General features: G+C 70.8%; 113 protein-coding genes and 3 pseudogenes (1 of these 116 cut by a window edge). 58 read left to right on the top strand and 58 right to left on the bottom strand.

The genetic code is table 11. The annotated features are described in order from the left end of the window. Positions 1 to 64 precede the first annotated feature (64 nt). The 6 genes from A7B18_RS00240 (at position 65) to A7B18_RS00265 (ending at position 3902) form a co-directional block, all read left to right on the top strand. Complete coding sequence (locus A7B18_RS00240) at positions 65 to 874, top strand: ParA family protein (RefSeq protein WP_102124667.1); 810 nt, start codon at positions 65 to 67, stop codon at positions 872 to 874. Further along, positions 867 to 1757 (top strand): ParB/RepB/Spo0J family partition protein, encoded by an 891-nt coding sequence (locus tag A7B18_RS00245; RefSeq protein ID WP_102124668.1) that lies wholly within the window; start codon positions 867 to 869, stop codon positions 1755 to 1757. Before A7B18_RS00240 ends, A7B18_RS00245 begins: the two co-directional genes overlap by 8 nt. 255 nt (positions 1758 to 2012) lie before the next feature. Then, positions 2013 to 2240: a hypothetical protein gene (locus A7B18_RS00250; RefSeq protein ID WP_102124669.1), complete on the top strand. Its 228-nt coding sequence runs from the start codon at positions 2013 to 2015 to the stop codon at positions 2238 to 2240. Between the two features lie 391 nt (positions 2241 to 2631). Next, positions 2632 to 2883, top strand: coding sequence for a hypothetical protein (locus A7B18_RS00255; RefSeq protein ID WP_102124670.1), 252 nt, complete (start codon positions 2632 to 2634; stop codon positions 2881 to 2883). 56 nt (positions 2884 to 2939) lie between these two features. Then, a complete protein-coding gene (locus tag A7B18_RS00260) occupies positions 2940 to 3296 on the top strand; it encodes a hypothetical protein (protein WP_102124671.1) in 357 nt (118 codons plus the stop codon). An 84-nt stretch (positions 3297 to 3380) separates the two neighbouring features. Continuing rightward, positions 3381 to 3902: a transposase gene (locus tag A7B18_RS00265; protein ID WP_102124672.1), complete on the top strand. Its 522-nt coding sequence runs from the start codon at positions 3381 to 3383 to the stop codon at positions 3900 to 3902. 67 nt (positions 3903 to 3969) lie between these two features. Here A7B18_RS00265 and A7B18_RS00270 read toward each other — a convergent pair whose 3' ends face one another. The 14 genes from A7B18_RS00270 to A7B18_RS00340 all read right to left on the bottom strand — a co-directional run bounded on the left by A7B18_RS00270 (position 3970) and on the right by A7B18_RS00340 (position 17982). Continuing rightward, positions 3970 to 4158 (bottom strand): hypothetical protein, encoded by a 189-nt coding sequence (locus tag A7B18_RS00270; protein WP_102124673.1) that lies wholly within the window; start codon positions 4156 to 4158, stop codon positions 3970 to 3972. A gap of 235 nt (positions 4159 to 4393) precedes the next feature. Beyond that, positions 4394 to 5128: an endo alpha-1,4 polygalactosaminidase gene (locus A7B18_RS00275; RefSeq protein ID WP_146009394.1), complete on the bottom strand. Its 735-nt coding sequence runs from the start codon at positions 5126 to 5128 to the stop codon at positions 4394 to 4396. Positions 5129 to 5212: 84 nt separating this feature from the next. Further along, positions 5213 to 7354 carry an Agd3-related carbohydrate-binding protein gene (locus tag A7B18_RS00280; protein WP_102124674.1) on the bottom strand — a complete coding sequence of 714 codons (2142 nt, stop codon included), beginning with the start codon at positions 7352 to 7354 and terminating at the stop codon, positions 5213 to 5215. 18 nt (positions 7355 to 7372) lie between these two features. Further along, on the bottom strand, positions 7373 to 8272 hold the full coding sequence (locus A7B18_RS00285; protein WP_102124675.1) for an NAD-dependent epimerase/dehydratase family protein: 900 nt from the start codon (positions 8270 to 8272) through the stop codon (positions 7373 to 7375). Between the two features lie 8 nt (positions 8273 to 8280). After that, a complete protein-coding gene (locus tag A7B18_RS00290; RefSeq protein WP_102124676.1) occupies positions 8281 to 9033 on the bottom strand; it encodes a nucleotidyltransferase family protein in 753 nt (250 codons plus the stop codon). A gap of 29 nt (positions 9034 to 9062) precedes the next feature. Beyond that, a complete protein-coding gene (locus A7B18_RS00295; protein ID WP_102124677.1) occupies positions 9063 to 10055 on the bottom strand; it encodes a GDP-mannose 4,6-dehydratase in 993 nt (330 codons plus the stop codon). A 143-nt stretch (positions 10056 to 10198) separates the two neighbouring features. Then, a complete protein-coding gene (locus tag A7B18_RS00300) occupies positions 10199 to 11842 on the bottom strand; it encodes a hypothetical protein (protein ID WP_102124678.1) in 1644 nt (547 codons plus the stop codon). Beyond that, positions 11772 to 13310: a GT4 family glycosyltransferase PelF gene (pelF, locus tag A7B18_RS00305; protein WP_102124679.1), complete on the bottom strand. Its 1539-nt coding sequence runs from the start codon at positions 13308 to 13310 to the stop codon at positions 11772 to 11774. Before pelF ends, A7B18_RS00300 begins: the two co-directional genes overlap by 71 nt. Positions 13311 to 13338: 28 nt before the next feature. Continuing rightward, entirely contained in the window at positions 13339 to 13554 is a 216-nt protein-coding gene (locus A7B18_RS00310; protein ID WP_102124680.1) for a hypothetical protein, read from the bottom strand. Between the two features lie 23 nt (positions 13555 to 13577). Then, positions 13578 to 14270: a winged helix-turn-helix domain-containing protein gene (locus tag A7B18_RS00315; RefSeq protein WP_102124681.1), complete on the bottom strand. Its 693-nt coding sequence runs from the start codon at positions 14268 to 14270 to the stop codon at positions 13578 to 13580. A gap of 418 nt (positions 14271 to 14688) precedes the next feature. Further along, positions 14689 to 15621: an MJ1477/TM1410 family putative glycoside hydrolase gene (locus A7B18_RS00320; RefSeq protein WP_102124682.1), complete on the bottom strand. Its 933-nt coding sequence runs from the start codon at positions 15619 to 15621 to the stop codon at positions 14689 to 14691. Positions 15622 to 15646: 25 nt separating this feature from the next. Beyond that, positions 15647 to 16942 carry an AfsR/SARP family transcriptional regulator gene (locus tag A7B18_RS00325; RefSeq protein ID WP_102124683.1) on the bottom strand — a complete coding sequence of 432 codons (1296 nt, stop codon included), beginning with the start codon at positions 16940 to 16942 and terminating at the stop codon, positions 15647 to 15649. 525 nt (positions 16943 to 17467) lie between these two features. Beyond that, a complete protein-coding gene (locus A7B18_RS23025; protein WP_102124802.1) occupies positions 17468 to 17623 on the bottom strand; it encodes a universal stress protein in 156 nt (51 codons plus the stop codon). Beyond that, positions 17623 to 17982, bottom strand: a complete 360-nt coding sequence (locus A7B18_RS00340; protein WP_180969939.1) for a universal stress protein — start codon at positions 17980 to 17982, stop codon at positions 17623 to 17625. The genes A7B18_RS23025 and A7B18_RS00340 overlap by 1 nt, the downstream gene beginning before the upstream one ends. A 205-nt stretch (positions 17983 to 18187) precedes the next feature. Between A7B18_RS00340 and A7B18_RS00345 the strand changes: the two genes are divergently transcribed. From A7B18_RS00345 to A7B18_RS00355, 3 genes are all read left to right on the top strand, one after another. Beyond that, a complete protein-coding gene (locus A7B18_RS00345) occupies positions 18188 to 20038 on the top strand; it encodes a heavy metal translocating P-type ATPase (RefSeq protein WP_245872667.1) in 1851 nt (616 codons plus the stop codon). Positions 20039 to 20054: 16 nt separating this feature from the next. Further along, the gene (gene pfkB, locus A7B18_RS00350; RefSeq protein WP_102124687.1) at positions 20055 to 21002 is read left to right on the top strand and encodes a 1-phosphofructokinase; all 948 of its coding nucleotides are present in this window, start codon (positions 20055 to 20057) and stop codon (positions 21000 to 21002) included. A 105-nt stretch (positions 21003 to 21107) separates the two neighbouring features. After that, a complete protein-coding gene (locus A7B18_RS00355) occupies positions 21108 to 21785 on the top strand; it encodes a BON domain-containing protein (RefSeq protein WP_102124688.1) in 678 nt (225 codons plus the stop codon). 67 nt (positions 21786 to 21852) lie between these two features. Here A7B18_RS00355 and A7B18_RS22210 read toward each other — a convergent pair whose 3' ends face one another. The 6 genes from A7B18_RS22210 to A7B18_RS22220 all read right to left on the bottom strand — a co-directional run bounded on the left by A7B18_RS22210 (position 21853) and on the right by A7B18_RS22220 (position 24563). After that, the gene (locus A7B18_RS22210; RefSeq protein ID WP_219722061.1) at positions 21853 to 21999 is read right to left on the bottom strand and encodes an SDR family oxidoreductase; all 147 of its coding nucleotides are present in this window, start codon (positions 21997 to 21999) and stop codon (positions 21853 to 21855) included. Next, complete coding sequence (locus A7B18_RS00360; RefSeq protein ID WP_219722062.1) at positions 21933 to 22634, bottom strand: SDR family NAD(P)-dependent oxidoreductase; 702 nt, start codon at positions 22632 to 22634, stop codon at positions 21933 to 21935. The genes A7B18_RS22210 and A7B18_RS00360 overlap by 67 nt, the downstream gene beginning before the upstream one ends. Then, a complete protein-coding gene (locus tag A7B18_RS00365; RefSeq protein WP_102124803.1) occupies positions 22631 to 23203 on the bottom strand; it encodes a GyrI-like domain-containing protein in 573 nt (190 codons plus the stop codon). The genes A7B18_RS00360 and A7B18_RS00365 overlap by 4 nt, the downstream gene beginning before the upstream one ends. Before the next feature lie 290 nt (positions 23204 to 23493). Next, positions 23494 to 23754: a putative PEP-binding protein gene (locus A7B18_RS00370; RefSeq protein ID WP_219722064.1), complete on the bottom strand. Its 261-nt coding sequence runs from the start codon at positions 23752 to 23754 to the stop codon at positions 23494 to 23496. Between the two features lie 10 nt (positions 23755 to 23764). Next, positions 23765 to 24004: an MDR/zinc-dependent alcohol dehydrogenase-like family protein gene (locus A7B18_RS22215; RefSeq protein WP_219722065.1), complete on the bottom strand. Its 240-nt coding sequence runs from the start codon at positions 24002 to 24004 to the stop codon at positions 23765 to 23767. A gap of 109 nt (positions 24005 to 24113) precedes the next feature. Continuing rightward, the gene (locus A7B18_RS22220) at positions 24114 to 24563 is read right to left on the bottom strand and encodes an alcohol dehydrogenase catalytic domain-containing protein (protein ID WP_219722066.1); all 450 of its coding nucleotides are present in this window, start codon (positions 24561 to 24563) and stop codon (positions 24114 to 24116) included. Between the two features lie 243 nt (positions 24564 to 24806). Between A7B18_RS22220 and A7B18_RS00380 the strand changes: the two genes are divergently transcribed. Continuing rightward, complete coding sequence (locus tag A7B18_RS00380) at positions 24807 to 27551, top strand: PAS domain S-box protein (RefSeq protein WP_180969940.1); 2745 nt, start codon at positions 24807 to 24809, stop codon at positions 27549 to 27551. Between the two features lie 257 nt (positions 27552 to 27808). Beyond that, complete coding sequence (locus A7B18_RS00385; protein ID WP_102124691.1) at positions 27809 to 28696, top strand: AfsR/SARP family transcriptional regulator; 888 nt, start codon at positions 27809 to 27811, stop codon at positions 28694 to 28696. On the opposite strand, the gene A7B18_RS00390 is transcribed toward A7B18_RS00385, so the two are convergent. Genes A7B18_RS00390 through A7B18_RS00405 form a run of 4 tightly spaced genes read right to left on the bottom strand, consistent with a single transcriptional unit; the run spans position 28669 to position 31464 of the window. After that, a complete protein-coding gene (locus tag A7B18_RS00390) occupies positions 28669 to 29565 on the bottom strand; it encodes a CPBP family intramembrane glutamic endopeptidase (RefSeq protein ID WP_102124692.1) in 897 nt (298 codons plus the stop codon). The two genes, A7B18_RS00385 and A7B18_RS00390, sit on opposite strands and share 28 nt — an antisense overlap. A gap of 12 nt (positions 29566 to 29577) precedes the next feature. Continuing rightward, positions 29578 to 30138, bottom strand: coding sequence for a hypothetical protein (locus A7B18_RS00395; protein ID WP_146009396.1), 561 nt, complete (start codon positions 30136 to 30138; stop codon positions 29578 to 29580). A 49-nt stretch (positions 30139 to 30187) separates the two neighbouring features. Beyond that, positions 30188 to 30664, bottom strand: coding sequence for a hypothetical protein (locus A7B18_RS00400; protein WP_146009397.1), 477 nt, complete (start codon positions 30662 to 30664; stop codon positions 30188 to 30190). 5 nt (positions 30665 to 30669) lie between these two features. Next, on the bottom strand, positions 30670 to 31464 hold the full coding sequence (locus A7B18_RS00405; protein ID WP_180969941.1) for a hypothetical protein: 795 nt from the start codon (positions 31462 to 31464) through the stop codon (positions 30670 to 30672). A 180-nt stretch (positions 31465 to 31644) separates the two neighbouring features. Here A7B18_RS00405 and A7B18_RS00410 point away from each other — a divergent pair, with 180 nt between their 5' ends. The 12 genes and pseudogenes from A7B18_RS00410 (at position 31645) to A7B18_RS00465 (ending at position 46268) form a co-directional block, all read left to right on the top strand. Continuing rightward, complete coding sequence (locus A7B18_RS00410; protein ID WP_102124695.1) at positions 31645 to 31845, top strand: YgaP family membrane protein; 201 nt, start codon at positions 31645 to 31647, stop codon at positions 31843 to 31845. 313 nt (positions 31846 to 32158) lie between these two features. Continuing rightward, positions 32159 to 32563, top strand: a pseudogene (locus tag A7B18_RS23030) (multicopper oxidase domain-containing protein); the annotation flags it as partial. A gap of 58 nt (positions 32564 to 32621) precedes the next feature. Continuing rightward, a complete protein-coding gene (locus A7B18_RS22335) occupies positions 32622 to 33647 on the top strand; it encodes a multicopper oxidase family protein (RefSeq protein ID WP_102124696.1) in 1026 nt (341 codons plus the stop codon). A 22-nt stretch (positions 33648 to 33669) separates the two neighbouring features. Further along, positions 33670 to 34452, top strand: a complete 783-nt coding sequence (locus A7B18_RS00425) for a DUF4010 domain-containing protein (RefSeq protein WP_102124697.1) — start codon at positions 33670 to 33672, stop codon at positions 34450 to 34452. Positions 34453 to 34953: 501 nt separating this feature from the next. Beyond that, complete coding sequence (locus A7B18_RS00430; protein WP_102124698.1) at positions 34954 to 35991, top strand: LacI family DNA-binding transcriptional regulator; 1038 nt, start codon at positions 34954 to 34956, stop codon at positions 35989 to 35991. 91 nt (positions 35992 to 36082) lie between these two features. Further along, a complete protein-coding gene (locus tag A7B18_RS00435) occupies positions 36083 to 37546 on the top strand; it encodes an ABC transporter substrate-binding protein (RefSeq protein ID WP_102124699.1) in 1464 nt (487 codons plus the stop codon). A gap of 12 nt (positions 37547 to 37558) precedes the next feature. Then, a complete protein-coding gene (locus A7B18_RS00440; protein ID WP_219722067.1) occupies positions 37559 to 38515 on the top strand; it encodes a carbohydrate ABC transporter permease in 957 nt (318 codons plus the stop codon). Further along, positions 38512 to 39384 (top strand): carbohydrate ABC transporter permease, encoded by an 873-nt coding sequence (locus tag A7B18_RS00445; protein WP_102124701.1) that lies wholly within the window; start codon positions 38512 to 38514, stop codon positions 39382 to 39384. The genes A7B18_RS00440 and A7B18_RS00445 overlap by 4 nt, the downstream gene beginning before the upstream one ends. 61 nt (positions 39385 to 39445) lie before the next feature. Beyond that, complete coding sequence (locus A7B18_RS00450) at positions 39446 to 41884, top strand: FAD-dependent oxidoreductase (RefSeq protein ID WP_102124702.1); 2439 nt, start codon at positions 39446 to 39448, stop codon at positions 41882 to 41884. A 58-nt stretch (positions 41885 to 41942) separates the two neighbouring features. Next, a complete protein-coding gene (locus A7B18_RS00455) occupies positions 41943 to 43046 on the top strand; it encodes a glycosyl hydrolase (protein WP_146009398.1) in 1104 nt (367 codons plus the stop codon). 58 nt (positions 43047 to 43104) lie between these two features. Further along, positions 43105 to 44430 (top strand): glycoside hydrolase family 125 protein, encoded by a 1326-nt coding sequence (locus A7B18_RS00460; protein WP_102124704.1) that lies wholly within the window; start codon positions 43105 to 43107, stop codon positions 44428 to 44430. Further along, positions 44427 to 46268 (top strand): hypothetical protein, encoded by a 1842-nt coding sequence (locus A7B18_RS00465; protein WP_102124705.1) that lies wholly within the window; start codon positions 44427 to 44429, stop codon positions 46266 to 46268. The genes A7B18_RS00460 and A7B18_RS00465 overlap by 4 nt, the downstream gene beginning before the upstream one ends. 48 nt (positions 46269 to 46316) lie before the next feature. Here the strand turns inward: A7B18_RS00465 and A7B18_RS22340 are convergent, their stop codons facing one another. Next, positions 46317 to 46817 (bottom strand): Tn3 family transposase, encoded by a 501-nt coding sequence (locus A7B18_RS22340; RefSeq protein ID WP_342747119.1) that lies wholly within the window; start codon positions 46815 to 46817, stop codon positions 46317 to 46319. Further along, positions 46727 to 47671, bottom strand: coding sequence for a Tn3 family transposase (locus A7B18_RS22345; RefSeq protein WP_245872669.1), 945 nt, complete (start codon positions 47669 to 47671; stop codon positions 46727 to 46729). The genes A7B18_RS22340 and A7B18_RS22345 overlap by 91 nt, the downstream gene beginning before the upstream one ends. 74 nt (positions 47672 to 47745) lie before the next feature. Here A7B18_RS22345 and A7B18_RS21715 point away from each other — a divergent pair, with 74 nt between their 5' ends. The 3 genes from A7B18_RS21715 to A7B18_RS00480 all read left to right on the top strand — a co-directional run bounded on the left by A7B18_RS21715 (position 47746) and on the right by A7B18_RS00480 (position 49080). Beyond that, positions 47746 to 48051, top strand: a complete 306-nt coding sequence (locus A7B18_RS21715) for an IS1/IS1595 family N-terminal zinc-binding domain-containing protein (protein WP_180969942.1) — start codon at positions 47746 to 47748, stop codon at positions 48049 to 48051. 23 nt (positions 48052 to 48074) lie between these two features. Next, on the top strand, positions 48075 to 48464 hold the full coding sequence (locus A7B18_RS21720) for an IS1 family transposase (RefSeq protein WP_245872670.1): 390 nt from the start codon (positions 48075 to 48077) through the stop codon (positions 48462 to 48464). Between the two features lie 67 nt (positions 48465 to 48531). Beyond that, positions 48532 to 49080 carry a tyrosine-type recombinase/integrase gene (locus tag A7B18_RS00480; protein ID WP_219722068.1) on the top strand — a complete coding sequence of 183 codons (549 nt, stop codon included), beginning with the start codon at positions 48532 to 48534 and terminating at the stop codon, positions 49078 to 49080. A 221-nt stretch (positions 49081 to 49301) separates the two neighbouring features. On the opposite strand, the gene A7B18_RS00485 is transcribed toward A7B18_RS00480, so the two are convergent. The 9 genes from A7B18_RS00485 to A7B18_RS21730 form a co-directional block, all read right to left on the bottom strand. Further along, positions 49302 to 50405: an alpha/beta fold hydrolase gene (locus A7B18_RS00485; protein WP_180969944.1), complete on the bottom strand. Its 1104-nt coding sequence runs from the start codon at positions 50403 to 50405 to the stop codon at positions 49302 to 49304. A 120-nt stretch (positions 50406 to 50525) separates the two neighbouring features. After that, entirely contained in the window at positions 50526 to 50783 is a 258-nt protein-coding gene (locus A7B18_RS00490; RefSeq protein WP_102124710.1) for a PLD nuclease N-terminal domain-containing protein, read from the bottom strand. Between the two features lie 497 nt (positions 50784 to 51280). Then, the gene (locus A7B18_RS00495; RefSeq protein WP_102124711.1) at positions 51281 to 51970 is read right to left on the bottom strand and encodes a CPBP family intramembrane glutamic endopeptidase; all 690 of its coding nucleotides are present in this window, start codon (positions 51968 to 51970) and stop codon (positions 51281 to 51283) included. Positions 51971 to 52084: 114 nt separating this feature from the next. Then, positions 52085 to 52468 (bottom strand): hypothetical protein, encoded by a 384-nt coding sequence (locus A7B18_RS00500; RefSeq protein ID WP_146009399.1) that lies wholly within the window; start codon positions 52466 to 52468, stop codon positions 52085 to 52087. Between the two features lie 17 nt (positions 52469 to 52485). Further along, on the bottom strand, positions 52486 to 52662 hold the full coding sequence (locus A7B18_RS21725; RefSeq protein WP_180969945.1) for a hypothetical protein: 177 nt from the start codon (positions 52660 to 52662) through the stop codon (positions 52486 to 52488). 15 nt (positions 52663 to 52677) lie between these two features. Then, entirely contained in the window at positions 52678 to 53574 is an 897-nt protein-coding gene (locus A7B18_RS00505) for a DUF6544 family protein (RefSeq protein WP_219722069.1), read from the bottom strand. After that, on the bottom strand, positions 53571 to 54410 hold the full coding sequence (locus tag A7B18_RS00510; RefSeq protein ID WP_102124713.1) for a 2-oxo acid dehydrogenase subunit E2: 840 nt from the start codon (positions 54408 to 54410) through the stop codon (positions 53571 to 53573). Before A7B18_RS00510 ends, A7B18_RS00505 begins: the two co-directional genes overlap by 4 nt. A gap of 121 nt (positions 54411 to 54531) precedes the next feature. Beyond that, a complete protein-coding gene (locus A7B18_RS00515) occupies positions 54532 to 55857 on the bottom strand; it encodes a bactofilin family protein (protein WP_146009400.1) in 1326 nt (441 codons plus the stop codon). A gap of 151 nt (positions 55858 to 56008) precedes the next feature. After that, positions 56009 to 56299, bottom strand: a complete 291-nt coding sequence (locus A7B18_RS21730) for a hypothetical protein (RefSeq protein ID WP_180969946.1) — start codon at positions 56297 to 56299, stop codon at positions 56009 to 56011. Between the two features lie 833 nt (positions 56300 to 57132). On the opposite strand from A7B18_RS21730, the gene A7B18_RS21735 reads away from it, so the two are divergent. From A7B18_RS21735 to A7B18_RS00540, 5 genes are all read left to right on the top strand, one after another. After that, positions 57133 to 57309, top strand: coding sequence for a hypothetical protein (locus tag A7B18_RS21735; protein WP_180969947.1), 177 nt, complete (start codon positions 57133 to 57135; stop codon positions 57307 to 57309). Between the two features lie 320 nt (positions 57310 to 57629). After that, a complete protein-coding gene (locus tag A7B18_RS00525) occupies positions 57630 to 57950 on the top strand; it encodes a DUF4342 domain-containing protein (protein ID WP_102124715.1) in 321 nt (106 codons plus the stop codon). A gap of 53 nt (positions 57951 to 58003) precedes the next feature. Next, positions 58004 to 58519 (top strand): hypothetical protein, encoded by a 516-nt coding sequence (locus A7B18_RS00530; protein WP_146009401.1) that lies wholly within the window; start codon positions 58004 to 58006, stop codon positions 58517 to 58519. Between the two features lie 12 nt (positions 58520 to 58531). Continuing rightward, on the top strand, positions 58532 to 59464 hold the full coding sequence (locus A7B18_RS21740) for a LiaI-LiaF-like domain-containing protein (RefSeq protein ID WP_180969948.1): 933 nt from the start codon (positions 58532 to 58534) through the stop codon (positions 59462 to 59464). Positions 59465 to 59580: 116 nt separating this feature from the next. Further along, positions 59581 to 60399: a class I SAM-dependent methyltransferase gene (locus A7B18_RS00540; protein WP_102124717.1), complete on the top strand. Its 819-nt coding sequence runs from the start codon at positions 59581 to 59583 to the stop codon at positions 60397 to 60399. A 57-nt stretch (positions 60400 to 60456) separates the two neighbouring features. Here A7B18_RS00540 and A7B18_RS00545 read toward each other — a convergent pair whose 3' ends face one another. The 4 genes and pseudogenes from A7B18_RS00545 to A7B18_RS22365 form a co-directional block, all read right to left on the bottom strand. Next, a complete protein-coding gene (locus A7B18_RS00545; RefSeq protein ID WP_102124718.1) occupies positions 60457 to 62853 on the bottom strand; it encodes a phosphoketolase family protein in 2397 nt (798 codons plus the stop codon). 94 nt (positions 62854 to 62947) lie between these two features. Continuing rightward, entirely contained in the window at positions 62948 to 63223 is a 276-nt protein-coding gene (locus A7B18_RS22780) for a cation transporting ATPase C-terminal domain-containing protein (RefSeq protein ID WP_146009402.1), read from the bottom strand. Continuing rightward, entirely contained in the window at positions 63223 to 63798 is a 576-nt protein-coding gene (locus A7B18_RS22785) for an HAD-IC family P-type ATPase (RefSeq protein ID WP_146009415.1), read from the bottom strand. The genes A7B18_RS22780 and A7B18_RS22785 overlap by 1 nt, the downstream gene beginning before the upstream one ends. Positions 63799 to 63835: 37 nt before the next feature. Next, positions 63836 to 65371 (bottom strand): annotated as a pseudogene (locus A7B18_RS22365) (cation-translocating P-type ATPase); the annotation flags it as partial. Positions 65372 to 66014: 643 nt separating this feature from the next. On the opposite strand from A7B18_RS22365, the gene A7B18_RS00555 reads away from it, so the two are divergent. Both A7B18_RS00555 and A7B18_RS00560 read left to right on the top strand, forming a co-directional pair. Beyond that, on the top strand, positions 66015 to 66464 hold the full coding sequence (locus tag A7B18_RS00555; protein ID WP_180969949.1) for a universal stress protein: 450 nt from the start codon (positions 66015 to 66017) through the stop codon (positions 66462 to 66464). Between the two features lie 156 nt (positions 66465 to 66620). After that, positions 66621 to 67103: a universal stress protein gene (locus A7B18_RS00560; protein WP_102124720.1), complete on the top strand. Its 483-nt coding sequence runs from the start codon at positions 66621 to 66623 to the stop codon at positions 67101 to 67103. A gap of 203 nt (positions 67104 to 67306) precedes the next feature. Here A7B18_RS00560 and A7B18_RS00565 read toward each other — a convergent pair whose 3' ends face one another. Continuing rightward, complete coding sequence (locus A7B18_RS00565) at positions 67307 to 67729, bottom strand: universal stress protein (RefSeq protein WP_102124721.1); 423 nt, start codon at positions 67727 to 67729, stop codon at positions 67307 to 67309. Further along, positions 67726 to 69126, bottom strand: coding sequence for an MBL fold metallo-hydrolase (locus A7B18_RS00570; protein WP_102124722.1), 1401 nt, complete (start codon positions 69124 to 69126; stop codon positions 67726 to 67728). The genes A7B18_RS00565 and A7B18_RS00570 overlap by 4 nt, the downstream gene beginning before the upstream one ends. Positions 69127 to 69435: 309 nt before the next feature. Between A7B18_RS00570 and A7B18_RS21745 the strand changes: the two genes are divergently transcribed. Continuing rightward, positions 69436 to 69729, top strand: coding sequence for a DUF4383 domain-containing protein (locus A7B18_RS21745; protein WP_180969950.1), 294 nt, complete (start codon positions 69436 to 69438; stop codon positions 69727 to 69729). A 124-nt stretch (positions 69730 to 69853) separates the two neighbouring features. Then, entirely contained in the window at positions 69854 to 70258 is a 405-nt protein-coding gene (locus A7B18_RS00580; RefSeq protein WP_219722070.1) for a carboxymuconolactone decarboxylase family protein, read from the top strand. A 149-nt stretch (positions 70259 to 70407) separates the two neighbouring features. Here A7B18_RS00580 and A7B18_RS00585 read toward each other — a convergent pair whose 3' ends face one another. Then, positions 70408 to 70674, bottom strand: coding sequence for a hypothetical protein (locus A7B18_RS00585; protein ID WP_102124724.1), 267 nt, complete (start codon positions 70672 to 70674; stop codon positions 70408 to 70410). A 240-nt stretch (positions 70675 to 70914) separates the two neighbouring features. On the opposite strand from A7B18_RS00585, the gene A7B18_RS00590 reads away from it, so the two are divergent. Continuing rightward, on the top strand, positions 70915 to 73977 hold the full coding sequence (locus tag A7B18_RS00590) for an ATP-binding protein (RefSeq protein WP_102124725.1): 3063 nt from the start codon (positions 70915 to 70917) through the stop codon (positions 73975 to 73977). Here A7B18_RS00590 and A7B18_RS00595 read toward each other — a convergent pair. From A7B18_RS00595 to A7B18_RS00625, 7 genes are all read right to left on the bottom strand, one after another. Continuing rightward, positions 73974 to 74939 (bottom strand): class I SAM-dependent methyltransferase, encoded by a 966-nt coding sequence (locus tag A7B18_RS00595; RefSeq protein WP_102124726.1) that lies wholly within the window; start codon positions 74937 to 74939, stop codon positions 73974 to 73976. The genes A7B18_RS00590 and A7B18_RS00595 overlap by 4 nt on opposite strands. A 227-nt stretch (positions 74940 to 75166) precedes the next feature. Continuing rightward, on the bottom strand, positions 75167 to 75391 hold the full coding sequence (locus A7B18_RS00600) for a hypothetical protein (RefSeq protein ID WP_102124727.1): 225 nt from the start codon (positions 75389 to 75391) through the stop codon (positions 75167 to 75169). After that, positions 75388 to 75759, bottom strand: coding sequence for a hypothetical protein (locus A7B18_RS00605; RefSeq protein WP_102124728.1), 372 nt, complete (start codon positions 75757 to 75759; stop codon positions 75388 to 75390). Before A7B18_RS00605 ends, A7B18_RS00600 begins: the two co-directional genes overlap by 4 nt. 96 nt (positions 75760 to 75855) lie before the next feature. Beyond that, on the bottom strand, positions 75856 to 76236 hold the full coding sequence (locus A7B18_RS00610) for a hypothetical protein (protein ID WP_146009404.1): 381 nt from the start codon (positions 76234 to 76236) through the stop codon (positions 75856 to 75858). 881 nt (positions 76237 to 77117) lie between these two features. Further along, positions 77118 to 78071 carry an alpha/beta hydrolase gene (locus A7B18_RS00615; RefSeq protein WP_102124730.1) on the bottom strand — a complete coding sequence of 318 codons (954 nt, stop codon included), beginning with the start codon at positions 78069 to 78071 and terminating at the stop codon, positions 77118 to 77120. A 48-nt stretch (positions 78072 to 78119) separates the two neighbouring features. Further along, on the bottom strand, positions 78120 to 79325 hold the full coding sequence (locus tag A7B18_RS00620) for a TolB-like translocation protein (protein WP_102124731.1): 1206 nt from the start codon (positions 79323 to 79325) through the stop codon (positions 78120 to 78122). 36 nt (positions 79326 to 79361) lie between these two features. Further along, the gene (locus A7B18_RS00625) at positions 79362 to 81026 is read right to left on the bottom strand and encodes a M12 family metallopeptidase (protein WP_180969951.1); all 1665 of its coding nucleotides are present in this window, start codon (positions 81024 to 81026) and stop codon (positions 79362 to 79364) included. A 356-nt stretch (positions 81027 to 81382) separates the two neighbouring features. On the opposite strand from A7B18_RS00625, the gene yczR reads away from it, so the two are divergent. Both yczR and yczE read left to right on the top strand, forming a co-directional pair. Continuing rightward, entirely contained in the window at positions 81383 to 82846 is a 1464-nt protein-coding gene (gene yczR / locus A7B18_RS00630; protein ID WP_102124733.1) for a MocR-like transcription factor YczR, read from the top strand. Positions 82847 to 82993: 147 nt separating this feature from the next. Further along, on the top strand, positions 82994 to 83623 hold the full coding sequence (gene yczE / locus A7B18_RS21750; RefSeq protein ID WP_219722071.1) for a membrane protein YczE: 630 nt from the start codon (positions 82994 to 82996) through the stop codon (positions 83621 to 83623). Positions 83624 to 83711: 88 nt separating this feature from the next. Here yczE and A7B18_RS00645 read toward each other — a convergent pair whose 3' ends face one another. Beyond that, the gene (locus A7B18_RS00645) at positions 83712 to 83942 is read right to left on the bottom strand and encodes a hypothetical protein (protein WP_102124736.1); all 231 of its coding nucleotides are present in this window, start codon (positions 83940 to 83942) and stop codon (positions 83712 to 83714) included. A 289-nt stretch (positions 83943 to 84231) separates the two neighbouring features. On the opposite strand from A7B18_RS00645, the gene A7B18_RS00650 reads away from it, so the two are divergent. Further along, positions 84232 to 84633: a MerR family transcriptional regulator gene (locus tag A7B18_RS00650; RefSeq protein WP_102124737.1), complete on the top strand. Its 402-nt coding sequence runs from the start codon at positions 84232 to 84234 to the stop codon at positions 84631 to 84633. Between the two features lie 26 nt (positions 84634 to 84659). Here the strand turns inward: A7B18_RS00650 and A7B18_RS00655 are convergent, their stop codons facing one another. Both A7B18_RS00655 and A7B18_RS21755 read right to left on the bottom strand, forming a co-directional pair. Further along, positions 84660 to 87740, bottom strand: coding sequence for an AAA family ATPase (locus A7B18_RS00655; protein ID WP_146009405.1), 3081 nt, complete (start codon positions 87738 to 87740; stop codon positions 84660 to 84662). Between the two features lie 240 nt (positions 87741 to 87980). Beyond that, a complete protein-coding gene (locus A7B18_RS21755) occupies positions 87981 to 88127 on the bottom strand; it encodes a hypothetical protein (protein WP_180969952.1) in 147 nt (48 codons plus the stop codon). Between the two features lie 36 nt (positions 88128 to 88163). Here A7B18_RS21755 and A7B18_RS00665 point away from each other — a divergent pair, with 36 nt between their 5' ends. Then, positions 88164 to 88883 carry a TetR/AcrR family transcriptional regulator C-terminal domain-containing protein gene (locus tag A7B18_RS00665; RefSeq protein WP_219722072.1) on the top strand — a complete coding sequence of 240 codons (720 nt, stop codon included), beginning with the start codon at positions 88164 to 88166 and terminating at the stop codon, positions 88881 to 88883. Positions 88884 to 89252: 369 nt separating this feature from the next. Here A7B18_RS00665 and A7B18_RS00670 read toward each other — a convergent pair whose 3' ends face one another. Next, positions 89253 to 90473 (bottom strand): sensor histidine kinase, encoded by a 1221-nt coding sequence (locus A7B18_RS00670; protein WP_102124741.1) that lies wholly within the window; start codon positions 90471 to 90473, stop codon positions 89253 to 89255. Beyond that, on the bottom strand, positions 90470 to 91150 hold the full coding sequence (locus A7B18_RS00675) for a response regulator transcription factor (protein WP_245872672.1): 681 nt from the start codon (positions 91148 to 91150) through the stop codon (positions 90470 to 90472). Before A7B18_RS00675 ends, A7B18_RS00670 begins: the two co-directional genes overlap by 4 nt. A gap of 158 nt (positions 91151 to 91308) precedes the next feature. Here A7B18_RS00675 and A7B18_RS00680 point away from each other — a divergent pair, with 158 nt between their 5' ends. After that, positions 91309 to 91776 carry a DUF6326 family protein gene (locus A7B18_RS00680; RefSeq protein ID WP_102124743.1) on the top strand — a complete coding sequence of 156 codons (468 nt, stop codon included), beginning with the start codon at positions 91309 to 91311 and terminating at the stop codon, positions 91774 to 91776. A 105-nt stretch (positions 91777 to 91881) separates the two neighbouring features. Then, entirely contained in the window at positions 91882 to 92508 is a 627-nt protein-coding gene (locus tag A7B18_RS00685) for a DUF2306 domain-containing protein (RefSeq protein WP_102124744.1), read from the top strand. A 322-nt stretch (positions 92509 to 92830) separates the two neighbouring features. Here A7B18_RS00685 and A7B18_RS00695 read toward each other — a convergent pair whose 3' ends face one another. Continuing rightward, a complete protein-coding gene (locus A7B18_RS00695) occupies positions 92831 to 96235 on the bottom strand; it encodes an ATP-binding protein (protein WP_102124746.1) in 3405 nt (1134 codons plus the stop codon). A 175-nt stretch (positions 96236 to 96410) separates the two neighbouring features. Here A7B18_RS00695 and A7B18_RS00700 point away from each other — a divergent pair, with 175 nt between their 5' ends. The 9 genes and pseudogenes from A7B18_RS00700 to A7B18_RS23035 form a co-directional block, all read left to right on the top strand. Beyond that, the gene (locus A7B18_RS00700) at positions 96411 to 97697 is read left to right on the top strand and encodes a glycosyltransferase (RefSeq protein ID WP_102124747.1); all 1287 of its coding nucleotides are present in this window, start codon (positions 96411 to 96413) and stop codon (positions 97695 to 97697) included. Between the two features lie 199 nt (positions 97698 to 97896). After that, a complete protein-coding gene (locus tag A7B18_RS00705) occupies positions 97897 to 98205 on the top strand; it encodes a hypothetical protein (protein ID WP_102124748.1) in 309 nt (102 codons plus the stop codon). A 126-nt stretch (positions 98206 to 98331) separates the two neighbouring features. After that, on the top strand, positions 98332 to 99927 hold the full coding sequence (locus A7B18_RS00710; protein ID WP_102124749.1) for a trypsin-like serine peptidase: 1596 nt from the start codon (positions 98332 to 98334) through the stop codon (positions 99925 to 99927). Positions 99928 to 100057: 130 nt separating this feature from the next. Beyond that, positions 100058 to 100312 (top strand): hypothetical protein, encoded by a 255-nt coding sequence (locus A7B18_RS00715; RefSeq protein WP_102124750.1) that lies wholly within the window; start codon positions 100058 to 100060, stop codon positions 100310 to 100312. A gap of 88 nt (positions 100313 to 100400) precedes the next feature. After that, positions 100401 to 100895, top strand: coding sequence for a VOC family protein (locus A7B18_RS00720; protein WP_102124751.1), 495 nt, complete (start codon positions 100401 to 100403; stop codon positions 100893 to 100895). Between the two features lie 134 nt (positions 100896 to 101029). Continuing rightward, positions 101030 to 101218, top strand: a complete 189-nt coding sequence (locus A7B18_RS21155; protein ID WP_146009406.1) for a hypothetical protein — start codon at positions 101030 to 101032, stop codon at positions 101216 to 101218. A 101-nt stretch (positions 101219 to 101319) separates the two neighbouring features. Then, a complete protein-coding gene (locus A7B18_RS00725) occupies positions 101320 to 102414 on the top strand; it encodes a cytochrome P450 (protein WP_102124752.1) in 1095 nt (364 codons plus the stop codon). Next, the gene (locus tag A7B18_RS00730; RefSeq protein ID WP_245872673.1) at positions 102411 to 103058 is read left to right on the top strand and encodes an alpha/beta fold hydrolase; all 648 of its coding nucleotides are present in this window, start codon (positions 102411 to 102413) and stop codon (positions 103056 to 103058) included. Before A7B18_RS00725 ends, A7B18_RS00730 begins: the two co-directional genes overlap by 4 nt. A 204-nt stretch (positions 103059 to 103262) precedes the next feature. After that, positions 103263 to 103694 (top strand): annotated as a pseudogene (locus A7B18_RS23035) (helix-turn-helix domain-containing protein); the annotation flags it as partial. 172 nt (positions 103695 to 103866) lie between these two features. On the opposite strand, the gene A7B18_RS22370 reads toward A7B18_RS23035, so the two are convergent. After that, positions 103867 to 104094, bottom strand: coding sequence for a hypothetical protein (locus A7B18_RS22370; RefSeq protein ID WP_245872674.1), 228 nt, complete (start codon positions 104092 to 104094; stop codon positions 103867 to 103869). Positions 104095 to 104145: 51 nt separating this feature from the next. Continuing rightward, a complete protein-coding gene (locus A7B18_RS00745; protein ID WP_102124755.1) occupies positions 104146 to 105060 on the bottom strand; it encodes a proline iminopeptidase-family hydrolase in 915 nt (304 codons plus the stop codon). A gap of 149 nt (positions 105061 to 105209) precedes the next feature. On the opposite strand from A7B18_RS00745, the gene A7B18_RS00750 reads away from it, so the two are divergent. The 3 genes from A7B18_RS00750 to A7B18_RS00760 all read left to right on the top strand — a co-directional run bounded on the left by A7B18_RS00750 (position 105210) and on the right by A7B18_RS00760 (position 107089). Further along, on the top strand, positions 105210 to 105701 hold the full coding sequence (locus A7B18_RS00750; protein ID WP_245872675.1) for an Lrp/AsnC family transcriptional regulator: 492 nt from the start codon (positions 105210 to 105212) through the stop codon (positions 105699 to 105701). After that, entirely contained in the window at positions 105698 to 105976 is a 279-nt protein-coding gene (locus tag A7B18_RS22225; RefSeq protein WP_219722074.1) for a hypothetical protein, read from the top strand. The genes A7B18_RS00750 and A7B18_RS22225 overlap by 4 nt, the downstream gene beginning before the upstream one ends. 357 nt (positions 105977 to 106333) lie before the next feature. Next, on the top strand, positions 106334 to 107089 hold the full coding sequence (locus tag A7B18_RS00760) for an SDR family NAD(P)-dependent oxidoreductase (protein WP_102124756.1): 756 nt from the start codon (positions 106334 to 106336) through the stop codon (positions 107087 to 107089). 362 nt (positions 107090 to 107451) lie between these two features. Here the strand turns inward: A7B18_RS00760 and A7B18_RS21760 are convergent, their stop codons facing one another. Then, on the bottom strand, positions 107452 to 107598 hold the full coding sequence (locus A7B18_RS21760; RefSeq protein ID WP_180969953.1) for a hypothetical protein: 147 nt from the start codon (positions 107596 to 107598) through the stop codon (positions 107452 to 107454). Positions 107599 to 108191: 593 nt separating this feature from the next. On the opposite strand from A7B18_RS21760, the gene A7B18_RS00770 reads away from it, so the two are divergent. The 4 genes in view from A7B18_RS00770 to A7B18_RS00785 are tightly spaced (at most 3 nt apart) and all read left to right on the top strand, a layout consistent with a single transcriptional unit that may run on beyond the window. Beyond that, positions 108192 to 109700, top strand: coding sequence for an ABC transporter substrate-binding protein (locus tag A7B18_RS00770; RefSeq protein ID WP_102124758.1), 1509 nt, complete (start codon positions 108192 to 108194; stop codon positions 109698 to 109700). A 3-nt stretch (positions 109701 to 109703) separates the two neighbouring features. After that, complete coding sequence (locus tag A7B18_RS00775) at positions 109704 to 110627, top strand: ABC transporter permease (RefSeq protein ID WP_102124759.1); 924 nt, start codon at positions 109704 to 109706, stop codon at positions 110625 to 110627. 1 nt (position 110628) lies between these two features. Further along, positions 110629 to 111492 carry an ABC transporter permease gene (locus A7B18_RS00780; protein WP_102124760.1) on the top strand — a complete coding sequence of 288 codons (864 nt, stop codon included), beginning with the start codon at positions 110629 to 110631 and terminating at the stop codon, positions 111490 to 111492. Further along, a protein-coding gene (locus A7B18_RS00785; protein WP_146009408.1) for a M14 family zinc carboxypeptidase crosses the window boundary here: on the top strand, positions 111489 to 111623 show its start. Its footprint extends 1794 nt past the window's final position; only the first 135 of its 1929 coding nucleotides appear in the window; it begins with the start codon at positions 111489 to 111491; the stop codon falls past the right edge of the window. Before A7B18_RS00780 ends, A7B18_RS00785 begins: the two co-directional genes overlap by 4 nt.

Genomic DNA, 111623 nt, shown 5'->3' on the forward strand with positions numbered 1-111623 from the left:
TTACGAATGGGGGAAGGCAGAGTTCTGCTGGACCGTCTCCCGGCGGGGTAGCATGGCCCCAGCTATGAAGGTCATCACGTTTTTCAACCATGCGGGCGGCGTGGGCAAGACCAGCAGCGTGCGAGACATCGGGTTCACGCTGGCTCAGCTCGGCCACCGCGTGCTCCTGATCGACGCGGACCCGCAGGCCAATCTCACCGACTGGCTGGGTGTGCGCAGGATCGACCGGGATGGCGTCTCCCGTGACGTCGAACTTGGCGACACGCTGTACCCGGCAGTACTCGGGGACGACGACGCGGAATACGCGTTGCCTGAACCTGTGCGTGCGCACGGTCTCGACCTGATCCCCGGCCACCTGGACGTCGCTACCATCGAGCCGGTCCTGCCGGGACAATTGATGGGAGTGCTGCGCCTGAAGGAGGCCCTGCGACCCCTGACGGGGCGGTACGACTTTGTCCTGATCGATCCACCCCCGAGCCTGGGTCAGCTTAGCGCGCTCGCGGTGATCGCCGCCCGCTATGTGGTGGTGCCGGTGCCCGCGAGCGGCAAGGGGCTCAAGGGCCTACAGACGGTGGTCCAGATGCTGGCGCGCTTCCGCAAGGCCAACCCGGAGTTGACCCTTGCCATGATCCTGGTGACGCAGTACAACGACACGACCAACCACAGCCGGGAGAGCCTGGCTCAACTGCGGGCGGGCTTCGGCCACCTCGCGCCCATTAGCGCGCCCCTGGCGTATCGTCCCGCCCTGTACCCGGACTCCCAACTGCACGGCGAGCCGCTGCCCGCCTACTCCCACCGCAGCCCGGCTGTGGGGGAAATTATGTTGGCGACTGAACAACTCCTCGCGGCCCTGGGGGTGAGCGCCCATGCCTAAGACCGCCAGGAGGAGCCGGGCCGACGCCTTCGGCTCCCTGCTCGGCGCGGTGGAGGACCGGTCTCCCGCCGTGCAGCCGGTCGCCCTGGACCGGATCACCCTGCGCTCCGGCCAACCGCGACGCTTCTTTGGTGAGGCGTCGCTGGCCTCCCTGGCGCAGAGCGTGCGCGAACAGGGGGTCCTCCAACCGGTGCTGCTGCGTGAGGTGGAAGGGGAGTACGAGTTGATTGCGGGGGAACGGCGGGTCCGCGCCGCCCGGCTGGCGGGGTTGACCGAGATCCCTGCGACCGTGCGGCAGGTCTCGGACGAGGAAGCCGACCTGATGGCGGCGTTGGAGAACCTGCAGCGGGAAGACCTCAATCCGCTGGACGAGGTCGAAGCAACCCTCACCATCGTTTCACGGCAGCTCGGGATCGCGGTGGGTGAAGTCTTGCCCCTGCTGCACGCCCAGCGCCGGGCACCCCAGCCTGAGGTGGTGGAGCAGCTGGACCAGGTTTTCGCGCGGCTCGGTCGGAGTTCCTGGCGCTCGTTCGCCTCCAACAAGGCGGGCGTGCTCCGTTTCCCTGCGGAGTTGCTCAACCTGATGCGGCAGGGAAAACTGGAGTACACCCGGGCGGCGGCGCTTGCCCGTATCAAGGATCGGCAGCTTCGTGAAACCCTCATACAGCGGACCCTGGAGGAGAACCTCGGCGTCCGTGAAATTGCCGCTGCCGCGCGGCCAGCTCCTGCACACAAGGACCAGCTTGACCGCGTGCGGAGCCTGCTTGATCAGCGTACGATGGCTCGCCTTGGTGAGGAGCAACGCAAACAGGTGCAGCACCTGCTCTCCGAACTGGAGAAGGTATTCACTGGACCGCAGGGGAAGAAGGCAAGGCGCTCTTAACGTTAAGAGCAGCGAGCTGGGCTGTCCATGCGAAGGTTCAGTGGCCTACTTTCCTACGAACAGCCGAAGTGCGGTGACTCAATTGTGGGTACCTCTGGCGGAGTCCGAATCGACGCCTCTTCGTTCACGACTACGCAGCTCCCATCCGCTTGCCCGTCAACAAATTTCTAAAGCTCCATCAGTCGGGTACGGGCGGCTGTCAGCCCCCTTACCCCTAAAAAGCTCGCTGACCCCTCACCGCCTACAGGTGCGACCGTGGCCACCATGAAGGGCCTGCTGTTGGGCAGCCCGCTACGTCCCGTCATCACCGGCCTGAGCGTGGAGGCCGCCTCGCGGCACAGCCAGGTGCGCCTGCACGTCACGTTGCAGAGCACCCTCCCCGTGGCCGCCCTACTCGGTGACGAGATGTTCCGGAGCCTGCTGATACCGTTTACCCCTGTGGATGTGGAGCGGGGCAGGTGCACTTCGAGCACGGCGACCTAGCTTCCCTGAAGTCCACCGCCCACGTAGCCGGCGTCGATGTGGGCACCGCGGCCCTGCCGGAAGCCGTCGTCCAGGAGTACGTGTAGGCGCTGCGGTACCGAGGAGAGGGGCGGGCCGGTCTGCACCCTAAAGTGCAGCACACGGGAGCGGAGATCGCCGCCAGCAGCCTCAACTCTTAGTGGCGTGAGCCGGTGATCACCGCCCAGGGCGCGGTGTACCCATCCCGTCCGGAGATTGAGCGCGCGCCGGACCCCCTGAGCGGCAGTGAGCTGCCGCTCTTCTGATGGCGCCGAAGGGCGGGAGGGGGCGCACCGGTTCTTCAGCAGCATCTCCGTTGGACAAAACCACGTCCTCCGTGCACTCACCGCATGGTGACGGCAAGGAAGGGGACATGTTGAGGGGGCACGACGAGAAGAACGTCGCCTCCCTGATTGTCGTTCCGACCCAGGAATGGCTCCCGGAGGACATGCTGCGCCTCGAGCGCGTCGTGTTCCGCCCGAGCGGACGACCCGCCCGGATCGTGTGCGTGGGCGTTCCGGGCATCGATCTCGCCCGGGGGAGCGACAACGATTTGCTGGTCGTCGCGCGCACCCGGCAAGTGAGCGCCCCATACTCCCCGGGCGGCGCTGCGCGAGTCGGGTGAAACCCCAGCGCGCCTCGGGGCGGGGTTCTTACCTTTGAGTTGGTAGGGAGATCGCCATGCGCCTGTCACCTTTGCCGGTCCCCGCCCGACCTCTTCCCCCGGACCTCGCTCTGTGGCTGGTCGCACTCGCGGCCGGCCTCGCGCCGGTGTCGCCTCTCGCGGTGCAGGTCACCTTTCATCTGCTGCCCTCCGCCCTGTGGCCCGTAGTGGGGGAGAGGTCGGCGCGGCCCCTCCTGTTGGCCCGGGCAGGCTCCCTCAGCTTCTCTCCTGCCCCGGACTTGGCCGGTGAGGGTTCGCCGCTCCTGGCCCACCGCCCGAACGGTTTGGAACTCCGGCGCATCGACGGCGAACAGGCCCTGACCCTTCACCACTTCTTCGACACCACCCGGCGGTGCAGCGGGCTCGCGCCTTGACGTCGGCGAAGTGTTGGGGCGGGCGCAGAGGGTTCGGCAAGATTGGGAGCGGCGATTCCTGGGGCAGCGGGCGCGGAGGCGACGATGCAGCCCAAAGCGTGGACACCACCCGGTGCTGAACTTGAAGTATTGAAACTCTTTGTTCAGGAACGGGAGGCCATCGTCAAGGAGCTGGTACGGGCCAAGAGCCGGCGGCACTCGCTGAAACAGCGTCTGGAAGCCGACATGCTGGTGGTGCAGCTCACGGAGGCACGGATCGCGTTCCTAACCGGGCAGATTGAGGCGCTGGACCGCGAACCGTGGGCATGGGTGAATACCGTGCTCCACCTTGGGCGCCGGGTCGAGCTGCTGCAAGCTCTGCCGGGCTTCGGTTTTCTGGTGTCCCCAACGGTGTCGGTGGGGACGAACGGGCTAAGCACGATGGAGACGAGCCGACAGTTCGCGGCGTATGCGGGCGTATCGGGGTCCCGACACGATCCAGCAATTTTTGTGGCGTGGAAAGAGGGCTTCTCTCCTCCGGTCGAAGCACAGGTTCGCTCGGTTCGGGCCAAAGCCTGGGCTCCACTTCGGTCACGTGTCGTCTTGGCCTTACTCACCCAGCCCTAAGCGGTGTCGGTTGCTTGTGACGGATAGAAACCCACGGTCACCAACCTCTTGTGTAGAAACAATGGATTCAAGACAGACCATTCGTCTCGATATAGATTATGTTGGTCGCATTAATCAGGTAGGTGCGCTGGTCCTGCACGAACTCAAAGCTGCCACGTCCCTCAGTGATAATTTTTCTCAATTGAGCCTGTTGCTCGGAACTTGCCTTTTCAATGTAGAGGGTCTTGTTATCTACCAAGACGATGGTCAAGTTCATGTCTCAGCCTAACCTGAGTCACAGGGCCGGGTCTAAAGCCACCCTTAACTTGTGCCCAATGCGGTTCAGGGTCTGGAGGAAGTGCCGCTCTTTCGAGGCGGCAGGGCGTGGCCTCCGTGTATGGACGCTGGAGAGACCAGCCCAGGGCTTCTGGGGGTTTTCGTCGGTGGGGGCAATCCCGCCGTTTGGGGTCGGGGAAAGGTGGAGGCTTCGTGTCGTCCGACTCCAGTGGGGGTCAGAGGGAGCAAAGCTCACGGCTGCTGATGAAAGTGGGGATGCGGAACTCCTCGGCCCGGCGCCGCGCCGCCCGCCGCTGTTGGGCGGTCCGGGCGTAGTCCAGCGCGTAGACGTCCAGGCCGCTTCCCTGGAGGCGCGTGAGCAGGCTGGAGGTGTAGTCGAGTTCGTGGGGGTGGAGGGAGCGGTAGCCGTCCTCCCAGGTCGTGCTGAACGACTCGATCAAGACCCCGTTGACCAGGGAGGTCAGCTCGGGCAGCAGGTCGAAGCCCCGGTTGGCGAGCAGGTAGGCCCCGGGAAAGGTCTCCCGCAGGAGGCGGACGGCGTCCAGCAGGCCAGGGCGGTCCTCGGGGAACAGGAAGCTGCCGTCGAGGGTGTCCAGCAGCAGACCGTCGTGATGGCGGAGGTACTCCCCGGCCTGGTTGAGGAGGTGGGCCCGCCACGCCGGGTGCGCGACCTCCACGTACCAGGTGTTCCAGGTGGCGTTCGCGCGGCGGCGCGGCCAGGGCGTGGGCGCGGGCGTCGGGTCCTCCCCGACACTCAGGTACGCGAGCGTCCGGACCCCGCGCGCCCGCAACCGACGGACCTGGGCCGGGGAGTAGTGACCGGCTTGCAGGACCACCGTCTGGAAGGTCCCCAATTTCCGGACACGGCCCTGCCCGTAGTACACGGCGAAATCACGGGGAGGGGGCTGGGGATGGGCGGGGCATGGGCTCCCGGTGCGGGTCTTGGTCATGGGTCTCCAGACGTGGGGTGGGCGTGAGGCCCGGGGCCGGGACAGGGAAACGGCCTCTCCTGAACGGGGGGCCGCGCCCTCTTTTCAAGGCAGATTGAACGTGCGCGTCTGGTTGGGGCTGAAGTTCCAGGAGCTGATCGGCCGCCCGCCGTATTGCTCGACACTCTGGCCGGCGGTGAGTCCGGTGACGTAGACGGCGCCCCCCGCCGGGGAGGTGATGGACACCCGCCGGGCGGCCCGGTTCACGACGGCCCGGACGTTGGCCTTCATGAAGACGGTCCGGCGCTTCATGTAGACGCCCAGGTCGTCCCAACGCAGCGTCTTGAGCGGCAGGGTGCTGTAGCGGGTGTACTTGTCGAGCAGCGCCCGTTCCCAGTCGCTCGCGACGCTGCGGCCTGGCGTGTACTCGCGCAGGTTGGACTGGTGCATGTAGTGCGGGTACGCGCCGCCCGCCAGCACGTGCGAGAGCGCCAGGTCGCTTTCCTTGTCGAGGACCTCCGCGTAGCTCAGGTTGTGGTCCCAGTAGGGCCGCGTGCCCCCCGGGCCATAGACCGCGTTGTACGACGCGGCGATTTCGGCGGGGTCGGTGGCGTAATAGAAGATGTTGGTGGGCCAGCGGGGCACCAGGAAGATGGTGGGGTTCAGGGGGTGGTCCATCCCGCAGTTGTGGCACGAGGGGTCCCACTGGCTGCTCACGGAGTGGTTGGACGCGAGGAACTGCACCCCGGCGTCCTGAGACGCCAGCAGGAAGTTCATGTTGGAGGCCTGGAGCCCAAAGTCGGTCTTGACCCCTTCGCCGTCCGGGTTGTAGTAGCCCAAGCCCGACATGTCGCCCGTGACGAGGCTGCGGGTGCTGCGCACCAGCCCGAGTTTCACGCCGATGCTCTTGTTGCTGTTCACCTGCACGTAGGACTCGTCGCGGGAGAGAAAATCCATGTACAGGTGATCCCGGGTGTGGTTGAACCAGTCGAAGCTGCCCGCGAGGCACCGGCTCATGCTGCTCAGCGGGTCGGGGCTGGGCGCCGCGGGGTCGCAGCTCAGGGGCGCCGCCGTGTTGGCACCGCCGCCGTTGTAGGCGATGGCGAAGCGGAAGGTCGTGGCAACGTCGTACCCGGTTTGCAGCGCCGTCTGCTGATTGCGCAGGGACAGGGCGTCCTGGGCCGAGATACGGAAGCTGTCCGGGGCAATCTGCCCGGTCGCCGGGTCGTAGCGGTCGTTGGGCAGAAACCAGTCGTCGATGTCGAGCTGGTTGTAGCGGCGGTACTCCCCGACGTACAGCCCCCGGGTCACCCAGTCGAGAAGCGCGAGGTTCAGGAGCTGGCTGTGCAGCAGGAACGGGTTGTGGGCGAAGGTCAGCGCCAGCCGCTCGCGTCCGTCGGTGGTGGCCGAGGTGGCGGCCAGCACGCGGCCCCCGGCGTCGGTCAGGAGGGGCTGGGTGCCCGCGACCCCCTCGGCGGCGGTCACGGTCGCGGGGTAGTTCCAGGCGTGGCGGACCGGCACCGTCGCCCCGGGGCGCAGGTCCCGGAACACGGCCCCCCCGGCGGCGGTGGTCCGCAGGTCCGCCGTGTCGGAGGCGCTGCCGTCCACGGGGCGCAGGCCGTAGTCCTCGGGCCAGGTTCCGGGGTAGGTGTAGAGGGCCAGTTGCCGCGCGCCGTACAGCCGCTCGTACTCCCACAGGAGCTGCCACTCCGGCACGTCCAGGGCGCTTTGCCACTGGCCGTTCGCCTCGTACAGCAGGGCGTTGTTCGTCAGGATGACGCCTTGGTAGCGGCCCGAGCCGTCGGCGTTCATGAGGGCCCCTTCCGTCAGGACCGCCGCGGTGGCGTCGAGAACGTCGAAGGGCACCCCCGCCTGGCCGAGCAGCGTCCTGGCCGTCTCGAGGTTGGGATCGCCCGCTCCGGCGGTGACGACCAGCATCCGCAGGGCGAACACGTTCGGGTTGGCGGTGCCCGTGAGGGCCTGGGACCGGAACGTGCCCGGCGAGGACGGGGGCGGCTTGGGGATGGGCGGGCCCCGGAAGTCCGGCAGCTTTTGCAGGTTGCGGCCCCTGGGCTGGGCGGGCGTGGTGGACTGGAAGTGCTTGTGGCCCTTGCCCTTGGCCTTGCCCTGGGTGTGCAGTTCCGGGGAGTCCACGGCGCCGGTGGGCGCGCCGGTGGTGGGGGCGTTGCAGGCGGTGAGCAGCGCCGCGGTGACGGTGAGCAGGCTGCAAAAGCGGCTGGGGTTCATGGGGACGTCCTTTCCTGCTCAGGTCACCGGCAGGCGGTGGGTGTTCGCGCGGACGGTGCCCTGCCAGAGCGCCGCGAGGGCGTCCTGGAGGCTGTAGGCGGGGGCCCAGCCCAGGCGGCGCAGGCGGCGGGTGTCCCCGTGCTGGGAGGGCACCGCTCCCGAGCGGCTCGACCCGGCGGCGTTCTCGTGGATGCGCCCCCGGAATCCGGCGAGGTGAGCCAGCTCCTCGATCAGGGGCCGGGCGGGCACCGCCTCGCCGCGCCCGACGTTGAGCACCGGGTCGGCGGGTGGGCGGCGCACCACGGTCTCCACCGCGCGGGCGAGGTCGCGGGCGTCGATGAAGTCACGGCGGGCGCTCAGGTCGCCGAAGGTCACGTCCGGCAACCCGAGCTGCACGGCCCGCTGGAACTCCAGGGCGGCGCGGCCCGGCAGCGACCCCTCGCTCTGGCCCCGCCCGATGGGGTTGCCCACCCGCAAGACGGTGACGGGAAACGCCCCCCGCGCGGCGAGCAGCGCGTGCGTGCCCGCGAGTTTGGTGACCCCGTACGGGCTGCCGGGCCGGGGGGGCGCGTCCTCGTCCACGGCCCCGGGGTGCGGGCCGTACTCGGCGGCCGAGCCCAGGTGCACGACGTGGATGGGGCGCCCGCAGGCGGCCACCGCCTCGATCAGGTGCTCGACGAGCGTGACGTTCGCGCGGGTGAGTTCGGCGAGGTCGCCCGACGTGCGCCCCGCGCAGTTGACGACCGCGTCGGGCCGGGCCTGGTCGAGCAGGTCGAGCCAGGTGCCGCTGGCGACGCTGGAGAGGTCGAGGGCCCGGGAGCGGGGCCCCGCCCGGACGCTGAGGCCGGGCTGCCGGGCGAGGTGGGCGTGGACGTGTCGGCCCAGGAAACCGTGGGCGCCGAGAATGAGCAGCCGCACGCAGGGCCCTAGATCGCCACGTGGGCGGCGGGCTTCAGGACGTGCAGCGCCACCTGGGGAAGCAGCCGGGGCTGAAGCTCGTCGAACTGCTGGTTGGCGAGGTCGTAGTCGTCGGGGCGCCCGATGTCCAGCCAGTAGCCCCGGAAGGCGAAGCTGCCCGGCCATCTCCCCTGGCGCAGCAGGTCGCAGATCAACCGGTCCATGCCCAGCGGCTCGCCCGCCGGGTATCCGGCCAGGGCGGCGCGGGTAAAGGCGTACACCCCCATGCTGACCTCGAAGTCGAACACGGGCTTCTCGCGGAAGCCGACGATCTGGTCGTGGTGGATGTCGAGCACGCCGAACTCGCTGTGGAGTTGCCGCGGGTAGGTGGCGACCGTGATGGGGGTCCCCGCCCGCCCGTGCGCCTCCAGCAGCGCCGCGAAGTTGAGGTCGGTCAGCACGTCCCCGTTCATCACCAGGAAGTTCTCGGGAAGGTCCTGCGCGATGGGCAGCAGCGGCCCCACCGTGCCCAGCGGGTGCGTCTCCTCGACGTACCGGACCGCCAGGTCGAAGCGGCTGCCGTCGCCCACGAACGCGCGGATCAGGGGGGCCATGTGGCCGACCGCCAGGGTGATGCTGTGGCACCCCTGGTGGCGCAGTTGCATCAGCAGGATTTCCAGGATCGCGTAACGGTTCCCGATGGGCATCAGCGGCTTGGGAACACAGGTGGTGTAGGGGCGCAGGCGAGAGCCTTTTCCTCCGGCGAGAATCACGGCGTGCATGGGGCACCTCCAGGAAGGGTGGGCGGGGATCACACGTTGTAGAGGTTGGTCTTGTAGCGGGCGAGGTTGCGCGGGTCGGTGAACCACTCGACCGTCTCCTCCAGGCCCCGGCGCAGGGTCGTTCGCGGCCCCCAGCCGGTCAGGCGCCGCAGCTCGCCGCTGTCACACACCAGGCGCCGCACCTCGGACTGCGCGGGCCGCACACGCCGCTCTTCTTGCTCCACCCGCGCGGGGACGCCCATGATGTCCGCGATCAGCCCCAGCAGGTCGCCCACGCTGATCTCCTGGCCGTTGCCCGCGTTGAGCGCCTTGCCCAGCACCTGCGGCCCGGCCTCGCCGACCGCCATGAACGCGGCGGCGGTGTCGCGCACGAAGGTGAAGTCGCGCGTGGGCGTCAGGTCCCCCAGCCGCACGCTGGATTCTCCCGCCGCGAGCTGCGCGATGATGTTGGAGATCACCGCCCGCGCCGACTGCCGGGGCCCGAAGGTGTTGAAGGGCCGCAGGGTCACCACCGGGAGGTCGAAGCTCGCCACGTAGCTCCCCACGAGCTGGTCCGCCGCCGCCTTCGACGCCGCGTAGGGCGACTGGGCGTGAATGGGGTGGCTCTCGTGGATGGGCACCGTGCGGGCCGTGCCGTACACCTCGCTGGTGGAGGTGTGGACCAATCGGGGCGTGCCCAGGTGCCGGGCCGTCTCCAGCAGGTTCAGCGTCCCGATCACGTTCGTCTCGATGTACGAGCGCGGCGCCTGGTACGAGTAGGGGATGGCGATCAGGGCCGCGAGGTGGTACACGGTGTGCGCGCCCTCCATCAGGCCGCGCACCGAGCCGGGGTCGCGCACGTCGCCGGGGCAGACCTCAACCCCCTCCAGCACGTCGCCCGGCAGCGTCTCCAGCCAGCCCCACGAGTTGAAGGAGTTGTACTGCACCATCGCGCGCACCCGCGCGCCGCTCCGGACGAGTCCTTCCACGAGGTGGGAACCGATAAAGCCTTCTGCGCCGGTCACGGCGACGAGCTGGGTCATGGGGGGTGCTCCTGGGGGCCCACCCGGGAGGGGCGGGCTTCGAGAGGGGCGGGGGGGCGCGGGGCCGGACGCTCGGGGGGGGGCGACGTGGGCGAGCGGGACCGGGGCCGGGGGAGCGGGGGGCGCCTGTTCATGGCCGGGCCTCAGCGGTAGGTGGTGGGGCGGCCCAGCGCACCCAGCATCCCGGCGAGCAGCACGGCCAGCGCGACGAGGACGCCGACGACGGGTACGAACGGCAGGTCGGCGAGGTCGGCGGCGAGCAGGGTCAGCCCCGCGAGGGCCCAGGCGGCGAGCGTCACCCGGACCTGCCCGAGGTTGCTCAGCACCGCCCCGAGAAAGAGCGCCGTGCCGTACGCGATCAGGGGCAGGGTGAGCGCCGCGCCCGCCCGCACGAGGTCGGCCCCGCCGGGCCGGGTGAACAGGACGTGGCCGCTCACCAGCACGATCACCACCGCCGCGTTCAGCAGGGGCGCGCCCAGCAGCGTGAGCACGCCGAGGAGGGCGCCCCGGCGGCGCGCGAGGGCGTAGAGGCGGACCTGGGAGGCCAGCGCCACGAGGACCAGCCCCGCGAGGCACGCGGCCACCAGCGGGCCCAGGTGGCCCGGCACCGCGCCGAGGAGCAGCGCCGGGACGTGCGCGAGGAAGGGGAGGGCGGAAACCGCGCCCGCGCGCAGCACGTCCAGGCCGACGGGCTGGGTGACCAGGACGTACACGCCGATCAAAACGACCAGGGCCGCCGCGTAGAGCAGGGCCGCCCCCAGCAGGGTGAGCAGCCCGAGCAGGGCGGCGCGGCGCAGGTGGCCGTGCGCGCGCCCGAGGGCCTGCAAGCGGGCCTGGTAGCTCAGGCTGAGCACCTCCATCGCCCCGACGCTCACCACGACGGGCAGCAGGGCGCCCACGCCGAGCCGCTCCCAGATCGCCGCGCCGAAGGCCACGTTCACGAACACCGCGCAGGACCAGCCCGCCGCCGCGTGGAGCAGGGCCTGGGTCCAGGCCGGGGGCGGGGTGGGCGGCCCGGAAACCCGTCCTGCCCGGACGGCCACCGCCCCCAGGGGCAGCAGGGCCGCCGACGCCAGCACGGTCCAGGCCGCGACCACGGGAAGGGGGAACTGCGGCCACAGCGCCCCCCACAGCCCGTAGATCAGGCTGGGCAGGTAGGCCAGGAAGGCCAGCAGGGACCGGTTGAGCACCAGCAGGGCGCCGAAGGCGGTCAGGGACAGCCCCGCGAGGGCCCCGACCACCCCGGCGGGGAGGGAGGGCTGGTTCAGGAGAGGCGCGGTGACCGCCGCCGTCACCCCGCAGGCGGGCGCGGCCCACAGCACGGCCCGCTGGAGAAAGCGCCGCTGCCGGGCCCCGGTGAGGGCGTAGCCCAGGCTCGCCATGCCCTGGCTCCAGCCCCAGGCGAACACCACCGAGGTGAATAGCGCCGCCTGCGCGCCGGGCACCCCGCCCAGCTCGGCGACCGCGACGGCGAGCGCGGCCCCCGGCATCGCGTAGAGCACGCCGCGCGGCGCGAGCGTCCAGGGGACGGGCACCCGGGGCGCGGCCAGCGGGGCGGGGTCCCGGTAGGGCAGGGCCCCGAACAGGACCTGGGCGCAGGCGAACACGCTGGGCTGGCCGTAACGGTCCCGGGCCACGTCGTCGTTGAGGCCGCTGGCCTCCAGCGCGGCGGCGATCTCCTCGGCCTGGGTGGCGTGGGCGCAGGCGGGGCCCAGCTCACGTCCCAGCGCCAGAAGGGGAGGGGGGAGCGGCGACCCGGCGGCCCGGGGCAGCGTGTTCGCGGACATGCGTCACCTCCTTGGCCGGGGGTCGGGGGGCGGTGTGGGCGAGTTCGGTGTACATCTGCCGGTACGCCTGGACGCAGTGCTGGACGGTGAACATCGTGAGCACGCGCTCGCGGGCCTCCTCGCCCAGCCGCGCGCGCCGGGGCGCGTCGCTCAGGAGCTGCACGACGGCCCCCGCGAAGGCCTCCGGGTGGCGCGGCGGCACGACCAGCCCGGTCGGCCCGATGGCCTCCCGCACCCCGCCCACGTCGGTGGCGATCATGGGCCGCCCGGTCGCCATCGCCTCGATCACCGAGTACGGAAAGCCCTCCGAGATGCTGGAGAGGGCGACCACGTGCCCCGCCGCGTACGCCTGCGCGACGGTGGGCACGCGGCCCTCGAAGGTGACGTGCTCGCCGAGCCCGAGTTCCCCGATGAGGTCGCGGCACCGAGCGGCGTACGCCTCGTTCCCGGCGGGCACCGGGCCGAAGAGCCGCAGCCGCGCCTGCGGCACCTGGGCCCGCACCAGGGCGTGCGCGCGAATCAGGGTTTCGAGGTCCTTGATGGGGTCGATCCGCCCGACCCAGGCGACGGTGGGGGTCTCGGGACCCGCCGTGGGAAACGCGAAGAGGTCGGGTTCGATCCCGTTGTACACCGGGCGGATTCGGGCGGGGTCGGCCCCCAGGTGGCGCTGCCAGCGGATGTTGAAGTTCGAGGCGGGCGAGATGATGTCGGCGGCCGCGTAGGCGGCCCGGGTGAGGTGCAGGTAAAAGCGCAGCAAGAAGGCGCGGGTGCCGGGAGACAGGTACCTGGAGGCGGGGGCGAGGTAGCGCTCGCGCAGGTAGACCCCGTGCTCGGTCAGGATGAAGGGCGTGCCGTAGGCGTGCTTGCTCGCCAGGGCGGGCAGCGCGGCCAGCCCGTTGGACACGGCGTGGGTGAGTCTGCCCTCGGGGGGAGGCGGCGCGAGCGGGCGCAGCAGGTGGGCCAGCCAGAGGGCCGCGTCGAGTGCGTCGCGCAGGGTGGGGGCGGGAATGGCGGTCGGGGGCCGGGCGCCGCCCGGCGCGAGGGTGGCCCCGCGCGCCCACAGGAAAAACAGCAGGTCGGCGTTGCGCGGGTCGCCGAGCGCGGCGTTCAGGTCGTGCCGCCCGGCGAAGGTCACGAGGTCTCCCAGCGCCCGGGTGAAGAGCCGGGTCGCGTCCTGGTCCGGGCTGAGCAGCGCCCCGACGAGGCGGGCGAAGGGTTCCTCGAAGGCCGCGCGCCGGAAGCGGGCGCCCCGGGAGCGCGCGCCGCCCTCCCCCCACAGGGGCAGCACCGTGACCTGCCGGACGTTGGGGGACAGGGCGCAGCGCACGGCGTCGGGCGCCCCGCTCAGGGCGAGCACGTGGAAGTCGAAGTCGTGCAGGCCCGAGACCAGTTGCTCGCACCAGACGCTGACCCCCCCGAGATAAAGCGGGTAGGTCCCCTCGGTGACCATCACGGCTGGCCCGGTCATCCTCGTCGGCTCGTCTCGCGCCCCGGCCCTACAGGTCGATGCCCAGGTCGCGGCGGGGGGACAGGGCGCCGCGCAGGCGGTCGAGGTCCTCTAACCGGGCGAGCCGCCGCTCGAGTTCGGCGTTGACGCGCAGCACGCCCTCCAGCCGGGACCGCAGCACCTTCAGCTCCCGGTCCAGGTCCAGCTTGCCGGGACGGGGGGACGCCGGGGAGGGGTTCGGCACACGGTGACGGATGGTCTTCATAGGGCGCCCCCTTTGGGGAAAGATCAGGCCAGGAATTGCAGGTGGCTGCGAAAGGAGGTGAACGTGGTCGCGCTCTGGCGGGTGGCCGAGCGGGCGTCGATGCAGTACCCGGCGCCCTGCCGCGACCGCAGCAGCGGGGTCGGGCACAGGGGCAGCAGCTTGTGCCGCAGGTGGTGCAGGTGGGTGGGGGCCTGGCCGCACTCCGCCAGCGCCTCCAGCTCGGCGCGGCTGAGGTACTCGCCGGGGCGCTCCATCAGAACGCGCAGCAGCCTGAACTCCGTCGGCGTGAGGGCAACGGGCTGCCCATGCAGGTGCGCCGCGCCGCTCGCGACGTTCAGCCGCAGCGGGCCCACGGTCAGGGTCTCACCCCGGGCGTGGGGCAACTGCGCCGCCAGCACGGCGCGCTTCTGGTGGGGTGGCGTCCCGAAGGGGAGGTAGGCCCGCGCCCCCAGCCTGTGCAGCAACCGGACGTGCCGCTCGGGCAGCAGCGGCCCCACGACCACGCTGGGCAGCGGGTGCAGGGCCTGCAAGATCGCCGCGAGTTCCGGAACCGCCACCTCCCCGACGACCAGAACGGCGAGCGCGGCCTCGGCCCGCTCCCCCCGGACCCCCTCGGGACCCGCGACGTGCCGGGGGCGACACCCGAGGTCCCTGAGGATGTGCCCCACCGAGACCAGGGGCGGGGAGGCCGTGCCGATCAGCAAAACGTCTTGCACTGTCTTCGCTCCTCCTGTCGAGCCATGAGAGGTCTCGTGGCCGCGCCTGAGCGCGCCACAACGCCGCCAGCAGGCCCGTGGGCCCGTTTACATGAAGAAACTTTTATCTCGGTCAGTTACAAAGAGGTGACTGAGCCTGTGCAAACCCCGGCTCGACATTTCACGATTGACACGTTGTTTCACGGAGATACCCCTCCAAACTGGAGTAGTATTCCCCCCTACAAATTTAAGGTAGGCTTAAATCTTCAGTTACTCGTGCTCATCTAATTTTGGTATCGATGGCGGACGCAGCCCAAGAAGAGAGCTACCCCGCGCTAAGCCAGGCATAACCTTGTAGGTTCGGAGCCTTGCGCCCGGGTGTCGAGAGGGGTAGGCCGGGCTACGTTCCGCGCCGCCGCTCTCCCGTCGGCCAGCCGCGTTACGGCCAGGGGGGTGACTGGGGGTCGCCGGGGTTGAGCCGCAGCCGGTCGAGTTCGAGGTCGGCGACGTAGGGGATCAGGCCGTGGGCGCGGGCGGTGGCGTAGGCGTCGCGGACGTTCTGCGAGTCGTCGGCGTAGTCGACGGTCAGCACCGGGAGGCCCCGGCGGCGGTACTCGGCGTAGTCGCCGAGCTGGTGGCTCCGGTACGTCTCGGAAGTCCGGCGGTCGGTGGCGGCGTAAAAGGTTTCCTCCTGGGCGGTGGCGTCGATGCAGCGGGCGAGCCGTCCGCCCTCCTCCCAGATCAGCTCGGAGGCGTTCTGGGTGATGATCCGGAAGTCGGCCCGGCGGGAACGGGCCTGGGCCGTGAGACGGCAGACCCAGTCGATCATCTCGCGCCGGGCGCCCGCCCGCTCCGGGAAGTACTGGTAGGCGTCCACGAGGTCGAGATAAGCCCCGTCGAAGCCCTGGGTGATGACCGTCTCCAGGTACGCCAGGATGAGGGCCTGCCACTCGGGCTGCCAGTACTCGACGACGTAGTTCCCGGGCCAGCCTGGATCGGGGGCGCTGATCCACCCGGGGCGGCCCGGCCCCCAGCCCGGTCGCCAGTAGGAGCGGTAGTCCTCCGCCTCCCCGATGCTGAGGTAGGCGAACAGAAGCTTGTCCCGCCGGGCGAGGGCCACCTCCCGGGGGGTCCAGCGGTCCGTGTCCGCCCCTGTGGCCGAGAAGTCCACGACCACCAGTTGAAAGCGGGAGGCCGCGACCTCCTCCAGGCGGCGGGGGTAGTTCTGCAACTGGTAGGCCCAGCTTTGCACGTCGCGCAGGTGCAGCTCCGGCCCCGAGGCCCGGACGGACGCGCTCCCCGTGTCACACCCCGCGCAGAGCGTCAGGGCGGCCAGGGCCGCGAGGGAGACGAGAACGCCCGTGCGGGTCATCGGAAACCTCCTGGGAAAGGGCGCGTCACCGGGAAAGGGAGTGCCAGCGCGGCTGCGCCAGCACGTGACCCAGGGCCGAGGCCACCCGGCCCACCGTCTCCCGGTCGGTGACGCCGAAGTCGCCACTTCCCGCGGGGCGGGCGGCGTACACGGCGGCGATGGGCGCGCCCGTCCCGTCCACCACCGTCTCCAGGGCCAGGGGGGGTCCGGGCTCGGGAGCGGGCCCCGTCTCGCCCGCCGGTTGCCCGAGGGCCCGCGTCAGCGCCGCGTGGGCAGCCGCCTGCACGTCCGGGGGCAGGGCGGGGTGGGCGGCGGACGTCGGCCACGTCTCCGGGAGGGGGTACGGCAGCACCCCGGCGTAGCCCGCCCCGACCTCCTCGACCAGGAAGCCCCGCCCCCCCCCCGCCAGCCCCTTCCAGCTTCGGCTGGAACTCAGGCGCCTCACCAGGCCGAGCAGACGGTGGCTCCGGGCGAGGTCCGCGGCGAGCGCCGGGAGGTCGAGGTTGGGCGGCCGGACCTTGCGCATGAGGATGGCTCCGGCCAGGGCGCGCCGGGGGCAGGGCAACGAGGAGCCGATGTGCCGGGCCGGGTAGGGCTGCCCCTGCTTGATGCGCTCGACGAGGTCCACCGTTCCGGGCATGGGGCTGTCCCCGATCTCGTGCTGGATGAACCTCAGGTAGCGCCGGTAGTGGGTGACCGCGCTGTGCTCGTCCTGGGTCAGGCACAGGCACGTGATCAGGTCCTGCTGGTAATTCTCGCCCAGCAGGGGGTCCAGGTTCAGGGCGCCCGCGAGGTGGCGGACCGCCGCATGGCACTCCAGGCCGTCGCAGTGCAAAAAGGCCACCTCGAGGAGCGTGCGGACGTGGGCCGTGTACAGCGACGTCCGGACCTCCTCGGCCCACTCCGCCGGGTTCTCGGGCAGAAAGTCGCCCGCGTAGAGGCTCAGCGCGTAGGCGTAGTGGCGCAGGCGTTCCTCGCGTGTCTCGGCCCGCTTGCCCGCGCGCAGGGCCTCCCGGTATAGGTGCAGGTCCGAGCGCTCGTGATACCGCTCGGCCAGGCGGTAGCGGTGGTCTTGCTCCACGACCGCCGCCGGGTCACCCAGCGCCCGCCGCAGACGGTAGAGCGTCACCTTGAAGTGGTTGCGTCCCCCGTCGGCGTCGGCGTGCAGAGACAGCCGCTGAATGATCTCCGACCGGCTGTAGCCCTGGGGGTGGCTGAGCAGCAGAAAAAACAGGTGCCGGGAGGCGGTCGAGGGCCAGTTCACCTCCAGGCCGGAACGTTTGACCGTCCCCGTTCCCAGGCTGGTGATGCGAAGCGACATGGCGGACCTCCATAACCCTTCGGGAGAATGGAGAGCGCGGTTCTGGCAGTCGTCCTCCGCGCAAGGCCGTCTCTATTTAACTCCTTTTCGTCATCACCCATCGGGGATCAGGCCTCTCGGTCGGGCACCTCTCTCACCCCGCCCCAGAAGAACGCCAGACACCTCGACCCATGCTCGAAGGTGGACGACGGAGCAGCGCGCAAAATCGCCGAGTCCGTGTTCGCGGCCCGGGTGGCGGTGGGCCTGCATCGGGCGGTCAGAACGCCCGCAACCCTGCGGCTCAACGTGGCGCTCATCGTCCTTGCCGACAACCTCGAGGGCCGCAACCTCAGCCCCCGACCAACCCGCCCCCTCCGGGCAACCGTTCAGCCGCGTCCACCACGGCTCGAGGTGGGGGTTGCTCCTCCTACGTTTCCAACGCACGGGCGGGTCGTGGGCGCTTCCCCACCGTTCCTCGCGGGGCGGTTCGCAGCGGGGCTGATCCAGGACCAGGTGGTGTTCACGCCCAGGCCGCCGGGCTGACCGTCAGGACCGGGCTTCCTGACGCCGAGGCTGCCTGTTCCCCGTGGCCCGGGCCGGGGCGCGGACGAGGAGCACCGGGACCTTGACCCGGTGCAGCACCGCCTCCGCGACGCTTCCCAGGCAGAGGTGAGCGAGCCCCGTGCGTCCGTGGGTGCTCATCACCACCAGGTCCGCGCCCCCCCCCGCTCCACCTCGTCCGCGATCACCTGCGCGACGGGCCGGCCCTCCGTCTCGAGGCACATCACGCGGGCCTCGGGGGAGGCGATCTCCCTGCGGGCCCGGTCAAGGAGACCCAGGCCGTCTTCCAGCAGACGCTCGCGCGCTTCTCCGTAGTCGTGCTTGGGGCCTAACCCGAAGGACTCCCCCTCCAGGTACGTCTCGGGCGGGAGCGTGTAGGGCGGCACGACGGAGAGCAGGGTCAGGGTGGCCCCGTAGCGGCGGGCGAGGTCAGCGGCGAAGGGCAGGGCGAGATTTCCCAGGGCGCTGCCGTCGGTCGTGGCAAGGATGCGGTGGAACATGGGTCCTCCTTCGCGCTCAGGGTGTGGCCTGGCCGTTACCCCGCTGTTGCCAGGCCGCTGTAGATCGGAGCAGTCGACCTCGGGGCGGGGGCGGTAACCTCCCGGTAACGCCACTCCCCGAGGGTGAGGCATGACGCTTTTCAGGGCAGCCCAACCCCAGCGCGGGTCCCCCGTCCCGTTGTGGGGCGATAGCGTCACGCGGCGAATGGCCGCGACTGTCCTCACGCTCGCGGGGCTGCTGCTGGGCCTGCTCGCCGCCCGGCTGGACCTTCCCGGCCCGACGTGGGCAGGATATGCCCTGGCCTATCTCGCGGGCGGGGTGCCCAGCGCCGTCACAGCGGTGCGGACCCTGGTCACCCGGCGGCGGCTCGACGTGGACCTGTTGATGGTGGTCGCGGCCCTGGGGGCGGCGAGCGTGGGGCAGGCGGCGGACGGGGCGATTCTTCTCTTCCTCTTCAGCCTCTCGAACACCCTGCAAGCCTGGGCGATGGGGCGTACCCGGCGCGCCATCGAGGCCCTGATGGCCCTGCGGCCCGCCGAGGCCACCGTCTTGCGGGGCGGGGAGGAGGCGCGCGTCCCCATCGGGGAGCTGCGGCCCGGGGACCTCCTGCTGGTGCGGCCCGGCGAGCGCTTCGCGGCGGACGCCCGGGTCGAAGACGGCACGACCAGCGTGGACGAGAGCGCCGTGACCGGCGAGTCGGTCCCGGTTGAGAGGGGGAGGGGAGACCGCGTGCTGAGCGGCACCCTCAACGGGGAGGGCGTGGTGCGGGCGCGGGTGGAAAGGAGTGCGGGTGAGAGCACCCTGGCGCGGCTGGTGCGGCTGGTGGAGGAGGCCCGCGCCGAGAAGAGCCCCACCGAGCTCTTCGCCGACCGCCTGGAGGGGCCCTACACCCTGGCGGTGCTGGGATCGGTTCTGCCGGTGTTCCTGGTCACCCGCTACGGGCTGGGGCTGGACGCCGGGGCGGCGTGGTACCGGGCGATGACCTTTCTGGTGGTGGCGAGCCCCTGCGCGGTCGTCATCAGCACCCCGGCGGCGACCCTCTCCGCGATGGCGGCGGGAGCGCGGGCCGGGGTGCTGTTCAAGAGCGGGGCGGCCCTGGAAGCGCTCGCCCGGGTGCGGACCCTCGCCCTCGACAAGACGGGCACCCTCACCGAGGGCCGGATGCGCCTGGTGGCCGTCTTGCCCCTGCGCGGAACGGAGGACGAGGCCCGCGCCCTGGCTGCCGGGCTGGAGCGGCACAGCGAGCACCCCATCGCGCGGGCCATCGTCGCGGGGTTTCCCGGTGACCCACCTGGGGTGGACGGCGTGCAGGCGCAGCGCGGGCGCGGGGTGACGGGCCGCCTGAACGGGCAGGCGGTGTGGATCGGCACCCGCGCGCTGGTGGCTGACCAGCAGGCCCGCCTGGACCCGGAGGCTGAAGCCCAGTTGGAGGCCCTGGAGCGCGAGGGCCACACGACCATGATCCTGGGGGCAGGGCGGGAGATGCGCGCCCTGCTGGCGGTCGCAGACACCCCCCGTCCCGAGGCGCAGGGTGCGCTGGCCGCGCTTGCCCGGCAGGGCCTACGCACGGTGATGCTCACCGGGGACCGGGCGGGCGTGGCCGAGCACGTGGCGCGCGAGGTCGGTGTGCGGGAGGTGCGCGCGGGGCTGCTGCCGGGGGACAAGCTGGGCGCCTTGGCCGAACTGCGCTCGCACGGGGGCGTGGCGATGGTGGGGGACGGGGTGAACGACGCGCCCGCGCTGGCCGCCGCGGACGTCGGCGTGGCGATGGGCGGCGGCACCGACGTGGCTCTGGAGAGCGCCGACGTGGTGCTGATGCGGGGCGACCTGACGCGGCTGGTGGGCGCGGTGGAACTCGCCCGGGCCGCCGCGCGCACCGTGCGCCTCAACCTCGCCCTCGCGCTGGGCGTGATCGTGGTCGTCGGGACGCTCGCGCTGCTCGGGCGGGTGCCCCTCCCCCTGGGCGTGATCGCGCACGAGGGGGGTACCGTCCTGGTGGTCTTGATCGGGCTGCGCCTGCTCGCCCACCCGGTCCGCGGGGCCACGCGCCCGTAGGAGAGGAAGACTCCCCATGCTTCACACGCTGACCCTCAACCCCACCCTAGACCTCACCTACCTCGTGCCCGACTTCCGCCACGACGACACCAACCGGGCCTCGGCGGTGTACCGCGCCCCCGGCGGCAAGGGCATCAACGTCTCGCGGGTGGCGAAGCGGCTCGGGCACCCCACCGTCGCCCTCGGCTTTCTGGGCGGGCACACCGGGCTGGAGGTCGCCGAGCTGCTGGAGGCCGAGGGCGTCCGCACCTGGTTCGTGCCCATCCCCGGCCCCACCCGCACCAACCCCATCGTGCAGGACGCCTCGGGGGCCCAACTGCGGGTCTCCTCGCCCGGCCCCGCCGTCACCCCGGCCCACGTCCGGGCGCTGTGGAACTCCATCTTCACCCTGAGAGCGCCGGACTGGCTGCTGGCCAGCGGATCGAGGCCCGCAGGCGTGCCGGAGGACTTTTACCCGGACATGATCCGCCGGGCGAGGAGCGAGGGCATCCCCACCGTCGTGGACGCCGACGGGGAGGAGCTGCGCCAGGGGGTCGCGGCGGGCGCGGACCTGATCAAGCCCAACCGCTACGAGCTTGAACGCCTGGTGGGGCGGGCGCTGCCCACCCTGGACGACGTGATCGAGGGCTGCGGCGAGGCGCGCCGTCTGGGGGCGGGGGGCGTCGCGGTGAGCCTGGGGGCCGAGGGGGCACTGCTCGTCCGCGCGGACGGAGTGTGGCGGGCCGTGCCCCCGCAGGTGCCGGTGCGCTCCGCCGTCGGCGCGGGGGACTCCTTCCTGGCGGGCCTGTGTACCCGTCTCGCCGAGGGCCACGAACCTGAAGACGCCCTGCGCTTCGCGGTGGCGTGTGGAACCGCGACGGCCATGACGGAGGGGACGACCCTCTGCCACCCGGACGACATCGGGGAGGTGCTGTGGCGGGTAGAGGTGGAGGCCCTGGGCCTGCCCGCCAAGTTGGGCGCCTGAGTGCGTGGCTCCTCCCGGACGGCCCCGGGGGAAGGGAGGCGAGAATTGATCTTACGGCGCGGCGAATGGACATCCGACTCACACGTTCATTCAGGAAGGTGGACCATGACCACGACCACGGCACAGACGGACCTCCAGCTTCAGCGGAAGGTGCTGGCCGCCCTGGCCTTCGAGCCGAAGGTGAATGCCGCCGACATCGGTGTCAGTGTCCACGACGGCATCGTGACGCTGACGGGCCGGGTCAACTCGTGGACCCAGCGCTACGACGCCGAGCACGCCACCCTGCGCGTCCGTGGGGTACGCGGGGTCGCCGACGAGATCGAGGTGGAAGTGCCTGCCGAACACGTCCGGGGGGACGAGGACCTCGCCCGCTCGGCGGCGAACGTGCTGGAGGCGAACATCCTGGTGCCGGAGGAGGGCGTCCACGTCAGCGTCCGTGACGGCCTTCTCACGTTGAGCGGCGAGGTGGACCTGCACTTCCAGCGCGAGGCCGCTGAGGCGAGCGTGCGGACGCTGGCCGGGGTGCGTGGCGTCGCCAACCTGCTCACGGTCCGGCCCCTGGAGCAGCCGGGCTGGGGCCAGGTGAAGCAGGAGATCGCCCTCGCCTTCACGCGCCACGCCACCCTCGACGCGAACCGGGTGCAGGTCGAGGTGGAAGGCGGAGTCGTCACCCTGCGCGGGACGCTGCGCTCGTGGGCCGAACGCCAGGACGCGGAAAACGCCGCCTGGGCCATGCCGGGGGTCCATCAGGTGCACAACGAGCTGTCCATCTCCCCCTCGTGACTGAAGCCGAAGGAGGGAGGGCGGTGCCCGGGTGGCGGACCGCCCTCCTCCTGTCCCGCGTCCTTGGTCACTGCGCGGTGAAGCCCCCGTCCACCACGAACTCCGCGCCCGTCACGAAGGAGGCTTCCTCTGAGGCGAGGAAGGCGATCAGGCTCGCCACCTCCTCAGGGCGCCCCAGTCGGCCCAGCGGGTGCTGGCGGATGAGGTTGTGCATCGTCTCGTCGGGGTGGCCCGACCCCCCTCGGCGAAGCCTTCCACCATCGGGGTCAGAATCGCGCCGGGGTGGACCGAGTTCACCCGGATGCCGAAGGGGGCGCCTTCCAGCGCGGTTGTCTTCGTCAGCAGGCGCAGGCCGCCCTTGCTCGCGGTGTAAGGGGCGATGCCCGGCGAGCCCACCAGTCCGGCGATGCTCGACACGTTCACGACTGCGCCGCCGCCCACCAGCTTCATCAAGCGCACGGCCTCGCGGGTGCAGAGGAAGGCCCCGGTGAGGTTCACCCCGAGCAGGCGGTTCCACCCGTTGAGAGTGAGGGTTTCGAGCGGTCCCGCCGGGCCGACGATGCCCGCGTTGTTCACGAGCACGTCCACCCGCCCGTGGTGGCGCTCGATCTCGGAAAAGACGCGGCGCACGTTCTCCTCGCTCGACACGTCGCAGGCGTAAGCTTCCGCGAAGCCGTGCGCCTCCGCCAACTCGGCATTCAGGCGGTCGGCGGCGGCCAGCGTCTCCTCGTACTTGAGGTCCAGCAGCATCACCGCGCCGCCCTCCGAGGCCAGGCGCCGCGCCGTCGCCTCGCCGATGCCCTTGGCGGCGCCGGTCACCACACACACCTTGTCCTGAAAGCGGGTCATACGGTTCCTCCTCTCGTGAAGGGCCGGCGGATGATCGTGCGGAGTTTCTCCGGGGCGGCGCGGTTCGGATCACCCAGATAAATCTCGTGGTGCGTTCCGGTCAGGGTCCCGCCCCGCTCGCTGATGAAGGCGTGCAGGCGCTCGATGGCGGAACCCTCCGCGCTGTAGGGCCCGATATGAAGGACCTGGGCGCACAGGCCCTCGTCGTACATCTCCAGGCGTACCCGGGGCAGGGGTTTCCTGTGCGCGGCGGCAGCCCAGGCCGCCTCCACCTCCTTCAGGGTCGCGGCCTCCGGCAGGGCGATCATCATGGTCCAGTTCCAGTTGCCCTTGCGGTCCACGCTGAACTGCATCATGTCGTCCGCCCACCACAGGCCCTCCAGCGGTCCGACCTTCTCGTTTACGCCCCGCTTCCTCAGCAGGGAGCGCAGGGTGTACAACGCCTCCACCGCCTCCCGGGACTCGGGGCTGGTGTTGGGGTCTCCGGTACCGTCCGCCATCAGGAACGGGCGGGGCGGCACGTCCACGATCTCCACCTGCCCGGCGCGGGCCTGGGGCTGCCGTTCCATCGTCACCGTCGTGGAGTGCTCCTTTCCCGTGGGTCGGGGACGCGGCTGTCCGTCTCCCCGGGTCATTCCCATTTCCTTTCAGACCTGGCGTCCGGAGGTCCAGCGCGCCGCCCGTCAGGGTCTGCCGTTTCAGCTCGGTCAAGCCGCCCATCGGGCCGGGCGCCGCGTGGTACAGGGTGTTGATCCGGTCCCGCACCTGGCGGTGATCCTCGGGATATCAGCGGGTGTCCATGTGAGCCTCCTGCCGTGGGGGAAGGGGAGTGGCTTGATGTCGGGGCTGCCGCTGGGGTTCACACCACCGTCCCGTCACGCACCTGGGGTGTCGGAATCCCCTCTGCCTCAGCGACCCGCCGCTTGGCCCGCACGAAGGCGTCCGGGGTGAGGCTCACCGAGTCGATGCCCTGCGAGACCAGGAAGGCCGCGAAGTCTGGGTAGTCCGACGGGGCCTGCCCGCAGATGCCCACCGTCCGCCCCGCCCCGTGCGCCCGCGCGATCAGGTCGGCACAGGCCCGCTTCACCGCCGGGTGGCGCTCGTCGAAGACTCCGGCCACCCGTGAGGAGTCACAGCAGGCGGTACGGGAAGCCGGGGAGGTTACCCATGGGGATGCCCCCGCACACCACGCATCTTCCCTTACGGGTGACGGCGAGCGCGGTGGGCACCAGGGCACCGACCGGGGCGAGCAGGACCGTGCCGCCGAGTTCCGCCGGAGGCGCCTCGTCCGACCCGCCCACCCAGGTGGCGCCGAGGGAACGGGCGAAGTCCTGGGTCGCTGTGTCCCCGGGGCGGGTGAAGGCGTACACCTCGCGGCCCCGGAAGCGGGCGACCTAGGTGAGGATGTGCGCCGCCGAGCCGAAGCCGTACAGCCCGAGGCGCTGGGTTTCCTCGTCAGGCGCAGGGCGCGGAAGCCAATCAGGCCCGCGCACAGCAGGGGCGCGACCTCCAGGTTGCCGTACCCTCCGGCAGCGGGAAGCAGTAGCGGGCGTCCGCCACCGCGAATTCCGCGAAGCCGCCGTCGAGGTCGTAGCCGGTGAAGAGGGCCCGGTCGCACAGGTTCTCCTGGCCGCGCAGGCAAAAGTTGCACTTGCCGCAGGTCCAGCCTAGCCAGGGCACGCCCACCCGCCCCCCGACGGTGAAGCCCATAACCCCCTTTCCCAGTGCCACCACCTTGCCGACGATCTGGTGGCCGGGCGCGACGTCTTCGCGGTGGGGCGGCAGTTCGCCGTCCACGAGGTGCAGGTCGGTGCGGCAGACCCCGCACGCCCGCACCCGCAGCAGGACCTGGGTGTCGCCCGGCCGGGGTGCGGGGCGTTCCCGCATCGTCAAGGGCTGACCGGGGTGTTCGAGGACCATCGCGCGCATCTGCCATCCACCTCAGGGAGGAGGATGGTCCGGCACGGGCGTTTCTTGGACGTTACCGGAGCACCGAAGGGCCCAGCGACACACGGCGGACTGGGACCGCGCTTCCCGAACGCGACGAGGTCTCCCAGCCGGCCCTGCCGGTCGGTGGCAGGTCGGGGTAACGTGTGGGCACGGGACAGCTCGGCATCCGGTGGGCTGGCCCGGCGTCCCCTCCGTCCCGCCCTCGCCCCTGGAGGTCCACCGGTGGCCGGCGCAGGCACCCACGAGCCAGACAGCCTCTTTCGGCAACTCCTCGACGGTCTCCCCGACCCGGTCCTCGCGCTGGACCCTGGTGGGCGCGCCGTCTACGTCAATCCGCCCGCCGCCCGGCTGCTCGGGTACGGGCGTTCCGTCCTGCCCGAGCGCCCCGTGTGGGAGGCGTTCCCGGCTGTCCTCGGCCCGGGGTTCGAGACGCTGATCCGCCGCGCCCTTAGGGAGCGGGCGGACCTGCTGGACGAGGAGTATGCCCCGGGGCCGGGCGCCTGGCTGGAGGTGCGCGTTTCACCCTCTCCCTCGGGCCTCCTCGTCATCTGCCGGGACGTGACCTCACGCCGGCAGGCCGAGGCACACGCGGCTGATTTGGGGGCCCTCACGCTGGCGCTCTCCGAGGCGGTCGAGGAGGCGGAAGTGGCCCGGGCCCTGGCGCGTCACGTTCCAGCCGCCCTGGGTGCCGACCTCGCGGTCCTCGCGCTCCTGACGGCGAAGAACACCGAATTCCGCCTGCTGCGTTCCCCGGAGGGCCCTGACGAAGGGCCACAAGAGGACACGTGGCCGCTGGAGGCGGGTTCGCCCCTCGCGGACCTCATCCGGGAGGGCGCCGTCTTGCCGGGTCAGGACGTGGAGTGGTCCCCGGTCGCGGAGTTCGTGCGGACGCTGGCGCCCGGGCGGCCTGTTCCCGGGGGGCTCACCGCGCTGCCCCTGTCCGCCGGGGGCCACGCGCTGGGCGCCCTGTTCCTGGGGTTTCCGGCGGGCCGGGCTCTCCCGGCCGAGAAGCGCTCCCTGCTGCTGAGTGTCGCCGGGCAGTGTGCCCTGGCGCTGGAGCGCGCGCGGCTGCTGGGTGCCGAGCGGCGGGCCCGGCAACGGCTGGAGGCGCTTGCGGCGGCCGGACTGGTGCTCGCCTCGTCCCTGGACGAACGCACGACGCTAGGGAATGTCGCCCGGGTGGTGGTGGAGCACCTCGCCGACTGGGTGATGGTGGACCTCCTCGACGAGCAGGGGAGACTGCGCCGCGTCGCCGCCGCCCACCACGACCCGGAGAAGGACCCGCTCGCTCAGCGCCTATTGCGCTGGCAACCCCAGCCCGAAGTGCCCAACCCGGTGACGGAAGTGCTCCGCACCGGGCAGCCCCGCCTGATCGACCACGTGCCCGACGAGCTGGTGGTGCGCGGCAAATACGACGACGAGCACCTCGAGCTGGTGCGGTCCCTCACCCCGCGGGCATTGATGGTGGTGCCCCTGACCGTGCAGACCCGGGTCATCGGCGCGCTCACCCTGGTGCGCGCCTGGCCGGGCGCGCACTACGGAGAGGAGGACCTGACCTTCGCCGCGGAACTCGCCCGCCGCGCGGCGGTGGCGGTGGATCAGGCGCAGACCCACGCGCGGCTCGCGCGCCGCGAGGGGCAGCTCCGCCGGATCGCGGAGGCGAACATCATCGGCATCCTGCGGGTGGTGGAGGGCGAGATCGTCGAGGCGAACGATGCCTTCCTAGACATGCTGGGCTACACCCGGGAGGACCTCCGGGCCGGTCGCCTGCGCTGGCGTGACCTGACCCCGCCGGAGCTGCACCCGCCGAGCGAGCAGGCCGAGGAGGATGTGCGGCGCACGGGCGTCGTCCGCCCCTTCGAGAAGGAGTACCTGGCGCGCGACGGGCGCCGGGTGCCCGTGCTGGTGGGGGCGGCCCGGCTGGACGAGGAGGAGGGCCCCGGGCACATGACCTTTGTGCTGGACCTCAGCGAACTCGCCTCCCTGAAACGCGCCCAGGCCGAGCGGGAGGCGCTGCTCGAACAGCAGGCCGCCGAGCGGGCACGCTACGAGGCGGTCTTGCAGCAGCAGCCGGTGGGGGCGCTCGTCGTGGACGCGGGGAGCGGGCGGGTGCAGTTCGCCAACCGGCGTTTCGAGGAGCTGCTGGGGGTAGAGGTGCAGCCGGGTGTGGCGGCCCAGGCCGTCCTGCGCCACCTGCTCGACTCGGAGGGACGACCGCTGGACGGGCATTCACTCCTCGACGAGGCGCTGCGGCGGGGCCGAGCTACCGTGGACCAGGACCTGCGGGTCGTGCGGGAAGGTGGACAGCGGCCCGTCTGGGCGAGCGCGGCCCCGGTCCGCAACCGGCTGGGGGTCATCCTCTACGCCGTGCTGACCCTCGACGAGACCGAGGAACGCTGGGAGCGCCTGCTGCCCGCGCTGGCCGGGCAGCAGGCCCCGGAGGAGGCTTCTCAGGGTCCAGTCACCCCGGAGATCTTCGTGCGCGTGGTGGGGCGCCAGCTTGCCTCCCTGGGCCACGCCCCGCTGGAGGGTCGCCTAGTCGCGCTGCTGCTGCTCAGCGCCGGGGGGCTGACCCTCACGGGGGCGGCGGAGCGGCTGCACGCCACCAAGGGCGCCCTGTCGCGGGTGATGAACGAGCTGCTCGCCCGCGGGGACGTGGTGGTGACCCGCGAGCCGTCCTCCCGGGAGTACCACCTGGAGCTGAGCAACGGGACGTACCTGCGGGACCTGCTCGAGAAGCGCGCGCTCAGCCTCTCCATCGCGTCGCTGGGGTACGCCCTGCTGCGGGACCAGCCTGATCTCGACGCGGTGGTCGCGCGGCGGGTGCGCGAGATGGCCGACATCCGCACCCGCAACGCCCTGCATCTGTCTCGCCTGCTGGAAGCCCGGCGAAGCGCGCAGCGCCAGGCCCGCCAGACCCACCTGGAGGGCAACTGGGACGCCGTGCCGCCCCGGGACGAGCGGTAGGCCGGGGAAGAGCCTTGCGTCCGTCGTTGCCTGCCACGGTAACGGTCGCCGCAGGCTGGGGGGAGTGGGCCCACACCCGGCGCCTCCCCGCGTTTCAGCCGGGTTCCGGGCCTTCGCCGCCCACCACAGATGGCCCCAGGCATCCGGTCGGGTTGCGGGATGTGGCAACCATCCTGAACTTTCCGTAAAGCCGCCTAGGGTGGGGGTGTACCCGTTCAATCCGCGTGCCGTAGCTCAGGAGATTCAGGAGAACAGCCATGACGCACCTGCAACTCTTCACCCTGGGACAGACGAGCGCCACCCTGGACGGCCAGCCCGTCCACTGGGGGTCGAGTTCCGCCGAGCGCCTCCTGCACGACCTGCTGTCCCACCCCGAGGGGCGGCGCCGCGATGAGATTCTGGAGGACCTCTGGCAGACGGACCTCAACGAGCAAAGCGCGAGCCGCTTCCGGGTGACGGTGCACCGCCTGCGCCGGGCGCTGGAGAGTCCGGACGCCGTGAGCGAGCAGCATGGCCGCTACGTGCTCTCCGATGAGGTCTTGCAGGCGTCGGACGTGTACCGGCTGTACGCTGCGCTGCGTGAGGGAGAGCAGGCGGACGACGAAAAGACGTGCCTGCACGCCTACGAACGGGTCCTGGACATCTACCGGGGGGACTTCCTGGAGGGGTGCGAGGACGACTGGGCGGTGCGGGCCCGCGAGGAACACCGGGGCGTGTACGTGCGCGCCTGCCTCGAACTTTCCGCGCTGCACTGTGAGCACCACGAGTGCGCCGCCTCCGTGGAGACCCTCTCGGGCGCGCTGCGTGCAGACCCCTACTTGGGCGAGAACCACCACCAGCGCCTGATGGGCTGCCTCTCGACCGCCTCTGACAAGTACGCCGCCGTGGAGCACTACCGCCGCTTCGTGCGTTTCCTGCGCGACGAACTGCAAGACACGCCGCTCCCCGAGACGACCGAGCTGGCCGGGCGCATCAAGCTCGGCGAGCACGTCTGCCCGCGCCTGGAGGGCCACCCCCCCGGCCAGACCTCCTCCTGCCCCTTCGCCCGGCAGGGGAGGTGCCCGGACCGCTTCATCGCGCTGGAAGTTCAGCCGCCCGCCCTCACCGCGCCCACGGCTCAGGCCTTCCCGGCGCCCGCGCGCTGAGATTCCTCGGCGCCGGAGGGAATTCGGGCCCGCCGGCCCAGTGAGCCGCGTGTGGCGGCGATCACGGCCAGCGGCGCCACCCACGCGAGGGCCGCCGAGCGCCCGGACCCCGTCCCCGAGGCCACGAAGCTGCTCGTCAGGGCGACCGACGAGTGAAACAGCAGGGCGAGGAGCAGGCTGCCCCGCGTGCCGTTCCACACCCAGGTGAACAGCACGCTCGCCGCCACCGTACCGAGGACCGTCCAGCCGAAGGGGGTGTGTTCCAGCGGGTGGCCCGGGGTGCTGTGGTAAGGCCAGTGCCACACGCCCCACACGGCTCCGAGGAGCAGGCTCGCGGGCAGCGCCCCCCACCTCGCCTGCATCCGGGGCAGCGCGAAGGCCCGCCAGCCGACCTCCTCGCCCATCGAGCTGCCCAGGAACGTCTGCTGGACGAACAGGAGGGGCAGCAGCGGCCAGGGCCACAGCGGCGCGGCCACGTCCGGGAGGGCTTGCAGGATCGGGGGGTGCGCCCAGTCCGGCCACCCTTGCCCGAGCAGGACCGAGACGCCGGAGGTGACGAGCGACAGCGCGGGCGGGTACAACAGCACGAAGGCGTACCAGCGGGCGGACAGGCGCCAGCGCCACAGGCCGGAGAAGAGGGGGCCCGCCCCACCGTTCATGACCCGCGCGGTGAGGACGGCGGCGAGCAGCGGCCCGAAGACCGCGACGAGGTTGGCGAGGGCGGCGGGCGGGGCCGCGGCGATCACCCCGCGCGCCGCGAGGTTGACGGGCACCCACGCGCCCCACGAGATCAGGAACGTCAGCGTGAAGAACGTCGCCAGCGCGCGTCCGGGCCGCCTCGAAGACGGGATGGAGAGCGGGCGGTCCATCGGTCGATCTCCTCAGGCGCGGCGCCGCCCGGCCCGTGCCCCGGGGGCGGGGAAGCGTCCCGGGAAGGGAACGCGCAGGCAAAAGCCTCCGGGCGCCGGGACCTGCCGCGCCACGGCCCCCGGCGCGACGATCTGCACGGCGATGCCCCCCGGGGCGACGTGCTGCACGGCCACCCCACCCGGCGCCACGAACTGCACGCCGACAGCGAAGAGGGCCACCGCCTGCACGGACAGCGCCCCGGGGAGGGTGAGTTGCACGCCGACGGCGGTGGGAGCGAGCGCCTGGGCGGCCAGGGTTCCGGGCGGTAAGGCCTGCGCGCCCATCGCGGTTGGGGCAAGCGCCTGCGCGGCCAGCCCGGCGGGGGAGAGGCTCTGCCCCCCCACGCCGATGGGCGCGAGCGCCTGCCAGGCGGCCGTCATGGAGGGCGCCTCCTGCACGCCCACCACGCCGATGCCGACGGCCTGCCGCCGACCGTCCCGCACGAGGCGCTGCTCCTGGGTCAGCCAGCGGGTAAAGCCCTCGAAGCGGGAGCGCCACGTCCGCCCCGTCCGTCTTGCCGAAGTCCTGGTCACAGGTCGAGGGTGTGGCCTGGCGGTTACCGGGCCGTTACCGCGGCGCCTCTCACGCCGACGACACGGGCCGCCCCACCCCACGCCACACGTCGAGCAGCGAGCGCGAGAAGGCGTGGCGGCGGAGCAGCAGCAGGGCGAGGGCGAAGGCGAGGTTGCCGCTCGTCAGCACGCCCAGCGGAACGATGGCGAGCGCGAACAGGGCCCCGAGGAGGGCTCCCCGGCGCACGCTCGCGGTTCTCCCCAGCAGGGCCACGCCCCCCCCCGCCTCGAACACGGCGAGGGCGAACACAAAGGCCGCCGGGGCGAGACCCATTACCGAGTGGAAGAACCAGGCGTAGAGGGGCACGGGGGAACTGCCCCCGAAGGTCACGTACGAGCCGGGGTCCGTCACCCCCACGTACACGTTCACCGCCGACATGGCGAGCATGAAGAGGGCCAGGACGGACCGCGCGACCTGCGGCCGGAGCAGACTCAGCGCGGCCAGCAGGAGCGCGAACAGCCACCAGATCACCGCGGGCGTGAGCATGACCATCACCTCGTTTCCGCCCCAGGGGCGGTTTGCGAGTTCCCCGGACGGCGCGGCGGCTCCTCTCCGGCTGCGGCCTGGTCCGCCGGAACCGACGACTGGCCGACCCCCTCCGCCCGCCGACGCAGGCCCAGCAGCATGCCCCGGTCCATGATGAACTGGGCCGCCTCGGTGACGCGCCACAGGAGGACGTTGCCGGGGGTGAGCGGGTAGGCGAAACGCGAGCGCATGACCAGCCGGGTGATGTGGTTGTTCGGCGCGTCCAGCACGAACGCCCAACTGTGGACGGGGGCGTCGGGCGGCCCGCCGAGCAAAACCAGCGTGCGCGGCGCCTCCAGCCGGGCCACCCGCCACCCGGCCTCCTTGCCGAACCGCTCGGGCGCCTGCCGGACGAAGTCCCCCACCCGCAGGGTCTGGAGCCGGGGCTCGATCTGCTCGGCGTTGTGGATGTCGAGCCCGAAGAGCCTCTCCAGCCGGGTCGAGCTGTGGAAGCCCCCCCGGCCCTGCCCGATCTGGACGAGCCAGGCCCAGACCCGGGGGCGGGGCACGTGGACGGTGACCGCCCGGGTGGACCCCATCCGGGGGCGCGGCACGAACTCGTCCCCGGGGAGCGGGCGCCGTACCTCCCCGCGGGTGGCTCCCCAGCGCAGATGCCACGGGCGCACGGCGAGCGTGTATACCGCCGTCATGGCCGCCCCCGCATTGAGGGCGGCCACCCCCGCGGTCTGGAGGGCGGAGCGGCGGACGGGTGGGGCGGACTTGCGGACGTGACCTTCGCTGGGGCGGGTGAGGGCGGTCATGGCTTCCTCCTTCGAACGGCACCGTAGGTGGACGGGGTTACCTCACCGTTACGGCGAGGCGCCCGCGTGGCCTGGCTGCCGGGCCGGGGTCACTCCGGCGGTAACCCCCCGGTAACCGGGGCCGCTTAGGCTCTTTCCGGGCGTCCGCTCCGGGTGCGGGCGGGGCTCGGGAGGTGGAAGATGCGCAGGAACATGGGAACGCTCGACCGGGCCCTGCGGGGGCTGACCGGCGTCATGCTGCTGGCCTGGGGGTTCACCGCCGGGCTCGGCGCGTGGGAGGTCCCGGTCCTCGTGATCGGTGGGGTCCTGGGGCTGACCGCGCCGACCGGGTTCTGCCCGCTGTACCTGCCCTTCCACATCGACACGAGGGGCCGGGGATAGGCCCGGAGCGAGGGCGCGGCGGTCGTTCGCGGGCCTGCCCGGGCGGGAGCATCCCGCCCGTCACCCACAGAAAGGAAGGGGGACTATGCGTTCGCTGGCCGTCGCCGTGCGGAGCCGAAGTGCCGCCCTCTGTGCCGCGCTCCTTCTCGCCGCCTGCGGGGGTCCCGCCCCCGGGAAGCCCGCCGCCCGCGTGGCCCCGGGAGAGTCCCACCCCGGCACGACCTTCCTCACCCCGCTGGCGGTCCCGCGCTGGCAAAGCCCCCTCGTCCTCCCCGCCGACCTCGACCTTCCGCCCTCGGGCACGGTCATCACGATGGGACCGGCCCTCCACGACTTCGGGCTGCCGGGCGGGCGGCTCACGCCCGTGTGGGGGTACGGCGCCCACGGGGCCCCGGCGGACTACCTCGGCCCGACCCTGCGCGCGCAGGCGGGCACGCCCGTGGAGATCACCTTCCGCAACGCCCTGCCGGGCGCCCACCCCTTCGCGCAGACCCCGGCGGGCAACCTGGGGCCGTACCCGGTGGGCAGCGCGGTGCCGCACCTGCACGGCGGGCACACCGAGGCCGAGTCCGACGGCACGCCGGACCAGACCTTCGCCTCCGGAACCTCGCGGGTCTTCCGCTACGCGAACGATCAGCCGGGCACGACCCTGTGGTACCACGACCACGCGCACGGCCTCACCCGCACGAACGTCTACGCGGGGCTCGCCGGGTTCTCCCTGCTGCGCCGACCCCCGCGAGGCCGCCCTGAACCTTCCCTGGAAGGGGCACTACGAGGTGCCGCTGGTCCTCCAGGACCGGGCCTTCAACGCCGACGGCACCCTGGCGTACCCGGCCACCTGGGCGCCGGAGTTTTTCGGGGACGTGGCGGTGGTGAACGGGCGGGCCTTCCCGACCCTCGACGTGGAGCCGCGCTCCTACCGCCTGCGGCTGCTCAACGGCTCGAACGCCCGCTTCTACCGGCTCGATCTGGGCCGGGGGGGCCGCCGCCTGCCCCTGCACCAGATCGGCTCGGATGGCGGCCTGCTGCCCCAGACCGCCACCGCGACCACCCTGCTGCTCGCGCCGGGCGAGCGCGCGGACGTGATCGTGGACTTCTCGGGCTCGGCCGGGCAGACCCTGGAGTTGGGAAACAGCGCCGAGACGCCCTTCGCCGGGGGAGTCAGCCGGAGCGGCGGCCAGCCCCCGCTTCCGGGGCTGATGCGCTTCCGGGTGGTGAAGCCCCTCGCCGCCCCGGACCCCCTCGTCCTGCCCACGGCGCCCGGCACGCCGCCGGACCTGCGGGCGCAGGACGTGCGGCGGGCGCGTTACCTCACCCTCAACGAGGTGCTCGACCCAGCGACCGGGGCGCCGCTGCGGACCCTGCTGGGCACGCTGGACCCGGCGACCGGGCGCTCGCGGCCCCACGCCCTCATGGACCCCGCGACTGAGACGCCCACCCGGGGCGACGTGGAGGAATGGGTGCTCGTGAACAACACGGTGGACGCCCACCCGATCCACCTTCACCTCGTGCAGTTCATGGTGCTGGGCCGCGCGACGGTGCCGTGCGTGCCGGGCACGGAGAACGCGGCAGTCGGGTATCCCGGCGACGTGGTGACGGCGGGCGGCGCCCCGCAGTTCGGCCCCCTTACCCCTCCGCCCCCGAATGAGCGGGGCTGGAAAGACACCGTGGTCGTGTACCCCGGCGAGATGACCCGCATCCGCATGCGGTTCGACCGGGCGGGCACCTACGTCTGGCACTGCCACATCCTCGAACACGAGGAGAACGACATGATGCGCCCGCTGGTGGTCGCCGCCCGCTGACCAGCAGCACGCCCCCCGGGCCGTGAACGCCTTCGGGCACGTCCTGGGACGGGCGGTGGGGCCGCGCTACGGCCTCGCGTTGGCGGGGTGCGCCTCCGGCTTCGTCTCCAGCCTCGCCACCGTTGCCGCGTTGGGGAGCCGGGCCAGGGCGGATGAGCGGAGCGTGCGCGGCGCGGTGGCGGGGGCGACGGCCTCCAGCGTCGCCACCATCGTCCAGGCGGCGGTGCTGATCGGCACGATCTCGCCCGCCCTGCTGGCCGGGCTGGTCTGGCCGCTCTCGCTGGGCGGGCTCGCCACCCTGGCCTACGCGGCGGTCCAGGCGTGGCGGGCTGACCACACCCCCACGGGGGCGGGCGTGGTCACCGGGCGGGCCTTTGACGTGCGCGCGGCGCTGGGCTTCGCGGCGCTGGTGTCGCTGGTGGCCTTCCTCGCCGAGCTGGTGGGGCGCGCCCTCGGCCCGGCTCGCGGGGCTGTGCCTGCTCATCGTCGGCTCCCCAACCCAGTTTCGGCCCACCCCCGCCCTCACCCGCTTCCTGCAAGCCCTCCCAGCGAACGGGCTCGCGGGTGTGGGGGTAGCCCACCTTCAGGCACCCGCATCCCGGTGACCGAGGCCGGGTCTGCCCTGCTGAGCTTATTTTCGCGGCTCAGCGGGCCGAGGGCCTACGCCGCCACGCCCAGCGCGCGCGGCCTGGCGAAGGGGGTGGGCGGCGGGTCGCTCCTCCGGAAGGTTTCCTCGTGCAGGGAACGGAAGGACCGCTGGGAGACGGCGAACTCGAACGCGCCGCGCGCTGGGCAGTGGAGATGAGGTTGGAATGGCGCCAGTAATCACGCGGAAACAAACGCTAAGCCTCCAATCAATCCTTCAGCATGAGCGCCCGCGTTCGGAAGGCCTCTCCTCCCTTGAAGTGTTCTCATGGGGTCTGACCGACGAGCAGGCTATCTCCGGGGAGCAGTCCCCACTGAAAAGCTCGGGGAGCGGAACGTCCACGCCGAACAGGTGGCTAAGCCGAAGGCCTGCCACTACATTCTCATGCATAGCTCCTTGGACCGGAAGGCACTGAACAGGTTGGCCCGCCTGACTGGGCCAACCACGCGGCTCCCCGGGGTCGTATTTCTTGCAGCGCCGAAGACAAGCGAAGGCGGTGGGACCTAACTGGACACACTTCTGCCTCCCCCTCTCGGCAATCCCTCAAACGGTTGTCTTGAAACAGGAAGGTTGTTGTTTCAGAAATTTTCTGTAACAGTCTCAGCACACCCAGTTCTGCAATCGCCGGGGGCCACCCCGTCGCCCCCATCTGGAGTCCTCATGACGGTCACGCTCGACGATATTGCTAAACGTGCGCAGGTTTCCAAAGCCACCGTGTCCCGGGTACTCAACAATCACCCCAACGTGACAGACACGGTGCGCCAGGCCGTGCGCAGCGTGGCCGACGACCTGGGGTACTTCCGGACGGCGCGCCGATTGCGCGGCGCAGCACTCCAGACGGTTCTGGTGGTGGGCGGAGGCACCGAGCCGCAGCGCCACGCCGACGCGGCCCAGCTCAGCCGAGACTTCAGCCGGAACGTCGCGGACGGCGCGCAGCGCGTGCTGGCCGATTATCAGGTGGACGCCCGCATGCAGTTCATCCCGGCGGGTCTCCAGGGCGTGCTGGAGCAGGCGGCGTGTTCCGATGTCTTGGGCGTGCTGCTGCTGGGGGGCAACCTCGTGAACTTCGAGACCGCCCGCGCCCTGGGTCGGCTGGGCGTCCACTGCGTCATCGTTGGTGCAGGACCCACCAGCGAGGAGGTCAACACCGTCTCGGTGGACTACCAGGGCGGCATCGAACGGGCCGTCGGGCATCTCGTGGGGGCGGGTCGGCGACGTCTCGCCCTCGTCAACGGCCCGGAGCTGACCAGCACCAGTAAGGCCAAGTTCAGGGGACTGCGTCTAGGCCTGGCCCTGCACGACCTGGAGTTTCGCCCGGAGCGGGCGGTGAGTGGCGACTTCACCAGCGGCGAGGGCCACGCGCGCACGCTGGACCTGCTGGACGCCGCCCCGGATGTGGACGCCATCCTCTACGCCGACGATTACATGGCGATGGGCGGGCTGCGCGCCCTCGCCGAGCGGGGCCGGACCGTGCCCGACGACGTCGCGGTGGTCGGTTTCCACGACTACGAGATCGCCCACTTCACCAGCCCACCGCTCACGACGGTGCGGATGGACATGCACGGGTTGGGATCGGTGGCGGCCGAACGCCTCGTGACGCTGCTCGACCGCCCGCGTTCCGGCGGGTGGCACATCGTGCAGCCCCTCCGCCTGGTTGAGCGCGCCTCGACCACATCGACGGGAGGGGACCGTTCATGACCTGACGATCCCGCCGCCCCTCCACCGACTCCTGCGCGGTCCTCGTCCGCGTCAGGCCGCCTTGCTCTGCCGCCCCTTTCAGGAGAATGCCATGTCCAGTCCCCGTTCCCGTTTCGCCCGGCTCGCCATGCTGCTCACCACCGCCCTGCTCGGCCAGGCGGCTGCCAAGACCACCCTGAACTTCTGGTGGTCGCAGGAGTCCGCTGAGGACAAGGCCTTTCTCGACGCGCGCATCGCCGAGTTCGAAAAGGCCAACCCCGACATCGACGTGCGGCTCCAGGTGTTGCCCGCCGACCAGTACCTGAATGCGGTGAACCTCGCGTTCCGTGGGGGCAATCCCCCAGACGTGTTTCGCGCCGGTGGGTTTTCCGCGCCCCGCTTGGAAGACTACGCCGCGCTGGGCTGGCTGCTGCCGCTTAACAACCTGCGGAGCAACAGTCTGATCACGCGTTACCCCAGCAACACCATCGCAGAAGGCACCGTGATTTTTGGCGGCAAGATGTACTCGGTTCCGTACTTCCGCACTGGCGTCAACAACATGGCCTTCTTGTACTACAACAAGAAGATCTTCGCGGAAGCAGGCTTGAGTGCGCCGCCCAGAACATGGAACGAAGTGCGTGCCTACGCCCGCAAGATCACCGAAACGGGCAAGGGGCGCTATTTCGGCTGGGCGATGCAGCCCAAGAGTCCGCCCTCGACCTACGGCGGCTACCTGTCCACCGTCGCCCGCAGGGGCTTTGTGGGGGAACCGCACCCGGCCCTCGACTACACCACCGGGCGCTACAACGCCGAGCATCCCGGGCAGGTCGCGGCGGTCGAGTTCCTCCGCAAGCTCAACCTGGAGGACAAGGCGGTGATCCCCGGCTGGGAGAGCCTCGACTTCAACACCCTGCAAGACACCTTCGCGCAGGGCCGGGTGGGCATGATGCTGGGCTTCGCGGCCTACGCGGGCACCTTTTCCACCCGCTACAACATGAAAGAAAGTGACTTCGGCATCGCGCCGATGCCCACCGAGACGGGCAAGTACCTCACCAGGCTCCCCAAGGGGCCGCCGGTCGGCTGGTTTGCCATCTCCGCGCGGACCAAGGCGCCGAAGGAGGCCTACAAGCTCTTCGACTTCCTCAACAGCGAGCCCTTCTCCCTCGCCAACGCGCAGGAGCGCGGTCACGCCCCGCCTCTGCGGCTGCCCACCGCCACGCTGGCGCGGCTCAACTTCACCATCCCTGCCCAGATCGCGGTGACGAACACCGAGGGCGTGCTGCGCCCCGACCCCCGGCTGCGCAGCCCCGACTGGGTCAAGGTCCTCGCCAACTTCAAGCCCCCCCAGCCCCAGCTCTACGAGATCCACGCGCAGTACATCAACGGGCAGATCAGCAACTACCTCGACGCGGCGAAGAAGTACGACGCGGCCTGGAACGCCGAACTCGACCGCGCCATCGCCGCCGCGCAAAAGGACGGGGCCAAGGTGTGCCGGGAACTCTTGATCTTCCCGAACTACACGGCCACCCGGGACTTTGGCAGCCGCGACTACGCCGCGCTGCCGAAGTGCAAGTGAGCCCGTGAGACTGTGACCGCCTCCTCCCCACAGCCTCGCCGCGCCCGCCGCCCCCGCCCCGGTCTGCTCGACCCGGGCGGGGACGGGTGGTGCTACCTGTTCGTCTCACCCATGCTGCTGCTCTTTTTCGGCTTCAAGCTGTGGCCGATCCTGGCAACCTGGTACTTCGCCCTCTTCGACTGGGACGGGATCGGCTGGCCGCAGAAGTTCGTGGGCCTGGGTAACTTCGCGCAGGTCGCCGCGCAGCCGCTGTTCTGGAACGCCTTCAAGAACACCTGGATCTACACCGCCGGGCTGCTGCTGATCCAGCTCCCGCTCGCGCTGCTCGTCGCCATCGCGCTGAACGACCCCAAGCTGCGCGGGCGCACCGCGTACCGCACCCTCTTTTTCCTGCCGGTGGTCACGACCACCGCCGTGATCGGCGTGGTGCTGGTGATCCTGCTCTCGCCCGCCGGGGGACCGCTCAACGCCTTTCTGGTTGGGCAGGGCCTGGTCGAGCGGCCTATCGGCTTCCTGAGTTCCGTGGGGCTGGTGCTCCCCACGTTGATCGCGGTCGGCGTCTGGAAGGGCTTCGGCACCGTGCTGGTGTACTGGCTCGCCGGGCTGCAATCGGTTCCCGGCGAGCTGTACGAGGCGGCCCGCATCGACGGGGCAAGCGGCGCCCAGATCCTGCGCTTCGTGACCCTGCCCCTGCTGCGGCCCATCGCCATCACGATCACGGCGCTGACCCTGGTGTGGAGCCTGAACGTCTTCGACCACGTGCAGGTCATGACGGGGGGCGGTCCCGGCCACGCCTCGGACGTGATCGGCACCTACATCTACCGGGTCGCCTTCACGGTCGAGGACAGCATCCCGCGCATCGGCTTCGCGTCGGCGGCTGGGGTGTTCTTCGGGCTCACCAATCTCGTTATCGTGGCCGTGCAGGCGCTGGCCGTGCGGGCCGCCCGGGGCAAGGGGAGAGCGGCATGATCGCGCGTCAGAACGCCCCCGTCGTCCGGGCCACCGCCCGCCCCCGCCTCGTCGCCCCCCGGGCATTGCTGCACCTGTGCTTCATCGCGGTGCTGCTCGTGTGGGTTTCGCCCTTTGTGTGGATCTTCCTGACGGCCTTCAAGCCCTCCGCCGAGGTGTACAGCCAGCCGCTCGCGCTGCTGCCCAGCCAGCCGACTCTGGAGAACTTCCAGCGGGCCTGGACGAACGCCTCCTTCTCGGTGTACTTCCTGAACACCGTCATCGTGACGCTCTCCACGACGCTGATCGTGCTGTTCGTGACGGCGCTGGCGGGCTACGCGCTGGGGCGCCGGGCCTTCCGGGGACGCGCCCTCATCGTCGCCATCCTGAGCGCGAGCATCTTCCTGCCGCAGGGGTACACGATTATTCCCATCTACGACCTGATCAACCGGCTGGGGCTGAACAACACCCTGACTGGCGTGATCCTGGCCTCGGCGGGGGTGGGGTTCATCATCTACACCTTCATGTTCAGCGCCTACTTCGCGGGTCTGCCGGGCGAGCTGGAGGAGGCGGCGCGCATGGACGGCGCCAACATCTTCCAGGTGTTCTTCCGGGTGATGCTGCCGCTGGCCCGGCCCGTGATCGCGTCGGTGTTCATCCTAGAGTTCCTGCAAATCTGGAACTCGTTCCTGATCCCGCTCGTGCTCACGCTCTCCAGCCCCGAGAAGCGAGTGCTGGGCGTCGGGATGTACGCCTTTTCCGGGCAGAGCGGCCTGGACTGGACCGGCCTTGCGGCGGCAGCCACCATCAGCCTGGTGCCGGTGATCGCGGTGTTCCTGCTGCTACAACGCCACTTTGTCGAGGGCGTCGCCGGGGCGGTCAAGTCGTGAGCCGCGCCGCCTGGAGCCGCCTTTCCCCGACCCTTCACGCCCTAAGAACGGAACTTTCCCCATGACCACCCAGCGTCAACCTGCGGAAGAACTGAATTTCGACCTGGTGGTCGTCGGCGGTGGCCTCGCCGGGCTGTGCGCCGCCATCGCCGCCGCGCGGCACGGGGCCAGGACGGCCATTGTGCAGGAGCGCCCCGTGTTCGGCGGCAACTCCAGCACCGAGATTCGTGTCGTGCCGCTGAGCGCCACCAATTTCAACGCCTGGGCGCGCGAGACCGGCATCGTCGAGGAACTGATCCTGCACGACCGGGCGACCAACCATGTTCACCTCTTCGAGCACGGCCTCACCAACAGCCACTGGGACCTGGTGCTGCTGGAAGCCGCGCGGCGTGAGGAGAAGCTCACCCTCTTTCTCAACACCAGCGTGCGCGGGGTGGACAGCGAGGACGTGGGGGACGGCTCCCGCCGGGTCGCCGCCGTTCACGGCAGCCAGCTCGGCAGCGAGCGCGAGTTCGTGTTCCGCGCCCCGCACTTCGTCGATGCGACGGGGGACGGCACGGTGGGCGCGCTCGCCGGGGCCGAGTACCGGTATGGCCGCGACGCGCGCAGCGACTTCGGCGAGCCGATGGCCCCGGTCCGGGCCGACGAGGTGACCAACGGCTCCACCATCACCATGCGGGCACGTGACGTGGGCCGCGAGGTGCCGTACACGCCGCCCGCCTGGGTCCAGGAATACCGCTCCCTGGAGGAGATCGGCCCCTTCCGCCGGGTCGCTCACGTCACGCGCCGGGAGTACGGCGGCTACTGGTGGCTGGAGGTGTCTAATCCCTTTCACCAGATTCACGACAACCAGGCGGTCAAGGACGAACTGCACCGCCACGTCCTGGGGGTGTGGAACTACATCAAAAACCACTCGCCCGACCGCGAGATCGCCAGAACGTACGTGCTGGAGTGGATCGGCATGGTGCCCGGCAAGCGCGAGAGCCGCCGCCTGATGGGCGACGTGGTGTTGAACGAGCACCACCTGCACCACGACCCGCTGTGGCCCGACCGGGTGGGCGTCGCGGGCTGGATCATCGACCTGCACATCCCCGGCGGCATCAACAACCATGCCGAGCCGGGAGAGCTGTCTCACGCCGACGCCAACTACCGCAACTACATCCACGTCTCGCCCTTCTCGGTGCCGCTGCGCGCGATGTACAGCCGCAACGTGGAGAACCTGTGGCTGGCCGGGCGCAGCCTCTCGGCTTCAAGGGTGGCCTTTGGGGCCGTGCGGGTCCAGTCGGTGCTGGGGGTGCTCGGGCAGGCGGTCGGAACCGCCGCCGCGTACGCCCTGGAACGGGGTCTCACCCCGCGCGAGACGGCCTCCCCGGACGGTCCGCACGTCGCCCGTCTCCAGCAACTCCTGCTGCGCGACGACGTGCATGTCCCGGGCGTCGTGAACGAGGACCCGGACGACCTGGCGCGGGGCGTACCCGTGCGGGCCACCAGCGAGGCGCCCCTGGACTTCGGCGCCCCCGACACGGCCAGCTTCCATCCCCTAGCCACGCCCCGCGCCCAGGTCTTCCCGGTCACGGAGGGCCGCGTGGAGGTCGTGCGTTATTACCTCCGCAACGAGGGGACGGAGCCCGCCGAAGTCACCGCCGAGCTGCACGAACTCGGGCGCATCTGGGACGCCGGGTGTGGTCGGCGCGTGGCCTCGGTGACGCTGACGGTGCCGCCCCGGTTCGAGGGCTGGCTGGACGCGCCTTTTCACGCGAACGTCACCGCGAACCGCCCGCACCGGGCAACGCTGAGCGCCGCACCGGATGTGGACTGGGCCGCCGCGTCGGTTCATCCCACAGGAACCCTCGCTCAGGCCCACTACGTCTCGGCGGGGGGACCCGAGGCACACAACCGGCACTACCCCAGCCTGCACCCCGACGAGATCGACCTGCCCGCGTACGAGCGCTGGACCCAGCACAAGTGGTTCTCGCTCGCCGTGCAGGTGGAGCCGCAGCCCCGGCCCTACGCCGCAGAGAATGTCAACCGCGGCGGCGCGTGGCCCCTCGACCTGCCCCACCTGTGGGTGTCCGACCCCGCGCAGGCCCTGCCGCAGTGTGTGGCCCTGGACTTCCCCGAGCCGACGACACTCGACACCGTCTGCGTTTCCTTCGACACCGACCTCAACGTGATCGCCTCGCAGCTTCCCGAGTTCTGGAGGGCGCCCACCTGTGTGCGGGACTGGCGGCTGTGGGCCACCGTGGGCGGCGAGCGGCGGCTGGTCCACGAGGAGACGGGCAACTACCAACGGCGCCGGGTGGTGACCTTCGCGCCTGTGACGGCCGGTTCACTCGAACTGGAAGTTCTGACGACCAACGTGCAAGCCGGGCGTTTCCTCGCCCCCGGTCACGAGGAGGAGGTGTACCCGCATGAGGGCGGCAGCCCACGCGACGTAACTGCGACGGGCGGTGACAGCGCCCGCGTGTACGAGTTCCGGGCGTACCGGCAACACGGTTGAACCACAGCCGCGAGAAGAAACCTCTCTACGTCGGTTGAACCGGCAGAAGGAGTCGATCATGAAGAACGCGCATGGACTGATCAGCATGCTCACGCTGGCCCTGCTCAGCGCCTGTGGTCCGCAGGGTTCGCTCCCCGCCCCCGGTTCGGAAGAACAGAACGCTGCGGCGCCCTTGCGCGCCCTGGCCGCCGATCCCAACGCCGGGGAACGCACCCAGGCGATGCTGAACTACCTCAAGAGCCTGCCGGGAAAGACGAGCAACAAGGTGCTCTCCGGACAATTCGCGGGCTACCCCAACGTCAACTACATCGCCGACAACTCCTTCGACACGCGTCTGATGCAGGAGGTGTACAACGAGTCCGGCGAGTGGCCCGCCATCATCGGAACGGACTACACCGGGCGACTCGCGGAGAACGTGTCGGACTGCCGCCGCATCTCCACCGGGCACAACCAGAAGCTCATCGACTATTACAAGGCGGGGGGGCTCGTCACGATCACGGCCCACTTCTACCGCCCGGATAACCATGGCGGCAGCCAGTGTGGACTTCGGAGCAGCTACGCTCTGGCGCGCATCCTGCCGGGTGGTGTGGACCGCGCGAAATGGCTCGCCATGCTCGATCAGGTGGCCGCCGGGCTCGCACAACTGCGCGACAACGGTGTGCCGGTGTTGTGGCGACCGCTGCACGAATCGCCCGGTTCCTTCTGGTGGGATGAGGACGCGGCCAGCTACAAGCGGCTGTGGCAGGACATGTTCAACTACTTCACCACCTCCAAGGGCCTGCACAACCTGATCTGGGTGTACACCGGCACGCAGAGTTACTACCCCGGCGACGCCTACGTGGACCTGATGGGCGACGATATCTACAGCGGCTCGGTTTCGGGTGGCAGTTGGAACACGTACAACTTCGCGCTGAACACGGCCCAAAAGCCGTACGCCGTGACCGAGTTCGGGTCCGCCTCCGGCGGTTGCGCCGAGTGCGCCTCGAACTATGACTTCTCGAAGCTCATCGCGGGCATCAAGGCGAATTTCCCGAAATCGACTTACTTCCTGGTGTGGTCCGACACGTACCGCCTGGGTAACCCCAGCCACTTCAACCAGAAGGCGCTGATGGATGATCCCTGGGTGGTCGACCGCTCGGAAGTCAGCTTCTCCCCGCGTTGATGCCGGTCCCCTTCATTCCCGAGGCCTCCAGATGACGTCGACCTCCCCGCCGCCCGCCATGGCACTGCCCTCCCTGCACGCCCTGACCGAACACGTCCGGCGCCTCCTCCCTCACCGCCCGCGCCTCGCGGCGATGTTCGAGAGCTGCCTCACCAGCACCCTGGAGACCACCGTCCGCCCCCAGTCCGACGGCACCACCTTCGTGATCACCGGCGACATCCCCGCCATGTGGTTGCGCGACTCCGCCGCCCAGGTGCGCCCGTACCTGCTGCTGGCGCCGAGCGACCCCGCCGCCTCCGACCTGATCGCGGGGGTCGTGCGGCGGCAGGTCGAGTACGTCCTGCACGACCCCTACGCCAACGCCTTCAACGAGACTGCCTCCGGCGCCCGCTGGGAGGATGACCAGACCGAGATGAGTGACCTCGTGTGGGAGCGCAAGTACGAGGTGGACTCGCTGTGCGCGGTGCTGCACCTCGCCTTTCAGCTCTGGCGGGCGACCGGGAGAACGGACCACCTGGACACCCGCTTCCGTGCGGCGGCGGCGTTGATCCTGGAGGTGTGGCGGCGCGAGCAGCGGCACGAGGCCGAGTCGCCATACCGTTTTGTGCGCACAGCCTGGCAGGAGCGCGGACAACTGCCGCGCGGTGGTCTCGGCTCGCCCATCGCCGAGACCGGGATGACCTGGTCGGGCTTCCGGCCCAGCGACGACGCCTGCCGCTACGGCTACCTCGTGCCGTCCAACATGTACGCGGTCGTGGTGCTGGGCCACCTCGAACGACTCGCCGACGAGGTGCTGGACGACCTCGACCTCCTGCGGGAGGCGCGGAGCCTGGCCGCGTCGATCCAGGCGGGTCTCGACGCGCACGCCAAAGTTGAGCACCCCGAGTTCGGGACCATTTACGCCTACGAGGTGGACGGGCTGGGAAACTACCTGCTGATGGACGACGCGAACGTGCCCTCGCTGCTCTCCCTGCCGTACTTGGGCTCCTGCGCCCAGGACGACCCGCTGTACCTGAATACGCGCCGCTTTGTCCTGTCGAGGGCCAATCCGTACTTCTATTCGGGCCGCGCCGCCGCCGGGGTGGGCAGCCCACATACGCCCACGGGATACGTGTGGCCCATCGCCCTCGCCATACAGGGCCTGACCGCCACGGACGACGTGGAGCGGCTGGAGATGTTGCGCCTGCTCGAAACGACCGACGCGGGCACCCTGTGGATGCACGAGAGCTTTAGCGCGGACGACCCGCGCCGCTTCACCCGCCCGTGGTTCTCGTGGGCGAACGCGATGCTGTGCGAACTCGTGCTGCACGGCTGCGGCATCACGGTGCCGGGCGCGGCCCTGGAAGCCATTTCCGCCCCCCTCCTGGAACAGGTGAACGCATGAAACCTCCCCTCTGGCTCCTGATCGCCGACGCGGGCAACCCCGACGCGGCCCTCGCCCTGCCGACCGTGGCCTGGATGGCGCGCGACGCGGGCGCTGCCTTCGAGGGCTACCTGGAGGCCCGCCGCGACGGCCTGCTGTTCGCGGGGTCCGGCTCCACCGTGCTGGGCGGCGCGCACCACCAGCAGTTCAACTACCTGAACGCCGCCTTCGACGTGTCGTACGTGCTGCTGGGTGACACGGCACTGTTCGACTCGTCCATTCAGGCCTTCGGGGGGGCAGTGCTGGTGCGCGCCCGGACACTGCCCGAGCTGTACGCCGCGCTGCTCGACCAGCCCGGCGTAGGGGAGGCGGGGGCGGCCGTCTTAGCCCCCGCCGGACCCGTGCGGGTCGGCGGCCGGGACCTCGACCTCGTTCCTTACCTGTACCCCGAGGTGTACTTCCGCCGCGCGCTCGCCTTTTCCGGCGCGGCTGAGGACGCCGCAGCGCTGATCGAGGGACGCGGGGTGCGGGAGATCAACCACCTCCACCTGAGCGAGGCGGGACGAACAGCAGTCTCGTCGCGCTTCCCCACGGCCACCGCACTCGACGCCCCGCGCGAGGACGACACCTACGGCTCCATCACCCTGCGCCTGGCTGGGCGCTGGAAGGACCGGGCGCGCGGGGTCGCCTTTGGCGACCCGGTGGCGATCCTCTCGCAGATCGCGTCCCTTTGCCGCGAGGACCGCGTGGCCGTGTACGGCGAGAAGGTGGAACTGCCCGCCGCTCAGGTGCAGGTGCAGCCCTACACCGAGGAGAAGTCCGAGATCGCGGCCGAGACGGCCCGGCTCGCCCTGGAAGTCAGGAACCCAGTCCTGGTGGGCCGCCAGACGGGCGACGGCGACCTCTTCGAGTGGTCACGCTCGGGCGTGTGCCTTCAGATCATGGACCCCAACCGCCCCGCCTTTCCCGTCGTGGCGACGGTGCCCCACACCTGGGCAACCGCGAAGGGCGACCTCTACGCCGAGGAGCCGGACGACGAGACGCTGCGCCGGTACGCCCACGAGGGCAGAATTCTCGCCACCCTGGTGTGGCACTCGGGCGAGATGGCGCACAACGAGGCGATGCTGGGTCTCTTTGAACTTGCGGGCTTCACCGGGCTCAAGATGGGATACGGCGTCCACGCCGCGCGCTACGAGACCAGCCCGCAGCTCTGGGAGTTGTTACAGATTCCCCGCGAGAAGGGCGGCGTGCTGGGCCTCGCCGAGCCGCTGCTGCATTCGGGCGGTCTGGGGGTGATGGCGGAGGTGAACTGCCCACCCGAACGGCTGCGCGAACACTGCGAGGCGGCCTTGGACCGCATCCGGCTTCTGGCCGGTAAGGCCGCCACCCCGCGCGGCTATTACGCCTTCATGGACGCGAACCTCGCCACATTGTCCCCGGGCCCGGGCCCGCTGTACGACGCGGTGGCGGCGAGTGGGCTGGAGTACTTCGTGTCGTCGGCGGGGCCGGGGCGGAACCGCATCATTCACCGCCAGGGCGATTTTCTGGTGCTCAATCAGACGCCGCGCTCGGTGGCCTCCGCCTCGCCCTTCGCGCGGGTCACCACGGTCGAGGAGTTGCTGGAGGCCCCGCCGCTGCGGCCCGGCTGGATGATCGCTACCCTCGACGCGCCGGTCATCGCCTTCAACCCCTACATCTGGCGTCACGGCTCGCGCTTCATGGGCGTCGTGGACTGGATGCTCTCGGACCGGGTGGTGAATGTGCTGCCGGGAACGGTGGCTCGCTACGCCCGAGTGCTGGCCCGGGAGGGGTTCCTGCCCGTCCCCGCCGGCTCCGTCGCCGAGGAGGTGCGGCGCTGAACGCGGGCCGGGATGCCCGGTCTGACGGAGCGCAGCTCGCGGGGAAGATCAGCCTGCTGAACTCCGCCGTCCTCGCCCTGGACATCGGCGGCAGCCACGTTGCGGCCACGGTGGTGAGTGTGGGGTCGCGGCGTCTGCTGCCCCAGACAGTTGTCCCTCAAGCAGCCCGTAAGTCGAGGTGACCTCGGGTGTGTACAGCCGAGTCTCGCCCAGGTCCCGAATCCTGGGGGCGAAACGAAAGCCCAACAGGTGGCGCAGCCCGAAGACCTGCTCGGTGTACCCCGCCGTGTCGGTGTAGTGCTCCTTGATCTTCAACTCGGACAGGTGATAGAGCAGCCCGTCGAGCACATGCAGCGCGTCCCGGACGTTCGCCGTGATGACCCTGCTGTGGAAGGGCGCATACTGGTCGCTGACGTGGGTGTAGAACAGCACGCCCGGTTCCCGGCCGTACTTCTCATTCAGATGCCCGAAGGTTTTCCCACGCCCACCTCTTGGGAAGCGTTGCCCGTCGGAACTGCTCGTCGTCCCATCTCCCCACAACGCGGCCAAAGGGAGCTTGGACTGGAAGTTGATGAGTTCTCGGCGAGCCCGGCAGCATAGGAGTCTGGACGGACGAACCAGTCGGCGAGGTACATCAGGCGCCGGGCGGTCAGGCTGGGATCGGGCGAGGCTTCGGACATCTTGGTCAACCCCAGATTGAGCCCATCGGCCAGGATGGCGGTGAGCAGGTGGTCGTGCCGCTCCGCGCCCTTGCCACTGTGCAGGTTCAGGAAGGCACCCGTGAAGCGGGTCCAGGCGTTGACCTCCAGCAGCAGATCGGTGATCTTTACCCGGGGAAGCCGTGCGCTCAAGGCCCGTTCCAGCGGCTCCACCTCGTCGGGCACCGCCTTCATCACCTTTCCAATCCTGAGCTTGCCGCGCTGTAAGGCAACGGACGACAACGCGCCTTTGGCATGCAGGTCCACGACCTCTCGCAACTGCCCGGTGAGCGGCGGCTCGGTCGCGCCCCAGAAGCTTTCAAAGGTTTCCGGGAGGTCCAGGGACAGGTCCGCGAGCCGCCGCTGCCAGACTCCCTGCGGCAACAGGTAGGCGTCGAGGTCCTTGTACTTGCGGCTGCCCGCCACCCACACGTCCCCGGCCCGCAACGCGAGTCTTAACGCGTCGAGGACGCACAGCTCGTAGGCCCGGCGCTTTACCGCACCGTCCCGGAAGACCTGCCCGGCCCACTTGTGCCGCACGAAGCCGATGGGGACGTGCTCGGACAGGGTGCGCTTGTTTGCCGCGTACATCTTGCGCAGGAGGTTCAGCGCCTCGACCAGGGAAGCCGCCTTTCCTTCGGCGTGGAACGTGAACGCCGCAAACAGCCTGGGGGCGTAGCTTCGTACCTTGGCGTAGCCCTTCATGGCGTGGTGCAGGGGATCAAGCTGCTCGGTGCTGGGGTAGTGGCATTCGGGGCATGACAGGAGTTCAATGAAGTATGAACACTCCCCCCTGCCCAGCGTGCGGTGGCGTCTACACCGTAAAAAACGGCCATGCCCACACTCACAAACAACGCTATCTGTGCCGGGTCTGTGGGGATCAGTTCACCCTGGAGCCGACCTGGCATCGGATGTCGCCTGAAACCGAGGCGTTGGTGGATCGATTGTTGACCGAACGTCTCTCGCACCGGGGAATTTGCCGGGTGGTGGGGGTCAGTCGCTCGTGGTTGCGTCGTCACATGACGCTGGAAAAGACCGTGCCACACAACATTCAAGCCCCAGAACCGCCAGCAAAACAAGCCTGAGCACTCCAGCACCAGCCCCGCTGGTGCTGGAGTGCGATGAGTTATGCACCTTCTTGGGTCGCCACGACCGCCCCCTCCGGCTGTGGTTGGCGATGGACCGAACCACCCGGCGGATCGTGGGCTGTTTCCTGGGCCAGCGAGACGCGCTGGGCGCGTTCGGACTCTGGGAGAGCCTGCTTACCCCCGACCTCGATGCGGTCTGCCATACAGACCGCTTGGCAACTTACAAAGGGGTGGTCTTCGGAGGGCTGCACCGCATCGGGGGCACCCAACACATTGAGCGCTTCAATGCCACCCTGCGTCTGAGATTGGCTCATCTGGTGCGCAAAAGCTTGTCCTTCAGCCGCAAGCAGGCCAACCTCGAAACCCTCGTCTGGCTTTTCATTCACCGCTACAACGCGTCATTACCCTGAACCCTCGACCGTCGAGGACGCCAGGCGAGCCCTGGGGCTTGCCGCACCCAGGGAGCGCAGACGCACGGTGGACCGCCTCGACCGCGAGGAAATCGAGCGACTGATCGAGGCGGCCTACCGCCGAACCAGCGGGTACGGGCTGATGGTCAAGACGCTGTTCTACACGGGCGCCCGCGTGTCCGAGTTCGTCAACATCCGAGTGACGGACCTGCACCTGGCTTTGGACCCGCCCCAGGTCTACATCGCCCACGCCAAGGGTGGGAGTGACGGATACGTGCCCATCCTGCCCGCTCTGGCCCAGGAGTTGAGGACCCAACTTGCGGGGCGACGCACGGAGTATCTGTTCAAGAGCAATCGGCATGATCAGTACACAGCACGGGCCATCCAGCTCATCGTGAAGGACACCGCGCGCCGGGCGGGGATCGACAAGACGGTGACGCCCCATCGACTCCGCGCCAGTGTGGCGACGATCCTGTTGGATGCGGGGATGCCGCTGGATCAGGTGCAGAAGTTCATGCGCCACAAGCGCATTGCGACCACCCAGACTTATGCCCAGACCAGCGACCGCAGCATGGCGAGAGTTATCTCAAGGCCCTGGAGGGCCGACCGTAGTTGAAAAAGAGTGGCCTGGCCGCTCTTTTTCCCTTAGCGTTGTTTTTGCGCCACGGCTGGCGTCACCCCACGTTGCGCTTCTCACCCGTCCGGAAAGTGTCCTGGTGGGAGCGGGGGTCGGCGCAACGAGCGTCCCAGCCTCGGCCCTTGAGGTGGCGGTGCGTCCAGGGCTCGCCCCCCGCGCTGGGGCTGCGTCACCTCGCAGGGCGGCCTAGCACATCCGGGTCATTCGGCAGAGCCCCGCGGGTCACCCGGCCCCCGGGAGGGAAAGGCGAGGGGGCGAAACCGTTCGATGACCGTTCGCGTGAAGAGGTCCGCCTCACAGCCGTAGTTGGGGTTGTGGCCGGAGCGCCCGAACCAGATCAGCTCCTTGTGCGGGGCGCGAATCCGCTCGAAGTACCGCTCGCTCAGGCTGGCCATCGCGTTCAGGTCGTGCCGCCCGATCAGGAAGTAGACCGGCACCTCGAAGTCGGTCGCCTGCTGGGCGAGGTCGACCTGTCGCTCGTTGAGCTGTGGGTAGACGACGCTGAACGTGTGAATGAGGCCCAGGAAGGCGTACAGCTTGTCGATCACCCGCAACTCGGGGAGGCTGACCATCTCGCCGAACGTGTTGCCCCCACCTCCGCCCGCCCGCCGGATCAGCCCGTGCTCATAGGCCGTCAGGGGATTGAGGTAGGTCATGTACCGGAGCAGGATCAACGACCCCGAGTACGGCGGGGGGCCTTGGCGTTCGAGCTTCCTGACCAGCTCGAGTTTCCCCTCCGCCCGAGCGTGCTCCAGAACGTAGCGGTAGCCTAACCGGTCGTCCTGAACTGTGCTGGTCATCTGGCCGACGCCGATGTAGGCGTGGAAGAGGTCCGGGCGACGCTGGGCCATCCACACCCCCAGGAAGCTGCCCCAGGAGTGGCCCATCAGGAAGATCTTGTCCTGATGAAACCGCCGCTTCAGATACTCGGCGAGGGCCAGGCCGTCTTCGACATACTGGTCGAGCGTGAGGTGTTCGCGGTGGGTGAAGGCGAGCGGGTAGGACTTGCCGACGCCGGGCTGTTCCCACACCGCCACGATGAAGTGTTTTTCCAGCTCGGCGTTGTGGGCGCGCACCCAGCCCATCTCGGTGCCGCCGGGCCCGCCGGACAGGAACAGCAGCACGGGCAGCCGCTCGGAATGGCCCCGCATCAGGACCCACTGTCGCGTCTCGTTCAGCGGCACCCGCTCCAGCGCGGCGACGCTGCCGGGAAGAACCTTCCCGCTGGCGTCGGTGATGGGCGGGGTGTGCCCCGGCCACAGCAGCACAACCGTGAGGCCCACGAGGACGGCCAAGCACGCCATCCACACCCTCTGCCTCCTCTCCACGCGCCGGGACCGGGGCTCTTGCCGTCTCCTCTGTGCGGGCATACCGGCCTTCTTTCTCCCCGCTCACCGGCAGGGGCGGACACGTCCGGGCATCCCTCAAGCCGCACGTTTGGAGGCACCCCGCTGGGCGGGCACACGTCTGAACAGGAAGTACGAGATTGGCCCGACGAAATTCACGAACGTCACCACCCTCCACCACAGCTTCCGGCCGCGCACCCCATCGTCCGGGCGCCGGGTCAGGTCCCGCTGCGCCGCGATCAGGAGCATGAGCTGGACGGCCCCGGCGACAAGGGCCGCCCCCCGCTGCCCGGGGCTGAGATCCTGCCAGGTCCTCCTGGGACGTGCCTCGTTCATCCTGTGCTCCTCTCCGCAGGGGCGCAAGACGGTGACCCCCACTCTCTCACGCAGCCTCCCTCGCCGGTGTTACCACCGGGTTACCGTCCCCGCGCGCCGCTCTCCCGTCACCACGCGGTGCTGTCACTGGCGAGGACAGGACCACCGCCTGGAATGAAGGGGGCCAGCATGTCCTCCCGAGGGGACACGTCGCGGCCGCAAGAATTCGTGAAGATGGCGGCGAGCGTTACCTCCAAGTTGAGGTGTAGGTGACGAGCGTGGAGTCAAGAGCGTCAGCACGGCGATCACCTGGGATCACCGCGGGAGGCGCCTTCGGTGGATTCATTTCTCTTCGCCTGCCTCGTGTCCCGAGGAACCCGGGGCACGACGGATAGGCCTGCGGAGTTGCACCGTGCCCACCAGCAGCGCCAGCCCCCAGGTCAGAATGGCACTCAGCACAAAGGGCCGGGAGCTGCCTGACGCATTCGGCAGGACCCGCAGCGGGCCCGCCCACGCGTTCACAGCGGCGTGGAGCAGCAAGGGGAGCAGCACGCTGCCTCCGGCAGCACGCTGCCTCCGCTCCCGTCGTATACCCGCCCCAGCCGCAGGGTCAGCGGCACGGCCTGCACCACGTACCAGAAAAACGGCAGTTCGGCCTGCGGGGTTCCCGGCAGCAGAAAAAGCGGCAGGTGCCACAGGGCCCAGAGCAGCCCCAACACCACGCTCGACCCCAGGGGACCCAGGTGCCCACGCAGGATCGGCCAGACCCACCCCCGCCACCCCAGTTCCTCGCCCAGTGGCCCGCCAATCAAGGCGACGACCGCCAGGTTGACGAACACGAGCGGCCATCTCCCGGGTGGGGGAAACGGGGGCACCTGGCCCTCCAGCAGGACATGCAGCCCGGCGGCGACCAGCATCACGGCGGCGGGACCCAGCAACGCGAGCGCGTACCAGCCGGGGGAGCCCATCCAACGGCCGAGTCTGGCCAGGAGCGCGCCTGCGCTGCCGTTCCTGCCCGCCAGCCACAACGCTGTGAGACTCGGTGCGGCACTGCCCAGCACCACCAGCGGCGCGGTGGGGGGATGCCAGGGGATGAGCCCGCGACCCGCCAGCACCGCGGGGAGCCAGAGCCCCCAGGCTGCCCCGAAGGTGACGGCGAAAAACAGCCCCAACTCCTGCCCAACGTGCCACCCAGCCTTCCATCTCATGCCGAGCTTTTCCAGCCTCGCCCTCCGAAGTCTTGGAGAGGGCGGAGTGGCCCTAAGAGGAGCACGAGCACCACGGTCAGGATCATGACGGTTCCCCAGACACTCATGGCTGACCTAGAACGTGAACGCCCGGGTCACGACCGTCGGGTCCGCGAAGTCGTATAGCGTGGGCATGGTGTCTGCCGGGCGGGGAGGAAGCCCTGGGATGGCCGGGAGCCCATTCGAGTCATCCGTGACGTTCACCCGCACCGAACCCTCTCCCCACCCGGCAAGCCGCAACTCCGCCCCGGTGGGTGGCACGGCGAAGTGCAGCACCCGCAGGCGGGAGCGAAGTTCCGGGGGCCGCCGCGAGAGGTCTATGGGCCGCCCGTCCAGGGTCGCGGCGGTGATCTCGCCCTCTCTCTGCACGCTCAGCAGCAGGGTGGGTGCCCCACGCCCGGAGGCGGCCCGCAGCGCCAGCACCCGGCTTCCATCTGGACCTCGTTCGTCCCGGGTCACGGTCAGGGTTGGCGCGGTCAGGGGCAGGCTCGGGGCGTGTCCTCCACGCGCGCCGGGGGCGGGACCAGCATCCACACCCCGGCGAGCAGCAGGGCCAGCAGGCAGGCGGCAGCGAGCACGCGGGCCAGCCGGTCGCGGGTCGGGGCGCGGGAGCGAGGGGGGAGGGTGGGGACGACCTCACGCGAGGTGGTCATGGGGGTGCTCCTTCCCTACCGGCCCCGGCGGCGCACGTCTTCCCGCACGTCCACGTTGTAGACGACCTCCTCGGCGGTGAAGACGGCCCAGGGCCGCCCCTGGTCGAGCCAGATGGCGGCGCCCTGCTTGGGCAGCGTCACTTCGCCGAAGTCCGCCCACGACAGGTTCTGGTTGATCCATAGCGTCTTCTCCCGGCTGTTCCCGTCGTGATACCGCATCGACTCGAAGAGGGTGGGCCGCCCCGTGGCGGGGTCGAAGCGCACCACGTACGTCTCGCGTTCCTCCCCGAAGGGCACGGTTAGGAGCGCCGTCTCGTCGTCTACCGCCTCCCACCGCACGCGGGGGTCGGTGAGGTAGACGCTGGGCATCCAGATCGTCTCCGACCACATCCCCAGGTTGGCGCCCTGCGCCCCCTTGGGGTCACCGATGCTCGACGGGAACGGCGGGGGCATCTCCTGGCGGCTCACGCCGCCCACGTACGACTCGTTCACGCGCAGGATCGGCAGGCCGAACCACGTCGCCTCGATGTAGTGGCGGTAGTTGCGCCCAGCCTCGTGGACGAAGCGGAAGCGGGCAGGGAAGGCGGGGCCGCCGGGGACGGGCCGCAAGGTGGCGCGCCCGCTGATGACGGCCGAGGTGATGACGGGCAGGCGCTCGCCGTAGGTCTGGCGGTAGAACCGCTCGACGGGGGCAGGCAACCCGGCGGGGAGGGGCACGGTCTCCGGCGTGCTCGCAGCGGATGGATACGCGGGGAAGAGGCGGGGCTGGACCTGCAAGCCCAGCCAGCCCAGCGCGACCACACCGGCGAGGAATCCTGCACTCCACAGCAGGGGTCGGCGCCAGCCGGAACGCTTCCGGGCGGCGCGGCCCGAAGGGTAGGTGACGGTGAGGCGAGGCTGTCTGGTGTTCATACGACCTCCTTGGCGGGCTGAGGCACGTCCCCGGCCAGATCGTCCAGCCCCTCGGCCCGCTCCAGCCGTGCCCGCAGGTCGCGCACGAAGCGCGCGGCGGGAGCGCCGTCCACGAGGTCGTGATCGAAGTCGAGGGTGAGGTTCAGCAGTTCGCGCGGCACGATCCTCCCGTCCACGACGGCAGGCTTCTCGCCGATGCCGCCGACCGTCACCGCGAGGGTGTAGATCGGCAGGGCGAGACCCCAGCCACCCCCTGAGCCGAACATCCCCAGGGAGGTCAGGCCTACCGTGCCGAGATGTGCCTTCCAGACCTGGGGATGGCCGCTCACCCAGCCGTACGCGATGCGCCGCACCGGGCCGGGCAGCCGCAGGAACAGGTCCGTCAAGCGGGCCGCCCGCCCGCTGGGGCTCGCTCCCGGGTTCGCCTGCACCCCACGCAGTTCGTCGTGCAACTCGCGCAGGGTGCGGCGGTTCGCCCCGCGCAGGACGTGGGCGAGCGGGAAAGACCGGCCCCCCACCGCCACCTCGACGATCACGCACACGTCCACCTCGCCGAACACGACCACCCGGCCGCGCCAGTCCCGGTAGGCGTGCAGGTCGGGGTCGGCGGCCACCGCGCGGGCCAGGCAGGACGCGACGAAGGCAGTGAAAGACAGCATTTCGCCGGTGGCGGCGTGGTGCGCCCTCAACCTCTGGCGGACGAGGGTCACGTCCACCTCGATCAGGCCCCGGACGGTGTGCTTGCGCCCGGCGAGGCGCGCGGCGTCTACGACCGCCTGCCGGGACCGGGGAAAGGGCTGCACGCGGTCACCCGCGTGGGGGAGGCTTCGGCTCATGTTCGGTCCTTTCTCGTACCGGGCCGCCGGGGGTGCGGTGGAGGTCATAGGGCCACTGCCGGGAGTCAGCCGCTCCCCGCCGCCCGCGCAGGTCCGGCGAACGGCGGGGAGGGCGGCGCTCCTACGCAGGGTGCGGGGTGGAGAGCGTCCCCACGCGCGGCTCACGCGGACCGCGCCACCACAGCCACAGGGCGCCGAGGGTGAGGAGCAGCGCGGCCAGCGTCATCAGACCTCCCAGGACGGGCACCTGAGCGAGCAGGGCCAGGACGAACGCGCCGAGCAGGACGGCGGCGGAGGGCTGGACCGCCCGCCCGGGCCGCGCCGCCCCGACCAGCCACGTCCCCAGCAGCGAGGCGGCCAGCCCCTGCGCGGCAAACCAGGCTGCCCAGGCGAGAAGCGCCCCGACTCCGAGCAGCACGGGCGCCCCGATCAGGGCGAGGGGCAGCACCAGGTTCCCCAGCCCCAGCATGGTGAGCAGCACCGCGGCGAACACGATGACGCCCGCGACGACGAGGACCGCGAGGGGGAACCCCACGAAGGTGAGCGCCCCGTACCCCAGGCTGGCCCCCGGCAGGGCGCGCAGCCTCGCCGTGACCGCCGCGAGTGGGCTGCGCGCCAGCCACACGAGGAGCAGGCCCGCGAGCGCGATGCCCACGAAGTCACGCAGGAAACTCATCTCCACGTTTGCCGTGCTCACGGTCATAGGGTCTGGCGTGGTGGACACCCAGGACGCCGTGAGCGGCGCGTAGTCCACCTGTCCGCCCACGGCGTTCGGCGGGAGGGTGGGCCGGTCGGGCATCCGCAGGGTGAGGTCCCCGTTCACCCGCCCGTCCCCGGTGAAGCGCAGGCCGGAGGGGAGGGGGTCGGGGCGGGCCACCCCGGGCGTCCAGTTCTGCGGCCAGGTGGCGCGGTTGTCCACGTTGAAGCGGGCGTCGCCGCCCACCGTGCCGCCCACCGCCACCCCGTAGGCGCCCACGTAGGCGTTGCGGGCGACGGTGCCATTCAGCCGCGTCTGGGTGCCCCCGAAGGCCACGTCGCGCCCGACCCGCGCGCCCCGAGTCACATCCAAGCCCACCCCGGCGGCGAGGAGGTCGCGCCCGATGTTCGCGTTCTCACCCACCCGCAGCACCGAGCCCGCGAGCCGGGCCGCGCCCGTGACCGCACCGCCCAGGGTGACGCTCTGGCCCGCCGCCCAGACGTTGCCGCGCACCGGGCCGTTCACGCGCACGGTGTTCCCGGCGGCGATCAGGTCGCCCTCGACGGTGCCGTCGATCTGCACGTCCTGGCCCAGGACGTAGAGGTCGTCGCGGATCACCTCGTTGGCAGGGACGCGCACCACGTCCCCGGTGCGCCACTCCAGCCCGAGCGCGCTCCCGCCCAGAGTGAGCGAGGCGAGCAGGGCGCTCGTGCGGCGGGTCAACTTCCCTCGTTCTCGCTGGTCGCGCATGGCGAACTCCCTGGGGCCCGCACCCGGGCCTGCCCTCTGGCGCGGCTCCTGCCGGGTGTTCCCGACCCCTGTGGGCCGCATCCTGCGACTCCCGCGTTACGTGGGAGTTACCGTCCCTGCCCCGCCGGGGGCAAGTGTGAAGCCCCGGCTCTCACCCCAAGCGGGCCCCTCCCCGCCGCCGGACCTGCACCCGGAGCTTGGCCGCCAGCGTCCGGTAGAACGTCGGGTGGTGGAGGTAAGCGACGTGCTCCGACGGGAGGTGACCGCCCAGGGGAAACTCCAGGTCGTGCGCGCCTCCCGCGACCCCCTCCGCGCGGAAGCTCAGCAGGTCGCCGGGACTCCAGACATTCCAGAAGTAGCCCAGGTGCGGTGAGCGGGCGACCGGCGCGGAGGGGGTGGCCGTCTCCTCCAGGAAGAGCCCCAGTTCCTTGAAGAGGCCCACCTGCCCGCCCGCCGCGCACCAGAAGTCGACCCGCAGCGCGGCCAGGGCCGGGTCGGCGGGGACGAAGGCCGTCAGGGCGTCGTCCAGCAGTTGCCCCCCCCATGCTGTGCGTCAGCACGACCAGGGGCTCGCCGCTGCTCCGGCGGCTTTCGTCCGCCGCCCGCAGGCCGTCGAGCACCCGCCGGGCGATGGGGCCCGGACGCTCGGTGGTGCCCCGGCCGTTCAGGTAACACAGCACGTCCCCCAGGAAGATGGGGAGGAAGGCCTCCAGGGGGCGGCGCACTGTGACGGCCGCACGCTCGAGGTTCCGGCGGTGCTGGCGGCGCCATTCCCCCGACAGGTGAGGCCAGAGGAACTCGGGGGAGGCCGGCGGGTGCACTTGGGCCTGCGCCGCCGCCTCGACCAGGGCCCACTGGCCGGACGGCGGCGTGAGGCTCAGCACCTCCCGAAGCGCCGCGTCTCGCGTCACCGCCCAGACGGCCTCCACCAGCGCGGGCCAGGCCTCCGGGGGCGTGTCGGGGCGAAACCGCCGCTCCAGCAGTTCACCCGACCCGTCTTCCCCGAGGAGATCGAGCCGTTCCGGCCAGACTTCCTCGGCGGTTCGGGAGCCCTGGAAGCGCCCACCCAGCGCGTAGCGGGCGCCCAGGTCGCCCCAGTAGAGGAACGTGGTCTCGACCCACTCAGGCCGCGCAGGATTGAGGACGGGCGCGACCTGCGACCTCAGGGACGCCTCGATGTCAGGCCAATTCACCCCGTGGGTGAGCCGGTGGAGGACGACCCCCAGTGGGCCATCCTCCTCGCGGATGGCGACCCCGTGCAGGAAGAGGATCGGCATGGCCCACTCTAGCCGGGGAGGGGCGCGCGGGGCCGCCTGGGGCGACGGGAGCTTCCGCGTCCTCGGCGTCGCCTCGCGGCCCGTGCCGGACGGCGCACCGACCGAGGCCAACCTCTCCTTCGAGAGCTCCCTGCTCTTTCTCGACCCCCCAAAGGGGACGCCCGCCCGAGCCTGAAGGACCGGATGGGCCTGGGTGTGGCCGTCAAGGTGATCACCGGGGACAGCCTGCGGGTGGCGCGGCACGTGCGGGGGCGGGGGGCCTCCCCGTGCCCCCTGCTAAGAATTTCCCCCCGGCCTCGTCGTGCCGCTCACCCTCGCCCCGCCTTTCGGATTCGTGCCGCCCCCCCGCCTCACTCGCGGCCATCCTGGGAATCACCGTCCTGTACGCGCTGGCGACGGACGCCGTGAAGCGGGCCTCTCCCGCCTGGCAGGGAAGGTCCCGGTAACCCGCAGGTAACACCCTGGGTCCACGCTGGGGAGAAAGGGGGTCTCGCCATGACGGACCAGACGAAGACGGCTTCCCCACAGGGCACGCCCGCCGAGCCGCCCCGCACCTTCCTGGAGGAGCTGGAGGTAACCGGCGCAAAACTCGTGGCCCGCGTGCGGGAGTTGGCCCAGGAGGGGAGCGCCCGGCGGGTGACCATCCTGAGCGAGCAGGGCGAGGAGCTGATCAGCATGTCCCTCACCCTGGGCACCGTAGCGGGCGGGCTGGTCGTGCTCTCAGCTCCCGCCCTCGCCGCCCTGGTGACCCATGTGAAGGTGGTAGTCACCCGGGACGGGGAGGCGGGGGAGGAACGGGAGGGCCCCACGACCTGACGGCCCCCGGCCCAGGGGACCTCCGGCGAGCCTGGGCGTGAGGGGTGCGGAGGGTGGAAGACCCACCCCGGGCAACCGGGCCCGTGACCTTCCGCACCTCCCGCGAGAAGTCCAACGTCATCCGGGGAGTCTTGATCCCCGAAGGAGGAAGCGATGCGACGGTTCGGCACGAACGCGGGCTGGGGCTGGCCCTGCGCCGCACCGGGGATTGGTGGGCCTTTATCCCCGGCGGGGTGCTGCTTGGCCTGACCCTCGCCGTGTTCTCGAACGGTGCCCCGTGGGGCGGGCCCGCCTTCCTCGCGTCCATCGGCGGCTTCTCGCTGATCGCCGCCCGGCATCCCGAACACTGGTGGGCGGTGATCCCCGGCGGGGCGCTGCTCTTCCTGGGGCTGGCGGCAACCTTTCTGGTGCTCGCCGGGTTGCCCGCCGCGCGGTCGCAGGGGGGGACCCACCGCTGGGCATGGTGCCCCGCCGCCGGACTGCTCGCGCTGGCCGTGGTGAGCGGCGGCTGGTTCGGGGGCGCCCTGGGCGGCGTGCTGCTCCTCGTCCCGCGCCGTGGGCGACGCTGAGAGGGGAAGATCATGAGTGATCCTGTCGCGTCCGGTGCGGGCGGGGGGCTGGGGAGACGACCGCCCTCCCTGGTGGGACCGCTCGTGCTCATCGCCCTGGGGCTATTGTGCCTCCTGACGAACCTGGGGGTGCTGTCCCCCCGGGTATGGGACACGCTCTGGCGGCTGTGGCCCTTCGCCCTGATCGCGCTGGGGGTGGAGGTGCTGGTGGGGTGGCGCACGCCCTGGGGCCGCCTCGCCGTGCTCGGGGTGTTCGTGGTCGCCGCCGTGGTGGGCGTGTGGTGGACTGTCCGGACGCCGGGTGTGGCCGGGCTGGTCGACCACCCGGTCCGGGTCGCCGTGCCCACGGGAACCCGCCAGGCGGAACTGACCCTGCGCTCCGGGGTCTCGCAGCTCGACCTGCGGGCGGGGCCGGGGGGCGACCTCGTGAGCGGGCAGGTGCAGACCGCCCGGAACGAGCGACTCACGAACGAGTTCGGCCAGCGCGGCGAGACGGCGGTGGTCCGGGTGGCCATGAGCGGGTCCTCGTCCGTCAGCTTCACCGGGCAGAACACGCCGCGCTGGACCCTCGCGCTGACCCCCGCCCTTCCCTGGACGCTGAATGTCTCGACCGGGGTGGGGCGGGCGGCCCCCGACCTGCGGACCCTGCGGGTGGCGAACCTGACGCTGGCGGGTGGGGTGGGCGAGACGACGGTCACCCTCCCGGCGCGGGGCGAGCCCCGGGCAGATCTTCGCGGCGGGGGGGGGGCGCTGACCGTCCGCCTCCCGGCAGGGCTGGCGGCCCGGGTGGTCGCCAACACGGGTCTGGGCGCGGTGGAGGTCACCCTCCCCGCCACGCGGGACGGGGACACCTACGTGATCGGTCATCCCGACACCAGCCCCGACCGCGCTGAGGTGCGGGTGGCGGGCGGGGTGGGCCGCGTGCGGATCGAGGGTGTACGCTGAGGAGATGGGGGGACCACGCTTCCCCGCGGAGCCTCCGGTCGCCGTCACGCCCTGCCGCCTCGGCGGGGAGACGGCGACCCCAGTTCTCGCCCGGTCCCCCAGGAAAGGGGACCAGCATGCGTCCGTCAGGCGGCGACAGCACCTTCACAGGTTCCGTTCCGCAGCTCTACGAGCGGTACATGGTGCCGTTGATGTTCGAGCCCTACGCCGACGACCTCGCCGCCCGGGTGGTGCGGCGCCAGCCTGCCCGCGTTCTGGAGGTCGCAGCGGGCACCGGGGCCCTCACCCGGCGGCTCGCCCGGGACCTCCCCGGGGGCGTGCCCATCGTCGCCACCGACCTGAACCCGCCCATGCTCGACCAGGCCGCTGCCGTCGGCACTTCCCGTCCCGTCGAGTGGCGCCAGGCCGACGCCTTATCCCTGCCGTTCCCCGATGAGGCTTTCGATGTGATCGTCTGCCAGTTTGGGGTGATGTTCTTCCCCGACAAGGCGAGGGCATTCGCCGAGGCCCGTCGGGTCTTGCGGCCTGGCGGGCACCTCCTCTTCAACGTCTGGGACCGGATCGAACACAACGACTTCGCGGCGACCGTGCAGGGGGCGATGGAGGCCGTCTTTCCCGACGACCCGCCGCGCTTCATGGCCCGGGTGCCGCACGGGTACCACGACCCCGCCGTGATCGCCCGGGACCTGGCCGCCAGCGGCTTTGAGCAGGCGCCCGCAGTCACCACCCTGACAGTGCGCGGCCGCGCCGCCTCGCCGCGTGTCCCCGCCGTAGCCCTGTGCCAGGGCACACCGCTGCGCGGGGAGATCGAGGCCCGGGACGCCTCCCGCCTGGACGAGGTCACGGACGCGGCGACGGCGGCGATCACCCGTCGGTTCGGCCCGAGTACCGTGGAGGGCAAGCTCCAGGCCCACATACTCAGCGTCGAGTGGTAGATTCCGGAGGTCGGCCCAACGACGGAAACCGGGGCCGGGGACCGCAGGAAGGTGTCTCTAGCCCCGCCCCCCGCCCTCCTGCCCGCGCGACCAGCGCCACTCCCGCACTTCGGGCAGGTCCTCGCCGGTGGCCCGCACGTGCAGGCGGTGCGCGATCAGCTTGTCCCGCAACATCTGCTTGACGTGCGCGCCCACCGCCTGAAGCCGGGGCACCCGGTCGACGGCGTCGATGGCGAGGTGGAAGCGGTCGAGGCCATTCAGGACCGCCATGTCGAAGGGCGTGGTGGTCGTCCCCTCCTCCTTATAGCCATGCACGTGGAAATTGGCGTGGTTGGTGCGGCGGTAGGTCAGGCGGTGGATCAGCCAGGGGTAGCCGTGGTAGGCGAAGATCACTGGCCGGTCCCGGGTGAAGAGGCTGTCGAAATCGCGGTCGTTCAACCCGTGGGGGTGCTCGCTCCCCGGTTGCAGGGTCATCAGGTCCACGACGTTCACCACCCGCACCCGCAGGTTGGGGAAGTGCTGCCTCAAGAGGTCCACCGCCGCCAGCGTCTCCAGGGTGGGCACGTCGCCCGCGCAGGCCATCACCACGTCGGGTTCCACCCCCGTGTCCGTGCTCGCCCACGGCCAGAGGCCCAGCCCGGCGGTGCAGTGGCGCACGGCCTCGTCCATGTTCAGCCACTGGGGGGCGGGCTGCTTCCCCGCCACGATCACGTTCACGTACTGTCGGCTGCGCAGGCAGTGGTCTGCCACCGAGAGCAGCGTGTTCGCGTCGGGCGGCAAGTACACCCGCACCACGTCCGCCTTCTTGTTCATGACGTGGTCGATGAAGCCCGGGTCCTGGTGCGAGAAGCCGTTGTGGTCCTGGCGCCACACGTGCGAGGTCAGCAGGACGTTCAGGGAGGGCACCGGGCGCCGCCAGGGGAGGCGGCGGCTCGTCCCCAGCCACTTCGCGTGCTGGTTGAACATCGAGTCCACGATGTGGATAAACGCCTCGTAGCACGAGAAGAGGCCGTGCCGCCCGGTCAGGGTGTAGCCCTCCAGCCAGCCCTGGCAGAGGTGTTCGCTCAGCACCTCCAGCACCCGCCCGTCCGGCGAGAGGTGCTCGTCGGTGGGGAGCAGGGGCTCCGCCCACGCCTTGCCCGTCGCCCCGTACACCGCGTCGAGGCGGTTGGAAGCGGTTTCGTCCGGGCCGAAGAGGCGGAAGTTGTCGGGATTGCTCCCCATCACGTCGCGCAGGAAAGTGCCCAGCACGCGGGTCGCCTCGCCGTCCACCGCGCCGGACTGGGGAACGGGGACCCCGTAAGCGCGGAAGTCGGGCAGCCGCAGGTCGCGGGGCGTGAGGCCCCCGTTGGCGACCGGGTTGGCGCCCATCCGCCGGTCTCCCTGCGGGGCGAGCGCGGCGAGGTCGGGCCGGAGCGTCCCCCCGTCGTCGAACAGCTCCTCGGGACGGTAGCCCCGCAGCCAGTCCTCAAGCTGGCGCAGGTGGTCGGGGTTGGAGGTGAGTCCGGCGAGGGGCACCTGGTGGGCGCGCCAGGTCCCCTCCACGGGTTGGCCGTCCACCTCCTTCGGGCCGGTCCAGCCCTTGGGGGTCCGCAGGACGATCATCGGCCAGCGGGGGCGCCCCTTGACGCCCTCCTCGCGAGCGCGGCGCTGAATCTCGCGGATGTCCGCCCACGCCCGCTCCAACGCCTCCGTCAGTGCCCGGTGGACGAGTTCGGGGTCGTCCCCCTCCACAAACAGCGGATGATGCCCGTACCCCCGCAACAGCGACTCCAACTCCTCCCGAGGCAGCCGGGCGAGGACCGTGGGGTTGGCGATCTTGTACCCGTTGAGGTGCAGGATGGGGAGGACGGCGCCGTCGCGGGCCGGGTTGAGGAACTTGTTGGCGTGCCAGCTTCCGGCGAGCGGCCCGGTCTCGGCCTCGCCGTCGCCGATCACGCATGCGACGAGGAGGTCCGGGTGGTCGAAGGCGGCCCCGTAGGCGTGCGCGAGGCTGTAGCCCAGCTCGCCTCCCTCGTGGATGGAGCCGGGCGTCTCGGGCGCGACGTGGCTGGGAATGCCGCCGGGGAAGGAGAACTGGCGGAACAGCCGGGCCATCCCCGCCTCGTCCTGAGAGATGTCCGGGTACAGCTCGCTGTAGGTGCCCTCCAGGTAGGTGTTGGCGACGAGGCCGGGGCCGCCGTGCCCGGGGCCGGTGACGTACAGGACGCTCAGGTCATGGCGCCGGATCAGCCGGTTGAGGTGCACGTAGATCAGGTTGAGGCCGGGCGTGGTGCCCCAGTGGCCCAGCAATCTCGGCTTGACGTGCTCCAGGCGAAGGGGCTCGCGCAGCAGGGGATTGGCGAGCAGGTAGATTTGGCCCACCGAAAGGTAGTTGGCCGCGCGCCAGGAGGCGTCCAGCAGCCGGAGTTCGTCGGCGCCGAGGTCGGGAAGGACGGGGCTGGTGCTCGTCATGGGGGACACCTCTGGGGACGGCGGGAAGCGGGTCGGAGCGTCCTGAGCCTGGAGACGGAGCGTTACGGAGGTGTTACCGGGGGGACGGTGATGCTCAGCCGCGTCGCGTCCTTCGGGCGCTCGCCACCAGCTTGGCGAGTTCGCGCACCCACAGCACCGAGGACGCCACCGTCAGGCACAGCAGCCAGTCGGGCAGGCCTAGCGGGACCGTCCCGAACGCCCGTTGCAGGGGGGGCGCGTACACCACCAGCCCGTGCAGGGCCAGCGACAGCGCCACCGCCCCCCACAGCCAGCGGTTGCGGAGCAGTCCCCGGAAGGCGCTCTGGGTGTCCGAGCGGGCGTTCCAGACATTGAAGAGCTGAGAGAACATCAGCGTGGTAAAGGCCAGCGTGCGCCCGTGGGGGAGGCTCCCCGCGTCCCCGCGATCAGGCCGCCGGGCAATGAGGCGTCCAGCACGCCCAGGGTCCCCACCGCCACGACTCCCCCGACGAGCAGGATGCCGCGCCACATCTGGGGAGTGATCACGCCCTCCCCGGCGGGACGTGGCGGGCGGAGCATCACGTCCGGGTCGGTGGGGTCGAGCCCGAGTGCCAGGGCGGGCGCCCCGTCGGTCACCAGGTTGATCCACAGGATCTGGGTGGCGAGCAGCGGCAGCACGACCTCGCCGCCCTCCCCGCGCAGACCCAGGGCGCCCGCGAAGACCACCCCGAGGAACATGGTCAGCATCTCGCCGATATTGGAGGACAGCAGGTAGCGCAGGAACTTGCGGATGTTATCGAAGATGCCGCGCCCAACTTCTACCGCCGCGACGATGGTGGCGAAGTTGTCGTCGGCGAGCACCATGTCGGCGGCCTCTTTGGACACGTCGGTGCCGGTGACGCCCATCGTCACGCCGATGTCGGCGGCCCTCAGCGCGGGGGCGTCGTTCACCCCGTCCCCGGTCATCGCCACGACCGCCCCGCCACGTTGGCAGCGCCCGCACGATCCGCAGCTTGTGTTCGGGGTCCACCCGGGCGTACACCCCCGTCTCCCGCACCGCGCGTTCCAGCTCGCTCTCCGGGAGGCGCGCGAGGTCCGCGCCGGTCAGCGCCCGCTCGCCCGGGGACACGAGACCGAGTTCAGTCGCGATGGCGGCGGCGGTCACCGGATGGTCCCCGGTGATCATCAGGGGGCGGATGCCCGCCTCCCGTGCCCGCGCGACCGCCGCCCTCGCCTCCTCGCGCGGGGGGTCGATCATGCCCACGAGGCCCAGGAACACCAGATCGCGCTCCAGGTCCTCGGTCGCCTCCCCCGCGGGGGCGTTCCCCGGTAGGGTGCGGGAGGCGACCCCCAGCGTTCGCAACGCCCGCGCGGCCAGCCGCTCGTTCTCGGCGCGGATCGCGGCCCGGCGCGCGCCCGAGAGTGGGTGGACCTCCTCCCCGACGAGTTCAGAGGTGCACCGCTCCAGCAGCACGTCGGGGGCACCCTTGCTGAAGAGGACGAGGCGCCCCGCTTCCCGGTGCACGGTGCTCATCCGCTTGCGCTCCGAGGAGAAGGGGAGTTCGCCCACCCGCGGGAGGCGGGCGTCCAGCTCCCCCGGACTCAGCCCCGCCTTGCGCGCCGCCACGATCAGGGCCCCCTCGGTGGGGTCGCCCTGGACGGTCCAGCGGCCCTCCTCCCGCAGGGCGGCGTTGCTGGCAAGGGCGGCTCCGATGAGCAGCCGCTCGACCTCGGCCCACTGGGGTCCCAGGCGCAGCGGCCCTTTCCCGGCGCTCAACTCTCCTTCCGGCGCGTACCCGCCGCCCGTCACCCCGGTCACGCCGCTCGCCGTCACGACCTCGCGCACCGTCATCTCGTTGCGGGTGAGGGTCCCGGTCTTGTCGGAGGCGATCACGCTCGCCGAGCCCAGCGTCTCCACGGCGGGCAGGCGGCGCACGACTGCCCTCCTCCTCGCCATCCGCCCCGTGCCCAGGGCCAGCACCGCCGAGGTGATCGCGGGCAGCCCCTCGGGCACCGCCGCGACGGCCAGGGCCACCGCCAGCAGGAGCACGTCCACCAGGGCTGCGAGGTCCCGCACCCCGCCCACCAGCACGAGGGTCAGGGCCATCACCCCGGCGATGACGAGCACCAGGGCCCCCAGCCGCCGCCCGGTGCGGCCCAGTTCGCGCTGGAGGGGCGTCTCCTCGGCGGGGGTGCGCCCCAGCAGCCCGGCGATGCGCCCGATCTCCGTGCCCATGCCCGTGGCGGTCACGACGGCCCGGCCCCGGCCCCCGCTCACCGCCGTGCCCGAGAGGACCATGTTGCGGCGGTCGCCGAGGGCGGCTGCGTGGTCGAGGGGGGCGGCGTCCTTGCCCACCGGCAGGCTCTCCCCGGTCAGGGACGCCTCCAGCGTGCGCAGGGAGACGGCCCCCAGGAGCCGGGCGTCGGCGGGCACGGCGTTCCCCTCCTCCAGCAGCAGGATGTCCCCCGGCACCACCTCGCGGGCGGGCACGGGGCGGGGCTCGCCGTCCCGCAGCACCCGGGCCTGGGCGGCGGTCATCGCCCCCAGGGCCGCGACCGCCCGCTCGGCGCGCGCCTCCTGGGCGTACCCCAGCACGGCGTTGAGGAGCACGAGCACGTCCTGAAATTGCGCCAGGAAACGCCGCCAGGCGGGCCCGGGCTTCCGGGGAAGCGAGGCCGCGGGCCGGGTCGACCCCCAGGGTGCTCGCCACCTCCCCGGCCTGCCGAAGCTCGGGGGCGGGCGGGGCGGAACCGGGCGTGGGGAGGTCCGTGGTCGTGCGGCTCACCTCCCGAGAGCTTACGGGGAACCCGGACGTCACGTGCCTTGCGTCCGCACACCTGCGCTCCCGGGCACCTCGGGCCCCATCACGTCCCTCGCCCCCACGGGCTCCGGAGCGGCAGACAGAGACGACGGGCAGGGGATCACCACGGCCTCTTGACCGGGCGGGTGGCGCCGGGGTGACGAACAAGGTCCCACATCGTGCGGTCAACCTGGGGCTTTTCCGTTACCTTGCCGTTACCGCCCGGCCCTTCTCCGGAGGACCGGGGGAGGCAGGGGTGGACGACGTGACCCTCGCGTAGCCCCAGGGTTCTTCCCGCCGTGTTCCCCCGGGCGTCGTAACCCTCAGGTAACCCCCCGGCCCCACCCTGGCATCAGGCCGCTTCCGGCCCGGAGGTGCAAGGTGTTCCGTCGTGTCCTCGTTCCCGTCGATTTCGGGGCTTGCAGCGTGCAGGCCGTCACCCATGCCTTCGACCTCGTGCGGGTCATCGGAGGCAGCCTCACGCTGCTACATGTCCTGGAGGAACCGCAGGCGCCGGACGGACCGGCGGAGGCCCGGTTGCGTCAGCTCGCCGAGCGCGGGCGCCGTCCCCCCACCCTGCTCGTCGCGGCGCCGGGGGAACACTCCGTGGCCGAGGCCATCCTGGCGGCGGCCCGGCGCGTGGAGGCCGAGTTGCTCGTGCTCGGTCCCCACGGGGGGCCGGACCCCACTGTTCACAAGCTGGGGCGGGTGGCAACCGAGGTCCTGCTGGGGGCCCATCTCCCCGTGCAGCTCGTGCCGGGGGCCTTTCAGCCCGCCCCCGAGCCGGGAGCCCGTTGGCGCGCCCTGGCGAAAGGCGAGCACGACGCTTGACCCGCCGGGCGGGCCGTAACGCCCCGGTTACACCCGGCAGGCAGGGTGACGGCAGGCGGACCGTTCGGGGCCGTCAGCCTGAGGCGGGAACCGCCCGGACCTTCCCCTCCGTTCTTCCCACCGCCGGATCCTCTCCAAGACCCCAAGGAGCGCAGGATGTTCGAGCGTATTTTGGTGCCGCTGGACTTTTCGACCTCCGCCGCGCGTGCCCTCGACACGGCGCGCACCCACTTCCCGGGGGCACACCGCCGCCTGCTGTACGTGGCGGATTCCCGCCGTGACTATGCCGCCAGCGCCCTCGACCTGCTCGAGTCGGGCCACCCGGCGGCCAGCAGCGCCGACCTCGCCCGGGATGAGCTGGAACGCCAGTTGGAGGCGAACGAGACCATGCAGGTGGTGGACGGAGTGCCTGCCGAGGAGATTCTGGGGGTGGCGCGGGAGTGGGGGGCAGAGTTGATCGTGATGGGGACGCACGGGCGGCGCGGCCTGGCACACCTGGTGCTGGGGTCGGTGGCGGAGGCGGTCGTGCGGGGGGCGACGGTGCCGGTCATGACCGTGCGGGTCGTCCAGGCCACCGCGAAGACCGAGGAGCCCGCCGGGCGCACCCTGCCCCTCCGACCGTCCCCCAGCGGCGGGTGACCCCCGGACACGTTCAATAGGCCTCTGGGCGCTGTGGCCCAGGGCCCGCGTCCGCTTTTCCCGGGGAGAGTGCCTGAGGGGCCAGACGCGGGCTCCGTGCGCCCCCGGAGGCACCCCTCATCCTGACGGAATGACGGGAGGCGGCCCCGCCAGGCATGCCCCCTCGGGATGAACCGGGTTGAGCTGGCCCGCCGCTGTCAGGCTCAGCGCACGACCAGCACCGGGACGGAGGAGCGCCGCACCAGCGTCTCCGCCACCGACCCCAGCAACACCCGGTCCATCCCCCGGTAGCCGTGCGTCCCCACCACGATCAGGTCAGACTTCGCCCCCTCGCCCAGCAGCACATCGGCGGGCAAGCCGTCGAGGAGCTTGACCTCCACCGTCACACCGGCCTCGCGCGCCCGCTCCTCGGCCCGCGCGATGGTCTCCAGCCCCAGTGCCCGGACCCGCTCGCGGGCGGCGTCCACACTCAGGCCCGTCACCAGCGCCGTGTAGGAGGAGATGGGGGGCTCCTCCAGCACGTGCAGGACCGTGGTGTCCGCGCCGAGTCGCCGGGCCAGGTCGAGGCCGTACCTGAGAGCCTGCTCACCCGCCTCGCTGCCGTCCACCCCGATCAGGACCCTCACGGCCTGACCTCCGGGTGGCCCGCCAGCACGAGGGGCACGCCCCGCCGCACGAGGTCCACCTGCCTCCCCCGGTCGGCGAGGTCCCGCGCGAAGTGTTCCATCACCGGCACCTCTCCGTGCACGAGCAGCACCCGGGCCTCCCCGGTCGGCTCCAGCCAGGCGAGCAGGTCGTCCCGGTCGGCATGGGCGGAGAAGCCCCCGATGGTGTGGATGCTCGCCCGCACCGACACCTCCTCCCCGAAAAGACGCACCTGCCGCGCCCCCCTGACCAGGGCGGCCCCCAGGGTGCCCGGGGCCTGGAAGCTGACGATCACGACGCTCGTCTCTGGCCGTCCGAGGCGGTGACGCAGGTGGTGGCGCACCCGCCCCCCATTCATCATCCCCGAGCCCGCCACAATCACCATCGGCCCGGCCTGGCTGTTCAGGGCGCGCGACTCGCCGGGCGAGGTCAGTACCCGCAGAGTGGAGGGGTGGAAGGGGTCCACCCCCTCTGAGAGGGCCAGCGCCACGTTGGGCTCGAATTCGGCGGCGGAGTCCCGGTACAGCCGGGTGAGCTGCGCAGCCATCGGCGAGTCCAGGTACACCGGGACGGGCGGGATGTCCCCGGCGTCCATCAGCCGCTTCAGGAAATACAGGACGTTTTGGGTGCGCTCTAGGGCGAAGCTGGGGATGATCACGGCTCCGCCCAGGGCGAGGCTGCGCCGCAGCACGTCCCGGAACTCGGCCACGGTGTTCGCCAGGGAGCGGTGGGTGCGGTCCGCGTAGGTCGTCTCCACGATCACGGCGTCACAGGCGAAGGGGAGAGAGAAGTCAGGCTGGACCGCAGAGTTGCGGTTGCCCAGGTCACCGGAGAAGACGACGCGGCCTCCGGGTGTCTCCAACTCGTAGAAGACGCTGCCCAGGACGTGCCCGGCGGGGCGGGCGGTGACCGTGACGCGCCCGAGTCGAAAGGGCTCGTGGGGCACCACGTCCGGCTTGAAGCGCCGCAACGTCTCATGGGCGAGTGCTTCGTCATACAGGGAACCCGTCTCCGGCACGTCCTGCCCCGCGCGCATCGCTCGCCGCCGGTCCCGGGCGTGATCCTCCTCCTGCACCCGGGCGCTGTCGAGGAGCACGACCTTGGCGACGCGGGCGGTGGGCTCCGTGCAGTACACCCGGCCGCAAAAGCCCCCCTTCACCAGCAGGGGCAGCCGTCCCACATGGTCGAGGTGGGCGTGTGTGAGCAGCACCGCGTCCAGGCCCGCCGGGTCGAAGCCGAAGGGCTCGCGGTTGAGAGCATCGAGATCAGGTCCACCCTGAAAGAGGCCGCAGTCCACGAGAAGCTGCTCCCCGCCCACCTCGAGCAGGTGACAGCTTCCGGTGACCGTCCCCGCCGCGCCGTAACTGGTCAGCCGCATATCTTCCTCCTGCGGGCAGCCTGGAAGGACGCGGTTACGGGGCCGTTACCGCTCTCGCCGCCAGCACCAGGTCCGCCCCTCCCTGCCAGGCCCGATCCCGTCCCTGGCGGGGCGCCGGAAGTGCCGGTAGAAGGGCCGGTAACAGTGGGGCAACAGGGCCAGATCACGCTGATCTCACGGGTGCCCGGGCGGCGATCACCCGGACAGGGGTGCCGGGGTTTCGTCCCTGCAAGGTCCCGAGGAGGTGTGGATGTCAGTGCCCCGTCAAATCAATCTCGTCTTGGGCTTCGCCCTGGTGGCCTTGGGGGTGTGGGGGCTTTTCCCTCGACGGGGCGTCTGCTGTTTGGGCTCCTGCCGGTGCGCCCCCTGCTGTGTGTTCTGCTGCTCGCCACCGGGAGTTTGCTGCTGTTCGGCACGGTCAGGACGGAGATCGCCCGGGAAACGGCCTGGGCGCTGGGCCTGCTCTTCGCCCTGCTCGGCGGCCTGGCCCTGATCTCGAACAGCCTGTTCGGGACGCTGCCCATGAACGGCTGGAGCACCGGGCTGTTCGCTGCGGTGGCCGCCCTGCTGCTGCTCGCCGGCCGGACCCGCCACCGGGGTTGAGCCCGGCGACGACCGCCGAGAGGAGCCGTTTGGTGATCACGCTGCCCGAAGCCGGGGCGGGCGTGGCGATGGAGGGAAGCAGGCGAAACGACGACATCGGAAGGGAGACCTCCGGGAGGACACCGTGCAGACCTCGTATCCCAAGTACCAGCGCCACCTGTCCCGCCGTATCCGCGACCTCTACCGGGAGATCCCGGGCACGATGGGGGGCTTTGGCGACCTGAACCGGGGAACCCTGACAGAGGGGGCCCTGAGCCTCAAGACGAAGGAGTGGATGGCGCTCGCCGTCGCCATCCACGCCCGTTGCGACGGGTGCGTCGCTTACCACGTCCACGACTGCCTGCGGGCTGGGGCCACCCGCGAGGAACGGCTCGAAACCGTGGGGGTGGCGGTACTGATGGGCGGGGCGCCGTCCCTGGTCTACGGGGCCGAGGTGCTGGAGGCCATCGAACAGTTCGGGGCCCAGCCGGGTGCCGCCGAACCCGCCGCCCCGACCCCCCACCGGGCGGCTGGACGAACGGTAGGTTGAAGACGGGAAGGCTGCGATCCGAACTCGTAGGCTCCTAGGAGCGTGACCTGCTCGCCGGGCCGATGCTCGGCCCGGTCTTTATCCGGGGGCCAGCCCGGGACGGTCTCAGTCTATCGGCTCGCTCTGCCGCTTCCACCTCCGCGTCGATCTCAGTCAAAGGCTGCTGGGGGAGGTTTGGCGGGCAGGGTCTGGCCGTCGACCACCGGGGCCCACAGGAGGTTCCCGGTGACCGCCTTCGGGCCCGAGCGCCCGGGGTCGGGGTCCGCCGTCAGGTCGGCGCGCAGTTTCTCCTGGGCCGGGCGCAGCCGGGCAACCGGAGCACCCAGCCGGCTTGCAACCCCCCGCCGCAAGAGACCCCCGGTGTGGGGTATGGACAGCAGCGTGCCGATGCTCGGTTTGAACTGCCCCCGGGTCAAGTGACTGGTGGAGCGTTGCCGTCTTATCAACGACAGCGGGGCAAGTCTTGGTTCGCCGCGCCGGTTGTCCCGCATGGTTCGACCACGCTCCCAAGTTCAGTGTTCGGGGCCGGCTCTCCGTCTCCACCTTGCCTGCCGTTCGCAACGGGCTCGGGGTCGCCTCCCGGCCTTCTCCTTCCCCCCTCAGACCCGGCCACTTCCCTGAGACGAAGGGTTCGAGCGAAAGAGAGGGCACTTCTCGTGCGGCAAGACGTGGTGACCGGCCTCGCCCGCGGCCTGGGTGCCGTCGTGTCCGGGCAGATCAGTGTCACGCTGGGGGTGTGGGGTGAGCCCGGCGTCAGCAAGACCTTTCTCGCCGGTCAGGTTCTGCGGGAAATCCCATGCGCGAGCCGCAGCGTGCCCGCGGTCAGTTCTGTGGCGGAATTGCTGAGCGTCCTTCCACGGCCCAGGGGGGAAGCCGCCTGGGCCGTGGAGCAACTCGAACGGCTGACGACGCGTGAGCTGCCCGACCCGCAGACCCTGACGGCCACCCTCGCCACGGTCCTCGCGGGGCTCGCGCCCTTCGTGCTGCACCTCGAAGACGTGCACGAGGCGCAAGGAGAGCACTCGGCGCTGCTCACGGCACTGGGCCGGGCCGCGCGGCGTTCGCGCGGCGTGGGGCTGCTCGCCACCAGCCGCGCCGAGTTGCCGCCGCCCTTCCTGAGCCGTCACGTGGCACCCCTGGGTCTGGATGAGGTGGCCGCGCTGCTCGAAGGGGAGGTGGGCGCGTCGGTGCCGCCGGAGGGGGTGGCCTGGGTCCATGGCCGCACCGGCGGCCACCCCCTCTTCGCGCTGGAGTTCACCCGGCACCTGACGCGGCAGGGGTTCTTGTGGAGCGACGGGCGGGGCTGGAACTGGCGTGCGCCGCCGGAGGAGACCCTGCCCGTCACGGTCGAGGCCCTGATCGCGCAGCTCACCGCGCGCGTGACGCACCCGGGGGCCCGCGCGGTGCTGGAGGCGCGCGCCCTCCTCGGCCACCCGGCGGACGCGGAGACCTGGCGGGAGGTGGCCGGGATCGGGCCCGGGGCCTTCGAAGACGCGTGCGCTGCCCTGCGCCGGGGCCATATGCTGCGCGGCGACGCCCTCGCCCACCCTTTGATCGGGGAGGTGGTGGCGCGCGAGTTGCCCCGGGAACGGCGCCGTGAGTACGCGAGGCGCGCCGTCCAGGTGTTGATGACCCGCGATCCGGCGCGGGCCGTGGACCTGATTGGGCAGGCCAGGCTCGGGGAGGACGAGGAGCGGACGCTCCTGGGCCAGGCGCTCGACAGGGCGCGACAGCAGGAGGACACCCGGCTGGCCGCCCGCCTGCTGGGCCTGGCCGCCGAGCGCGAGCGTGGGGCGGAGAGGGTCCGCCTGGCGCTGGAGGCCGAGGGCCTGCTGGGGAAGGGCGCCACCGAGCACGAGCGGGCGCGCCTGTCCCGGCTCGCCCTCGACGCGCAGCCAGAAAGCCGCGAGGCGCGATTGCGGCTGGCGGGCGCGTATGCGGCGATGGGACTGGGCGGTGAGGTCGAGGCGCTCGTGGCCGGGTTGCCGGAGGCGGAGCGGGGCGAACTCCCCTGGGTCCGGGTGCTGTTCTCCGCACAGGCGCAGGGCACCCACGCCGCCCGGGCGCTGCGCACCTGGCAGGCTCACCCGGAGCTGGCGCGGGTGCCGGAGAGTGTCGTGCGGGCGGCCAACGTCCACGCCAACCTGGGGGACTTCAGGGCCGCCGAGCACCTCATCACCCGGGGACTCGCCCTGCCCGACCTGCCGGACCGGGCGCGCGCCGCCCTCTCGCGGCGGCTGGCGTTCATTCGGTCCGAGCAGGGGCACTTCGAGGAAGCCGGGCGGCTGTTCGATCAGTGCCTGGCGTGGCTGGAAGAACATGGCTCCGCCGGGATGGTGGCCGCGTGCCAGTACGAGCGTTCGTTCAACCTGTCCCGGCTGGGCCGTTATAGCGACGGCCTGGAGGCCCTGAGGGTCGCCGTCAGGGGCTACGCCGAGGCGGGCTGGGTGCAGTACGCGGCGAACGCCCGTGCCCTCTTAGGCGCCACCCTCGCGCGGCTGGGGCAGTTTCCCTGGGCCGAGGCGAGCCTGCTGGAGGCGCAAGGCACCCTTTCAACGCTGGACGTGACGTACAGCCTGGTGAATTGCGAGTGGGAACTCGCCCTGCTGTACGCGGACTGGCGGCCCCCCCACGGCGGCGTGCTGGCGCGGAAGTTCGCCGGGGACGCCCTGACGCACGCCCGCGCCCTCGCCAACCCGCGCCCGCTGGTCAGCGCCCTGTGCGTGGCCGCGCGCGTCGAGGCGTGGCAGGGCGACCCGGCCCGCGCCCTCGACCTCGCCCGGGAGGCGGCCGCTCTCGGGCCCAGTTCTGACGAGGACGCCTGGGGCTGCGACGTGGCCCTCGCGCTCGCGCTGGAGGCGAACGGGCAGCCGGAGCGGGCGCGGGCGTGCTGGCGCCGCGCCGTGACACGCACGCGGGTGTCCGAGTACCGACACGAGGCCGAACTCGCCCGGCTGGGGGGAGACGCGGCGCGGGCGGCGGCCCTGCTGGCCTGGTTCGAGGAGGCCGGGCTGGGGGCGCTGGCGGGCCGCGCGCGGCGGTATTTGCCCCCGCCGCCCGCACCAGCTCCCCCCATGCCACCCTCCGCCCGAATGACGGTGCTGGGAACCTTCGGCCTGTCGCGCGGGGGCCAGGCCGTTGCGTACCGGGACCGCAAGCGCGCGGAACTGCTCGCGTACCTGCTCGAAGCCCGCCTGGCGGGGCGGGCCGAGGGGAGTGCGCTCGACCTGGGGGACGCCCTGTCCCCCGGCGTTCCCGAGGCCGAGGCCCGCCACACCCTCCAGCAGCAGGGGTACCTGATCCGCTCGGGACTCGGCCAGGGGGCCGTGCTCAGCACCGCGAACGGCTACGCGCTGGGGGCAGTGTCGAGCGACGCCGAGGACTTCCTGGCCGGTGGGGACGCCCCGCGCCAGAGCGGGGCGTCCCTGGAGGGGCTGGGCGAGGGCTGGCTGCCCGGTGTGCGCGACGCGCTCGCACTCGCGTTGCGCGAGCGGGTGGAGGCGCTCCTCACGCGGGGCGCGGCCCGCCTCGCGCGCGTGCTGTGTGCCGCGGCGCCCTATGACCAGGAGGCGCTGCGCCTCGCCGTGCGTGCCCTGGAAGCGGAGGGACAGACGGCGGCGGCCCGCGCGCTGTACGCCGAGCGGCGGGCTGCGCTGCTGGAGGTAGGCGAGCGCCTGCCCCCCGCGCCAGACAGGTTCCTGGCAGGCACTTCTTCTTAAGGGACGCCCGGCGCGGAAGGCCGCGGCACGGCCTGTGACCGCGCGGACCCGGGCGCGAGTCGGGGAGAGGGGGAGGCGGGTCCTCGGTCCCACCCGCACCTCCCGTTGCCCGAACCGCGTGCCCCTGAACACGGCCTCTCGGGGCGTGTCAGGCGCACGGCCCTGACCACCAGCATCCCGGACTCCAGCCGGGTGGTGCCGCCCTCTGCCGCGTTGTGTCTGGCCCAGTACCCTTCCAGGTCCGCGCGCAGGGCCGCCTGCCCGTCCTCGTCCAGCGCCGCGAACGCCCGGTTGGTCGGCCCGTAGGAGGCGCGGAAGAACTCGACAACCTCTCCGGGGCCGAAGGGGTAGGCGAAGTGTTCGAAGCGCACCTCCCGTACCCCGGACCCCAGCCGTTGCCGCACGGTGGCCTCGTCGCCCCACTGCATCGGGGAGGGCATCAGGGGCGAGGGCGGCACGTGCTGGCCTATGACCCTGAACATGCCCCCGATGAAGCCGGAGGACGTCCAGTTGCCCATCACGATCCGTCCCCCCGGTCTGCATACGCGCAGCAGCTCAGCGGCCACCCGCTCCGGGCGGGGGGCGAAGATCGCGCCGACCAGGCTGCTCACCACGTCAAAGGCCACGTCCGGGTATGGCAGGTCCTCGGCGTCGCCCTCGTCGAAGCGGGCGGGGAGCCCCTCGGCGGCGCGGCCCCGGGCCTGCCCGATCAGGTTGGCGGCGATGTCCACCCCGGTCGCGTCGATGCCCGCCCGCGCGGCAGGGATGACAAGCTGCCTGGCCCCACAGGCCACGTCGAGGAAGCGTTCGCCGGGCCTCAGGTCCAGCTCTTTCAGGAACGTCAGCGCGCCGGGTTCCATGTACCGGGCGAAAACGCCGTAGTCGCCGCTCTCCCAGGTGGCCTGGAGGCGGGCCTTGAGGGCCTGCATGTCGGGGGAAGGGGTGTGCTGCGTGCGGGTCATGGGCAAAACCTCCTGCCGGGGTCGGGAAAAGGCGGGCGGATGAACGCGGTGGGCGGGGGGCAGGTGTGGCGCCCCCGATGAGGTGACGCACCCAAGTGGCGATTCAGGGACGAGAGCAGTCGTGGTGGCTGGCCTCCCGGTGGCTCGCTGACTGGAGGGGTACGGCGGTGGAGTGCGGCCGGCGGGTGGTTCGGTTCAGCCCCGAGGAGCATCGCGGGGAGTTCCGGCTACCTCGTCCAGATCGTGTGGCCGGTCGCGCTGTCCAGCCGCCTCAGGAAGGCGTCCCCGCCGCCCGCGCGACCGGCACCGAGGTCCCCGAAGGCGTAGCCCGCCGTGTACACCTCGGTCTCCAGGTTCGGCAGGCGCCCCACGCGGTCGGGCGTGAGAACTGGGCCGAGCGCCGAGGACGCGAGCACCGCGAAAGCGTACGCTCCTTCGCGCGTGTCGGTCACGCTGGTCCACAGCGGCGGCCCCCGCCGGGTCCGATCTTGCTGACGAAGCCGACGACGTGTGGGTGGGGGCCTCCCGCCCGGTACCCGGCGACGTAGAGGTTGCCGCCGCCGTCCGCGCCGGCGTCCCACGCGGTGTCGGTGCCGTACAGGTTGTGGTACGGCTGCTGCCACTGCTGCGCGCCGTCCGCGTCGAACTGGGTGACCAGCGTCTTGTACTCGCCCGACGCCCACCACCAGAAGACGCCGACCAGGTAGACGTGATCCTGCGCCACCGCCACGGCCGTGCCGGACTGGTACGGAAACGCCTGGAAGTGCACCTGGCGCGTCCAGACGATGCCGCCGTCCGTAGTGACTTTGCGAATCACCATGCCGTCGCGGTCGGTGCCCGCCAGGTAGATGGAACCGTCTTGACCCAGCGTGACGTCGGAGTAGCCGAGCAGGCTGTGGGTGTGGTCCCTGAGGGCCTAGAGCAGCTTGCCGCCAGCGTCGTACTTGAGGAGGCTGGCGACCCCGAAGGCGGACACCGGCACGTAGATGCTGCCGCTCGCGTGCGCCACGACGCCGCCGACGGCACCGCTGCCCCCCGGTCCGACTTTCTGCGACCAGGCGAGGTCGCCGCCCGCGGTGTCCTTGCGAAGGAAGAGGTCGTAGGCGCCGCCACTCCCCGTTCGGCCCACCACGTAGGCGTTGTCCTGGGCGTCGGTGGACACGCCCCACGCGTCGTCGAGGCCGGACGTGCCGAACTGGCGGCCCCACGAGAGATTGCCCGCCGCGTCGTACTTCGCGAGGAAGGCACCGGCATCGCCGGGGTGTGTGCCGTACAACTTGCCCCAGGTTCGCCCCACCACGTACACGCCCGCGGCGTGTGGGGCGAGGGCGTGGGCTTCGTCGCGTGTCCGGGAAGCTGCGCCCCCGGCGCGGACGCCTGCGATGCGGGGTCTTGGCCGCAGGCGGCGAGCAGGCCCGCCAGCAGTGCGTGCCGGAAGTATTCCGGCCTCATCCCTTCCACCTCCAGGCGAACGAAACGGTTGATCTTCCAGCCTGCTCAGCAGACCTGCCCACGTTGCTCCCCCCTCACGCCCGGGCCGGGGCTCCCCGGGGAAGGAGGCCGCCCTCCTCCGCAGCGGCGCACCCGGAGGCGCCAAGCGTGGACGGAGTGTCGGCGGGCCCGACTCACAAATCGATCAAAAGTTCCGGTGGGTCTGACCTCGCCAGCTCTGCGTCAGGTTCGGCGATGGGTGTCGAAGGTCGGCAGGCCCCGGCGCTGCGACGTCCCGAACGACGCGCGCCCGCGCCTATCCCGCCTCACCGCGCGCGGCATACTTGCCTCAACAGCGAACAGTATTCAGTTCAATGGTGTGGGGTGCTGGCGCCTGGTGTGATCCCAACTTGCTCGAATTCCAGAACATCCGGTGGGTTGTCCGGATGTTCTCAGTGGCCGGAGGTTCAGGGGTGGCCCTGCGCCTGTCTTGCAGGAGACGGCGGAGGGTGACCCGCCCAGGGTCCGTCGCCGCAAGTCGGTCTTTTCTTCTCGCTCTCCTGCGGGAGCCGGACCAGTCCACTCGCCCTGACGCGCCTCAGACCCTGAGCGGGGCGTCGGGGGAGCAACGAGAGTGTCCCCCGGCATCACAGCTCTCCCCAGAGACGCGGGCCGCCGCCTATGGTTCCAGGCGGCCTCCATCACGACGGTCAGGTGTGGGCCGTCCCCTGTTCGGCACGACTATGTTCACCCCCGGGTATGTTCACCCCCGGGCCGGGACCCGAGTTCCGAGATCGGGGCCCCACCGGTCATCTCGGACCGCAGGTGCAGGTGCAGGAAGCCGAGCAACTCCGCGCGGTACCGGGCCAGGTGCCGGGGACCGATCACGCCCAGGTGGCCCGCGCCCGGAATCTCCAGCAGACGCGCGCTCCCGTGGGCCTCGCGCAGCCGCCGCCCGTTCTCGATGCCCACCACCCGGTCCGCGTCCCCGTGGATGAGGAGCAGGGGCCGGTCTTGCAGCCGCGCAACGTCGTCCACGGGCCGCATGTCGCGCATCCTCGCCCCCACCCGCCGCTCGGCCACCCACACGATCAGCGGTGCAAGTGCGGGGACGGGAAGGCGGGTGAAGGCCCGGACACCGCTTGCCACGTTCGAGGCCAGGCTCGCCGCGCTGGCGACCGAGACGACGGCGCGTGCGTGCGGTGTCCGTGCGGCGGCCCGCAGCACCGCCGCCCCACCCATCGAGTGTCCCAGCAGCGCGACCCGCCCCGGGTCCACGTCGGGCCGCGTTCTGACGTGCTCCAGCGCGGCGAGCACGTCACGCTCCTCGTGCAGTCCCAGACCGCTCACCCGCCCGCCCGACTCGCCGTGAGCGCGCAGGTCGAAGAGCAACACTCCGTACCCCTCCCGGTGCAGGGCCGCCGCGTGGAGCAGGAGGTGGCCGCGGTGCCCCCCGGTGCCGTGGGCACAGACGACCGTCGCCCCGTCTGCACCTGAGGCAGGCGGCACGAACCAGCCACGCAGGGGCACACCGTCGGCGGTGGTGAAGCTCACGTCCTCCCAGGAGGTCACGCCCAGGTGGTCGGGGCTGTGGGCGGCGTGGGTGCGCCGGGGCCGGACGAGCCGGTCCGCCTGAACGTGGGCGGTCAGCAGCAGCGGGGCGGCGAGCAGCAGGGGCGAAACGATGATCAGTCCGAACATGGCAACTCCGATCTGGGGAAAGGGGGGGCGGGGAGGACCCCGCCCTGCTCAGGGTCCGAAGCGGCGCACCCGGATGTCGGTCAGTTGACCGTCGCCCTGGTCGAAGGCCACGGTAGGCACGCCGTCGGGCGCGGCGGCCAGCGTCGGGCGCCGCGCCCGGCCCGGCGGGTTGATCCGCTCCCCGACGAGGGTCCAGCGCCCGGCTGCCGCGTCCCAGCGCTTCATGACGAGCGCGCCGCCTTCGGCCCACACGACCGCCGTCTGGTCGGGCGTGACGATCAAGGAGGGCTGGTTGGCCTCTGCCGCCGGGTTCAGGTCGAGCGGGCCGCCCAGCGTGACCCACGACCCGCCCCCGCTGCGCCGCTTGACGAGCACGTCGTGGTGGCCATTCCTGAACTCGGTCACGGCCACGACCGCTGCGCCCAGGGGGTCCACGGCGAGCGAGAAGCCGCCCGCGCCGCCCACCGTGCTGGGGGAGGCCACGGCTTGCAGGGCGCTGCCGTTCCAGCGGCGCACGGCCACGCGCGGGCCGTCCGGCGAGTTCTGGGTGTAGGCCACGAACAGGCCGTTGCGGTTGATCGCCACCTTCGGGTTGTTGCCAAAGTCGAGGCTGCCGTCCGCGTTGGCCCCGAGGTTTTGCCACGTGCCGCCCCGGTAGCGCCGCACGTAGACCTTGAGCTGGCCGCCGACCTGTTCGGTCCACGCCAGGTACGGCGTACCGTCCGGGTGCAGCGCGAGGTGCGGCAAAAAGGCGCGGCCATTCGCGCTGAGGCCCTGGTCAGAGAGAGGATCGAGCGGAACCCAGCTTGAGGCGCCGCCCTGCACCACGCGGCGCTTGACACGGATCACGGTGCGCCCGCCGCTGGCCTGGGTGAAGGCCACGGCCACGCTGCCGGTCCCGTCGGCGGCCAGCGAGGGCGTGACGGCCTCGCCGCCCTCGGCGTTCAGGAGCACGGGCGCGCTCCAGCCCGCGCCGAGCGCCTCGCGCACGAAGACCTGAATCTGCGGCCCGGCGAGGTCGGACCACGCGACGAGGGCCTGCCCCCCCGCCAGGGTCAGCGAGGTGCCTTCGGAGAAGTGGTCGGGGCTCACGTCGAGCGGTTGAGGCCCGAGGTCCTGCCAGGTGCAGGCCGGGCAGGGAGTCAGGGCCGACGCCGTGAGGTTCGGCGAGCCGTAGGGAGGCGGCGAGGGCTGGCCGCACGCGCCGAGGAGCAAGGTCAGGCCGAGCAGCGGGATCAGGGTCTTGGTGGGCATGGGGGCTCCTTGGATGAATGGGAATTTCTAGGGGCGTCAGCGCAGCGTGCCCAGCACGTCGCGCCGCCCGTCGCCGTCGAAGTCGCCGAAGACGAAGCCGCTGGGTGGGGCCGTGAAGGGGGGCATCCGTAGGGAGTCGGGCAGCGGCGTCCACGGCCCGCTCCCGCCGGACGAGACGATCCAGCCCTGCTGCGCGTCCGTGCGGTAGATATCGGTGCGGCGGTCGCCGTCGAAGTCCCCGAACTTCAGCGCGCTCAGGGGGGCAGAAGAAGTGTTCAGCTCGGCCCAGGGTTCCGTGGCGCCCGACGAGACCCACCACGTCCCGTTGGTGGTGCGGAACACGTCGGTCCGTCCGTCCCCGTCGAAATCCCCGAAGCGCAGGCCGGGCACCTTGAGGGCCGAGGTCTGGACGCGCTGCCAGGGGGTCGCGCCGCCGTAGGACACGAACCACGCCCTGCCGTTGCCGTAAAACACGTCGGTGCGCCCGTCGCCGTCGAAGTCCCCGAAGCCGAGCTGCGAGGGTGCCACCGAGGAGGTGTTCAGCTCGGTCCACCAGTCCACTCCGCCGCGCGAGAGCCACCACGTCCCCCCCGAGGAGACGAACACGTCCGTCTTGCGGTCGCCGTCGAAGTCGCCGAGGCGCAGCACGTCCAGACCCTCGCACTTGCCGCTGCTGAGGGTGACCCAGGGGGCGGCGACATTGCCCTGCGAGGTGGCGACGAACCACAGGCAGCGGCTGGTGTCCACCGTGAAGAGGTCCGTGCGTCCGTCCCCGTTGAAGTCCCCGGTGGCGAGGTCGGCGGCCTGGTGGCCCGAGCCGCCGAAGTTGCGCCACATCCTCGCCCCGCCGTCCGAGACGATCCAGTTCCTCAGGTGCAGCCAGTCCACCGCCGCCCGGTCGAGCGGGCTGATGCGCTCGCCGCCGTTCATGGGCAATCCCGACGGAATCGAGTCGTACACGGGGTTGCCGTTCACGCTGCACCCGAAGCGGTCGTAGTGCATCAAGGAGTTCAGGTCGTAGGCGCCGATGTCCAGCCCGTCGGCGATATGCTTTTCCTCGAAGGCGCTGCGGCACAGCCCGTCGCGCAAATTCGCCCACTGGATGTTGATGTGGTGGCTGCGGTCCTCGCGGGTCTGCTCGTGCCACAGGCCGATGGTGTGCCCGAGTTCGTGCGTCAGGGTCGCCGCCGAGCAGTCGCCCGAGGAGGTCATCAAGACCGCCTGCTGCCCGCCCTGCCGCCCGATGGACGAGAAGCACCAGTCGGCCTGGGTCCCCGCCTGAAAGTTGATGAAGTCGGCCTCGGTGGACCGCGCCACGAAGCGCACCGGCGTGACGGCCTCCCAGGCACGCATGGCGGCCAGGGCGTTTTGCCGCCCCAGCGCGGTGACGGACGCCTCGAAGGCGAAGGGCACGACCCCACCCGGCCAGCGGTAGTCCACGGGCGCGTCGCGGAAGACGCTCTGGGGGCTGAGCTTGCCCCGCTCCAGATCGGCCAGCTTGCCGACGATGATGTCGCCCTCGACGGTGGCGTACTCGCCCACCACGTCCACGGTGACGGTCTTGCCGCGCAAGGTGAGCTGCCGGGTCTCCCCGCCCGGGGCGGGGGCGGGATCGGGGCTGCCCGCACAGGCGGCGAGCATCAGGGGGCCGAGAAGGGCGAGGGGGTGCCAGGAGCGGTCATCTTCGGTCTTCGTGTGCATCGTGTGTTGCCTCCGCCGGTCGTCCGGCATCGGGTCGGTGCCAGCCGCGCCCCCGCCTCCTCGGCGCCGCTCGCCCGCGTGGTGTTGAGAGGCGGCCTTCCCCCGGTCTGGCCGGTGGGAGGGCTTGTTCTTGCCCGCTTATGGACCCATCTCGACTCCTTTACCTGTGGGCGGGGTCATTCCCTCTCCCGGAAGGAAGTGTCATGTGAACCCGATCAAAACTTGATCAAGGAACAGAAGCGGACGGCTGAAGGGTGGGCGAGCCACGGTGGCCGGATGAACGCTCTGGTCGCCATGCGGCCCAACCTCCTCTGAAGTGGTTCTCTCTTCCATAGCCAGTTGAGGTAGAGTGGCCCATGCGGGCGCGCGGGCTGAATACGGTGACGTTGCGGGGCGTGCTGGGACAGTGGGCCGCCGCTGGCCCCGCGTACCGGGACCTGGCGGGGGCGCTGCGCCAGCTCATCCTCGACGGGCGGGTGCCGCTGGAGACCCGGCTGCCCGGCGAGCGCGAGCTGGCCGCCGCGCTGGGCGTCAGCCGCACAACCGTCACCGCCGCTTACGCCGCCCTGCGCGACGAGGGCTTCGTGGTCACGAGGCACGGCACGCGCGGCACCACGGCCCTGCCCGTGAGGACCGCCGCGCTGACCCTGCCGTTCGGGGCCGCGCCGACCTCCGGCGGGCCGCTCGACCCGCTGCTCGACCTCGCCTACGCCACGCTGCCCGCGCCGGGGGGCGTGTTGCATCAGGCGTATATGGCCGCGCTCCAAGCGCTGCCCGCGCACCTGCCCACCCACGGGTACGACCCGCTGGGCCTGCCGGCCCTGCGCGCGGCCCTCGCCCGGCGCTATACGGCGCGGGGACTGGCGACCGACGCCGAACAGATCATGGTGACGTTCGGCGCGCAGCACGCCCTGGGGCTGCTGGTGCAGGTGCTCATCTCCCCGGGCGACCGGGTGCTGGTCGATCACCCGACGTACCTGTACGCACTGGACGCCTTCCGGCGGGTGGGCGGCCGCCTCGTGCCCGTCGCGCTGGATGAGGGGGGCTGGGACGTGGAGGCGCTGCGGGCCGCCCTGCGCCAGACCTCCCCGCGCCTGGCCTACCTGATTCCCGATTTCCACAACCCGACCGGCCACTGCATGTCGCCCGAGCAGCGCCGCGCCACCCTGCGCGCGGCCCACGAGAGCCGCACCACCGTCATCGTGGACGAGACCTCGGCGGACCTCGCCCTGGACGGGCCGATTCCACCCCCTGCGGCGCTCCACGACCGCTGGGGGGAGGTGGTGAGCATCAGCACGCTGAGCAAGTCCGTCTGGGGCGGCCTGAGAATCGGCTGGATCCGGGCGCCGCGCCCCCTGATCGCCCGGCTGGCGGGCGCCCGCTCGGCCCTCGATCTCGGGACGCCCGTGCTGGAGCAACTCGCCGCGGCGCATCTGCTGGCGGAGGAGGCGCCCATCCTGGCCGCCCGCCACGACCTGCTGAGGCGTCAGCGGGCCGCCCTGCTCGAAGAACTCGCCGGGCAGCTCCCCGACTGGCGCTACCACGTGCCGGAAGGGGGCCTGTCGCTGTGGGCCACGTTGCCGCGTCCGGTCAGTTCGGTGCTGGCGGGGGCGAGCGAGCGGTACGGCGTGCGGGTGCTGGCGGGCGCCCATTTCGGGACCGAGGGGGGCCTGTTCGAGCGGCAGATGCGCGTGCCGTTTACCCTGCCGGAGCCCGCGCTGAGGGAGGCAGTGGCCCGGCTCGCGCGGGCGTACCGGGCGGTGACCGGCTGGACGCTTCCTACCCCCATGGGTCCTCCGCCCTATCCCAGAGGCGTGTGAGCCAGGACCTTGCCTCACACGCCGTTTGAACAACCGAGCGGGCGGCTCCAGGCTCCCGGCGGAAATGCACATGCTCGACCTCCTCATAAGGCCACTTCGGGCGAACTGGCACTAGATATATGAGCCAGTCTCGAAAATGCTGGGTGCATGATGATCCGGCGATTCGTTCAGCTTCTGGTGGGCCTCACGCTGTATGGCGTTTCCCTCGCCCTGATGGTGCGGGCACATCTGGGGCTCGATCCCTGGGACGTGTTTCACCAGGGCGTCGCACAGCGCCTCGGGTGGAGCCTGGGCACGGTCGTCAACGTCGCGGGGGCCCTGGTGCTGCTGCTGTGGCTGCCCCTGCGCCAGTGGCCGGGGCTGGGCACGGTCTGTAACGTCCTGGTGATCGGCCTCGCGGTGGACGCGGCCCTGGCGCTCCTGCCGCCGGTCTCCGGGCTGCCCGCTCGCTTCGGGCTGCTGGTCGGCGGCGTGCTGCTCAACGCGCTCGCCACGGCGGCGTACATCGGGGCGGGGCTCGGCCCGGGGCCACGCGACGGCCTGATGACCGGCCTGGTGCGGCGCACGGGCCGCTCGGTGCGGCTGGTGCGGACCGGGATCGAGGGGGTGGTCCTGATCGCCGGATGGTTGCTGGGCGGCCCGGTCGGTGTGGGAACCGTCGCCTACGCCCTGCTGATCGGGCCGCTCGTGCAGGTGTTGCTTCCGCATCTGACGGTTCAGCCCGCGGGGGTGACCTCCTCGGGACAGGCGTCCGGGGGGCGGTGGAACGGGGCTTGAGGCGCCGCGTTCTCTGAGAGCGTGGGGGGCAACGTTCCCCGCTTGTGAGCAGGCCCCCAGGCTGAGCAGCCGGGCACGCCGGAAAGGGTCAGGGCCGTACCGGGAGGGGCTGACAGGGACAGGGCGCGAGGACGCCGGGAACGGCCTGTCCCGGCGGGTAGGCCGAATGGCCGAGGTCCCGCGCCGCCCGCACGTCCTGCTGATAGATAGTCCACTCGTCGAGTGGCGGGCGGATTTCATCGCGCAGGCTGCCGCGCGTGGTTTCCCGCGCCTGCGTGCGGACAATCCCGGCGACGATGCCGAAGAGGTCAAAGCTCATGGTGGACTCCTGCTCCGCGCCGGACGCGTGAGGGCGGCCTGCCGGGGCAGGTCCGCGAGAATGAGGGCCCGATCCTGTCCAGCACACGCTTCCTCTGTGGCACGCGGCGCTGGTGATCTGGACCCAGCCTAGAAATTCGAGCGCGCACGCAGTCAAGCCCCCTGCCAGGCGGGCCGAACGGCTGTCCTGGCGGTGCCGGGGGGAACGTTGGCGGAACCGGGCGCGTCCGGAATCACCCCCGAACCTTCGAGCGCGCACGAGGGTGGATACTGGCGTTCGGAGGTGAGCCGTGGAGGAGACGTACACCATTCAGGAGGCTGCCGGGCGCAGTGGCGTCACGGTCCACACCCTGCGCTACTACGAGCGGGCCGGGCTGCTCTCGCCTCCCGGACGGTCGAGCAGCGGCTACCGCTTCTACACAGCAGGCGACCTGGGCCGGGTGCGCTTCCTGACCATGCTGCGCCGCACCGGGATGCCCATAGAGCAGATGCGCGCCTTCGTGGCGCTGGAACGCGAGGGGCGGGCCAGCTTCGGGGCGCGCTACGAGCTGCTGGCGGCGCACCGCCGGGACCTGATGACCCGGCTCGCCGAGCTGCAAGGCCATCTGACCTACCTCGACGAGAAGGTCCGCTACTACTGGGAGCTGGAGCAGCGCCAGCGGCAGGAGCGGGAGGGGGCGACCCCGGTCTAGGGCCGGTCGGGGAAGTGCGGCAGGTCCTAACCGGACACGCGGGCGCTCAGAAATTCCTCGGGCGTGGGGGGCAACGCCAGGCTGATCTCGGCCCACCCCTCCCGCTGCCGGGTGTAGAGCGCCGCCGCGACGCGGGGTTGCCCACTGCCCCGCAGGGCCTCCAGGGTGAGCCGCAGCGCCTCCGGGTCGTAGGGCTCCATCTCCAGCAGGATCAGGCCCAGTCGGGCACCCTCCCGGGCGTCGGTGACAGACAGGCGCTCCACCCCGGCGCGCAGGGCCAGCGTCAGCGCCTCTCTCGCCTGCGGGACCCAGCCCTCGCCCAGCCCCTCCAGGTACGGCGCGCGCCACAGGGCGGGGTCGCCGGTCGCCAGGAAGCCTTCCGCGTCCGAAGTCACCTCGTCGCCCAGTCGGTAGCCGCCGGGGGTGCTGCAAATGCTCCCCGCGCCCAGCGCCCCGCGGATCAGGTAGACGTGCTGGCGCAGGGTGAGCTTGGCCTGGGGTTCAGGTTCGCCGGAATACAGGGCGTCGAGGAGGCCCAGCACGCTCACCTCGGCCTGACCCGAGAGCCGCGCCTCCAGCAGGCAGCACAGCAGTTCCAGGCGCTTGCGGCCGCGCCCCGCGAGCGCCTGGCCGTCCCGCTCCAGGCCCGGCCGCCCCAGCACCCGCAGCAGGAGCGGAGGAGTCGGGGGACCTGGGGCGGGCCCCTCCTGTTCCAGCGCCGGGAAAGAGCGGACGGCCAGCCGGGCGTACCCCAGCAGGCCCTGTGCCCGGAACCACCCGGAGCGCCTGCGGGCCGCGTTCTCGTCCCCCCGCAGGCGGTCGGCCTCCAGCCCGGCGCGTCCGGCATTCACGGCGTCGCCCTCCCGCGCGCACACCTCCGACGCGGTGAGGTACGCCCGGCAGGCCTGCGCGGTCTGTCCGTCCGCCTCCAGGGCCGCGCCCAGAGCGAACCAGCCGCGCGCCGTCTCGTCCGGGTGGGCCCGCGCCAGGTCGCGGCATTCCCGGGCGAGGGCCAGGGCCTCCGGGGCGTTGCGGTTCCACGCCTCGGCGCGGGCGGCGCAGGTCAGCCCCCAGGCCAGCAGGTTCGGGGCTCCGATTTCGCGGGCCAGGGCCAGGCCCGCCCGGGCGTGCCGCCGGGCCAGCGGTGGTCCAGCGGCGGGCCGCCAGTCGAGGTAGAGCGAGGCGAGGTCGAGGTGGTTCTCGCAGCGCGGCGAGAGGAGGTCGTGCCGCGCGTACACCGCCCCGCTCTGCTCGAAGCAGGCTTCCGCCTCACGCCAATGGCCCTCGTCCACCAGCAGCCGGGCGAGGCTGTCTTGCACCTGGGTGTAAAAGCGCAGATTCCCGAACTGGGCACTCCAGCCCAGCGCCTCGCGCAGCTTGATGCGGGCGTCCTCTAACCGGCCTAACCTACGGCAGGCGACGGCGGAGTTCCTCAGGGCCTGCGCGATCAACCCGGGGGCGCCGTCCTCGCGGGCGTGCGCCAGTGCCCGCTCGAAGGCCGCGGCCCCCTCCTGCAGGTGTTCCTGCCGGGTGAAGGTGATGGCCCGCAGGTTCCAGGCGAAATACCCGTCGCGCGCGCCCTGGGGCTCGCGGGCCAGCATCCGCTCCACCAGAGGTTCGGCCTCGTCCACGCGGCCAAGGCTGCTCAGGGCAAAGCAGACGTGCGACAAGGTAAAGGTGTCGGCCCCGGCGTGAAACTCCGGGTGCGCCGCGTACAGCGCGAGCAGGTCCTCGCGGCGGCCCCGCAGGTGCCGGACGAAAATCAGGGTCCGCCAGCGCGCCTCGTCCAGATCGGGGAAGTCCGCTCCCCCGGCCAGCAGCGCCTCGGCGTCCCCGGTCCGCCCCAGGCGGGCCAGCACCTCTGCGCGCAAGATGAGGGCGTGGGGATCGGGCGGCGTGCCCGAGGCCGCGACCTCGGAGAGGGTGTCCGCCTGCCTGAGGTCGAAGGGCAACAGGTCGCGCGCGGCCCGGAGCGCCACCTGCACCCGCCCGCTGGCCTCCAGGTGAGGGAGCAGCCGGACCAGCCAGCGGGCGGCGCCCGCCCGGTCCCCACGGGCCTCGGCCTGTCGGTGGGCCGCCTCCAGCAACAGGTAAAGCTGCGCCTCCTCCAGTCCCGCCGCCTCGGCAAACTCGGCCGCACGTTCGGGGTCGTCCGTGAGGACCTGGACCGCCTGGCGCGCGATCTGCCGCCGGGTCCCGGGGGGCGTCTCCGCCCGCGCCACCTCTTCGAAGAGCGGGTGGGCGAAGTGGACGCCCCGGAGGAGACCGTGGGCTTCCAGCCGCCCCCGGACGCGCAGCAACTCGTCGGGGGGCAGGTCGGCCACCCGGGCCCACAGCGTCTCGTCGGCCCCAGCCTCGCCGAGCACGGCCCGGACACGCAGTGTGCCTAGCAGCTCGTCATCCCCGAGGCCCGTCAGGGTCTGCGCGATGATGGCCTCCACGCTGGCAGGGGTGGTGGTTCCGGGAGGCGCGCGCCAGTGCCAGTGCTGCCCGTCCGACCAGAAATGCCCCTGGCGCGTCAGGTATCGCCAGAACTCCAGCGTGAACAGCGGGTTGCCGCGGGCACGGTCGTACACCCACCCCAGGCCCTCCGGGGGCAGGGGTGGGCGGGCCTGCCCTTCGAGAAGCCTGGCCGACTCTTCGCGGTCCAGGGGCGGCAGGCGCGCGCTGCGAAACACCTCGGGCGGCCTCTGACGGCTGCCCACCACCAGCCCCACCCCACGAGAGCGGGTGACGGCCTGCGCGAGCGCGTCAATCAGCGCCGCGCGTTCGGGGGACGCCTCGTGCAGGTCGTCCAGGTGCAAGACGATGGGCGCCGAGCTGACCAGGGCAGTGACCAGGGTGTCCACCACCAGGGCCGGGTCGGCGGGCTCGTCCGCCAGGAGCCGTTCGAACGAACGCTCGGCCCACCCGGGGAGCCGTGGGGAACGCGGCAGGGCCGCCACCAGGGCGTGGAGTGGACGGACGGCGGGCAGGCTGAGCCAGACGCAGGGCAGGCCGCGCAGGAGTTCGGCTGCCGCGTGGCTTTTGCCAATGCCCGCCTCGCCCCACAGCCCCACGGCCACACCGGCTCGCCGGGAGGCCACGGCGCGCAGAGCGCGGGTCATGCCCAAGGTCACCTCCTGCCGCACGCCCCACCTCCCCACCGGACGGTGTCTCCTGATCCCGACCGCGCTCCTGACCAGGCGTTCGTGTCTGGACACCGGAACGGGGCAACAGGCGGGAGTGCCCGGCACTTCGTCTCCCAGGCTACGCGGTTTTCCAAACGCCGAAACAGATTCGGAGAACAAGAGGTGCCATTCCTATTGGGAGTTCCGTCAGGGAAGCGGCGCCCGCTCGCAAGAGGGCTAGTCAGGAAGGCGGGAGATGCCCCGGTCGTCCTCCTGCGGCGCCTCGCCCAGCGCCAGGCGCGAGTAAACCTCCAGCGCTTGCCGTGAGGCGTGTCCGTTGTACGGCTGAACCGGGGCGTCGTCAAGGTCCTGGTTCCCCGCCAAGTCAGCAGGAAGTGCCGCAGCCTGTGCGGTGAAACGGTGGTCAAGCCCTGCCTGCTCGGCGTACCGCTTCAGCATTCGTCTGATCCCCCGATGGTCAACCGCCCTCCCCTCAGCCGCGAGCGCGTCGTCGAGGCCGCCGCCCAGGGGGCCGACCGCGACGGGCTCGCGGCCGTCTCGACGCGCAACGTCGGCAAACAGCTCGGCGTGGAGGCGATGTCGCTCTGCCACCACGTCGCGAGCAGGGACGACCTGCTCGACGGCCTGGCCGACTGGGTCTTCACGCTGATCCACCTTCCGGCCCCCGGCGAGCCCTGGCGCGCCGCCATGCGGGCGCGGGCCCTCTCGCTGCGCCGGGTGCTCTCCGAGCGCGCCTGGGCCCTGACCCTGACCGCGTCCCGGCGCGTTTCCGGAGCGGCGGTGCTGCGCCACCACGACGCCGTCCTGGGCTGCCTGCGGGCCGACGGCTTCAGCGTCGCGCTCGCCGCGCACGCCTTTTCGGCCATCGACGCCTACGTCTACGGCTTGGTCCTGACCGAACTCAAGCTGCCCTTCGGGCCTGCCGAGGGCGCAGACACCCTCACGGCGGAGCTGAATCTGAGCGCCCAAGATTACCCGCACCTCGCCGAGTTGCTCGCCGAGCTCGTGACCGGACGGTCCTACCGCTACGCCGACGAGTTCGAGAACGGCCTGATCCTGATCTTCGACGGTCTGGCGAGACGGGTGGGGTCCCCGCCCGGACGCCGGAACCGGACCTGAGGGTCCCTCCTGGCCGGGGCCGCCAAGCAGCGTTCCGGCACGAATTTAGAGAATTGGGAAGGGGAGGGTGTCGGGGGAGCGGCGGCAAGACGCAACAGGGCAAAAACCCGCTCCTTAACGGAGATGCCCCTTCCTCCCTCCAGCGGTTTCAAGTGCCGTCTCCGCTTCTGGAGACAGAACTCTGGGTTCCATAGACAGGTCTCTCGTCGCGTCCATGCCGTAGGCCGCTTGCCCGATAGAACATGCCAACACGGGCAGCAAGCGGCTCCACCCTGTCAACCTGTCTGGCCCTATTGCGCTTCGGCGCACCTTCCCTAACAGCTCCCCTAGAAGATGTGAAGTCGCATCTCCTCCGAGCGGATGAGAACTTCAGAATCGTGGCCTTGTCCCGTGAAGCCCATCACCCTCAGCGAGTGGGTTCAGCGTGATCTGCACCCCCGCTCCCGTGTCGGTGTTGAACAGCCTCATCTCGCCGCTGTGGGCTTCGATCAACGATTTCGAGATCGCCAGCCCCAGCCCACTTCCGCCGCGCCCACGTTCCCGGTCCGGGCCGCTGTAAAACCGTTCGAAGGCCCGGTTCAGGGCTTCTGCCGTGAACCCGGCGCCGGTGTTGTGAATCTCGATGTGGACGGCCCCCGCTTCCACCTCAAGCTTGATCCAGACCGTGCCGTGCGGGGGGGTGTGGCGCAGGGCGTTGGTCAGCAGGTTATGGACGACCTGCTGCAACCGGCGCCGGTCGCCCGTCACCCTGACCGGTTCGGCACAGAGGTCCAGGAGAAGCTGGGCGCCCTGTGCCTGGGCTGCTTTCAGGTGATCGGCGTGCAGACGGATCAGGACATCCTGCACCTCCACCGGGCCAAGGTCGAGCCGCAATTCGCCCGCTTCAGCCAGCGAGAGAAGTTGCAAGTCCTCAATCAGTTTGGACAGCAGGTCGGCGTGGCCGATCAGTTTCTCCAGTTCCTGCGGGCTGGCGGGCAACACGCCGTCACGCACCCCTTCCAGCCGCCCGCGCAGCACGGTGACCGGCGTGCGGAGTTCGTGGGCAATGGCGGCCACGCCGTAGCGCCGTTCCCGTTCCAGCCGTTCCAGGGACGCGGCCATGAGGTTGAAGTCCCTCAGGAGCCTCGCCGTTTCGTCGCTGCGGCGGTTCAGACTGCGGCTGGGCGCGGCGCGGGCGGTGAAGTCCCCGGTGGTCAGCCGGTTCGCGGCGGCAGACAGGAGGGTCAGGGGGCGGGCAAACCGCCGGGCGGACCACCACACGAGCAGGGACAGCAGGGTGAAGAGCAGCACCAGGGCGAACACGAACAGGGACCGGATCTCATCCACATTCAGGGTGGTTTCGGACAGCCGTCTGGCCTGTGCCAGCAGGGGGTCGAGTTGATCCGGGGAGACCTGCAACCCGGCGGTGAGCAGTGCCCTGGTCTGGCGCTGCACCTCCTCCATGAACACCGACCAGGCGTAACTCAGGACGACGAACACGGTGAGAGAGGTCAGCAGCACCACCCCCAGCATGGTTTTGTAGAGGTCGGCGGCCAGGGAGTTCCAGCCGCGCCACACGGCCGGCCAGGGCGTCCCCCGCTGCGGCTTCATTCGTCCGCCAGTCGGAAGCCCGCGCCGCGCACGGTCTGAATGAGGCCCGGCTGACCCGCCCCTTCCAGTTTCCGGCGCAGGTTCCACAGGTGGGTGTCGATCACCCGTTCCAGCGCCTCCGACTCGGGCAGGGCCACTTCCAGCAGTTCTGCCCGGGAACAGACCCGGCCCCGGTGCCGCAGCAGGTGTTCGAGCAGGCGGTACTCGGTCATGGTCACGTCGAGCCGCTCACCGGCCACCCGCACCCGCACGGCCAGCGGATCGAGTTCCAGCCCGGCAAAACGGAGCGGTTGCCCCTCTGTCTGCATTCCGGCGCGGCGCAGTACGGCCCCCACGCGGGCGACCACCTCCAATGGGCTGAAAGGCTTGACCACGTAATCGTCCGCGCCCATCTTGAGGCCCAGGAGTTTGTCCAGGTCTTCCGCGAAGGCCGTGACCATGATCACGGGCGTCCCCGCCGTTTCCCGAATGCGCCGCAGCACCTCGAAGCCGTCGAATTCGGGCAGATTGACATCCAGCAAGACCAGATCAGGCCGGGCCGCGCGGTGCAATTGCACGGCGGCGGAGCCGGTGCTGGCACGCTCGGTGCGGAACCCCTCGCGGCGCAGATACACCTCCAGCACCTCGGCGATGTCTGGCTCGTCCTCCACGATCAGCACGAGTTGACCCCGGTTCACGCCTTCCAGTGTAGGCACCCTTGCCAAGACCACGCCCGGGGCGTGTCGAGAAAACTTGTCAATGTCCCGAACGCGTCTTGTGGGTCGCCGCACACACTCCATGCAGGGCGGCACGTCGCTGTCCAGGGAGTGAGCTTTACCGAGCGAAGGAGCAGAACATGACACGACCCGTCCCCATCCACAGCGCCCCCAAGGACCCGCCTATCCCGGTGCAGATCAAGCTCGCCGCCGCCTGGACCAGCTTCATGTTCCTCTACATCTACGTCGACATCTTGAATTTCTACAAGCCTGGCGTCGTCGACGGCATCCTGGCTGGCCTCATCTGGAAGTTCGACATCAGCTCGACGTTGTTGACCCTGTTCCTCGTGTCCGTGTCGATCCCGGCCATGATGGTGTGGCTGTCCATGACGCTGCCCGCCCGGGTCAACCGCGCCACGAACCTCGTCGTTGCATCGCTCCTCATCCCCTACTCGGTGTTCAACGCGGCAGGGGCGACCTGGGAGTGGGCCGCCTTCTACGGCTTCTCCATCGGCCTCGAGGTGCTGCTCCTGGCCTTCATCCTGCGCTCCGCCTGGACCTGGCGCCGAACGCACGAAGGCGCAGTAGATGTCGCGACGGCAGCTTGACGTCCTCCTCCATTTTCGTGGAGTCGGTGGGCATGGTTGCGGGCGGCGAGCCCCCATTCGTTGTTCCATGTTCGGGGCGTCTCCATATCGCCGGGGTGACCGGCTGTGAACACGCTGCTCTGGATCGTGACCGTGATCCTGTCGCTGCTGGTCATCGTCCTCTCCGCGCCCTACCTGACCCTGAATCCAGAGGTCTATCTGGACGTGCAGCGACGCGTGTATGAGCTGCACACGGTGGGCATCGTGCTGCACATTGTGGGCGGGAGGGTGGCGCTGGCCCTGGGGCCGATCGGCTTTCTGCCCACCCTGCGCCTGAAGCGTCCCCGGTGGCACCGCGCGGTCGGCAGGGTCTATCTGCTGGCGGTGCTGCTGGGCGGGGTGGCCGGGCTGTCCATGGCGATGTTCGCGTACATGGGCGTGATAACGGGGCTGGGATTTGCCCTGCTGGCCTGCCTGTGGCTGTACACGGGGGCGCGGGCCTGGCTCTCGCTCCGGCGTGGAAACGTTCAGGCGCACCGCCGCTGGATGATCCGCAACTACGCCCTGACCCTGGGGGCCGTGAGTTTGCGGGTGCAACTGCTGATCCTGAGTCCGTGGCTGGACTTCGACTCCAGCTATGTCGTGGTGACCTGGTCGAGCTGGCCCGTCACGCTGGCGCTGGCGGAAGGGTATCTGCGGCGCTCCGCCCTCAACGCGGCTGTCATGGGCAAGGGCGGGGGCGAGCGTGCCTGAACCTCTCTGCCGTTCAGGGCCTGGAACGCCGTGTTCATCGGCATCTTGGCTCAGAGGGCATCGGGGCACGCCGAGCACCGACTGTTGAGAGGAGCGGCCAGGACGCTGCGCAGCCGAAATCTGACGTTCAGAGCGTTCTCGCAGGACTCGCCGTCCAGCACAGGCAGCTCAGCCCCTGAACGGCGGAGGTACGTCTGGGTGCCGTGCTTGGCCTTGCTGTTCTTGACCGTTTGCACACTTCCTCATGCTGGGCACTCGGGCACCCCATCCTCACATCACGTCTCCGCAGTCACTCCCCAAGAGTCCTACCGTCCGGCTGGGGTCAGGGCGCCGCTGACCGCTCTGCCATACGAATCACCTGCTGGCTGAATGGCAGGGCCAGGAGGGCCGCCCGCCGTTCAGGCTCCGGGATGGCCTCGGCTGTCTTCCGAAACGCCGCGAGGGCGTGCCCAAAATGCTCAGCCGCCGCCTGCTGCCCGTGGGCCTGCGCCGCCGCACCGAGCGTCCAGTGGTACAGGTCGTGGTGCACCGGCCAGATGCGCGCCAGGTCGAGCGTGCGGAGTTCGTCGGCCGCCCTCCGGGCCTGGGGCAGATCCGACTGAACCAGGTGGGCCTGAACGAGGTGACACAGCGCCAGCGCCAGATCGGACGTCCGCCTGTCGGCCCGCAGAAGCTGGGCGGCCTGGTCAAGCCGCGTGGCCGCCTGCCGGGGGGCGCCCAGGCCGAGATCGGCCACGCCCAGCCAGGTCAGGGCCTCCGCGTGCCGCCGCGCCTCGGTGTCCGAACGGGTCAGGTCGGCGCCCTGGCGGGCCAGCTCGCGCGCCTGGGCGTGCTGCCCCAGCCGGGTGTAGGCCCAGGCCGCCCCGATCAGGCAAGCGGTGGTGTACATGTGGTCGTGGGTCTCCAGCGCCAGGGTGTGGGCCGCCGCCATCCCGGCCAGCCCCTGCTCCACGGCGCCGGTAAAGACGTCCAGGGTGGCGAGGTTGAGCCGCACCGCGATCAACCCCTGGGTGCGGCCCAGGGCGCCCCACAGCTCGCCAGCGCGGGTGTAGTGTTCCCGGGCGTCCGGCCACCGCCCCTGCTTGATCGCGGCGCCCCCCAGGAAGGCTTCGGCCGTGGCCTCCCCGTTGCGGTCGAACCGCAGCAGCGCGAGTTCGAGGTGGCGCCGGGCGTACCCGAGGGTGCGCACCACGTCATCGTTTTCCTGGGTGAGCATCAGGCCGATGTCGATGGCGATGGCCTCGTGGTGCCCGTCGCCGCTGGCCTCGGCATGGGCCAGGGCCTGCGCCAGCAGGACCTCCGCCGCCTCCAGGTGCCCGCGCCTGATCTCCACCAGGGCTTCGAGGTGCAGCCCCGCCAGCCGTTCTAGGGGCTCGCCGAGGGCGCCCAGCGTCTGGCGTGCCGGGGCCAGTCCCTGCGCGGCCGCGCCGGTCTCCCCCCGCAGGTAGTGCCAGCGGCTCAGGAAGAGGGCGGCCCGCGCCTCCCACAGCGGCGCCCCGGCGGACAGGGCCTGAAGCTCGGCGATCAGCTCACGCTCGCGGTGCTGGTCGCCGGTGCGCCGGTACAGCAGGACGCGCCGCCGCAGCGCCTCACGCCGCGCGTCCAGGTCACCCCAGGTCTGCGCCAGCTCGCTCAGGGCGTCCAGGTCGCGCTCCCAGTCGGGCAGGTCGGCGCCGCGCTGGCCCAGCTCCTCGCGGAGGGCCAGCAGGTCGAAGCGCTGCCGGAGGTCGTCCGTAAAGATCAGCGCCCGGTCCAGGAACTGCCGGGCGTCGTCCGGTGCTCCCTGCGCGGCGGCCTGCCGGGCGGCCTGGGCGTAGTGGGGCGCCGCCTGGGCGCCCAGGCCGCCCAGATCGAGGTGCCGGGCGAGGTCGGCGGCCTGGGCGGGCGCGGCCCCCCCGGCCAGTTTCAGCCCGGCGCGGCGGTGCAGGCGCGTGCGCGCCGAGGCGTCCAGGCCATGGTAGACGCACTCCTGGACCAGGCCGTGGACAAAGGCCAGGTGCCCGCCGAAGGTCTCGCGCAGGAAGCGGGCCGCGATCAGCTCGTCCAGGGTGCCCAGCACCTCCCCCTCGGGCCAGCCGCTGATCTCCTGGAGGCTCGAGGCTGGAAAGGCTGGCCCCAGCACGCTGGCGATTTCCACCAGGGTGCGTGGAGGTGGCTCCAGACGCTCCAGCCGGAGGCGCACGGTCTCCTGAATGCTGCGGGGCACCTGCCCCGTGTCCGAATGCAGGGCCTCGTGGGCCAGTTCGGTCAGGAACAGCGGCAGGCCCTCGCTGCGGCCCGCCACCATGGCCGCCGTGGCGGGCGGCAGGGTGTGCCCGGCCACCCGCAGGGCGTCGTCCGGGCGCAGGCGGCGCAGGGCCAGCAGTTCGGCGGCCCCCTCCTCCCGCAGGCGGCGGCGCACCCCTTGCAGGGGGTGGCCGGGCGGCAGGTCGTCGCGGCTGGTCGCCAGGATGAACGTGCGCGGCGGCGCCCGGCGGATCAGGAAGGCCAGCAGGCCGAGCGAGGCCTCGGAGGCCCAGTGAAGGTCTTCCATACCCAGCAGCACCGGGCGGGTGCGGGCCAGGGCGCCCAGCGCGTCGGCCACACTCGCGGCCAGCCGTTCACGCTCCTGTTCGGCGGGGAGGGCGGTCACCTGCGGCAGCCCCGGCACCCTGGCACGCAGGGCGGGCAGCAGGGTCGCCAGCACCGGCAGCCAGGCGGCGGCCCCCGGCACGTCTAGGAGCAGCGGCAGCGCCCCGCCCAGCGCGTCGGCGAGTGCCTGATGCGGGCGGGTCTCCGGCGAGGTGGTGCGGCCCACCAGCACCAGGGTGCCCTCGGCCTCGGCCCCCAGGGCCAGCTCGCGGGCCAGGCGGGTCTTGCCCACGCCCGCCTCGCCACTCAGCCAGGCCGCCGGGCCACGCCCCCGACTGGCAGCGGCCCAGAGGTCGCGCAGCCGCCGCAGTTCGTCACTTCGCCCTACCAGCGGCAGGTGCCACGGGGCGGCGTTCCGGCCCGTTCGCCCCGACTCAGCCAGTGGAAAGGGATCAATCACCTCACCGTGAGTCAGCCGCTCGCGCAGGGCGAGGGTCTCGGGCATCGGGGGCACGCCCAGCTCGGCGTCCAGATGCAGGGCGAAGCGGTCCAGCCGGGCCAGGGCGGCGGTGCGGTTCCCCGCCTCGGCGTGCAGGGTGACCAGTTGGCGCAGCACGTCCTCCCGCAGCGGGTCCTCGGCCAGCAGCCGCTCGGCGTGGGAGATGGCGCGGGTGTAGTCCAGGATGGCCCGGTGCTCCCGAACCAGCGCGCCCAGCGCCACCAGATACCGCGCCCGCAGTCGCTCGCGTTCCGGGAGCAGCCACTCGTCCTCGTCCTGGCCCTGGAGCAGGGGGCCGCGGTAGAGGTCCACGCCCGCGTTCAGGGTGTGGTCCTGCCCCGTCAGGGTCTCGAACTCGGCCACGTCCACCCACAGCCGCGCCCCGGCCAGGTGCAGGTGGGTGGGCGTGGCGTGGACCCACTCACCGGCAGGCAGGGCCGCGCGCAGGTGTTGCAGGTGGCGGCGCAGGTTGGCGCGTGCCTCGCCGGGATCATGGTCGGGCCAGAGGCTGCGTGCCAGGGCCGCGCGCTCCAGCGGGCCAGGCCCGGCCAGCGCCAGCCGGGCCAGCAGCGGCAGGGTCATGGGCGGCGCGCGCCAGGCCACGTCCTGATCCCGGTAGGTCAGGCGGGCCGGGCCGAGGAGATAGAGCTTGAGCATGGGCGCCTCCTGAACGCGGGGAGCGGTCCGAACCCAGCCTAGCTGGGGCCAGGGAGGGGCGGATGTGTGGGACGGAGGGGGTGGCCCCGGTGCGCCTGCCCGGCCTGGACGCTTTCTGGACGGGCCTGGGCGCACCTTGAGCCTGGCAGTTCGCTGCCGAGGCCCGAGGTGACCCATGTCCAACATTCTGATCGCCACGCTGCCCCTCGCCGGGCACGTGAACCCCCTCCTGCCCCTGGCGCGCGAACTCGTGACGCGCGGTCACGGGGTCCTGTGGTACACAGGCCGCCACTTCGAGACGGCGGTGCGCGCCACCGGTGCCGACTATGCGCCCTTCGCCTCGGCGCCGGACCACGGGGACACCCCGCTCGACGACGTGTTTCCCCGGCGGCGCGGTCGGTCGGGCCTGAGAGCCATCGACTTCGATATGCGCCACGTCTTCGCCGACCCGATTCCCGCCTACGTGCGTGACCTCACGGCCCTGAACCGCCGCTTTCATGCAGGCACCCTGGTGACCGACGCGGGCTTCCTGGCGGGCGCCGCGCTGAGGCGGTTGCTCTACCTGAAGTGGGTGGCGGTCGGCGTCATGCCCCTGCTGGCCACCAGCGTCGACACCGCGCCCTTCGGGCCGGGCATCGCGCCGCGTTCGGACGCTCTGGGTCGGCTTCGCAACCGGGCGCTGAGTGCCCTCCTCCAGCGTGGCCTGCTGGCCGGAGCGAACGCCCACACCGCGCGGGTCTTCGAGACCCTGGGTCTGGGGCGCCCGGCGCGCTTCATGATGGACCTGCCCTTCCACGAGGCGGACGTGTACCTCCACGGCAGCGTCCCCACCTTCGAATACCCGCGCCGCGACCTGCCGGGGAGCGTGAAGTTCGTGGGTCCCCTCCTCCCCGACCCGGCGACCACTTTCGTGCGGCCCGCGTGGTGGGACGAGTTGCGCGGCGGGCGCCCGGTGGTTCACGTGACCCAGGGCACGCTCGATCTCGACTTCGAAAAGCTCCTGCGGCCCACGCTGCAAGCCCTTGAACGCGAGGACGTGCTCGTGGTGGCGACCACCGGCGGAAGGCCCGTCAGCGACGTGCGAGGGCCGCTGCCCGCCAACGTCCGGCTGGAACCCTTCATTCCGCATGACGTGCTGCTGCCCTTCGTGGACGTCATGGTCACGAACGGCGGCTTCGGCGGCGTGCAGCGTGCCCTCGCGGAAGGGGTGCCGCTGGTCGTGGCCGGTGACACCGAGGACAAGCCCGAGGTGGGGCGGCGCGTGTCGTGGAGTGGGGTCGGGATTGACCTCCGGTCCGGTCGTCCGCGGCCTGGGCGCATCCGGGATGCCGTGCGCGCGGTGTTGCGTACCCCCAGCTTCAGGGCACGCGCCCAGCACCTGCAACAGGAATACCGCGCGGTCTCCGGGCCGCGACTGGCCGCGGATTACATCGACGCGCTGTTGGGCGCCCGCACGATCTGAAGCGGGCGGGCGCCCCTTCTGATGTCGGGACCGCTGCCTTGGACGCTGTTCACCGGGCTGGTCCACGTCGCCGGAGACCAACCGACCCTGCTGCCGTGCCCGCTGCGTGCCGGGTCAGGGATGCGCCCACAGTGATGAGAAGCCCCGCGCCGAGGGTCCGGCGCCCAGGCCCCGAACGTTGAGGCCCAGGAGGTTCGTCATGCTTCCAGAAATAATCGTCGCGCCGCTGCTGACCATCATCGCCAGCTTCGTGTTCCGCCGCTTCGCCCGGGGGGTGCCCGTCTGGAAACGCGCCGCCAAATGGGCCGTCTACCTCGGGGTGGGCGGCCTGGTGACCCTCCAGGTCGGGCGCCCGTGGTCGCTCGTCTGGATCTGGGGGGTGCCCGCGTTGGCGGTGGCGCTGCACGTTTTCGGATGCGCCCGGCTTGGCCTTCATCCCCTGACCGCCGAACCCCGGACCTGGCGCCGCGAGGCGGGCGGGGAGGACAGGCCGAAGGCCGGTTCCTGACTTGCAGGGCGGCGAAGGGGAGCCAGAGGCCACGAAGACCGGCTGGACGGATTCTGGACGCCCCGTCTTCAACACTGCTCAAGACGGTTCCGCCCGCACCCAGCGGGGAACCGAGGAGGTTTCACCATGTCTGTTCGTTTCACCCCTTCCCTGCCGTGCGCCGCGCTGACGGCTCTCCTGCTCGCCGGGTGCAGCGGCCCCAGCGCCCCAGCCCCGGCTCCCGACCCGTTCACACGCGAGTCGACGGCCCTGCCGGACGCCCTGCCCGTCGCGCTTGATCTCAGCGAACCCGTCGACGCCGCAGTCGAGCGCTTTGACCGCGAACTTCAGGGGGTGGCCACGCCCATGCCACTGCCCGCGCCGCGCGACCCCGGCGCCCCTGCGCCGCCGGTCGGCCACCCCTCCACGATCGTCGGCAAGAACCTGATCACCGGGGAAGTCATCTCGCGGCCCTCCCGGACAGAGCCGCTGCCACCCATTCCCCCGCCCGTGCTGCCGCCCCCATCCACCGACGAGCAACGGGCAGCCCAGGGTCTGCTCCAGGCCCAGGGGGGCACCCTGCTGAGTCCCAGCTCGACCTTCGCGTCCAAGAACACCCCGATCATCCGGTATGAGACGTTCTTCCCCAAGAACAACAAGCACAACCAGTGTTCTGGAGCGATGGTCAGCTCGCAGTGGATGATCACCGCTGCCCACTGCGTCTACAAGTTCGTCGCTTCCGGCTCGCCACTCAACGAGTACGCCAGCAGCATCAAGGCTTTTGCAGGCTACAACGGCGACCAGAGCACCATCGGCTTCACGTTCGCAACGCAGATTCTGATCACCGGAAACTGGCGCGAGTTCGGCGGCGGCTTCAACGAGGACATCGCCTGGGTCCGGCTCAGCCGTCACCTCGGCGGGGTCACCGGGTTCTACGGCTACACGGCGTCCTCGAACTGCAACTTCTTCAAGACCACGACGCTGTCGAGCTTCGGCTATCCCGGCGAGACACCGTACGACGGCAAGAAGGTCTTCGGCGGCACCTTCACGGCGGATTCCTGCGCGGGCGACGGGAACTCCTGGCCCTTCAACGGCGTGACGGTCAACACCCCGGCCTTCGGCGGCCAGAGCGGCTCGGCCCTGCGCGCCCCGTCCCAGGATTCCGCCTATCCCGGCATCGTCATGGGTGTGCTCACCAACAGTGACCGCCAGACGTATTCCACCTTCAACCGCCTGACCAACCAGCATGTCCTCGACCTCGGGGACGCCATCGTGGGAAGCACCCCCAAGACGCCCGACCTGATCGCCATGAGCGTGCGCGTGCCCCCGCCCCAGATCACCCCCCCTTCGGCGGCCAGTCTGTCTCCCCAGCGCATTGACGAAAACAATCCGGTCAAGCTCACTGCGGGCGGGCCGGTCCAGGTGTCGTTCAGGCTGTTCAACAACAGCTATGCTCCCTTCAACGGCAACGTGCAATACAACGTGTATCTGTCGGAGGACAGCAATGTCAACGGAGCAGACCAGTTCCTCGGGGCGTATACCACTGCGGTAGACCTCAAGGGCAATTCAGGGCTGCATATCAAGACGCCCGCGGGAATGAAGGTGCCCTCGTGCGTCTCCAAGCCTTTCGCCGCCGCCACCATCGGGGTCATCGTGACCAACTTCGACGCCAATGGCGGCAACAACGACTCGAGCGGCGAGGACGCCCTGCCCGTCAATGTGGCCAACGTTCCCAAATGTTGAGGGCGGGCCGCTGAGGGCCTGTCCCCTGACCCCAGCTTCCAAAGCAGGCGTCGTCGCCCCACGGCGGCGGCAGCCTGGCTGGGTGTCGCTATGGGCCTGATCTCACCCCGTGCCGTGACGAGGAGCATCCATGAACCCTCAGTCCACTGCGACCGACCAGGAAACCGTGATTCACGCCATGCATGACGCTTTTCACTGCCGCAATTTCCAGGCGGGTGCCCAGTTGTTCGCCCCGATCTTCAACAACCACGGCGTCCAGCTCCCGCGTGAAGCCATCATCGCCGTCTGGACGGACATCTGCACGCGCTTCCCTGACGCCCGGTTGGGCATCGTGACCCTGAGTGCCGAAGAGCACCCCCTTGGAAGAGGCGGGCGACTTTCGTAGGTCTGTTGCTGAGAGCACATAGTCCATCTCTCACCACCAGACAGGATTTGAAGATAGCCAAAGAGGTCAAACCATAGAGGATTATTCCATGATTCGAGGCCTGTTCGAGACCCACATCAAGGTCGCCGATCTGGAGCGGGCGATGGACTTCTACGGCCGCGTGCTGGGGCTGACCCTCGGCCGCCGGGAGGACGACCGCCGCGTGGCCTTTTACTGGGTGGGCGCCTCCGGCGAGGCCATGCTGGGGCTGTGGGAGGTGCCGCCGCCGCAGGTGGTGTCCCAGCATTTCGCCTTCCGCAGCTCGCCCGCAGAGATGGAGCACGCCACGGCCTACCTGCACGCGCGGGGGCTCAGGGGCCACAACTTCCTGGCGGACGGCACCGAGCGCCCGATGGTGTTCGGCTGGATGCCCGCGCTGGCCCTGTACTTCCGCGACCCGGACGGGCACACGCTGGAACTGCTCGCGATGCTGCCCGAACCGGCGCGGGCGGAGGTGGGCGTGGTCTCGCTCCCGGAGTGGCGGCGCCTGTCTGAAAGCGGGGAGGCGGGGCCAGGGGCGAACCGGCCTTTCACCGAACGCTGAGCGGGCCCCTCGCCACCCAGCCGCTTGAGCTGTCACCACCCTCGCCGACGCCGAGCCGCCCCGCCAGGAGCACACCGGTACCAAGGTTCCCTCCCGCCGAACTCCTGGCCTTCACCCCCTCGCAAGCGGCCCTCGTGGCGGCCTGGCACGTCCCTTCACCGCCCAGCCCCGAGGTGGTGCTCGCCTGGCAACGTGACGCCGTGGTCGAGGTGCGCTCGTTCGTCCTCGTGCGGGGAGAGCCGCTCGCTTACGGCGAACTGTGGATCGACCGGGAAGAGCAGGAGGTGGAACTGGCGCGCCTGATCGTCGATCCTGAGGCGTAGGCAGCAGGGCTGGGGTAGGCGGCTCGTGAAGCAGCCCCTTTCCCACGCTGGCGCAGCTTCGGCAACAACCCACCCGGCGGGTCTCCCTGTTCGGGCAGGAGGTGTGGCTGATCGCGCGCTTCGACGACGCGGTGAGCGCGCTCAAGGACCAGAACCTTGCGCTGGGCCAGTTCTGGGAGGGGGTGCCCGAAGTGGGCGGCAACGTGCAGGCGGCGTTTCCCAACGTGCTGAACACGGACGGCCTCGACCACCGCCGGCTGCGCGCCCTGGTCAGCGAGGGCTTTACCCCCAGGTTCGTCGAGAGCCTGCGTCCGCGCGTGCGGCACCTGGCCCACGAGCTCATCGACGCCATCGAGGCCACCGGGGGGCGCGGATTCGACCTGATGGAGGCGTTCGCGGCGCCGCTGCCGATCCGGGTCATCTCGGACATGCTCGGCCTGCCTGCGGGAGACCATGAGCGGCTGCGCGTCTGGGCCGATCAACTGACCGACGACATCGGCCAGCGGATGTCGGGGTACCCGGAGTCCATGGAGGCGTTCAAGGCGTACCTGCGGGCGCTGTTCGAGCACCAGCGGGCGCGGCCCGGCGACGACCTCGTGTCGGCCATGGTCCGCGCCGGGGAGGGTGGGGACGCCCTGAGCGAGCGGGAGCTGATCGGCATGACCTCGCTGCTGATCTTCGCGGGCCACGAGACGACGGTCCGGCTCATCGGCTCCGGGATGCTGGCGCTGCTCCGGCGCCCGGACGCCGTGGCCGAACTGCGTGCCCGACCCGAACTCTTGGCCCCGGCGGTCGAGGAACTGCTGCGGCTGGAGGGACCGGCGACCATGACCAGCCCGCGCTCCGCCCTGGCGGACGTGAGGCTGAGCGACTGCACCGTCCGCGCCGGCGAATTGGTGGTGGCGCTGGCGTCGGCCAACCGCGACGAGACGCAGTTCGCCGGCCCCGACGAACTCCACATCGCCCGTGGGCTCAACCGGCACCTGGCGTTCAGCCGGGGGGTGCACTCCAGCCTGTGGGCGCCGCTGGCCCGGCTGGAGGTGCAGGAAGTCATCGGCGCCCTGCTGGAGCGCTTTCCCCACCTCGCCCTGAACATCGACCCCAGGAGGGCCCATGACCCCGACCCACGCTTCCCCCCCAAACCTACGTCCTCGTGCACGGCGCCGGACTCGGGGCCTTCATCTGGGACCGCGTGAGGCAGAGGTTGGAAGGTGCCGGACATACCGTCGTCACCCCCGACCTGCCCGGACACGGCGCGGACCAGACGCCCGAGGACGAAGTCACCCTCGACGCCTGCACCCGGGCGGTCGTGCGGGCGGTGGGCGACCGCATGGGGGTCGTTCTGGTCGGCCACAGCTTCGGCGGCGTGGTGACCGCGCAGGTGGCCGAGCACCTTCCGGAGCGGGTGGGCCACCTGGTCTACCTCGCCGCCCCGGTCCTCCCCGACGGCCAGAGCAACGCCGAGGTCTCGCAGGGGGACCCGGCCAGCCTGCTCAACCCCAACGCCGTGCTGGAAGACGGCATGATCCGCTTTCCAACCGAGTGGATCGGTCCAGGCCTGTGCAACGACTGCACCCCGCAGGACGTGCGGACGATTCGGGAGCGGGTGCGCCCCTTCCCGCCGGGTCTGCTGCTCATGCCCGTCCACCTGACGCCGGAGCGGTTCGGGCGGGTGCCCAAGTACGACCTCCTGGCCGCGCGGGACCAGACCGTGAGCTACGGGTTTCAGCGGGCGACGCAGGCCCGGCTGGCCTTCGCCGGCAGTCACACGCTCGACGCCTCGCACATGCCGATGCTGTCCCGGCCAGATGAACTGGTGGCCATCCTCCAAAGCCTGTGAGGGCGGCGCTCCGTTCCGCCCCAGGGACGACAGCGCCCCCCGGGCAGAACCCGGGCCGCTGTCCGTGGCGTTCCCCCGCTCCGCTCACCCCGCACCGAACCCCCGGGTGACGTGGTCACCGCTCCCAGTGGTGCGAAGGCCGTGTGGAGCGGCACCGGCGGCACCCGATCTAAGTACGACTACGGAAGTTGTGCGGGGTGTAGGGTGGGGTCCTCACCGTACCGAGGAGGTCGGTATGCACCCTTTCGGTTGCCGCCCCCATCTGCCGAGCAGCTTGAGGAACTTGAGCACCTGTACCGTACTGGGGGAGACCATCTGCGCATTCGGGCCTTGATCGTCCTGCTCTCAGCAGAACAACAGCGAAAGGTGGCTGAGATTGCCTCGCTGGTGCGATACGACGAGGAAACGGTTCGCCGCTGGTTGCATCGCCACGTTGCCGAGGGGATACAGGGTTTGGCAGACGCACCGCGGTCCGGTGCTTCACCCAAGGTCACCCCGGAGTACCGCGAACGGCTGTTGAGCGTGGCCCGGCAGCGGCCACGCGCCCTAGACCTGCCCTTCTCACTGGGGACGGGATGGCGCATGGCCGACGACTTGGCGGAGCAGACCGGGATCCGGCTGAGTGCGGTGAGCGTCTACCGCTCGCTGCATCAGGGAGGAATCCACTCCAACCGACCCCAGCACACCAGCACCAGCCCTGACCCCGAGTACGCCGTGAAAAAAAGCGGTCGAGGAAGCCCGCGACCAGTTGAAGCCCGGAGAGGTCTTTTACTACGCCGACGAGTTCAACATCAGTTGGTTACCGACCTTACGGGCGATGTGGAGCCCCGTGGGCCAGCAGGTCCCAGCAGGTCATGGTTCCGACACCGGCGCAGCCGGTGCGCCGGTACGGGGCAAAGAAGCAGATCACGACCAGCAAGGCCGTAATCAGCAGCCCCAGCAGCGCCCCGGGCTGGCGGGAGAAGCGGCGCCAGGCGGCAGAAGAGCGGCTGCGGGGCTTAATCTCCCGGGGCAACGTCGTGCGGTCTACGGTCAAGGGGAGCCTCCCTCCAGGTCGGGCGCGTTTCAGGGCGGGGCGCGCCCGACCTCAACCAGACGTTGCCGTGGCAGGGCGGGCCTCCTCGACCTCGGCGAGAAACCCCTTGAGCGCCGTGAAGTACGTCTCCGGGTCGTCCCACATGCTCAGGTGGCTGCCGTTCTCGCAGATGGACACGCGCGAGTTCGGGATGCGCCGCCCCATCTCCTCGATGTCGGCGGGGTCCATGGAGTCGTGGCGACCGACCGACAGCAGCGTCGGCACGGTGAGGCGGTGCAGGTCCGCCCAGCGGTCCCAGTCCCTGAAAGTGCCGGTGACGACGAACTCGTTGGGCCCCTGCATGGTGTGGTAGACGGGCAGGGCGAGGTGCTCGAACATCCGCGCCACCGGCCCGGGCCAGGGCACCACCCGGCAGATGTGCCGGTTGTAGAGCCCCGTCAGCAGCGCCTGGTATTCGGGGTCGTCCAGCGTCCCCTCCGCCTCGTGGCGCTTCATGACCGCGACCTCTTCCGGGTCCATCCGGTCACGCAACTCGTTGATGTACCGCATATACGAGGCGATGCTGGCGGTCATGTTGCTGACGATCAATCCGCGCAGATGCCGCCCGTACTTCAGGGCGTACTCGGTCCCGAGCATCCCGCCCCACGAGTTGCCGAACAGGTAGAAGTCCTCCAGGCCCAGCCCGGCGCGCACCTGCTCGACCTCTTCCCGGAAGCGCTCCACCGTCCACAGACTGGGGTCGTCGGGCTGGTCGGAGTAATGCGAGCCGAGCTGGTCGTAGTAGTAGAAGGTGTACTCGTCGGGCGAGAGCCAATTCTCGAAGCACTCGAAGTATTCGTGGGTGCAGCCGGGGCCGCCGTGCAGCAGCAGCAGGGTGACCGGGCCGTGCCCCACCCGCTTCGTCCAGACCCGGTAGCCTCCGTCCACGGTGATGTGCCGAACTTCCCCTTCAGATGGCTGAGTCATACCAGCGCCTCACGGTCAGGTGAAAAAGACGGGCGGCCATGTCGCCCAGGGTAAGCAAACTGTGCTGATTTCGGCCCGAGGGTAACGTACATTTACTGCACGGTCAAGCCGAGTAAAGCCAATTCACGAAAAGGAGCACCGCGAAGACGATGACGATGAGACCCCTGGCGCCGCAGCTCGACGAGATCGACCGGACCCTCCTGGCCCTGCTTCAGGAAGACGCTTCTCTGAGCCATGTGGACCTCGCCCGGCAGGTGGGCCTCTCGGCCCCCGGCGTTCACAAGCGGCTCAAGCACCTGCGGCAGGGCGGCTACATCAAGAAGGTGGCCGCCGTCCTCGACCGGGCCAGGCTGGGGCTCGACCTGCTGTGCTTCCTGAAAGTCACCTTCCGGAGCAACCTGCGACCCGAGAACGTGGCGGAGCTGCAACGCTGCATTCAGGAGCTGCCCGAGGTGCTGGAGTGCTACACCGTCACCGGCTCCAGCGACGCCATCCTCAAGATCGCCGTGACCGACCACTTCGCCCTACGCGACTTCCTGCGCAGGCTCGCCGAGGGCCAGCAGGTGATCGAGCGCGCCGAGACCTGCATCGTCCTCGAAGAGTTCAAGGAGGGAGCGGAGCTGCCGCTGAGACCCGTGTGAGCCCCGGCACCCGGTGCCCTCCGGACGAGCGGGAACGGCGGGTGCCGTGGTGGGACGGCCCCAACGTCGTCGTCCTGAACTTTCCCGGCGGCGCCCTGGGGGTCGTGACCGCCACCAACGGCGCGATTCCGGGACGCTGGATCCAGGAGTTCCAGGTGGTCGCCCGGCACCTGACCGCCGACTTCACCGACCACAACCACGCGACGTTCCACCACTGCACGACGATCAGCGTCGTGCGGGTGTGCAGGCGTGGTCGCGGTGCCCCTTCATGTTGAGGGGCAAAACCACCCCCGCAACTCAACTCCGACCGCTCTCTTGACGGCTTCTCGCTCCGCTCGGGCCGAAAGGGTTGCGGGTGTCACCCGCAACTCTTTCGGCCACCGCTGTGACAGCAGACGGACAGGTTGAGGGCCTGTGTCTCAGGTCGTTCCAGCCGAGCGGACCCGATGAGGCGGATGACCGTCCGTCCAGTCACGGGGCCACGGCTCTGGGTGGGGCGGGCCTGGCCGGGTTCCGATACCGGCCACCCAGGCGACAACCCGACGACGTGGGATGGGTGTGGAAGTGGGGGAGGCAGGAGACCGGGTGTGGGCCACCCGACCTCCGGGAGGACGAGGCCCCACAATAGGGGCATGCTGGATTTGACGGGCAAGGTCATTCTCGTGACGGGCGGCTCCCGCGGCATCGGCGCCGCCACCGTCCGCATCCTGGCCGCCGCGGGGGCGCAGGTCGTCGTGCACTACGGCCAGAGTGGGACCGAGGCGCAGATGATCGCGCAGGACCTCGGGCCGGACCGGGCCGTCGCCCTCGGGGCGGACCTCTCCCAACCCGGCGCGGCGGCCCAGCTCTTCCGGGAAGCTGCCGCCTGGCGCGGACGCATCGACGTGCTGGTGAACAACGCGGGCATCGCGCCCCTCGTGACGGTGGACGAGCCTGCGCAGGCGTGGGCCGACACCTGGTCGCGCACCTTGCAGGTGAACCTGATGGCCGTCGCCGACCTGTGCCGCGAGGCGATCTTGCACTTCCGGGAGCGGGGCGGCGGCACCATCGTCAACGTGGCGAGCCGCGCCGCCTTCCGCGGGGACAATCCCGAGGCGATGCACTACGCGGCCTCCAAGGGCGGGGTGATCGCGCTGACCCGCTCCATCGCGCGGGGGTACGCCCGGGAGAACATCCTGGCCTACGCGGTGGCTCCCGGGTGGGTGCGCACCGACATGGCGTCCGGGTACCTGCGCGAGCACGCCGCCGACATCGCCCGGGACATCCCGCTGGGGGACGTGGCCCCTCCCGAGGAGGTGGCGAACACGGTGGCCTTTTTGGCCTCGGGGCTGGCCCGGCACATGACCGGGGCGACCCTGGACCTCAACGGCGCCTCCTACGTCCGCTGAGGCGGGGCGACTCCCCGGACTCAAGCAGGGTGTAAGGGGGAGACCCTCGGTCAGGACGGCAGGAAGCGGCCCCCTCGCGGGGTCCGGCTGGGCGGCGTCGGCCTCCAGCCCAGAAGGGCCGCCTGGACGGATCGCACGACGCCGCGGCCTCACCGCTCCGTCGGCTGGACGGTCCGGGGGTGGAAGCTCCGGCCCACCTGGACGCGTTCCGCCAGGGCAGCCTGGGCACTTCACACCGTGCTCCTCATTCAGGGACGGTGGGCACGGCAGTCAGGGCGGCGCACCCAGGCTCACTCCCTGGCTCCAGCCCGGCACGCACAAGCCACGCCCCATCACTACCGACGCCGGCGCGCTCCCCGCCCCTAATCCGTGACCTCCAGCACCCCCTCATCTCGCATCTCCCGCAGCACAGGGCGAATGAGGTCGAGGATCGTCAACGGCGCGACGATCAGAAGCTCCCTGCCATCCCCGGTCAGCGCCTGGTGGTAACGGCCAACGGGTTCGGCCATGGCGGGTGGGGTCCCGGTCACGCCCGTGGGCTGGAATCGCAACCTCGCCCTACCCTCTGAGGTGCGCTCGACGATTGCCGTTCATTCGGGTGCCGTTCATTCGGGGACGTGCCTCCCGGAGACGGTCCCGCCTGCCCATGCCGCACGCCGCCTTCTTGGCTGATGAATGAGATGATCTAGCCGGAGCGGGAGAACCTTGGAAGGGGAGAGCGGCGCTTGATCCACTTCCCTCTCGTGGCCGCTTGCCCGGTTTCGCCCGCAGCCAGAGCTCTTGGAGCGCGGGCGGGGTCTCCTCCCGACCCTGTGCCGAGGGAGGCGGAGGCCAAGAGGACCTGTCCTGACGCCGGGAAAGAGGAACCCTCAAGCGGCGCCGGGTTCCTGCCCACGGCCAGAGTCTCCCGGAGACGCGCTTCGATGCGTGCTGGCAGCCACCCGGGCGAACGGCTCGGCAAGTTCCTCGCAGCACACCACACCTGCCGTTTGGCTGGTGTCTTGAGCTGGGTGCCTCGCCCGGCGTAACATCGTGACCCGCCCAAGCCCTTCGCCCTTCACCTGCTCCGGTCCGCGCTGGCCGGACTCCTCGGGAGGTTCGAATGAAGGCGTTCAAATCCCTGCTCGTCACGGCCCTGCTCGCCGCCGCGGGGTCCTCGCTCGCGCAGGGCGGCACCCTCACGGTCGCCACCGCGCAGGACCCGCAGAGCTGGGACCCCATCGACACCTTCCTGGTCGCGTGGGGGACCGTCGCCCACAACCTCTACGACGGGCTGATCATCCGCACGCCGGATCTCAAGCTGCAACCCGGTCTCGCCACCAAGTGGACGTCCCTGAACGGCAACAAGACCCTGCGCTTCACCCTGCGCCAGGGGGTGAAGTTCCACAACGGGGAGCCCTTCAACGCGGGCGCCGTGAAGTTCACCTTCGACCGGCTGCTGGGCCCCGAGGGCAAGAAGGGCCCGCAGCAGGCGAACTACAACTCGATCAAGCAGGTGAAGGTCGTGGGGCCCTACACCGTGGACTTCATCCTGTCGCAGGCGGACCCGGTGCTGCTCACGAAGCTCGCCGGGTACGGCGCGATGATCGTGCCCCCCCGCTACATCAAGGAAAAAGGCGACGCCTACTTCAACTCGCACCCGGTCGGGACGGGCCCCTTCAGCTTCGTGTCCTACAAGAACGGGGAATCCATCAAGCTCCAGGCCTTCAAGGGGTACTGGGGCGGCGCGCCGAAGCTGGCGGGCGTCACCTACCGCTTCATCGAGGAACCCGCGACCCGCGTGGCCGAGTTGCAGGCGGGCCGGGTCGACATCGCCGCCGCCATCCCGGTCGCCCAGGCCGCGACGGTGAAGGGCAACCCCAACCTCACCCTCCAGGCGGTGCCCAGCCCCACCGTGCAGGCCCTGCGGCTGAACGTCAGCCACGGCCCCACCAGCGACCTGCGGGTGCGTCAGGCACTCAACCACGCGGTGGACCGCGACGCGATCATCAAGAGCATCCTCCAGGGGTACGCCAGCCCCATCGCGTCCATGCAGTCCTCGAAGTCCTTCGGGTACGACCCGAACCTCAAGGCGTACCCCTACGACCCCGCCAAGGCGAAGCAACTCCTCCAGGCGGCGGGCGTGAAGCCGGGCACGACGGTCGGGATCGACTTCATCGGCACGGACGCGGTGTTCCGCGAGGTCGCGCAGGCCGTGGCAGGCTACTTTCAGGTGCTGGGCCTCAAGCCCGAACTCAAGACGTACGAGACGAACACCTTTTACAGCGACATCATCCCCAAGAACAAGACCACGAACGCCTACCAGATGGGGTGGGGCGGCTGGACCTTCGACTTCGACAACACCGCCTACCTGCTCTACCGCAGCGGCCAGTTCTGGAACCCCGACTACAAGAGTAAGGAACTCGACGCCCTGCTCGACAAGCAGCACAACCTGAGCGATCAGAAGCAGCGCCTGACGATCCTGCGCCAGATCGCCAAGTACACCCGTGACCAGGCCATCGACATCCCCCTCTACAACCAGCAGGACCTGTGGGGGGTGAGCAAGCGGGTGCAGGGCTTCCGGGCCCCCAGCGACAGCCTGTTGCGCCTGAATACCGTCAGCGTGAAGTGAGGCATGGCCCGCTACCTCGTCTTGCAGCTCTCCCAGGCCCTGCTGGTCGTGGTGTTCGTGACGCTGGTCGTCGCGGTCATGCTGCGCTTCTCGGGCGACCCGGCGGTGGCGCAGTTCCAGGGCGCCTCGGCCCCCACCGCCGAGCAGCTCCGGGAAATTCGGGAGGCGCTCGGCCTCAACCAGCCCTTTCTGGTGCAGTACGGCCACTTCCTGGGCGGCCTCTTCACGGGGAACCTCGGCACCAGCTTCCGGGGCGACACCCCGGTCGGGTCCCTGATCCGGGACGCGATGCCTCCCACCCTGCTGCTGGCGCTGTGCTCGCTGCTGATCTCGGTCGCCATCTCCCTGCCGCTGGGGGTCTACTCCGCCGTGCACCGGGGCGGCTGGGCGGACCAACTGATCCGCTTCGTCTCGCTGTTCGGCCTGTCGTTCCCGAACTTCTGGCTGGGGATCATGCTGGTGCTGATCTTCGGCGTGACCCTGCGCTGGCTGCCCGCCTCCGGCTACGAGACGCCCGCGTCCCTGGTCTTGCCGAGCGTCACCCTGGGCCTGATCCTGACCTCCACGACGGTTCGGCTGTTGCGCGCCGCGCTGCTGGACGTGCTGGGCAGCCAGTACGTCACCGTGGCGCGCAGCAAGGGCCTTTCCGAGCGCCGGGTGCTGTACAAGCACGCCCTGCGCAACACCGCCATTCCCGTGGTCACCTTCATCGGCCTGCAATTCGGGGGGCTGATCGGCGGGGGGGTCATCGTCGAGCAGGTCTTCGCGTGGCCGGGGCTGGGCTCGCTGGCCCTGCAAGCCATCGCCAACCGGGACTACCCGGTGCTTCAGGGCACCGTGACGGTCCTGGCGATCATCGTCGTGCTCGTCAACCTGCTGGTGGACCTGTCGTACGGGTTGTTCGACCCGCGCGTCCGCATGGAGTGACATGACCCACCCTCCCGCCGCCGCCCCCCGCGCCCGCCGACCGCCGCTGCGCTGGACGCCCGACCTGCTGTTCGGCGCGCTGCTCACCGGCGGGGTGGTGCTGCTGGTGCTGCTCGCCAACGTGCTCTTTCCGGTCGGGACGGACGCGATGGACCTCGCCGCGCGCCTGAAGCCCCCGACCCTCACCGGCCCGCACCCCCTGGGCACCGACCCCATCGGGCGGGACGTGCTGGCCCGGGTGGTCTACGGCGGGCGCATCTCCCTGATCGTCGGGGTGGTGTCGGTAGCCCTCTCCGCCAGCATCGGCAGCCTGCTGGGCCTGCTGGCCGGGTACTACCGCGGCACGCTGGACGCCGTGGTGATGCGCCTCGCGGACGTGCAGCTCGCCTTTCCCTTCATCCTGCTGGCGATCACCGTCATCGCCATCGTCGGCCCCGGCCTGTGGAACCTGATCGCCGTGATGGTCGTGTCGCAGTGGGCGCTGTACGCCCGGCTCGTGCGCGGTCAGGTGCTGTCGCTGCGGGAGCGGGAGTACGTCCAGGCCGCGCACGCGCTGGGGGCCAACCACGCGCGCCTGATGTTTCGGCACATCGTCCCGAACGCCATCGGGCCGCTCATCGTCCTGGCGACCCTGAACGTCGCCAACAACATCCTGCTGGAGTCCGGCCTGACGTTCCTGGGGCTGGGCGTGGACCCGCAGGTGCCGTCCTGGGGCGGGATGCTCGCGGATGGGCGCACGTACCTGCAAACCGCGTGGTGGGTGTCGGTGTTCCCGGGCGTGGCGATCACCCTCACGGTCCTGGGCTTCAACCTGCTGGGCGATTGGCTGCGCGACCGCCTCGACCCGCACGGAAGGCGGAGGTGAGCGGCCCTGAGACCTCCGGCGACGGGCGCGCGGGTGAGCCCACCTCCACGCCGGGACCCCGGCCTGCCTCCGACGTGGCCCGCAAAACCCGCTGGGAGCAGCACTTTCCGTGGGAGGGCCGCAGGCTCTTG

Origin of the sequence: Deinococcus planocerae, assembly GCF_002869765.1 — a bacterium.
GTDB classification, from domain to species: domain Bacteria; phylum Deinococcota; class Deinococci; order Deinococcales; family Deinococcaceae; genus Deinococcus; species Deinococcus planocerae.

Coding starts and splice junctions, on each gene's coding strand:
- A7B18_RS00240 (WP_102124667.1), top strand. CDS start 65: ATGAAGGTCATCACGTTTTTCAACCATGCGGGCGGCGTGGGCAAGACC.
- A7B18_RS00245 (WP_102124668.1), top strand. CDS start 867: ATGCCTAAGACCGCCAGGAGGAGCCGGGCCGACGCCTTCGGCTCCCTG.
- A7B18_RS00255 (WP_102124670.1), top strand. CDS start 2,632: ATGTTGAGGGGGCACGACGAGAAGAACGTCGCCTCCCTGATTGTCGTT.
- A7B18_RS00260 (WP_102124671.1), top strand. CDS start 2,940: ATGCGCCTGTCACCTTTGCCGGTCCCCGCCCGACCTCTTCCCCCGGAC.
- A7B18_RS00265 (WP_102124672.1), top strand. CDS start 3,381: ATGCAGCCCAAAGCGTGGACACCACCCGGTGCTGAACTTGAAGTATTG.
- A7B18_RS00270 (WP_102124673.1), bottom strand. CDS start 4,158: ATGAACTTGACCATCGTCTTGGTAGATAACAAGACCCTCTACATTGAA.
- A7B18_RS00275 (WP_146009394.1), bottom strand. CDS start 5,128: ATGACCAAGACCCGCACCGGGAGCCCATGCCCCGCCCATCCCCAGCCC.
- A7B18_RS00280 (WP_102124674.1), bottom strand. CDS start 7,354: ATGAACCCCAGCCGCTTTTGCAGCCTGCTCACCGTCACCGCGGCGCTG.
- A7B18_RS00290 (WP_102124676.1), bottom strand. CDS start 9,033: ATGCACGCCGTGATTCTCGCCGGAGGAAAAGGCTCTCGCCTGCGCCCC.
- A7B18_RS00295 (WP_102124677.1), bottom strand. CDS start 10,055: ATGACCCAGCTCGTCGCCGTGACCGGCGCAGAAGGCTTTATCGGTTCC.
- A7B18_RS00300 (WP_102124678.1), bottom strand. CDS start 11,842: ATGTCCGCGAACACGCTGCCCCGGGCCGCCGGGTCGCCGCTCCCCCCT.
- pelF (WP_102124679.1), bottom strand. CDS start 13,310: ATGACCGGGCCAGCCGTGATGGTCACCGAGGGGACCTACCCGCTTTAT.
- A7B18_RS00310 (WP_102124680.1), bottom strand. CDS start 13,554: ATGAAGACCATCCGTCACCGTGTGCCGAACCCCTCCCCGGCGTCCCCC.
- A7B18_RS00320 (WP_102124682.1), bottom strand. CDS start 15,621: ATGACCCGCACGGGCGTTCTCGTCTCCCTCGCGGCCCTGGCCGCCCTG.
- A7B18_RS00325 (WP_102124683.1), bottom strand. CDS start 16,942: ATGTCGCTTCGCATCACCAGCCTGGGAACGGGGACGGTCAAACGTTCC.
- A7B18_RS23025 (WP_102124802.1), bottom strand. CDS start 17,623: ATGAGCACCCACGGACGCACGGGGCTCGCTCACCTCTGCCTGGGAAGC.
- A7B18_RS00340 (WP_180969939.1), bottom strand. CDS start 17,982: ATGTTCCACCGCATCCTTGCCACGACCGACGGCAGCGCCCTGGGAAAT.
- A7B18_RS00345 (WP_245872667.1), top strand. CDS start 18,188: ATGGCCGCGACTGTCCTCACGCTCGCGGGGCTGCTGCTGGGCCTGCTC.
- pfkB (WP_102124687.1), top strand. CDS start 20,055: ATGCTTCACACGCTGACCCTCAACCCCACCCTAGACCTCACCTACCTC.
- A7B18_RS00355 (WP_102124688.1), top strand. CDS start 21,108: ATGACCACGACCACGGCACAGACGGACCTCCAGCTTCAGCGGAAGGTG.
- A7B18_RS22210 (WP_219722061.1), bottom strand. CDS start 21,999: ATGCACAACCTCATCCGCCAGCACCCGCTGGGCCGACTGGGGCGCCCT.
- A7B18_RS00360 (WP_219722062.1), bottom strand. CDS start 22,634: ATGACCCGCTTTCAGGACAAGGTGTGTGTGGTGACCGGCGCCGCCAAG.
- A7B18_RS00365 (WP_102124803.1), bottom strand. CDS start 23,203: ATGGAACGGCAGCCCCAGGCCCGCGCCGGGCAGGTGGAGATCGTGGAC.
- A7B18_RS22220 (WP_219722066.1), bottom strand. CDS start 24,563: ATGCGCGCGATGGTCCTCGAACACCCCGGTCAGCCCTTGACGATGCGG.
- A7B18_RS00385 (WP_102124691.1), top strand. CDS start 27,809: ATGACGCACCTGCAACTCTTCACCCTGGGACAGACGAGCGCCACCCTG.
- A7B18_RS00390 (WP_102124692.1), bottom strand. CDS start 29,565: ATGGACCGCCCGCTCTCCATCCCGTCTTCGAGGCGGCCCGGACGCGCG.
- A7B18_RS00400 (WP_146009397.1), bottom strand. CDS start 30,664: ATGCTCACGCCCGCGGTGATCTGGTGGCTGTTCGCGCTCCTGCTGGCC.
- A7B18_RS00405 (WP_180969941.1), bottom strand. CDS start 31,464: ATGACCGCCCTCACCCGCCCCAGCGAAGGTCACGTCCGCAAGTCCGCC.
- A7B18_RS00410 (WP_102124695.1), top strand. CDS start 31,645: ATGCGCAGGAACATGGGAACGCTCGACCGGGCCCTGCGGGGGCTGACC.
- A7B18_RS00430 (WP_102124698.1), top strand. CDS start 34,954: ATGACGGTCACGCTCGACGATATTGCTAAACGTGCGCAGGTTTCCAAA.
- A7B18_RS00435 (WP_102124699.1), top strand. CDS start 36,083: ATGTCCAGTCCCCGTTCCCGTTTCGCCCGGCTCGCCATGCTGCTCACC.
- A7B18_RS00445 (WP_102124701.1), top strand. CDS start 38,512: ATGATCGCGCGTCAGAACGCCCCCGTCGTCCGGGCCACCGCCCGCCCC.
- A7B18_RS00450 (WP_102124702.1), top strand. CDS start 39,446: ATGACCACCCAGCGTCAACCTGCGGAAGAACTGAATTTCGACCTGGTG.
- A7B18_RS00455 (WP_146009398.1), top strand. CDS start 41,943: ATGAAGAACGCGCATGGACTGATCAGCATGCTCACGCTGGCCCTGCTC.
- A7B18_RS00460 (WP_102124704.1), top strand. CDS start 43,105: ATGGCACTGCCCTCCCTGCACGCCCTGACCGAACACGTCCGGCGCCTC.
- A7B18_RS00465 (WP_102124705.1), top strand. CDS start 44,427: ATGAAACCTCCCCTCTGGCTCCTGATCGCCGACGCGGGCAACCCCGAC.
- A7B18_RS22345 (WP_245872669.1), bottom strand. CDS start 47,671: ATGAAGGGCTACGCCAAGGTACGAAGCTACGCCCCCAGGCTGTTTGCG.
- A7B18_RS21715 (WP_180969942.1), top strand. CDS start 47,746: ATGAACACTCCCCCCTGCCCAGCGTGCGGTGGCGTCTACACCGTAAAA.
- A7B18_RS00485 (WP_180969944.1), bottom strand. CDS start 50,405: ATGGCGTGCTTGGCCGTCCTCGTGGGCCTCACGGTTGTGCTGCTGTGG.
- A7B18_RS00490 (WP_102124710.1), bottom strand. CDS start 50,783: ATGAACGAGGCACGTCCCAGGAGGACCTGGCAGGATCTCAGCCCCGGG.
- A7B18_RS00495 (WP_102124711.1), bottom strand. CDS start 51,970: ATGAGATGGAAGGCTGGGTGGCACGTTGGGCAGGAGTTGGGGCTGTTT.
- A7B18_RS21725 (WP_180969945.1), bottom strand. CDS start 52,662: ATGACCACCTCGCGTGAGGTCGTCCCCACCCTCCCCCCTCGCTCCCGC.
- A7B18_RS00505 (WP_219722069.1), bottom strand. CDS start 53,574: ATGAACACCAGACAGCCTCGCCTCACCGTCACCTACCCTTCGGGCCGC.
- A7B18_RS00510 (WP_102124713.1), bottom strand. CDS start 54,410: ATGAGCCGAAGCCTCCCCCACGCGGGTGACCGCGTGCAGCCCTTTCCC.
- A7B18_RS00515 (WP_146009400.1), bottom strand. CDS start 55,857: ATGCGCGACCAGCGAGAACGAGGGAAGTTGACCCGCCGCACGAGCGCC.
- A7B18_RS21735 (WP_180969947.1), top strand. CDS start 57,133: ATGGCCCACTCTAGCCGGGGAGGGGCGCGCGGGGCCGCCTGGGGCGAC.
- A7B18_RS00525 (WP_102124715.1), top strand. CDS start 57,630: ATGACGGACCAGACGAAGACGGCTTCCCCACAGGGCACGCCCGCCGAG.
- A7B18_RS21740 (WP_180969948.1), top strand. CDS start 58,532: ATGAGTGATCCTGTCGCGTCCGGTGCGGGCGGGGGGCTGGGGAGACGA.
- A7B18_RS00540 (WP_102124717.1), top strand. CDS start 59,581: ATGCGTCCGTCAGGCGGCGACAGCACCTTCACAGGTTCCGTTCCGCAG.
- A7B18_RS00545 (WP_102124718.1), bottom strand. CDS start 62,853: ATGACGAGCACCAGCCCCGTCCTTCCCGACCTCGGCGCCGACGAACTC.
- A7B18_RS22780 (WP_146009402.1), bottom strand. CDS start 63,223: ATGTTCTCTCAGCTCTTCAATGTCTGGAACGCCCGCTCGGACACCCAG.
- A7B18_RS22785 (WP_146009415.1), bottom strand. CDS start 63,798: ATGACCGGGGACGGGGTGAACGACGCCCCCGCGCTGAGGGCCGCCGAC.
- A7B18_RS00560 (WP_102124720.1), top strand. CDS start 66,621: ATGTTCGAGCGTATTTTGGTGCCGCTGGACTTTTCGACCTCCGCCGCG.
- A7B18_RS00570 (WP_102124722.1), bottom strand. CDS start 69,126: ATGCGGCTGACCAGTTACGGCGCGGCGGGGACGGTCACCGGAAGCTGT.
- A7B18_RS00595 (WP_102124726.1), bottom strand. CDS start 74,939: ATGACCCGCACGCAGCACACCCCTTCCCCCGACATGCAGGCCCTCAAG.
- A7B18_RS00605 (WP_102124728.1), bottom strand. CDS start 75,759: ATGGTGATTCGCAAAGTCACTACGGACGGCGGCATCGTCTGGACGCGC.
- A7B18_RS00615 (WP_102124730.1), bottom strand. CDS start 78,071: ATGTTCGGACTGATCATCGTTTCGCCCCTGCTGCTCGCCGCCCCGCTG.
- A7B18_RS00620 (WP_102124731.1), bottom strand. CDS start 79,325: ATGCCCACCAAGACCCTGATCCCGCTGCTCGGCCTGACCTTGCTCCTC.
- A7B18_RS00625 (WP_180969951.1), bottom strand. CDS start 81,026: ATGCACACGAAGACCGAAGATGACCGCTCCTGGCACCCCCTCGCCCTT.
- yczR (WP_102124733.1), top strand. CDS start 81,383: ATGCGGGCGCGCGGGCTGAATACGGTGACGTTGCGGGGCGTGCTGGGA.
- yczE (WP_219722071.1), top strand. CDS start 82,994: ATGATGATCCGGCGATTCGTTCAGCTTCTGGTGGGCCTCACGCTGTAT.
- A7B18_RS00645 (WP_102124736.1), bottom strand. CDS start 83,942: ATGAGCTTTGACCTCTTCGGCATCGTCGCCGGGATTGTCCGCACGCAG.
- A7B18_RS00655 (WP_146009405.1), bottom strand. CDS start 87,740: ATGACCCGCGCTCTGCGCGCCGTGGCCTCCCGGCGAGCCGGTGTGGCC.
- A7B18_RS00670 (WP_102124741.1), bottom strand. CDS start 90,473: ATGAAGCCGCAGCGGGGGACGCCCTGGCCGGCCGTGTGGCGCGGCTGG.
- A7B18_RS00680 (WP_102124743.1), top strand. CDS start 91,309: ATGACACGACCCGTCCCCATCCACAGCGCCCCCAAGGACCCGCCTATC.
- A7B18_RS00695 (WP_102124746.1), bottom strand. CDS start 96,235: ATGCTCAAGCTCTATCTCCTCGGCCCGGCCCGCCTGACCTACCGGGAT.
- A7B18_RS00700 (WP_102124747.1), top strand. CDS start 96,411: ATGTCCAACATTCTGATCGCCACGCTGCCCCTCGCCGGGCACGTGAAC.
- A7B18_RS00705 (WP_102124748.1), top strand. CDS start 97,897: ATGCTTCCAGAAATAATCGTCGCGCCGCTGCTGACCATCATCGCCAGC.
- A7B18_RS00710 (WP_102124749.1), top strand. CDS start 98,332: ATGTCTGTTCGTTTCACCCCTTCCCTGCCGTGCGCCGCGCTGACGGCT.
- A7B18_RS00715 (WP_102124750.1), top strand. CDS start 100,058: ATGAACCCTCAGTCCACTGCGACCGACCAGGAAACCGTGATTCACGCC.
- A7B18_RS00720 (WP_102124751.1), top strand. CDS start 100,401: ATGATTCGAGGCCTGTTCGAGACCCACATCAAGGTCGCCGATCTGGAG.
- A7B18_RS00745 (WP_102124755.1), bottom strand. CDS start 105,060: ATGACTCAGCCATCTGAAGGGGAAGTTCGGCACATCACCGTGGACGGA.
- A7B18_RS00750 (WP_245872675.1), top strand. CDS start 105,210: ATGACGATGAGACCCCTGGCGCCGCAGCTCGACGAGATCGACCGGACC.
- A7B18_RS00760 (WP_102124756.1), top strand. CDS start 106,334: ATGCTGGATTTGACGGGCAAGGTCATTCTCGTGACGGGCGGCTCCCGC.
- A7B18_RS21760 (WP_180969953.1), bottom strand. CDS start 107,598: ATGGCCGAACCCGTTGGCCGTTACCACCAGGCGCTGACCGGGGATGGC.
- A7B18_RS00770 (WP_102124758.1), top strand. CDS start 108,192: ATGAAGGCGTTCAAATCCCTGCTCGTCACGGCCCTGCTCGCCGCCGCG.
- A7B18_RS00775 (WP_102124759.1), top strand. CDS start 109,704: ATGGCCCGCTACCTCGTCTTGCAGCTCTCCCAGGCCCTGCTGGTCGTG.
- A7B18_RS00780 (WP_102124760.1), top strand. CDS start 110,629: ATGACCCACCCTCCCGCCGCCGCCCCCCGCGCCCGCCGACCGCCGCTG.